General features: G+C 59.7%; 105 protein-coding genes, 1 rRNA gene, 2 pseudogenes and 1 CRISPR repeat array (1 of these 109 running past the window's edge). Of the genes and pseudogenes, 54 read left to right on the plus strand and 54 right to left on the minus strand.

What is annotated here, in order from left to right; all coding sequences use genetic code 11:
- Positions 1-842: ribosomal RNA gene (locus H663_RS29290) — 16S ribosomal RNA — on the minus strand; the annotation flags it as partial.
- 452 nt (positions 843-1,294) lie between these two features.
- Here H663_RS29290 and H663_RS29295 point away from each other — a divergent pair.
- Positions 1,295-3,196 carry an ATP-binding cassette domain-containing protein gene (locus tag H663_RS29295; protein WP_053172408.1) on the plus strand — a complete coding sequence of 634 codons (1,902 nt, stop codon included), beginning with the start codon at positions 1,295-1,297 and terminating at the stop codon, positions 3,194-3,196.
- 52 nt (positions 3,197-3,248) lie between these two features.
- Here H663_RS29295 and H663_RS29300 read toward each other — a convergent pair whose 3' ends face one another.
- Positions 3,249-4,655 carry an aminotransferase-like domain-containing protein gene (locus H663_RS29300; protein ID WP_053173549.1) on the minus strand — a complete coding sequence of 469 codons (1,407 nt, stop codon included), beginning with the start codon at positions 4,653-4,655 and terminating at the stop codon, positions 3,249-3,251.
- A 112-nt stretch (positions 4,656-4,767) separates the two neighbouring features.
- Here H663_RS29300 and H663_RS29305 point away from each other — a divergent pair, with 112 nt between their 5' ends.
- The 7 genes from H663_RS29305 to H663_RS29335 all read left to right on the plus strand — a co-directional run bounded on the left by H663_RS29305 (position 4,768) and on the right by H663_RS29335 (position 11,161).
- Positions 4,768-5,385 carry a LysE family translocator gene (locus tag H663_RS29305; RefSeq protein WP_053172410.1) on the plus strand — a complete coding sequence of 206 codons (618 nt, stop codon included), beginning with the start codon at positions 4,768-4,770 and terminating at the stop codon, positions 5,383-5,385.
- A gap of 68 nt (positions 5,386-5,453) precedes the next feature.
- Positions 5,454-6,383 (plus strand): DMT family transporter, encoded by a 930-nt coding sequence (locus H663_RS29310; protein WP_053172412.1) that lies wholly within the window; start codon positions 5,454-5,456, stop codon positions 6,381-6,383.
- Between the two features lie 46 nt (positions 6,384-6,429).
- Positions 6,430-7,623, plus strand: coding sequence for an aminotransferase-like domain-containing protein (locus tag H663_RS29315; RefSeq protein ID WP_053172414.1), 1,194 nt, complete (start codon positions 6,430-6,432; stop codon positions 7,621-7,623).
- Between the two features lie 2 nt (positions 7,624-7,625).
- Positions 7,626-8,240 carry a glutathione S-transferase family protein gene (locus H663_RS29320; protein ID WP_053172416.1) on the plus strand — a complete coding sequence of 205 codons (615 nt, stop codon included), beginning with the start codon at positions 7,626-7,628 and terminating at the stop codon, positions 8,238-8,240.
- A gap of 14 nt (positions 8,241-8,254) precedes the next feature.
- Positions 8,255-9,190 carry a PhzF family phenazine biosynthesis protein gene (locus tag H663_RS29325; RefSeq protein WP_053172418.1) on the plus strand — a complete coding sequence of 312 codons (936 nt, stop codon included), beginning with the start codon at positions 8,255-8,257 and terminating at the stop codon, positions 9,188-9,190.
- Positions 9,191-9,239: 49 nt separating this feature from the next.
- Positions 9,240-9,914, plus strand: coding sequence for a histidine phosphatase family protein (locus H663_RS29330; RefSeq protein ID WP_053172420.1), 675 nt, complete (start codon positions 9,240-9,242; stop codon positions 9,912-9,914).
- 83 nt (positions 9,915-9,997) lie between these two features.
- Entirely contained in the window at positions 9,998-11,161 is a 1,164-nt protein-coding gene (locus tag H663_RS29335) for a hypothetical protein (RefSeq protein WP_053172422.1), read from the plus strand.
- Between the two features lie 13 nt (positions 11,162-11,174).
- Here H663_RS29335 and H663_RS29340 read toward each other — a convergent pair whose 3' ends face one another.
- Positions 11,175-12,014 carry a creatininase family protein gene (locus H663_RS29340; protein WP_053173551.1) on the minus strand — a complete coding sequence of 280 codons (840 nt, stop codon included), beginning with the start codon at positions 12,012-12,014 and terminating at the stop codon, positions 11,175-11,177.
- 264 nt (positions 12,015-12,278) lie between these two features.
- Between H663_RS29340 and H663_RS29345 the strand changes: the two genes are divergently transcribed.
- The 3 genes from H663_RS29345 (at position 12,279) to priA (ending at position 18,395) form a co-directional block, all read left to right on the plus strand.
- Entirely contained in the window at positions 12,279-14,489 is a 2,211-nt protein-coding gene (locus H663_RS29345) for a protein-disulfide reductase DsbD family protein (RefSeq protein ID WP_053173553.1), read from the plus strand.
- A 311-nt stretch (positions 14,490-14,800) separates the two neighbouring features.
- A complete protein-coding gene (gene hemE, locus H663_RS29350) occupies positions 14,801-15,916 on the plus strand; it encodes a uroporphyrinogen decarboxylase (protein ID WP_116695843.1) in 1,116 nt (371 codons plus the stop codon).
- A gap of 376 nt (positions 15,917-16,292) precedes the next feature.
- On the plus strand, positions 16,293-18,395 hold the full coding sequence (priA, locus tag H663_RS29355; protein ID WP_053168904.1) for a replication restart helicase PriA: 2,103 nt from the start codon (positions 16,293-16,295) through the stop codon (positions 18,393-18,395).
- Between the two features lie 105 nt (positions 18,396-18,500).
- On the opposite strand, the gene H663_RS29360 is transcribed toward priA, so the two are convergent.
- Positions 18,501-19,469, minus strand: coding sequence for an AEC family transporter (locus tag H663_RS29360; protein WP_053168905.1), 969 nt, complete (start codon positions 19,467-19,469; stop codon positions 18,501-18,503).
- A gap of 278 nt (positions 19,470-19,747) precedes the next feature.
- On the opposite strand from H663_RS29360, the gene cas9 reads away from it, so the two are divergent.
- The 13 genes from cas9 to H663_RS29425 all read left to right on the plus strand — a co-directional run bounded on the left by cas9 (position 19,748) and on the right by H663_RS29425 (position 31,865).
- A complete protein-coding gene (gene cas9, locus H663_RS29365) occupies positions 19,748-22,786 on the plus strand; it encodes a type II CRISPR RNA-guided endonuclease Cas9 (RefSeq protein ID WP_053168906.1) in 3,039 nt (1,012 codons plus the stop codon).
- A gap of 17 nt (positions 22,787-22,803) precedes the next feature.
- A complete protein-coding gene (locus H663_RS29370; protein WP_053168907.1) occupies positions 22,804-23,127 on the plus strand; it encodes a type II toxin-antitoxin system RelE/ParE family toxin in 324 nt (107 codons plus the stop codon).
- A complete protein-coding gene (locus H663_RS29375) occupies positions 23,105-23,404 on the plus strand; it encodes an addiction module antidote protein (RefSeq protein ID WP_116695848.1) in 300 nt (99 codons plus the stop codon). The genes H663_RS29370 and H663_RS29375 overlap by 23 nt, the downstream gene beginning before the upstream one ends.
- A gap of 15 nt (positions 23,405-23,419) precedes the next feature.
- On the plus strand, positions 23,420-24,346 hold the full coding sequence (gene cas1, locus H663_RS29380; protein WP_053168911.1) for a type II CRISPR-associated endonuclease Cas1: 927 nt from the start codon (positions 23,420-23,422) through the stop codon (positions 24,344-24,346).
- A 6-nt stretch (positions 24,347-24,352) separates the two neighbouring features.
- Entirely contained in the window at positions 24,353-24,682 is a 330-nt protein-coding gene (gene cas2, locus H663_RS29385; RefSeq protein WP_205872710.1) for a CRISPR-associated endonuclease Cas2, read from the plus strand.
- 66 nt (positions 24,683-24,748) lie between these two features.
- Positions 24,749-25,775: direct repeats of the CRISPR family, unit length 37 nt; unit sequence AGTCTAGTCGATTGGGAAATGCGCTCTGACCGGAACT.
- Between the two features lie 73 nt (positions 25,776-25,848).
- Positions 25,849-26,103: a type II toxin-antitoxin system Phd/YefM family antitoxin gene (locus H663_RS29390; RefSeq protein WP_053168915.1), complete on the plus strand. Its 255-nt coding sequence runs from the start codon at positions 25,849-25,851 to the stop codon at positions 26,101-26,103.
- Complete coding sequence (locus H663_RS29395; protein WP_053168917.1) at positions 26,100-26,519, plus strand: type II toxin-antitoxin system VapC family toxin; 420 nt, start codon at positions 26,100-26,102, stop codon at positions 26,517-26,519. The genes H663_RS29390 and H663_RS29395 overlap by 4 nt, the downstream gene beginning before the upstream one ends.
- A 28-nt stretch (positions 26,520-26,547) precedes the next feature.
- Complete coding sequence (locus tag H663_RS29400) at positions 26,548-28,635, plus strand: ATP-dependent helicase (protein WP_053168919.1); 2,088 nt, start codon at positions 26,548-26,550, stop codon at positions 28,633-28,635.
- Positions 28,632-29,054 carry a hypothetical protein gene (locus H663_RS29405; RefSeq protein ID WP_053168921.1) on the plus strand — a complete coding sequence of 141 codons (423 nt, stop codon included), beginning with the start codon at positions 28,632-28,634 and terminating at the stop codon, positions 29,052-29,054. The genes H663_RS29400 and H663_RS29405 overlap by 4 nt, the downstream gene beginning before the upstream one ends.
- 324 nt (positions 29,055-29,378) lie before the next feature.
- Positions 29,379-30,044 carry an energy transducer TonB gene (locus tag H663_RS29410; protein WP_053168923.1) on the plus strand — a complete coding sequence of 222 codons (666 nt, stop codon included), beginning with the start codon at positions 29,379-29,381 and terminating at the stop codon, positions 30,042-30,044.
- Positions 30,045-30,103: 59 nt separating this feature from the next.
- Complete coding sequence (locus tag H663_RS29415; RefSeq protein ID WP_053168925.1) at positions 30,104-30,952, plus strand: MotA/TolQ/ExbB proton channel family protein; 849 nt, start codon at positions 30,104-30,106, stop codon at positions 30,950-30,952.
- A gap of 55 nt (positions 30,953-31,007) precedes the next feature.
- Entirely contained in the window at positions 31,008-31,424 is a 417-nt protein-coding gene (locus tag H663_RS29420) for an ExbD/TolR family protein (protein ID WP_053168927.1), read from the plus strand.
- 12 nt (positions 31,425-31,436) lie between these two features.
- Positions 31,437-31,865 carry an ExbD/TolR family protein gene (locus H663_RS29425; RefSeq protein ID WP_053168929.1) on the plus strand — a complete coding sequence of 143 codons (429 nt, stop codon included), beginning with the start codon at positions 31,437-31,439 and terminating at the stop codon, positions 31,863-31,865.
- 71 nt (positions 31,866-31,936) lie between these two features.
- On the opposite strand, the gene H663_RS29430 is transcribed toward H663_RS29425, so the two are convergent.
- From H663_RS29430 to H663_RS29465, 8 genes and pseudogenes are all read right to left on the minus strand, one after another.
- The gene (locus H663_RS29430; RefSeq protein ID WP_053168931.1) at positions 31,937-32,923 is read right to left on the minus strand and encodes a tripartite tricarboxylate transporter substrate-binding protein; all 987 of its coding nucleotides are present in this window, start codon (positions 32,921-32,923) and stop codon (positions 31,937-31,939) included.
- 126 nt (positions 32,924-33,049) lie between these two features.
- Complete coding sequence (locus H663_RS29435; RefSeq protein ID WP_053168933.1) at positions 33,050-34,306, minus strand: phenylacetate--CoA ligase family protein; 1,257 nt, start codon at positions 34,304-34,306, stop codon at positions 33,050-33,052.
- 54 nt (positions 34,307-34,360) lie between these two features.
- Complete coding sequence (locus H663_RS29440) at positions 34,361-35,170, minus strand: ABC transporter ATP-binding protein (RefSeq protein WP_053168935.1); 810 nt, start codon at positions 35,168-35,170, stop codon at positions 34,361-34,363.
- Between the two features lie 134 nt (positions 35,171-35,304).
- Positions 35,305-36,642 carry an ABC transporter substrate-binding protein gene (locus H663_RS29445; protein WP_053168937.1) on the minus strand — a complete coding sequence of 446 codons (1,338 nt, stop codon included), beginning with the start codon at positions 36,640-36,642 and terminating at the stop codon, positions 35,305-35,307.
- A 55-nt stretch (positions 36,643-36,697) separates the two neighbouring features.
- Complete coding sequence (locus tag H663_RS29450) at positions 36,698-37,774, minus strand: branched-chain amino acid ABC transporter permease (protein ID WP_053168939.1); 1,077 nt, start codon at positions 37,772-37,774, stop codon at positions 36,698-36,700.
- A gap of 11 nt (positions 37,775-37,785) precedes the next feature.
- Positions 37,786-38,702: pseudogene (locus tag H663_RS29455) on the minus strand (branched-chain amino acid ABC transporter permease).
- 13 nt (positions 38,703-38,715) lie between these two features.
- Entirely contained in the window at positions 38,716-39,498 is a 783-nt protein-coding gene (locus H663_RS29460) for an ABC transporter ATP-binding protein (RefSeq protein ID WP_053168941.1), read from the minus strand.
- Positions 39,499-39,577: 79 nt separating this feature from the next.
- Positions 39,578-41,524, minus strand: a complete 1,947-nt coding sequence (locus tag H663_RS29465) for an AMP-dependent synthetase/ligase (protein ID WP_053168943.1) — start codon at positions 41,522-41,524, stop codon at positions 39,578-39,580.
- 154 nt (positions 41,525-41,678) lie between these two features.
- Here H663_RS29465 and H663_RS29470 point away from each other — a divergent pair, with 154 nt between their 5' ends.
- The 6 genes from H663_RS29470 (at position 41,679) to H663_RS29495 (ending at position 50,782) form a co-directional block, all read left to right on the plus strand.
- A complete protein-coding gene (locus H663_RS29470; RefSeq protein WP_053168944.1) occupies positions 41,679-42,389 on the plus strand; it encodes a Crp/Fnr family transcriptional regulator in 711 nt (236 codons plus the stop codon).
- Positions 42,390-42,576: 187 nt separating this feature from the next.
- Entirely contained in the window at positions 42,577-43,485 is a 909-nt protein-coding gene (locus tag H663_RS29475; protein WP_053168946.1) for a pseudouridine synthase, read from the plus strand.
- A gap of 122 nt (positions 43,486-43,607) precedes the next feature.
- On the plus strand, positions 43,608-44,633 hold the full coding sequence (locus H663_RS29480; RefSeq protein WP_053168948.1) for an ABC transporter substrate-binding protein: 1,026 nt from the start codon (positions 43,608-43,610) through the stop codon (positions 44,631-44,633).
- Between the two features lie 200 nt (positions 44,634-44,833).
- Entirely contained in the window at positions 44,834-47,800 is a 2,967-nt protein-coding gene (locus tag H663_RS29485; protein ID WP_053168949.1) for a class I SAM-dependent DNA methyltransferase, read from the plus strand.
- Positions 47,778-49,520, plus strand: coding sequence for a hypothetical protein (locus tag H663_RS29490; protein ID WP_053168951.1), 1,743 nt, complete (start codon positions 47,778-47,780; stop codon positions 49,518-49,520). The genes H663_RS29485 and H663_RS29490 overlap by 23 nt, the downstream gene beginning before the upstream one ends.
- Positions 49,520-50,782, plus strand: a complete 1,263-nt coding sequence (locus tag H663_RS29495) for a hypothetical protein (protein ID WP_053168954.1) — start codon at positions 49,520-49,522, stop codon at positions 50,780-50,782. The genes H663_RS29490 and H663_RS29495 overlap by 1 nt, the downstream gene beginning before the upstream one ends.
- 176 nt (positions 50,783-50,958) lie before the next feature.
- On the opposite strand, the gene H663_RS29500 is transcribed toward H663_RS29495, so the two are convergent.
- Both H663_RS29500 and parS read right to left on the minus strand, forming a co-directional pair.
- Positions 50,959-51,411: an RES family NAD+ phosphorylase gene (locus tag H663_RS29500; protein ID WP_240620473.1), complete on the minus strand. Its 453-nt coding sequence runs from the start codon at positions 51,409-51,411 to the stop codon at positions 50,959-50,961.
- A gap of 59 nt (positions 51,412-51,470) precedes the next feature.
- A complete protein-coding gene (parS, locus tag H663_RS29505; RefSeq protein WP_165803890.1) occupies positions 51,471-51,860 on the minus strand; it encodes a type II RES/Xre toxin-antitoxin system antitoxin in 390 nt (129 codons plus the stop codon).
- A gap of 261 nt (positions 51,861-52,121) precedes the next feature.
- Between parS and htpG the strand changes: the two genes are divergently transcribed.
- Positions 52,122-54,089, plus strand: a complete 1,968-nt coding sequence (htpG, locus tag H663_RS29510) for a molecular chaperone HtpG (RefSeq protein ID WP_053168962.1) — start codon at positions 52,122-52,124, stop codon at positions 54,087-54,089.
- Between the two features lie 254 nt (positions 54,090-54,343).
- Positions 54,344-54,532 (plus strand): hypothetical protein, encoded by a 189-nt coding sequence (locus H663_RS29515; protein ID WP_053168964.1) that lies wholly within the window; start codon positions 54,344-54,346, stop codon positions 54,530-54,532.
- Positions 54,533-54,857: 325 nt separating this feature from the next.
- Here H663_RS29515 and H663_RS29520 read toward each other — a convergent pair whose 3' ends face one another.
- Both H663_RS29520 and H663_RS29525 read right to left on the minus strand, forming a co-directional pair.
- Complete coding sequence (locus H663_RS29520; RefSeq protein ID WP_053169397.1) at positions 54,858-55,739, minus strand: DMT family transporter; 882 nt, start codon at positions 55,737-55,739, stop codon at positions 54,858-54,860.
- A gap of 481 nt (positions 55,740-56,220) precedes the next feature.
- On the minus strand, positions 56,221-56,799 hold the full coding sequence (locus H663_RS29525; protein ID WP_053168966.1) for an HD domain-containing protein: 579 nt from the start codon (positions 56,797-56,799) through the stop codon (positions 56,221-56,223).
- A 220-nt stretch (positions 56,800-57,019) separates the two neighbouring features.
- On the opposite strand from H663_RS29525, the gene H663_RS29530 reads away from it, so the two are divergent.
- Positions 57,020-58,252: an MFS transporter gene (locus H663_RS29530; RefSeq protein ID WP_053168968.1), complete on the plus strand. Its 1,233-nt coding sequence runs from the start codon at positions 57,020-57,022 to the stop codon at positions 58,250-58,252.
- A 31-nt stretch (positions 58,253-58,283) separates the two neighbouring features.
- Here H663_RS29530 and H663_RS29535 read toward each other — a convergent pair whose 3' ends face one another.
- The 6 genes from H663_RS29535 to H663_RS29560 all read right to left on the minus strand — a co-directional run bounded on the left by H663_RS29535 (position 58,284) and on the right by H663_RS29560 (position 64,794).
- A complete protein-coding gene (locus H663_RS29535; RefSeq protein WP_053168970.1) occupies positions 58,284-59,222 on the minus strand; it encodes a 1-phosphofructokinase family hexose kinase in 939 nt (312 codons plus the stop codon).
- A gap of 229 nt (positions 59,223-59,451) precedes the next feature.
- Entirely contained in the window at positions 59,452-60,519 is a 1,068-nt protein-coding gene (locus H663_RS29540) for an ABC transporter ATP-binding protein (RefSeq protein WP_053168972.1), read from the minus strand.
- 12 nt (positions 60,520-60,531) lie between these two features.
- Positions 60,532-61,386, minus strand: a complete 855-nt coding sequence (locus tag H663_RS29545) for a carbohydrate ABC transporter permease (RefSeq protein WP_053168974.1) — start codon at positions 61,384-61,386, stop codon at positions 60,532-60,534.
- On the minus strand, positions 61,383-62,258 hold the full coding sequence (locus H663_RS29550; RefSeq protein WP_053168976.1) for a carbohydrate ABC transporter permease: 876 nt from the start codon (positions 62,256-62,258) through the stop codon (positions 61,383-61,385). Before H663_RS29550 ends, H663_RS29545 begins: the two co-directional genes overlap by 4 nt.
- A 102-nt stretch (positions 62,259-62,360) precedes the next feature.
- Positions 62,361-63,575, minus strand: coding sequence for a carbohydrate porin (locus H663_RS29555; protein WP_083450999.1), 1,215 nt, complete (start codon positions 63,573-63,575; stop codon positions 62,361-62,363).
- 22 nt (positions 63,576-63,597) lie between these two features.
- Entirely contained in the window at positions 63,598-64,794 is a 1,197-nt protein-coding gene (locus tag H663_RS29560; protein ID WP_240620480.1) for an ABC transporter substrate-binding protein, read from the minus strand.
- 238 nt (positions 64,795-65,032) lie between these two features.
- Here H663_RS29560 and H663_RS29565 point away from each other — a divergent pair, with 238 nt between their 5' ends.
- The 3 genes from H663_RS29565 (at position 65,033) to H663_RS29575 (ending at position 68,602) form a co-directional block, all read left to right on the plus strand.
- A complete protein-coding gene (locus H663_RS29565; protein ID WP_053168979.1) occupies positions 65,033-65,704 on the plus strand; it encodes a response regulator transcription factor in 672 nt (223 codons plus the stop codon).
- Positions 65,705-66,010: 306 nt separating this feature from the next.
- Positions 66,011-67,537 (plus strand): sensor histidine kinase, encoded by a 1,527-nt coding sequence (locus H663_RS29570; RefSeq protein WP_053168981.1) that lies wholly within the window; start codon positions 66,011-66,013, stop codon positions 67,535-67,537.
- An 81-nt stretch (positions 67,538-67,618) separates the two neighbouring features.
- Positions 67,619-68,602 carry a glucokinase gene (locus H663_RS29575; RefSeq protein ID WP_053169402.1) on the plus strand — a complete coding sequence of 328 codons (984 nt, stop codon included), beginning with the start codon at positions 67,619-67,621 and terminating at the stop codon, positions 68,600-68,602.
- Between the two features lie 2,072 nt (positions 68,603-70,674).
- On the opposite strand, the gene H663_RS29585 is transcribed toward H663_RS29575, so the two are convergent.
- Complete coding sequence (locus H663_RS29585) at positions 70,675-72,270, minus strand: ABC transporter substrate-binding protein (protein WP_053168984.1); 1,596 nt, start codon at positions 72,268-72,270, stop codon at positions 70,675-70,677.
- A 169-nt stretch (positions 72,271-72,439) separates the two neighbouring features.
- Here H663_RS29585 and H663_RS29590 point away from each other — a divergent pair, with 169 nt between their 5' ends.
- Positions 72,440-73,678, plus strand: a complete 1,239-nt coding sequence (locus H663_RS29590; protein WP_053168986.1) for a metal-dependent hydrolase family protein — start codon at positions 72,440-72,442, stop codon at positions 73,676-73,678.
- Between the two features lie 122 nt (positions 73,679-73,800).
- On the opposite strand, the gene H663_RS29595 is transcribed toward H663_RS29590, so the two are convergent.
- The 3 genes from H663_RS29595 to H663_RS29605 form a co-directional block, all read right to left on the minus strand.
- The gene (locus tag H663_RS29595) at positions 73,801-74,823 is read right to left on the minus strand and encodes a serine/threonine protein kinase (protein WP_053169404.1); all 1,023 of its coding nucleotides are present in this window, start codon (positions 74,821-74,823) and stop codon (positions 73,801-73,803) included.
- 477 nt (positions 74,824-75,300) lie between these two features.
- On the minus strand, positions 75,301-76,116 hold the full coding sequence (locus H663_RS29600; protein WP_053168988.1) for a crotonase/enoyl-CoA hydratase family protein: 816 nt from the start codon (positions 76,114-76,116) through the stop codon (positions 75,301-75,303).
- Positions 76,117-76,182: 66 nt separating this feature from the next.
- Positions 76,183-76,689, minus strand: a complete 507-nt coding sequence (locus H663_RS29605; protein ID WP_053168990.1) for an ester cyclase — start codon at positions 76,687-76,689, stop codon at positions 76,183-76,185.
- A 447-nt stretch (positions 76,690-77,136) separates the two neighbouring features.
- On the opposite strand from H663_RS29605, the gene H663_RS41590 reads away from it, so the two are divergent.
- A complete protein-coding gene (locus H663_RS41590) occupies positions 77,137-77,685 on the plus strand; it encodes a helix-turn-helix domain-containing protein (RefSeq protein WP_165803891.1) in 549 nt (182 codons plus the stop codon).
- Between the two features lie 200 nt (positions 77,686-77,885).
- Here H663_RS41590 and H663_RS29615 read toward each other — a convergent pair whose 3' ends face one another.
- The 10 genes from H663_RS29615 to H663_RS29660 form a co-directional block, all read right to left on the minus strand.
- Entirely contained in the window at positions 77,886-78,563 is a 678-nt protein-coding gene (locus tag H663_RS29615) for a microcompartment protein (protein ID WP_053168994.1), read from the minus strand.
- A gap of 29 nt (positions 78,564-78,592) precedes the next feature.
- Positions 78,593-78,865, minus strand: a complete 273-nt coding sequence (locus tag H663_RS29620; RefSeq protein ID WP_053168996.1) for a BMC domain-containing protein — start codon at positions 78,863-78,865, stop codon at positions 78,593-78,595.
- A 68-nt stretch (positions 78,866-78,933) separates the two neighbouring features.
- Positions 78,934-79,203 carry a EutN/CcmL family microcompartment protein gene (locus H663_RS29625; RefSeq protein ID WP_053168998.1) on the minus strand — a complete coding sequence of 90 codons (270 nt, stop codon included), beginning with the start codon at positions 79,201-79,203 and terminating at the stop codon, positions 78,934-78,936.
- Entirely contained in the window at positions 79,200-80,183 is a 984-nt protein-coding gene (locus tag H663_RS29630) for a nuclear transport factor 2 family protein (protein ID WP_053168999.1), read from the minus strand. Before H663_RS29630 ends, H663_RS29625 begins: the two co-directional genes overlap by 4 nt.
- On the minus strand, positions 80,180-80,794 hold the full coding sequence (locus H663_RS29635; RefSeq protein WP_053169001.1) for a BMC domain-containing protein: 615 nt from the start codon (positions 80,792-80,794) through the stop codon (positions 80,180-80,182). Before H663_RS29635 ends, H663_RS29630 begins: the two co-directional genes overlap by 4 nt.
- A gap of 9 nt (positions 80,795-80,803) precedes the next feature.
- On the minus strand, positions 80,804-82,312 hold the full coding sequence (locus H663_RS29640; RefSeq protein ID WP_053169004.1) for an aldehyde dehydrogenase family protein: 1,509 nt from the start codon (positions 82,310-82,312) through the stop codon (positions 80,804-80,806).
- A gap of 19 nt (positions 82,313-82,331) precedes the next feature.
- On the minus strand, positions 82,332-83,381 hold the full coding sequence (locus tag H663_RS29645) for a TauD/TfdA dioxygenase family protein (RefSeq protein ID WP_083451001.1): 1,050 nt from the start codon (positions 83,379-83,381) through the stop codon (positions 82,332-82,334).
- 36 nt (positions 83,382-83,417) lie between these two features.
- Positions 83,418-84,065, minus strand: a complete 648-nt coding sequence (locus H663_RS29650; RefSeq protein WP_240620475.1) for an ABC transporter permease — start codon at positions 84,063-84,065, stop codon at positions 83,418-83,420.
- A gap of 97 nt (positions 84,066-84,162) precedes the next feature.
- Positions 84,163-84,927, minus strand: a complete 765-nt coding sequence (locus H663_RS29655) for an ABC transporter ATP-binding protein (RefSeq protein WP_053169010.1) — start codon at positions 84,925-84,927, stop codon at positions 84,163-84,165.
- Positions 84,928-84,961: 34 nt separating this feature from the next.
- The gene (locus H663_RS29660) at positions 84,962-85,960 is read right to left on the minus strand and encodes an ABC transporter substrate-binding protein (protein ID WP_165803892.1); all 999 of its coding nucleotides are present in this window, start codon (positions 85,958-85,960) and stop codon (positions 84,962-84,964) included.
- Positions 85,961-86,122: 162 nt separating this feature from the next.
- Between H663_RS29660 and H663_RS29665 the strand changes: the two genes are divergently transcribed.
- Positions 86,123-86,833 carry a Crp/Fnr family transcriptional regulator gene (locus tag H663_RS29665; protein ID WP_165803893.1) on the plus strand — a complete coding sequence of 237 codons (711 nt, stop codon included), beginning with the start codon at positions 86,123-86,125 and terminating at the stop codon, positions 86,831-86,833.
- Here H663_RS29665 and H663_RS29670 read toward each other — a convergent pair whose 3' ends face one another.
- Positions 86,834-87,724, minus strand: coding sequence for a 3-hydroxybutyryl-CoA dehydrogenase (locus H663_RS29670; protein ID WP_116695846.1), 891 nt, complete (start codon positions 87,722-87,724; stop codon positions 86,834-86,836). It lies immediately after the preceding gene.
- Positions 87,725-87,912: 188 nt separating this feature from the next.
- Between H663_RS29670 and H663_RS29675 the strand changes: the two genes are divergently transcribed.
- From H663_RS29675 to H663_RS29690, 4 genes are all read left to right on the plus strand, one after another.
- Positions 87,913-88,866, plus strand: a complete 954-nt coding sequence (locus H663_RS29675; protein WP_133239998.1) for a hypothetical protein — start codon at positions 87,913-87,915, stop codon at positions 88,864-88,866.
- A gap of 73 nt (positions 88,867-88,939) precedes the next feature.
- Positions 88,940-89,902, plus strand: a complete 963-nt coding sequence (locus H663_RS29680; protein ID WP_133239999.1) for a hypothetical protein — start codon at positions 88,940-88,942, stop codon at positions 89,900-89,902.
- Between the two features lie 86 nt (positions 89,903-89,988).
- Entirely contained in the window at positions 89,989-91,236 is a 1,248-nt protein-coding gene (locus H663_RS29685; RefSeq protein ID WP_053169024.1) for a glycosyltransferase family 4 protein, read from the plus strand.
- Positions 91,237-91,334: 98 nt separating this feature from the next.
- Complete coding sequence (locus H663_RS29690; RefSeq protein WP_053169025.1) at positions 91,335-91,592, plus strand: hypothetical protein; 258 nt, start codon at positions 91,335-91,337, stop codon at positions 91,590-91,592.
- Here the strand turns inward: H663_RS29690 and H663_RS29695 are convergent.
- The gene (locus H663_RS29695) at positions 91,584-92,528 is read right to left on the minus strand and encodes a nucleotidyl transferase AbiEii/AbiGii toxin family protein (RefSeq protein ID WP_053169027.1); all 945 of its coding nucleotides are present in this window, start codon (positions 92,526-92,528) and stop codon (positions 91,584-91,586) included. The genes H663_RS29690 and H663_RS29695 overlap by 9 nt on opposite strands.
- A complete protein-coding gene (locus H663_RS29700; protein ID WP_053169029.1) occupies positions 92,521-93,132 on the minus strand; it encodes a hypothetical protein in 612 nt (203 codons plus the stop codon). The genes H663_RS29695 and H663_RS29700 overlap by 8 nt, the downstream gene beginning before the upstream one ends.
- A gap of 99 nt (positions 93,133-93,231) precedes the next feature.
- Between H663_RS29700 and H663_RS29705 the strand changes: the two genes are divergently transcribed.
- The 3 genes from H663_RS29705 to H663_RS29715 are packed head-to-tail and all read left to right on the plus strand — an operon-like array spanning position 93,232 to position 95,353.
- Positions 93,232-93,573 carry a hypothetical protein gene (locus H663_RS29705; RefSeq protein ID WP_053169031.1) on the plus strand — a complete coding sequence of 114 codons (342 nt, stop codon included), beginning with the start codon at positions 93,232-93,234 and terminating at the stop codon, positions 93,571-93,573.
- 47 nt (positions 93,574-93,620) lie between these two features.
- Positions 93,621-94,613 (plus strand): hypothetical protein, encoded by a 993-nt coding sequence (locus H663_RS29710; RefSeq protein WP_053169033.1) that lies wholly within the window; start codon positions 93,621-93,623, stop codon positions 94,611-94,613.
- On the plus strand, positions 94,607-95,353 hold the full coding sequence (locus H663_RS29715) for a hypothetical protein (RefSeq protein WP_116695847.1): 747 nt from the start codon (positions 94,607-94,609) through the stop codon (positions 95,351-95,353). The genes H663_RS29710 and H663_RS29715 overlap by 7 nt, the downstream gene beginning before the upstream one ends.
- Positions 95,354-95,365: 12 nt before the next feature.
- On the opposite strand, the pseudogene H663_RS29720 reads toward H663_RS29715, so the two are convergent.
- The 3 genes and pseudogenes from H663_RS29720 to H663_RS29730 all read right to left on the minus strand — a co-directional run.
- Positions 95,366-95,696: pseudogene (locus tag H663_RS29720) on the minus strand (ABC transporter permease); the annotation flags it as partial.
- 38 nt (positions 95,697-95,734) lie between these two features.
- Complete coding sequence (locus H663_RS29725; RefSeq protein WP_053169035.1) at positions 95,735-96,028, minus strand: type II toxin-antitoxin system RelE/ParE family toxin; 294 nt, start codon at positions 96,026-96,028, stop codon at positions 95,735-95,737.
- Positions 96,028-96,291: a type II toxin-antitoxin system ParD family antitoxin gene (locus tag H663_RS29730; protein WP_053169037.1), complete on the minus strand. Its 264-nt coding sequence runs from the start codon at positions 96,289-96,291 to the stop codon at positions 96,028-96,030. Before H663_RS29730 ends, H663_RS29725 begins: the two co-directional genes overlap by 1 nt.
- On the opposite strand from H663_RS29730, the gene H663_RS29735 reads away from it, so the two are divergent.
- Positions 96,290-97,063, plus strand: a complete 774-nt coding sequence (locus H663_RS29735; RefSeq protein ID WP_133240000.1) for a GFA family protein — start codon at positions 96,290-96,292, stop codon at positions 97,061-97,063. The two genes, H663_RS29730 and H663_RS29735, sit on opposite strands and share 2 nt — an antisense overlap.
- Positions 97,064-97,258: 195 nt before the next feature.
- Here the strand turns inward: H663_RS29735 and H663_RS29740 are convergent, their stop codons facing one another.
- Positions 97,259-98,065: an ABC transporter permease gene (locus tag H663_RS29740; protein WP_053169041.1), complete on the minus strand. Its 807-nt coding sequence runs from the start codon at positions 98,063-98,065 to the stop codon at positions 97,259-97,261.
- 2 nt (positions 98,066-98,067) lie between these two features.
- Entirely contained in the window at positions 98,068-98,997 is a 930-nt protein-coding gene (locus H663_RS29745) for an ATP-binding cassette domain-containing protein (protein WP_053169043.1), read from the minus strand.
- A gap of 304 nt (positions 98,998-99,301) precedes the next feature.
- Between H663_RS29745 and asd the strand changes: the two genes are divergently transcribed.
- Positions 99,302-100,159, plus strand: coding sequence for an archaetidylserine decarboxylase (gene asd, locus H663_RS29750; RefSeq protein ID WP_053169045.1), 858 nt, complete (start codon positions 99,302-99,304; stop codon positions 100,157-100,159).
- A 378-nt stretch (positions 100,160-100,537) separates the two neighbouring features.
- On the opposite strand, the gene H663_RS29755 is transcribed toward asd, so the two are convergent.
- The 4 genes from H663_RS29755 to H663_RS29770 form a co-directional block, all read right to left on the minus strand.
- Entirely contained in the window at positions 100,538-101,470 is a 933-nt protein-coding gene (locus tag H663_RS29755; RefSeq protein WP_053169408.1) for a uracil-DNA glycosylase, read from the minus strand.
- A gap of 66 nt (positions 101,471-101,536) precedes the next feature.
- Positions 101,537-102,052 (minus strand): ribosomal protein S18-alanine N-acetyltransferase, encoded by a 516-nt coding sequence (rimI, locus tag H663_RS29760; protein ID WP_420844043.1) that lies wholly within the window; start codon positions 102,050-102,052, stop codon positions 101,537-101,539.
- Positions 102,049-102,831 (minus strand): tRNA (adenosine(37)-N6)-threonylcarbamoyltransferase complex dimerization subunit type 1 TsaB, encoded by a 783-nt coding sequence (gene tsaB / locus H663_RS29765; protein ID WP_053169047.1) that lies wholly within the window; start codon positions 102,829-102,831, stop codon positions 102,049-102,051. The genes rimI and tsaB overlap by 4 nt, the downstream gene beginning before the upstream one ends.
- Positions 102,828-103,787 (minus strand): DMT family transporter, encoded by a 960-nt coding sequence (locus H663_RS29770; RefSeq protein WP_205872711.1) that lies wholly within the window; start codon positions 103,785-103,787, stop codon positions 102,828-102,830. Before H663_RS29770 ends, tsaB begins: the two co-directional genes overlap by 4 nt.
- Positions 103,788-104,194: 407 nt before the next feature.
- Here H663_RS29770 and dacB point away from each other — a divergent pair, with 407 nt between their 5' ends.
- From dacB to H663_RS29790, 4 genes are all read left to right on the plus strand, one after another.
- Positions 104,195-105,742: a D-alanyl-D-alanine carboxypeptidase/D-alanyl-D-alanine endopeptidase gene (gene dacB / locus H663_RS29775; RefSeq protein WP_240620476.1), complete on the plus strand. Its 1,548-nt coding sequence runs from the start codon at positions 104,195-104,197 to the stop codon at positions 105,740-105,742.
- On the plus strand, positions 105,739-105,993 hold the full coding sequence (locus H663_RS29780) for a SemiSWEET transporter (protein WP_053169049.1): 255 nt from the start codon (positions 105,739-105,741) through the stop codon (positions 105,991-105,993). The genes dacB and H663_RS29780 overlap by 4 nt, the downstream gene beginning before the upstream one ends.
- A 119-nt stretch (positions 105,994-106,112) precedes the next feature.
- A complete protein-coding gene (locus H663_RS29785) occupies positions 106,113-107,189 on the plus strand; it encodes an SGNH/GDSL hydrolase family protein (protein ID WP_053169051.1) in 1,077 nt (358 codons plus the stop codon).
- Between the two features lie 69 nt (positions 107,190-107,258).
- Entirely contained in the window at positions 107,259-107,885 is a 627-nt protein-coding gene (locus tag H663_RS29790; protein ID WP_338067169.1) for an OmpW/AlkL family protein, read from the plus strand.
- A 66-nt stretch (positions 107,886-107,951) separates the two neighbouring features.
- Here the strand turns inward: H663_RS29790 and H663_RS29795 are convergent, their stop codons facing one another.
- Genes H663_RS29795 through purE form a run of 3 tightly spaced genes read right to left on the minus strand, consistent with a single transcriptional unit; the run spans position 107,952 to position 110,648 of the window.
- Entirely contained in the window at positions 107,952-108,950 is a 999-nt protein-coding gene (locus H663_RS29795) for an L-threonylcarbamoyladenylate synthase (protein ID WP_053169055.1), read from the minus strand.
- 7 nt (positions 108,951-108,957) lie between these two features.
- Positions 108,958-110,151 (minus strand): 5-(carboxyamino)imidazole ribonucleotide synthase, encoded by a 1,194-nt coding sequence (locus H663_RS29800; protein ID WP_420844044.1) that lies wholly within the window; start codon positions 110,149-110,151, stop codon positions 108,958-108,960.
- On the minus strand, positions 110,148-110,648 hold the full coding sequence (gene purE / locus H663_RS29805; RefSeq protein ID WP_053169057.1) for a 5-(carboxyamino)imidazole ribonucleotide mutase: 501 nt from the start codon (positions 110,646-110,648) through the stop codon (positions 110,148-110,150). The genes H663_RS29800 and purE overlap by 4 nt, the downstream gene beginning before the upstream one ends.
- 81 nt (positions 110,649-110,729) lie before the next feature.
- On the opposite strand from purE, the gene trxA reads away from it, so the two are divergent.
- Together trxA and H663_RS29815 are read left to right on the plus strand one after the other, a co-directional pair.
- Positions 110,730-111,683 (plus strand): thioredoxin, encoded by a 954-nt coding sequence (trxA, locus tag H663_RS29810; protein WP_053169059.1) that lies wholly within the window; start codon positions 110,730-110,732, stop codon positions 111,681-111,683.
- Positions 111,684-112,235: 552 nt separating this feature from the next.
- Positions 112,236-112,877, plus strand: a complete 642-nt coding sequence (locus tag H663_RS29815) for a hypothetical protein (RefSeq protein WP_053169061.1) — start codon at positions 112,236-112,238, stop codon at positions 112,875-112,877.
- Positions 112,878-112,912: 35 nt separating this feature from the next.
- On the opposite strand, the gene H663_RS29820 is transcribed toward H663_RS29815, so the two are convergent.
- The 3 genes from H663_RS29820 to fba form a co-directional block, all read right to left on the minus strand.
- The gene (locus H663_RS29820) at positions 112,913-113,434 is read right to left on the minus strand and encodes an Mpo1 family 2-hydroxy fatty acid dioxygenase (RefSeq protein WP_053169063.1); all 522 of its coding nucleotides are present in this window, start codon (positions 113,432-113,434) and stop codon (positions 112,913-112,915) included.
- A gap of 130 nt (positions 113,435-113,564) precedes the next feature.
- Positions 113,565-114,473, minus strand: a complete 909-nt coding sequence (locus H663_RS29825) for a phosphoribosylaminoimidazolesuccinocarboxamide synthase (protein ID WP_053169421.1) — start codon at positions 114,471-114,473, stop codon at positions 113,565-113,567.
- A 373-nt stretch (positions 114,474-114,846) separates the two neighbouring features.
- A protein-coding gene (gene fba / locus H663_RS29830) for a class II fructose-bisphosphate aldolase (RefSeq protein WP_053169065.1) crosses the window boundary here: on the minus strand, positions 114,847-115,343 show its end. Its footprint extends 568 nt past the window's final position; only the last 497 of its 1,065 coding nucleotides appear in the window; the start codon falls outside the window, past its right edge; its stop codon occupies positions 114,847-114,849.

Here is a 115,343-nt window from a genome sequence, read left to right on the forward strand (position 1 = left end):
GAGTCAGTGAAGACCCAACAACCAGTTGACATCGTTTAGGGCGTGGACTACCAGGGTATCTAATCCTGTTTGCTCCCCACGCTTTCGTGCATGAGCGTCAGTACAGGTCCAGGGGATTGCCTTCGCCATCGGTGTTCCTCCGCATATCTACGCATTTCACTGCTACACGCGGAATTCCATCCCCCTCTACCGTACTCTAGCTATGCAGTCACAAAGGCAGTTCCCAGGTTGAGCCCGGGGATTTCACCTCTGTCTTACATAACCGCCTGCGCACGCTTTACGCCCAGTAATTCCGATTAACGCTTGCACCCTACGTATTACCGCGGCTGCTGGCACGTAGTTAGCCGGTGCTTATTCTTACGGTACCGTCATGAGCTCCTAGTATTAATAGAAACCTTTTCGTTCCGTACAAAAGCAGTTTACAACCCGAGGGCCTTCATCCTGCACGCGGAATGGCTGGATCAGACTTGCGTCCATTGTCCAAAATTCCCCACTGCTGCCTCCCGTAGGAGTCTGGACCGTGTCTCAGTTCCAGTGTGGCTGGTCGTCCTCTCAGACCAGCTACAGATCGTTGGCTTGGTGAGCCTTTACCCCACCAACTACCTAATCTGATATCGGCCGCTCCAATCGCGCGAGGCTCTTGCGAGTCCCCCGCTTTCATCCTTAGATCGTATGCGGTATTAGCGTAACTTTCGCTACGTTATCCCCCACGACTGGGCACGTTCCGATATATTACTCACCCGTTCGCCACTCTCAAGGGGTTGCCCCCTCTACCGTTCGACTTGCATGTGTAAAGCATTCCGCCAGCGTTCAATCTGAGCCAGGATCAAACTCTATAGTTCGATCTTGATTTTTTTCGGCCTTTCGACCAACTCATAAATTGGAATCAACGTGGTCACCATCTCTGATTTCCACATCTTTTTTACTTCATGAGCGTTTGTTAGCTAATTAAAGCTAAGTTCCGAAGAACTTGGCAATCACCATCAAACGCCCACGCTTATCGGCTGTATATTTTTAAAGAACCTAAGCAGCTTGGAGCCACTTTGTTTGCCTCACTGCGATCAGCGAAGCCTTCAATTATCGCACAGTTTTTTTGCTCTGCACCAGGTTTTTGAAAATTTCTTAGCTCAACCAGAACTTTTCTTCAACCACTTCTTTGTGCCTGTTTGGCTTCTTTCGAAAACCTCACTTGTGTGCAGCGAAGCCCTCGATTATTGCACAACTTTTTAGTCGTTCACATGTTTTTTGAAGTCTTTGTGAAAGTTTCGCACTCCCCCGCCCGGATAATGGGCCCATGGCTTTACTCACACTCTTGAACGCTTCTTTGGCTTTTGGCCATGTCGCACTCCTCGATCACGCTGACTTCTCTTTAGAGACGTCCGAGCGCATCGGTTTGATTGGTCGCAATGGCACAGGCAAATCGTCCTTGCTCAAAATATTGGCCGGCATGGAACGCCCGGATGACGGCAGTTTGCACGTCCAGCAGGGCGTACGCATCGCCTATGTAGCGCAAGAACCCTTGTTGGTGCCCGAGCACACCATTTTTGAATCCGTTCGTGAAGGTTTGGCAGAAGTCATTCAATGGATCGACGATTACACGCACAGCCGGGGAGATCTGGACACCCTGCAAGGACTGATCGAATCGCGCGACGGCTGGGGCTGGGAGCAACGCCTGGAGGAAACCCTGCAACGTCTGAAGCTGGACCCGAACGCCATTGTGCAATCGCTGTCTGGTGGTATGCGCAAGCGGGTGGCCTTGGCCCAGGCTTTGGTGACCCGTCCTGATGTGCTCTTATTAGATGAACCCACCAACCACCTGGACCTGAACGCCATCACCTGGCTGGAGGACCTGCTGATTGACTTCAAGGGCAGCGTGATCGCCATCACGCACGACCGGGCGTTTCTGGACCGCATCGCCACGCGCATTGTCGAGCTGGATCGGGGCAAGCTGCGCCCCTACCCGGGCAACTACGCCGCTTACCAAGTACAGAAAGAAGAGCAGTTGGCACAAGAAGCGGTGATTCAAGCCAAAGCCGACAAGCTGCTGGCCCAAGAGGAGGTCTGGATTCGCAAAGGTGTAGAAGCACGACGCACCCGCAGCCAAAGCCGCATCACACGCCTGCAAAACCTGCGCAGTGAACGCGCCGCCCGCCGTGAGAAAGTCGGCAACGTGAAAATGGAAGTTGCCTCAGGCGTGCCCAGTGGCAAGCTGGTGGCCGAATTGACGGATGTGAGCAAGAGCTTCACCCAGCCCGACGGCTCGGTGCGCACCATCATCCAGAAGTTCACCGGCACCTTGCTGCGCGGCGACAAGATCGGCCTGCTGGGCCCCAACGGCGCGGGAAAGACCACCCTGCTCAAACTGATTCTGGGCGAGCTCGAAGCCGACAGCGGCGAGGTGCGACGCGGCACCAAGATGGAAGTCGCCTACTTTGACCAGATGCGCGACGCGCTGGACCTGGACGCCACGCTGGAAGACTTCATCAGCCCCGGCAGCGAATGGATCGAGATCGGCAACAAGCGCCAGCACGTCAAAAGCTACCTGGGCGACTTTTTGTTCTCGCCCGCACGCGGCACTTCGCCCGTGCGTTCCTTATCAGGGGGCGAGCGCAACCGCTTGCTGCTGGCGCGTTTGTTTGCCCGCCCCGCCAACGTGCTGGTACTGGACGAGCCCACCAACGACCTGGACATCGAAACCCTGGAGTTGCTGGAAGAGCTGCTGCAAACCTACGAAGGCACGGTGTTCCTCGTCAGCCACGACCGCGCCTTCATGGACAACGTGGTCACCGGCATCATCGCCTGCGAAAGCGCCCCGGACCAACCTGGTTTCTGGCGCGAATACGAGGGCTCAGTACAGGACTGGCTGGTCCAGTCCCAACGCAGCCAGGCCATCCGCGCCCAGGCCGCGCAACGCAGTGGTACCCCTGCTGCGACCGCCGCACCTGCAAGCACGCCTGCTGCAACCGCTGCGGCTCGCAGCAAGCTCAGCTACAAAGAGCAACGCGAGTTGGCCGAATTGCCCGCCAAAATCGAAGCGCTGGAAAAAGAGCAGGCCGCAGCCCGTGCACAACTGGCGGACGGCAGCATTTACCAACGCGACCCGGGATTGGCGCAGCAACTGTTCAAACGCGACGCCGAGATCGACGACGTGTTGTTGGCTGCCATGGAACGCTGGGAAATTTTGTCCGCACGCTGAGCCCCAGCACGAGGGGCTCAACACGCAGCAAGAAAGCTCCAACCCAGGAAAACTACAACAAAGCCTGACGCGTCTTGGCCAGGGCGCGCCAGAATTTTTCATCTTGGGTGCTGGCAAAGTTCACCCGCATGAACGAGCCCGGCCTGCGGTCGGCATGGAACAAAGAGCCGGGCGCCAACAGGTAACCGGCATCGTGCATACGCAGCGCGAGCACATCGGTATCCACCCCCACATCCACCCAGCCAAACAGGCCCTGAGGCGGTGCCACGAACTGACAACCGTGCGCCAGCGCCAGCTTCACACTGCGACTGCGGGCGGCCTCCAGCAGTTGCGACAAACGTTCGGTGTGCCGCCGAATCGCGCCTTGCTCCAGGCACAGCGCCAATGCCTTTTCAAACAGCACCGGGGTGGTGAGCGTGGACAAAAGCTTGGTGTCCAAGAACGCATCTTTCAAATCGGCTGGAGCGGCCATGTAGCCCACGCGCCAACTGGGCGCAAGGATCTTCGCGTAGCCGCTGACATAAATGGTTTTTTGCAAGCCATCGAGCACTGACAAGCGCACCGCATGCGCCGGAGCCATGTGCCCGTAGGTGTCGTCTTCCACCACATGAAAGTTGTAGCGGTGGGCCAGGTTCACCAACTGGTGCGCACACGGCAATGACAAACCGTAACCCGTGGGGTTGTGCAAGACCGACACGCTGACCATCATTTTGGGCGCATGCAACTGCGCATAGCGCTCCACCACCTCCAGATCAGGCCCGGTCTCCAATCGCGGCACAGGCAAGATGCGCACACCCAGGTTTTGCAAGCGGGCAAATTCAATGGCCCAGCCGGGCTCCTCCACCATCACGCAATCACCCGGGCGCAACAAGGTGCGGCTGATGATGTCCAGCGCATGGGTCGCCCCCACGGTGGTGATGAGCTGGTCCGGCGCTGCGTGCAAACCCATGCTGGCCAGCTTGGAAGAAAGGGCTTCGCGCAAACCGGTGTCCCCTTGCGGCTCGCCATAGCGCAAGGACGACTCGCGCAAAGCCGGGCTGGTCACCACCTTGCGTAAGGCCGCCGATAAGAAATCGGCATCCAACCAGTCCGCAGGAAAAACCCCCATGCCCGGTTGTGGCTCGGCGCTGGGCTGGTGGAACATGCCCCGAATCAAGCTTGCGGCATTTACAGGCGGCGGGCTGGGCACAACGCCCCCGGCCGCAACGGGTGAGGACGGTGTGCGTTGCACCCGGTCGCGCACAAAAAAGCCCCGGTTCGGGCGGGCCTCCACCCAGCCCTGCGCCACCAGCCAGTCATAGGCCGCCACCACGGTGGAGGCACTCACGCCATGCATCTGGGCGCATTGCCGCACCGAAGGCAAACGTGCACCCGAGACCCACAACTGGTCACGCATGCGCGTTACAAAACGCTGCGCGAGTTGTTCGGTCAGGGGTTGGGTGGATTCACGGCTGAGCAAAGACATGGGCGGCATTCAAACAAGTGTGCGGTCAGACGGGCCAGTACAGTTTTCCAAATGATCTTGCAAACTGTACCGATACTGTACTCATTTAAGCCCTACATTCAAAGCCATGACCGCTTCAGAACTCAGCGCCCTGCTGGTGCTCGCCACCGTGAGCAGCTTCACACCCGGGCCCAACACCACCTTGTCGACCGCCATGGCCGCCAACCACGGGCTGCGCAGGGCCATGCGCTTTGTGTGTGCGGTGCCGGTGGGCTGGGGCATTTTGTTCGTGCTGTGCGCCACGGGCTTGGGCGGTTTGGTGGTGGCTTTTCCGCCTTTGCGCTGGGGCATCGTGACGCTGGGCACGGGGTATTTGCTGTGGCTAGCCTCGCGTTTGTGGCAAAGCGGCAGCTTGCAGCAGGCCGACAGCGCCAAACTGCAAGTCGGCTTTGTGCAGGGCGTGGGCCTGCAGTTCCTCAACATCAAGGCCTGGATGCTGGCGCTCGCCATCGTGGCAGGCTGGGTGGCTGGGCGCGAAGACGCCACGGCCCGCACGCTGGTGCTGCTGCCCATCATGGTGGCCTATGGCTTTTTCAGCAACCTGACCTACGCAGTGGCAGGCTCCATGCTGCGCCACTGGCTGGCGCACGGCCGCCGCTTGCTGATGTTCAACCGCTGCATGACGGTGGCGCTGGTGGCCACGGCCTTGTGGATTCTGAACGGCTTGCGGCAAAGCGCAGGCTAACAGCGCACGCCAAGCCGGATGTTCGCAAGTCAACAAATCCACCCCAATCACAACAAACCGCACCTCCTATGAACAACGCCCCTCAACAACGCGAAAACCTGGGCCTTTGGCTGGGCCTTCTGGGCGTGTTCATTTTTGGACTCACCTTGCCCATGACGCGCCTGGCCACGGGCACGGTGGACGCGCCGCAAATGTCACCCTGGTTTGTGACCTGGGCACGGGCCGCACTGGCGGGGGGACTGTCGCTCGCCTACCTGTTGGCCGTGCGTGCACCGCGTCCCACCGCAGCGCAACGCGGCCCCTTGCTGCTCTCGCTCGCGGGCAACGTGATCGGCTACCCCTTGCTGCTGGGCTGGGCGCTGCGCCATGTCACGGCCAGCCACGCCGCCGTGATCACCGCCTTGCTGCCGCTGGCCACAGCGGCCGCCGCCGCTTGGCTCATGCACCAACGCGCACGCCTCGGGTTTTGGGTGTTTGCCGCTTTGGGCAGCGCCCTGGTGGCGGTCTACAGCCTGCTGCGAGCATCACAAATGGACAATGGTGCGTCGCAGGGCTTTGGCCTGACCTGGGCCGACACCCTGTTGGTGGGTGCGGTGCTGGCCGCTTCGCTGGGTTATGTGGCCGGGGCCAAAGTCACGGCCAGCCTGGGCGCGGAAAAAGTCATCAGCTGGGTGTGTGTCATGGCATTGCCCATCACGCTGCCCGGGGCCTGGCTCACCTGGCCCGAGCAAACCATAGCGCCCCTCTCGTGGCTGGCCTTGCTTTACGTCGGGGTGTTCTCGATGTGGGCGGGGTTTTTCGCCTGGTTTCGCGGCCTGTCACTGGGCGGCCCGCTGAGGGTGAGCCAGCTGCAATTGCTGCAACCTTTCATCAGCATCGTGGCCGCTGTGCCTTTGCTGGGAGAATCGCTCGATGGCATGACTCTGGGTTTTGCCCTGCTGGTCGTGGCCACGGTGTTCATGGGGCGGCGCATGGCCAACACCCCAAAAACCCACTGAAGAGCCCACCGACAATCCAACAGAGCAAAAAATTGAGGAGCAGAACATGAAATGGCAAATGGCCCGACGCGCCGAAAAAATGAACCCCTCGGTGATCCGCGAGATCCTGAAAGTCACTGAAAAGCCCGGCATCATCAGCTTTGCGGGCGGCCTGCCCTCGCCGAAGACCTTCCCCATTGACGCCATGCGCGAAGCCAGCGAGCGCGTGCTGAGGGATGACGGCAAAGCCGCCTTGCAATACGCCGCCAGCGAAGGCTATGCACCGCTGCGCGAATGGGTGGCGCAAGACCTGCTCAAGCAGGGCATGAACGTCAGCCCCGACCAGGTGCTGATCACCACCGGTAGCCAGCAAGGCCTGGACCTGGTGGCCAAGATCCTGATCGACGCGGGCAGCCGAATTTTGGTGGAGACCCCCACCTACCTGGGCGCACTGCAAGCCTTCACCCCCATGGAGCCTGTGGCCGTGGGTGTGAACAGCGACGAGCACGGCGTGGACCCCGATGACTTGCGAGCCAAAGTCGGCACCGGGGCCGACAAAGCCCGTTTTGTTTACCTGCTGCCCAACTTCCAGAACCCCACGGGCCGCACCATGACCGAAGCGCGCCGCGCCGCCGTGGCCCAAGTGGCCATCGAAACCGGTCTGCCGATCATCGAAGACAACCCCTACGGCGACCTTTGGTTTGACGCGCCGCCCGCGCCTTCTTTGAGTTCACGCCATCCCGAAGGCAGCGTGTACCTGGGCTCGTTCTCCAAAATCCTGGCCCCCGGCCTGCGTCTGGGCTACCTGGTCGCGCCCCCAGCGCTCTACCCCAAGCTGCTGCAAGCCAAGCAAGCGGCCGACCTGCACACGCCCAGCTTCAACCAGCGCGTGGTGGCCGAAGTGCTCAAAGACGGCTTCATCGAACGCCATGTACCCACCATCCGAGCCCTGTACAAACAGCAATGCGAAGCCATGCTGGCCGCGCTCGACCGGGAAATGGCGGGCTTGGGCCTCACCTGGAACCGCCCGGTGGGCGGCATGTTCCTGTGGGTGCAACTGCCCCAGGGCCTCAAAGCCATTCCGTTGCTGGACAAAGCCGTGGAAAAAGGCGTGGCCTTTGTGCCCGGCTCTGCTTTTTATGCTGAAGGTGCGGATGAAAGCACCCTGCGCCTGTCGTTTGTGACCGCCACGGTGGACCAGATCAACACCGGCATGAGCGCATTGGCTGCAGCCATTCGGGAATCCTTGTCCGGCCAATAAGCATGCTCAAGATTTGGGGGCGCATCAGCTCGATCAATGTGCGAAAAGTTGTGCTCTGCGCACAAATGCTGAACATCCCGTTTCAGCGTGTTGACGCAGGTTTGAGTTTTGGTGTGGTCCACACACCAGACTATTTGTTGCTCAACCCCAATGCCATGGTGCCCACCATCCAAGATGGCGCCTACACACTGTGGGAGTCGAACGCGATCGTGCGCTACCTCTGCGCACGGGAAAACCAACTCTACCCATCGGACTTGCAGACCCGCTTCACTGCAGAGCAATGGATGGACTGGCAGCAGACCATCCTCAATCGCGCCAGCGGGCCTGCCTTCGTGCAATGGATTCGAACGCCCGAAGACCAACGTAACCACGACCTGATTGCCCAATCGGTCGCGGCCACAGAACCCTTGCTGGATTTGCTCGATCGAGGGCTGCAAAAGCAAGCTTTTGTTGCAGGCGAGCAGATGAGCATGGCAGACCTGCCCATCGCGTGCGAAGTGCACCGCTGGTGGGGCCTACCGCAAAACCGTCCCCATTGGCCTCATCTGGAGCGCTGGTACGCTCAGATGCGCCAGCATCCGGGCGCAGTGGGTGTATTGGATTTACCTTTGTCCTGAAAGACTTTTCTGCCATGAAAACCCGTACTTTCCAACAAGTCGACGTCTTCACAGACACCGCATTTTTGGGCAACCCCCTGGCCGTGGTGCTGGACGGCACAGACCTGTCTGACGCGCAAATGCAGGCCTTTGCCCGCTGGACGCAGCTGAGTGAAACCACCTTTGTGCTGCCGCCCACGCCAGCGGGGGTAGCGGGCGGGGCCGATTACCGGGTACGCATCTTCACGCCCGGCGCTGAGCTGCCGTTTGCGGGCCACCCGACGCTGGGCACCGCCCACGCTTGGTTGAAGGCGGGTGGCCAGCCCCGGCAAAGTGGCCAACTGGTGCAGGAATGTGGTGTGGGTCTGGTCAGCTTGAAATCGGTCGATGGCCGCTGGGCTTTTGCCGCGCCGCCCTTGCAGCGCCAAACGCCTGCGCCAGCGCTGCTGGCCGAGGTGCTGGCCGCTTTGGGCCTGCAGCCCGACGAGGTGCTGGCCGCACAAGACCTGAACAACGGCCCACACTGGCTGGGCCTTTTGATCGACTCGGTGGACAGCCTGCTCGCGCTGGAGCCTGACCACGCGGCACTCAAACGGCTGAACACCAAGGTCGGTGTGGCGGCAAAACGTGAGTCCAACGCCAACCACTCAGCCAACGGCCTGATCCGCCGCGCCAACCGCGAGGCCAGGGCCTTTGCCGCCTCAACCCGCATCGCCAACGACCCGACCGACTTGGAAGTGCGCGCCTTTGCCGCGCCGGTGGGCATCGCCGAAGACCCCGTCACCGGTAGCCTGAACGCGTCGCTGGCGCAATGGTTGATGGCCGAAGGCCACATGCCCGGCCGCTACAGCGCCCGCCAAGGCACGGCGCTCGGCCGTGCGGGCCAAGTGTTCCTCTCCAAAGACGCACAAGGCCAAGTCTGGGTGGGCGGCGATGTGGTCGGCTGCATTCAAGGCACCGTCACCCTCTGATCACTCCAGCGACAGGCGAAAACTCGCAAGCTGCGCACAATCCCAGCCCATGGGAACCCTCTATCTGGTCCGCCACGGACAAGCCTCTTTCGGGGCCGATGACTACGATCAACTCAGCCCCTTGGGCCGCCAGCAGGCCGTGCGCTTGGGTGAGTATTTGCGGCCCAAGCTGCAAGACAAGCCCCTCGAAGCGGTGCTCATGGGCAGCTTGAAACGCCACCGCCAAACTTGGGAAGGCATTGCCGAAGGCGCGGGCCTGCCGCACACCCCGGCCGTGTGGCCGGGTCTGAACGAATACGACAGCCACGCGCTGATCGAGTCGATCCACCCCGAGCCGCTGGCCAAGCCCGACACGCCCGAGCTGTACCGCCACCACTTTCGCCTGCTGCGCGACGCCCTGCAAGCCTGGATGGCCGGACGCACCCAGCCGCGTGACATGCCCAGCTATGCCGACTTTGTCGGCGGCATTGAGGCCGCGCTCGACCACGTGCGGCAGTCACACACCGGAGACGTGATGATTGTCTCAAGCGGCGGCCCTATCTCGACTGCCGTGGGCCGCGTGCTGGGCACCCCGCCCGAGACCACCATCGAGCTGAACCTGCGCATCCGCAACACGGCGCTGACCGAATTCGTCTTCACCCCCAAGCGGCACATGCTGCTGACCTACAACACCTTGCCGCACCTGGACAGCGACGCGCACCAAAGCTGGATCACTTTCGCCTGAGCCACCCATTACCTCGCGCAAGGTCATGCCCACAGGTACATTCCCTAGGCAATACCACTTCGGTTTGCAGGCAAAATCGAACCATGAACAGTTCAACTGCCTGGTTGGCCCTCAAGTCATTGGAGGGCGGCATCCAGCTCACCACCACACATGCCGCTGAGGCAGACCGGCTGTCAAGCGAGCTGACGTCTTTGTTGAATGAATGGGGCCTGGCCTCAGCGGTCCAAGCCTTGACCCTGCCCTTGCATGGCAGACAAGTTGCACTGATCTGCACGCTGCGGCCCGACTTCAGAGCGCAATGCATGCCGGGCCACGACACTTTGGCCTTGCACGAAAAACTGGGGCGCCCCACTCAGACTGACGAAGCATGGGCCCTGGAGCGAGAAATCTGGGTGGCCTTGCTGGGTTCACCCCACCGCTTTCAATTTGCCAGCCTCGACTCGCTCACCTCACACATCCGGGTGCGGCGCAACATGGCCCTGGACGCCCGAAAAACCGCGCTGGCGTTCAAAACCGATGCCGCCGAACGGCCTCAAACCTATTGGCGAGACGGGGGTGACGAGGCTGGTTTCATTTTGCAGCCAGGTCGCTGCTTGGTCGATGCACTGATAGCGGCCACCCAACCCGATGCGACAGGCAGACTCTATGATTTTTCTTGTTACAGGGCGACCGAGTACGTGATTTTGTTGGGCATCGCGCAAGAGCTCCAATCCGAAAACCCCGAACTCTTGGCCCAGTTGCAAAGCCTCAATGAAATCCACGCCGTGCGTTCAGGTCAGTTTCATGAGGTCTACCTGGTCGAATACGGCAGCATTGAAGCACCCCTGCCGGGACGCTTTTATGTGCCAGGCGACCGCTTGTGGTTTCGCAACCCGGACGAGCGCTCTTCCGACGTCACCGGCTACGAAGGCTCTTGGGTCATCTACATGGGTGGCGGCTTGTTCAGCAACTTCTGGAAGCGCGACACGCCCTACACGCTCGAGTCCAAAGCCATCGAAATCTTTCACTGGAAAGACGGCGCATACACCGACGCCCAAGGTGCGTTGCAAATGGACGAGACGGTGGTCGAGGCTCTGGTGGCGCAAACCGAAGCCAACCCTTCAGCCCGAGCCCAGGTTTTGGAGCGCATGCTGCGCATGCGCGACCCGCAAGGCGTTTATGCCGAAGGCGGCTGCCTTGACACCACCCGCGAATACCCCAAAAGCGTGAGCCGCGGGCACTGCGAGTTGGTGCTGCCCAACTTCTGAAGACCGGCTGTTTTCAGCCCACCGAATCGCTCAGGGTGTCGGGCGGTAAACGGTCAATTTCACCCAACAACTGCGCCAGCGCCCGGCCCGAGGCGCCCAGCAAAGCCTGGCCTTTTTCAGCCGTAGCGGCCAAGGCATTGCCCGCAGCGCCGTGGCGGTTGTAGTCCTGCATTTGCCAGCCCAGCTTGGCACTTTTGCCATTGCCCAAAATTTCAAAACGCTCGGCGCGGTCTTGCGAGGTGGAGCGGAAGTTCTGCGCCTTGTCCATGCGCACAGTGCCTGGCCGCAGCGCCAGCATCATCGAGGTTTCGGTGTCACCCGCATGCACGCCAAAACGGTGCTCTTCAGGGGGAAACAGCGCATTCACGTCCCCGCCTTGTGCATCGTGCAAGGGCAAATTGAACCAGCTCACGCTGTAAACCAGCATGCCCAGCCGGGCCCGCCAATCCCGCGCCACGATGTCCATCACGCTGACTTGTCCGCCATGGGCGTTGAGCAGCACCAGCTTTTTTACGCCACTGGCCGCCACCGATTCACCGATGTCAGTCCACAAACGGATCAAGGTCTCGGCCTTGAGCGTCAAGGTGCCCGCAAAACGCGCGTGCTCAGGGCTCAGGCCCACGGCTTGGGTGGGCAAAAACAAAGCCGGCAAGTCGGCAGGCAAGTGCGGCAAGCAAGCCGCCACCACGCCATTGACCAAATCGGTGTCCACCGACAGCGGCAGGTGCGGGCCATGCTGCTCGGTGGCGGCGACGGGCAGGACGGCGATGGCCCGATCGATGGCCCGGTCTGGTACTAAGGCCTGAAAATCGAGGGTGGTCCAGTCGGCCCAAAAACGCGAAGGATTTTGCATGGGGGGCATCTTAATGGAGCCCGGGCGTGTACAGTGCCTTGCGCACTGTGATGCCGGGGCACCCCGCCCGATCGATCAGGGGTCAAACGAAGGATTGGCGTGCAAGTTTCCGTGTTTTTTCGTGGCCAGGCCACCGCTTTGTCCAAATGGAAGGTGCAGGGCTGGGTCGCTTTGATCGCCTTGGTGTGCCTATTGGCTGCGTGGCCCCTGCCCAGCGGGGCACAAACGGGCTCGCTCTTTTCCAGCAAAAACGCCCCTTCCAACTTGCCCGCCACCAGCGCCTTACTGGCAAGCGCTGCCAACGTGGTCAAGACCGACCAAGTGCGGGCCGAATTGCTGGTGCACGCCCCCGAGGGCATTCGCGCCGGGCAAACGTTTTGGCTGGGCCTGCAGATCGAGCACCAGCCGCATTGGCACACCTATTGGCAAAACCCCGGCGACTCGGGCCTGCCCACGCGACTGCAATGGCAGTTGCCAGCCGGCTTGCAAGCGGGGGACATCGCCTGGCCGCTGCCCAAAAAAATCCCCATCGGCACCCTGGCCAACTATGGTTACGAAAACCGCTTAATGCTGACCGTGCCCGTGACGGTGGGGGCTGACTTCCGCTTTCCAGACGGTGGGCCATTGACCCTTGGCTTGCAAGCCGAATGGTTGGTGTGCCGCCAGGAATGCATCCCGCAAGAAGGCCGCTTCAGCTTGCAGCTGACCTCTGCCGCGCCGCAAAAACCCAACGCGGCCGGGTTTGAAACGGCGCAAAAACTCAGCCCCCAAGCCCTGCCTCAGCTGCAGCAAGGCGGCACCTGGATCACGGGCGGCCAAGCCACCTTGTCCGCTGACGCCAAGCAGATCAACCTGCGCGTGCATGGCCTGCCTGTGGGCTGGCGTGGCCAGACCTTGAGCGCCTTCCCTGTCACCCCCAACGTGGTGCACAACGCGGCCGTGCAGGGCAAAGACTGGACGCAAAGCTGGCAAGGCGCGGTCTGGAGCGCTCAGATTCCGGTGTCTGAAGAACGTGGCGACAGCCCGACATCGATGCGCTGGGTGATCGCGGCCGGGCCGGAGTCTGCACCGAAAGCCCCGGCTTTTGAAATCGAAACGCCTGTGCAAGGCACTTGGCCCGCGCTGGCCCAAGCCGCGCCCGCTGAGATTTCGCCCGCATTGGCGAAAGCTCTGGCCGAGAACGCCAGCGCCGCACAAAAACCAGCGGCCTCCAGCACCACCGCTTTGGGCCTGACGCTGGCCGTTTTGGGGGCTTTGGTGGGCGGGTTCTTGCTCAACCTCATGCCTTGCGTGTTCCCGGTGCTGGCCATCAAAGTCATGGGTTTTGCGCAAGCTGACACCTCTCAGGCCCAACACCGCACGGCAGGCATGGCCTACACCGTGGGTGTGGTGCTGTCGTTCATGCTGCTGGGTGGACTGATGCTGGGCCTGCGGGCTGCGGGCGAGCAATTGGGCTGGGGCTTTCAATTGCAGTCGCCCCCCGTCGTGGCGGGCCTGGCGCTTTTGTTCACCCTGCTGGGCCTGAACCTGGCGGGCGTTTTTGAATTTGGGCAGATGCTGCCCAGCAGCCTGGCCACGCTGCAAAGCCGCCACCCCACGGTGAACGCCGGTTTGTCGGGCGTGTTGGCCGTGGCCGTGGCCTCGCCCTGCACCGCGCCCTTCATGGGGGCATCTTTGGGCCTGGCCGTTGCGCTGCCCGTGTGGCAAGCGCTGCTGGTGTTTGCCGCCATGGGCGTGGGCATGGCTTTGCCGTATCTCGCTGCCAGCTGGTGGCCGGGCATGGCCCGCGCCCTGCCGCGCCCCGGGGCCTGGATGGCGACTTTCCGCCAAGCCATGGCGTTTCCGATGTTTGCCACCGTCATTTGGTTGCTGTGGGTGCTGGGTCAACAAACCGGCATCGACGGAGCGAGCAGCCTGCTGGCCTTGCTGCTCACGGTGGCTTGGCTGGTGTGGGCGCTGAGCTTGAGCGGTCGCACGCGTTGGGTATTGAGCGGCTTGGCCCTGGCCGCCTTGCTGTGGATGGGCAGCAACTGGTTGCCACTGGCTTTGCGTGAAGCGCCAGTGGAGACGCTGACCAGCGCCAGCACCCAAGGCTCCAGCCAAACCACACCCGGCACCTCGTCTAGCACCAACGCTTCCACTTGGCAGCCTTGGTCTGAAGCCGCAGTACAAACCCAGCTGGCCGCAGGCCGTCCGGTGTTTGTGGACTTCACCGCCGCCTGGTGCGTGACTTGCCAATACAACAAGAAAACCACGCTGGCCGACGCCCGTGTACTGGCCGACTTTGCGGCACGGCAAGTGGTGCTGATGCGGGCCGACTGGACGCGGCGCGACCCGGCCATCACGCAAGCGCTCACGGCACTGGGCCGCAGCGGCGTGCCGGTCTACGCGCTGTACGCCCCCGGACGTGCGCCCGTGTTGCTGTCGGAATTGCCTTCCGTGGGCGAGGTTCAGGCGGCCCTGTCATCTCTGTGAAAAGGGAGAATTTTTCCCCTCACACCCTTGGTGGCACTGGCACAGACCCCATGTCGGGGCTAAAGCCACCGACCTGCGAGTCTGAGCCGTGTGTTGCCCGTTGGGAGGGTTTTGTGGGAGCTTGCCCTGAAAGCGAAAAGCCTGCGGTCCACAAGATTCTGATCGCCAGCAGGGCTAGCGCCCACAAAGTACAAGATTGAAGTCATCCTGCAAACTTCACAGGGCATGAACCCGATCAACCACCGTGAAGTCCGCACCAGAAGGTCACCTCGGGCTCCAAGCAGCCCCTCACTGGCTGCGACAATCAGGGCATGAGCTCATTCGCACCCCTCCAAAACGACAGCTTCTTGCGCGCCTGCCTGCGCCAAGCCACTGACCACACCCCCGTCTGGCTCATGCGCCAGGCCGGACGCTATTTGCCCGAGTACTGCGCCACCCGCGCCAAGGCCGGCAGCTTCATGGGCCTGGCCACCAACGTCGACTTCGCCACCGAAGTCACGCTCCAGCCGCTGGACCGTTACCCGCTGGATGCCTCCATCTTGTTCAGCGACATCCTCACCGTGCCCGACGCCATGGGCCTGGGCTTGTCGTTCGCCCAAGGTGAAGGCCCGCGCTTTGCCAAAAACGTGCGCGACGAAGCCGCCGTGGCCGAATTGGCCGTACCCGACATGAACAAGCTGCGCTATGTGTTCGACGCGGTCACGTCCATCCGCAAGGCGCTGAACGGCCGCGTGCCTTTGATCGGCTTTTCCGGCAGCCCCTGGACGCTGGCTTGCTACATGGTTGAAGGCGCGGGGTCTGACGATTACCGCCATGTGAAGACCCTGATGTACAGCCGCCCAGATTTGATGCACCGCATCCTGGAAATCAACGCCGATGCCGTGGCCCTGTACCTGAACACCCAGATCGAAGCCGGTGCCCAAGCGGTCATGGTCTTTGACAGCTGGGGCGGCGTGTTGGCCGATGGGGCTTTCCAGCAATTCAGCTTGACCTACACGGCCCGCGTGCTTGCCCAGCTCAAAACCGAGCACAACGGCCAGCGCATCCCCAGCATCGTCTTCACCAAAGGCGGGGGCCTGTGGCTGCCCGAGATGGCGGGTCTCAACTGCGACGTGCTGGGTCTGGACTGGACCATGAACCTGGGCCGCGCCCGCGCCCTCGTGGGCGGTGAAGTCGGTGGCCCCGGCAAGGCGCTGCAAGGCAACATCGACCCGAACATTTTGTTTGCACCCCCTGCGCAGATCGCGACCGAGGTGCACCGCGTGCTCGACAGCTTTGGCCAGCCGCACACCGACACCACACAAACCGGCCCCACCCACATCTTCAACCTGGGCCACGGCATCAGCCAATACACCCCGCCAGAGCATGTGACGGCGCTGGTGGAGGCGGTGCACAGCCATTCACGTCATCTGCGAACCAAAGGCTGAAAGCAGGCGGCGGTTAGCACAAAAAACAAGTGCCGCCGCCTGTTTTTTTGCAAAAAAATTGCCGCCAAGTGCTTGACTTATGCACAAATTCTAAAAGTCACACTTGTGAAAAAGCCTGCCATCGTCAAGCCACACAGCGCCTGCCTCGAATTCGCAAGTCATTGATTTCATTGAACTTTTTAAAATTGCCCAAGAGATGTGCAATCTGGCGAAAGGCTTGATTTTCAAGGCTTTCCGGGCGGTCCTGATGAGTTTTCAACAAAGTTATCCACAGATTTCCTGGATCACTTTCAAAGCACTTTGAAATCAACAACTTACGGCCGATTCCAAGAATTTTTCTGTTCCCTAACCGCCCCGATTGACTGAAAACCCCAACATGGATGTGAGCAAGCACTACTGGATCGACGTCGCCGTCCAGACCCCGGCACACAGCCAGATTGGAGGGCTGCTGAGTTACCGATGCGCCTTTGAGGTGCAGCCGGGCCACTTGGTGCGGGTGCCTTTGGGCCAGCGCGAACTGCTGGGCGTGGTCTGGGCCATCTCGGACAGTGCCCCCGCTGGCATGCCCGAAAAAGCCGTGCGCGATGCCGCCGGGGTGCTGGAGGGACTGGCCCCGCTGGACAGCGCCTGGCGGCAATTGGTGCAGTTTTCAGCCCAGTATTACCAGCGCTCGCTGGGCGAAGTGGCCTTGTCCGCCCTGCCCCCGCAGTTGCGCGACCTCAGCTCAGAGCAACTGGCCCGGCGCCTGAAAAAACAAAACACCGAGCGCACGGTGCACACCCAAACTGGCCCCGCCCTGTCTGAGGAACAGCAGGCGGTTTTGGCCCAAATGACGTCGGCACCCGGCCCCTTTTTGCTGTTTGGCAGCACCGGCAGCGGCAAGACCGAGGTGTATTTGCAGGCCGTGGAGCGCATGCTGCAAGCCGACCCGCAGGCCCAGGCCCTGCTCATGGTGCCCGAGATCAACCTCACGCCCCAGCTGGAAGAACGGGTGCAAGCCCGCTTTGGTGCAGAGGCCGTGGTCTCCATGCACAGCGGCATGACGCCCGCACAACGCCTCAAGGGTTGGCTGGCCGCGCATGCAGGCCATGCCCGCATCGTGCTGGGCACGCGCATGGCCATTTTTGCGTCCATGCCACACCTCAAACTCATCGTGGTCGACGAAGAACACGACCCCAGCTACAAGCAGCAAGAAGGCGCGCGCTATTCGGCCCGCGATCTGGCGGTGTACCGGGGCAAGCTGCAAAACGCCCAGGTGCTGCTGGCCTCGGCCACGCCGTCGCTGGAAAGCTGGCACCACAGCCGCCCCGCAGCAGAGGGTGGGCGCTACCTGCGCCTGCACATGCCCTCGCGCATTGGCACCGGCCTCTTGCCCAAGGTGCGCCGCGTGGACATGAACCACCAGGCCAAAAAAGCCGTGCTCTCAGCCCCGCTGGTGGCCGCCCTGCAAGAACGCGTGGAGCGCGGCGAGCAATGCATGTTGCTGCTCAACAGGCGCGGCTACGCCCCGGTGCTGCACTGCGCCGATTGCGGCTGGAAAAGCGAGTGCAAACATTGCAGCGCCTTTCGCGTCTTCCACAAAATTGACCGCACGCTGCGCTGCCACCACTGCGGCATGACCGAACGCGTGCCCCGGGCCTGCCCGGCATGCGGCAATGCCGACATCGCCCCGATTGGCCGCGGCACCGAACAGCTTGAAGAACATTTGGGTGAGCTGCTGGCGCATGTCAAACGACCTGACGGCACGCCCATCCGCATTGCCCGCATCGATGCCGACACCACGCGCCTCAAAGGCGCACTCGAAAGCCAGCTGGCCCAGGTGCATTCGGGCGAGGTGGACATCCTGGTCGGCACCCAGATGATTGCCAAGGGGCACGATTTCAGACGCATCACCCTGGTGGCCGCCATCAACCCGGACACGGCGCTGTTTTCCAGCGACTTTCGGGCACCCGAGCGGCTGTTTGCCCTGCTCATGCAGGCCGCAGGCCGGGCCGGACGAGACGCCCGCCAAAGCGCCAGCAGCGAGATGTGGGTGCAAACCTTCCACCCCACGCATCCGCTGTTTGAAGCCCTCAAAAAGCACGATTACCCCGCATTTGCCGCCAGCGAATTGGCCGAGCGCACCGCAGCCGACCTGCCCCCCATCAGCCACCAGGCGCTGCTGCGCGCCGACGCCCGAAGCCAGGACGTGGCCCAGGGCCTGCTGAACGCCGCGCGCGAAACCCTGGAAGCCCAGCTCAGCGCCGACCCCGCCACGGCCGAGCTGGTGATGCAAGTGAGCCTGTACCCCGCCGTGCCCATGAGCATGCAGCGCGTGGCCGATGTGGAGCGCGCCCAGATGCTGCTTGAAAGCCCCCACCGCATGGCCCTGCAAAAAGTGCTCTGGCATCTGCACGGCGTGCTGCACCAGTTGCGCAGCGCCCCTGAACACAAGGGCGTGATCCGATGGCTGGTGGACGTGGACCCGCAGGCGATTTGAGGCGGGCTGTTGTCATGGCGCGCATGTCGGACTCTTCGAGTGCCGACCTACACCAGCGCCTCATGTCGTCGGCACTTGCAGAGTCCGACATCATTCACGGCACCCTCAAGGCTTGAGCAAAGCCACCGCGCCTGAGAAGGTCAAAAATGCGGCCGAGGTGGTCACCATAATGATGCGGGCTATGCGCCCATTGTCGGCACCCAGACGTTCGGCCAGCAGAGACACATTGCTGGCACTGGGCAGCGCGGCCACCAACACCATCACCTGCAAGGCAAAGGGCTCAATCGGCACACCCCACTGGATGGCCGTCAAGCCGACCATCAACACCAGCACCGGGTGCAGCACCAGCTTGATCAGCGCAATCGGCAGGTAATCGGCGCTGCGCAAAGGCCCATCAGGGCGCTCGTGCGCCAGCATTTGCGAGCGGGCCAGCACCGCACCGATGGTGAACAGCGCCACAGGCGAAGCCGCATCGGCCAGCAGGCTCACGGTCTTGTTCACCGGACCGATCAATTCCAGGTTCCAGAATGAAAACGCCGCGCCCAGGCTGATGGCCCAGGGCATGGGGTTGCGCAGCACCCCGGCCAGCGCCTTGCGGGCGGCCACTGCCGCGCCGTGCTGCCCGGCCGCGTCCATGCGCGACAAAGCCACGCACAGCGACGAGGTGATCACCAGATCGACCACGATGGTCACAATGGCCGGACCCACCGCCTGCGCCCCGAGCAAGGCCACCAGCAAGGGCACCCCCATGAAGCCGGTATTGGGAAAGGCCGCCACCAGCGCCCCCAAAGACGCGTCGTTCCAGCGGATGCGCGCATTCAGGCTGATGGCAATGCTGAACGCCACAACCACCAAGGCGCACAACAAATACGTGAAAAACACTCCGGCATCGAGCAACTGCGCAATCGGCGTGTCGGCTCCAAAGCGGAACAACATGCACGGCAGCGCAAAAAACAGCACAAAGCCATTCAGGCCCGGAATGGCCTCCAGGGGCAAGAACCGCAACCGAGCCGCCGCATACCCACACAAGACCAAGGCAAAGAAGGGGAAGGTGACACGCAATATTTCAAGCATGCGCGGATTGTCGGGGTAAGAGCGAGGGTCGGCGGGTCACGGGGCCGACAAATTGGACGAGACAGGCCAGCTCGAGAAGCCTTGAAAACTTGACGCGCCCTGTACGAGTGGTTTCCTCGATGCGCTTGCAAAAGACGAAAGGCCGCATGTAGCGGCCTTTCCATTTGGTGCATCTTTCGGCTTGTTAGCGTCCAGAGCGCATTTCCCAATCGACGAAATGAGTTTTGAATATAGCACAATAGTTACAAATAATTGGATTATTGAATTGGAACTGAGACATGGCAAACATGCGCTACCGACTGGCCCTTGATTTGGGCTCCACATCCCTGGGCTGGGCCATGGTGCGGCTCGATGCCCAAAACGAAACCTGCGCCGTGATCAAAGCGGGCGTGCGCATTTTCAGTGACGGGCGCAACCCCAAAGACGGCTCGTCCTTGGCGGTCAGCCGCCGTGAAGCCCGCGCCATGCGCCGCCGCCGCGACCGCCTGCTCAAGCGCAAAACCCGGATGATGGCCACCTTGATGAAGCACGGCTTTTTTCCACAAGACGAAGCGGCCCGTCAGGCCTTGGTCAACAAAGAACCGTTTGCATTGCGGGCCAAAGGCCTAGACCACGCTTTGCTGCCCGAAGAGTTTGCCCGTGCGCTGTTTCACATCAACCAGCGTCGGGGTTTCAAGAGCAACCGCAAAACCGACAAAAAAGAAACCGACAGCAGCGCACTGAAAAAAGCCATTGGGCAATTGCGTGAGGCCATGCAAGCCTCAGGCTGTCGGACGGTGGGCGAATGGCTATGTGCCCGTCACCAGCAGGGCCTGTCGGTGCGGGCGCGCTACCGCGAAAACCGCATCACCAAAGACGACGGCAAAACCAAAATAGAAAAAAGCTACGACCTCTACATTGACCGCGCCATGATCGAGGCCGAGTTTGATGCTTTGTGGGCCAAGCAAAGCGAACTCAACCCCGAGCTGTTCCATGAGACCGCCCGAGCAGAACTGAAAGACTGCCTGCTGCACCAGCGCCCGCTCAAGCCCGTCAAGCCGGGCCGCTGCACCTTGCTGCCCGACGAAGAACGTGCCCCACTGGCCCTGCCCAGCCAGCAACGTTTTCGCATCTACCAAGAAGTGAATAACTTGCGCCTGTTGCGCGAGGGTCTGAACGAAGAGCCTCTTACGCTGACGCAGCGCGACCAACTGATCCAAGCGCTTGAAACCAACCCCAAACGCAGCTTCACGCAGATTCAAAAACTGCTCGGGTTCTCTGGCCAGTTCAACCTGCAAGACGACAAGCGCACCGAACTCAAAGGCAACAGCACCAGCGCCATGCTGTCGAAGAAAGAATTTTTTGGCAGCCAATGGCTCAGCTTTGACGAGACCCACCAGGATGAGATCGTCATGCAGTTGGTGTCCGAAGAAAACGAAGCCCGATTGATCGCTTGGCTGCAAGCCGAAACCGGTGTGGACGAGATCACTGCCGAACGCATCGCCAACACGCCATTGGCCGAAGGCTATGGCAGCTTGAGTGCCAAGGCGCTTGAAAAAATCCTGCCAGCCTTGCGCGCTGACGTCATCACTTATGACAAAGCCGTGCTGGCGGCTGGCTTTGACCACCACAGCCACATCAGCCATGCCGCCACAGGCGAAATCCTGCCCGATCTGCCCTATTACGGCCAATACCTCCAGCGCCATGTCGGCTTTGGCACTGGCAAGCCCGAAGACCCGGCTGAAAAGCGTTACGGCAAGATAGCCAACCCCACTGTGCACATTGGCCTGAACCAGGTGCGCACCGTGGTCAACGCGCTGATCAAGCGCTACGGCCACCCCAGCGAAGTGGTGGTGGAGCTGGCCCGCGACCTCAAGCAAAGCCAGGAGCAGCGCAAAGAGGAACAAGCGCAGCAAGCCAAAAACCAGCGCCGCAACGAACGCATGCGCCAAGACATTGCGGGCTTGCTCAACACCAGCACCGAACGCGTGCGTGCACTCGATCTGCAAAAAATGATCCTCTGGGAAGAACTCAGCTTCAACGTCGCCGACCGCCGCTGCCCCTACAGCGGCGTGCAAATCAGCGCCCAAATGCTGTTCAGCGACCAAGTAGAGATCGAACACATCCTGCCGTTTTCGCAAACGCTGGACGACAGCCTCAACAACAAAACCGTGGCCATGCGCCAGGCCAACCGCATCAAAGGCAACCGTACACCTGCCGAGGCGGCCGCCGACTTTGCGGCCCAAGGCTGGCCGGTGGAGGACATGCTGCACCGCGCCAGCCTCATGCCCAAAGGCAAGCGCTACCGATTTGCACAAGACGGCATGGCGCAATGGCTGCGCGAAGACAAAGGCTTTTTGGCCCGCGCACTCAACGACACCCGGCACCTGAGCCGTGTGGCGCGGGAATACCTGAGCCTGGTTTGCCCGCAGGGCACCCGCGTGATCCCCGGACGCATGACCGCCATGCTGCGGGCCAAGTTCGGGTTGAACGACATCCTGGGCCTGAACGGCGAGAAAAACCGCAACGACCACCGCCACCACGCGGTGGACGCCTGCGTGATCGCCGTGACCGACCAAAGCATGTTGCAAAAGTTTGCCAAAGCCAGTGCCAGCGCCCGAGAAAAGCAACTCAACAAACTGGTGGAGTCCATGCCGCTGCCCTGGGACAGTTACCGTGACCATGTGCAACGCGCCGTCGAGCGCATTTGGGTGAGCCACAAGCCGGACCATGGGCACGAAGGGGCGATGCACAACGACACCGCCTACGGCCTCTTGGGCGGTGGTCATGTGCAGGTGCGCAAGCGCATGGATGGCGTGCGCACTCGCGAAACAGCGGCGCTCAAAGTGATCGAATTTGCTGACAGGCAAGCCCACCCCCGACACGGCTTGCTGCCCAATGGCGAGCCCATGCCCTACAAAGGCTACAAGGGCGACAGCAACTACTGCATGGAAATTGTGCGCAACGACAAAGGCAAGTGGGAAGGGGAAGTGGTCTCCACGTTTGAGGCCTACCAACTGGTGCGCCAGCATGGGCTGGCTCGGCTGCGGCATCCAGCGCTGAGCGTGAGTGGCAGGCCGTTGGTGATGCGATTGCTGCGCAATGACACCCTCAGAGTGATACACAACGGTGAGCAAAGAACTGTTCGAATTTGCAAGATGACGGCCGAGGGAGTCATTGCGCTTGCCGACACAACAGAATCAAATGTAGATGCGAGAACTCGAACAAAGGATCTTTCGTACATTTTTAAGACTGCGGGTTCACTTCAAAAGTCAAAAGGACGACGTGTCGCCATTTCACCTTCGGGTGAAATGAAAGATCCAGGCTTCTTTGACTGACCCATAGAAGTATCTAGATGGATACAATCAACCCATTCCGCCTTGCCGAAACTGCCGTCTTCAGTCGCTGGCTGGGTGGTTTGAAAGACCATCGCGCCAAAGCCGCCATCGTTTTTCGCCTCCGTCAGGTGGCGGCAGGGCACTGGGGTGATGTCAAAAGCGTGGGCGGTGGCGTGTCTGAACTGCGTTGGCACATCGGCCCCGGCTATCGGGTCTACTTCACCCGCCGCGGCCAGCAGATTGTGTTGCTGCTCGCAGGGGGTGATAAATCCAGCCAGACCCAAGACATCGCCAAAGCCCAGAAACTTGCCAAGGAGCATCCCAATGAGCAAAACCACTGAATTTGACCCGGCCAGTTACCTGGACAGCGAAGAGGTGATTGCCGAATACCTCAACCTTGCCCTGGCCAGCGGCGACACCGACTTGCTGCTGGCCGCCATCGGTGACGTGGCCAAAGCCCGTGGAATGGCCCAAATTGCACGCGATACCGGGCTGGGCCGTGAAAGCCTCTACAAAGCCCTGAGTGCCGGTGCCAAACCCCGCTTTGACACCGTATTCAAAGTTTTGCAGGCCCTGGGCGTGCAAATGCAGGCGCACCCTGTGCCGCAGCAGCCCTGACCTGCAGCGTGCACCATGCTGGGCCGCATCGTCGAAGTCTCCAACGACAAGCGGCACTTGTCGGTTTACCGGGGTTTCATGCTGGTGCACAGCACAGGCGAAGACCGGCAAGAAGTGGGGCGTGTGCCGCTTGATGACATCGCCGCCCTGATCGCCAACGCGCACGGACTGAGTTACACCAACAACCTCTTGGTGGCGCTGGCCGAAAGGGGTGCCCCCTTTGTGCTGTGCGCGGCCAACCACAACGTGGTGGGCATGCTCTGGCCCATGGAGGGGCACCACCAGCAGGCCCATCGGTTCGAAGCACAAATTGCCTGCAAAGCGCCCCTGCGCAAACAGTTGTGGGCCGCCATCGTCAAGGCCAAGCTGCTCAACCAAGCGGCGGTGTTGCAAGCCATGGGCGCCACGCCCGCGCCCGTGCAGGCACTGGCCAAGCAAGTGCGCAGCGGTGACCCCGACAACCTGGAAGCCCAAGGTGCGCGCAAATACTGGGGCTTGCTCATGGGCCCTTTGTTTCGCCGTGACCAGCAAGCCGACGGAGCCAACGCCTTGCTCAACTACGGCTACACCGTTTTGCGTGCGGCCACTGCGCGTGCAGTGGTGGCTGCTGGCTTGCACCCCAGCTTGGGTTTGCACCACAGCCACGACAACAACGCCATGCGGCTGGTGGACGACCTGATGGAGCCGTTTCGCCCGGTGATCGATCTGACCGTCTGGCAGATGCAGTTTCTGGGGCCTTGCCATGTCAACGCCGACACCAAGCGCACTTTGGTGCAATGCCTTTACCAAGACCTGGCCACCGACGCGGGCCGTACCCCCGTTTTGGTCGCAGTGCAAAAACTGGCCACCTCGCTGGCGCAAGTCTTGCTGGGTGAGCGCAAAACCCTTGACTTGCCTGTGCCGGGTGTGCCCCTGCCCAAGGCATCAGACCCGGATGATTGAAACCCCATGCTCAGCGGATACCGATTGATGTGGATGCTGGTGATGTTTGACTTGCCCGTGGTCGAAGCCGCAGAGCGTGCCGCAGCTAATCGTTTCAGGCTGAGTTTGCTGGACATGGGGTTTTCGCGGGCACAGCTCAGTGTCTACATGCGGTTTTGCACCAGCCATGCGCAGGTGCAAACCTACTGCAAACAAGTGGAAGCTGCTTTACCCAAAGGTGGCCAGGTCAATGTCTTGCAACTGACCGACAAACAGTACGAACGGATCATCAGTTTTCAGGGCAGGCGCAAAGAGCCCGCTAAAAAAACACCCGATCAGTTCGATTTGTTTGGGTAGAACGGCAATTTTGAAGAGACTGAAATCCAAGAAAGTCTTTGTGAAACAAGGACTTATCCTGGATCAAGTCTAGTCGATTGGGAAATGCGCTCTGACCGGAACATGTTGGCTTGGTCTTTGGCCTCAGCAATCAGTCTAGTCGATTGGGAAATGCGCTCTGACCGGAACTCGATGATGGTGGTGAATGCACTGCCCCAGAGTCTAGTCGATTGGGAAATGCGCTCTGACCGGAACTCTGATGAAGGGTGCCCCGTGTCGCTGGACAGTCTAGTCGATTGGGAAATGCGCTCTGACCGGAACTGTTGTTCCTTAGCCAGCCGATTGACCTGCAGTCTAGTCGATTGGGAAATGCGCTCTGACCGGAACTAGTGGTCGGCAATCCCGTGATGACGTTTGAGTCTAGTCGATTGGGAAATGCGCTCTGACCGGAACTGTCACGCGAAACGGCATCACGCTGGCCTCAGTCTAGTCGATTGGGAAATGCGCTCTGACCGGAACTTGTTTCGCTGCACTGCGATGACGGGTAAGAGTCTAGTCGATTGGGAAATGCGCTCTGACCGGAACTCTGGCGCGGTGGGGCTGGGTGCGGTGGCTAGTCTAGTCGATTGGGAAATGCGCTCTGACCGGAACTAGTTGCCGCTGGCAGGGTCTGTGGTGCCGAGTCTAGTCGATTGGGAAATGCGCTCTGACCGGAACAGCATCTGGGTCAGTGACCTTGAGCGAGCCAGTCTAGTCGATTGGGAAATGCGCTCTGACCGGAACTCACGACGTGCTCAGCGTCATCGAAGTCTTAGTCTAGTCGATTGGGAAATGCGCTCTGACCGGAACTGTATATAGCCGCCATTTCCGAATTGCTTAAGTCTAGTCGATTGGGAAATGCGCTCTGACCGGAACTCACGACGTGCTCAGCGTCATCGAAGTCTTAGTCTAGTCGATTGGGAAATGCGCTCTGACCGGAACCAGTTGGAATAGTTGTCAGACACGTAGCTGAGTCTAGTCGATTGGGAAATGCGCTCTGACCGGAACGTCTTCAATCCACTCAGCCACGGCGGCTTGAGTCTAGTCGATTGGGAAATGCGCTCTGACCGAAATTCAGCTTGACCGCATGAACTAGTCTATTGAACTGGTCTATAATCACTTTCCCACTTCTCCGGAAACCGTTCACCATGACGATCCAAACCATAGGCGCTTATGAGGCCAAGACCCACTTGCCGCAGTTTTTGCGTCAGGTGCAGGCCGGGCAAACATTTGACATCTCGGTGCGGGGTGTGACCGTCGCACGGTTAACGCCCGTCGATGCGCCGGACCAACAACGCGCCGAGGCGGTGGCCAAAATGCGCGCGTTCACCCGCCAGCAACAGGACAGTGGTGCAGGCACCGATTTGGATTTGGCCTCACTGATTGGCGAAGGCCGAGCATGAGCTTCGTGCTCGACAACTCGGTGGCCATGCTGTGGTTGCTGCCCCAAAGCAACCCTGCAGGCCTTGAATTGGCGCAGCAAGTGCTGGACCGCTTGCAAGACACTGGGGCCCAGGTGCCTTCACTTTGGCACTTGGAGGCGGCCAATGTGATGGCCAAAACCCTGCGTCTGGGCAAGATCACCCAAGCCCAAGCCTCGACGTTTGTGGCTTTGCTCGAAGCATTGGACATTGGCACCGATGGCGAAACCAGCCTTCGGGCCTTGCACGACACCCTCGATTTGGCCCGCCGCTACAACCTGAGCGCCTACGATGCGGCTTACTTGGAACTGGCCCTGAGAAAAGGCCTGCCACTGGCCACCTTGGACATGCAACTGTGTGCGGCGGCACAGCAAGCTGGCGTCCCTCTCCTGTGCTGATCTGACCGCACTTAACCACTCGATAGCCATGTCTGCCGGACTCAACAAAGCCCAACTCGAAGCCGTGAACTACGTCTCTGGCCCTTGCCTGGTGTTGGCCGGGGCGGGTTCGGGCAAAACGCGGGTGATCACGCACAAAATTGGGCGCCTGATCGATGCCGGGCTGGAGCCCAAGCGCATTGCGGCCATCACCTTCACCAACAAGGCAGCCGCTGAAATGCGCGAGCGCGCCAAAGAGCTGATTGGCCGCCCGGCCAAGGATGTGACGGTCTGCACCTTCCACGCGCTTGGCGTGCGCATCATGCGCGAGGACGGGCAGGTGCTGGGCCTCAAACCACAGTTCAGCATCATGGATGCGGACGATGTGACCAGCATCTTGAAGGACTGCGGCGGCACCACCGATGCGGCCACTGCACGGCAGTGGCAATGGACCATCAGCCTCTGGAAAAACATGGGCCTGAACGCGGAGCAGGCCGCAGCGCAAGCGCCCGACGACAACGCCCGAGTGATCGCCCGCATCATGGCCATGTATGAAGAGCGTTTGCTCGCCTACCAAAGTGTGGACTTTGACGACCTGATCGGCATGCCACTCAAACTGCTGGCCGAGTTTCCCGAGGTGCGCGAGCGCTGGCAGGCCAAGATGGGCCATGTGCTGGTGGACGAATACCAAGACACCAACGCCACCCAATACGAGGTGCTCAAGCACCTGGTGGGCGAGCGCGGCCGCTTCACGGCGGTGGGCGACGATGACCAGTCGATTTATGGTTGGCGCGGCGCGACGCTGGACAACCTCAAGCGTTTGCCGGTGGATTTTCCGCAGCTCAAAGTGATCAAGCTGGAGCAAAACTACCGCTCCACCAGCGCCATCTTGCGGGCGGCCAACAATGTGATCCAGCCCAACCCCAAGCTGTTTCCCAAAACCCTGTTTTCGGAATTGGGTGAAGGCGAGCCAGTGCGCGTGGTGGACGCCGTGAACGAAGAACACGAAGCGGATCGGGCCATTGCCCGCATCCAGTCGATACGCGGCGGTCAGGTCAACCCGTCTAAGCACCGCGAGTTCAAGGACTTTGCCATCCTCTACCGCGCCAACCACATGGCCCGACCGTTTGAGCAGGCACTGCGCCGCGCCAACATTCCCTACAAGGTGTCGGGCGGGCAGAGCTTTTTTGACAAGGCCGAAATCAAGGACCTGTGCGCCTGGTTTCGCCTGTGGATCAACAACGACGACGACCCGGCGTTTTTGCGTTCCATCACCAGCCCCAAACGCGGCATTGGCCATCAGACCTTGGGCCAGCTGGGCACCTTTGCCACGCAATACAAACTCAGCCTGTTCGAGGCGCTGTTTGCAGGCAGTCTGCCCAGCGCAGTGAATGCACGCGCGGTGGCGGGACTGCACGAATTTGGCCGCTACATCAATGACCTGGAGCACCGCGCCCGCCTCACCTTGGGCAAAACGGATGCACTGGCCTTTTTGCTCGAATGGCTCAAAGAGATCGGCTACGAGCAGCACCTGTACGACGGCGAGGACAACGAGAAAGTGGCCGCAGCTCGCTGGACCAATGTGCTGGAGTTTTGCGACTGGATGGCCGGGCGCTGCGGCGGCGAGATCGAAGACGCCACGGGTGCCCAGGCCAAAGAAGTCAAAAACCTGCTGGATGTGGCGCAGACCATCTCGCTGATCTCCACCTTGAGCGAGCGCGAGAAAGACCAGAACGTGGTCACCCTGTCAACCCTGCACGCCTCCAAGGGCCTGGAGTGGCCGCATGTGACGCTGGTGGGCGTGAACGAGGGCCTGCTGCCCTTCAAGCTGGGAGACGACGACGAACATTCCGGCAAGGCCGATGGCCCGATGAGCGAAGGCATTTTGCTGCGCCTGCAGGAGGAGCGCCGCCTGATGTACGTGGGCATCACCCGCGCCCAGCGCAGCCTGGCCGTGAGCTGGACCAAGCGGCGCAAAAAAGGCCGCGAAATGGTGGCCGCACTGCCCAGCCGCTTCATTGCCGAAATGAAGCTCGATGAAAACACCGTGCGCGAAGACCCCCGCGAAAAGCTCAAGGCCCTGCGCGCCGAATTTGCCAAAAGGGCCGCCGATGCGGCCGCAGAGGCCAAGCCATGACCCTGTTTCAGACCGTCCAAATCAGCGCCACCCTGAGTGCCTTGTTTTGCGCAGGCGTCAGCCTGGCGGCGTCCCCTTGCCCCGAACCACGCGCCCTGCAAGCCGAACACCTGCACGGGCAATGGACTGCTCAGGTCACAGGGCAGCCGCGCATCTGGTTTTTGCAATTGGGGCCACACCCTGAACACACAGGCAGCTTGCGCGGCGAAATCAACACCGGCAGCCAACGCTTGCCCGTGGTGGCCGACTTGGACGACGGCGACTTCACCCTCGAAGAATCACAGGACGGCCAGCGCATCTCGGCCACCTGGCTGGGCACAGTCCAAGCAGGCAGCTGCGGCCAAAGCCTGTCCGGGCAACGTCAAACGGCACAGGGCGAAGCCACACCCTTTGTGATGCGGCGCAATCAGCCGCGTTGATGACGATTGATACGGCCCCGTGATGTTTGATTTTTTGTACTGCTGGATGTCGAGTTTGGGGAAGATGGGTGGGAGCTTGCCCTGCAAGCGAATAGCCTGCGGGCCACCAGCGTTTGATCGCCAGCAGGGCTGGCTCCTACGGTGCGCTCCTTTGGCACACACAGTGCAGACTTCATCAGGCCGAATGGATCGGCAAACGCCTCTGTAAACGGCAGCCCTTTACGCATCAAATGTCTTGCACCCAAGAATTGGACACGATGCTTCACTACAATTTTGCAATTGCGCACCCTGCATGTGCGAATACCCCCCCGGAGACCCCTGACCATGGACGATTACGCCAGTCGGCAAAGACAGCCCACCAAGCACCTGCTGGGTCTGGGACTGGTGCTGGTGCTGCACTTGCTGCTGTTTTGGGCCATCAATACAGGCTTGGCCCAGTCATTTGTGAAGAAAATCAAAGGGCCTGTGCAAGCCATTTTGCTGGAAGAAACCAAGCCGGACATTCCTCCGCCACCGCCGCCCCCACCAGCGCCCCCACCGGCAGCGCCGCCCCAAAATTTACCCCCGCCTACACCTCAGGCCTATGTGCCACCCGCAGATGTGCCCCTGGTCAATGCCGCGCCTGCGGCCAACGCCATTGCAGCCGTGTCGGCCACACCCCAGCCGCCCGCACCACCGGCCCCGAGTGCGCCTGCGGTCACGTCAGCCCCTGTGCGCACATCGGCTGTGGTCAATTCGGCCAACTGCGAAAAACCCGATTACCCCAGCGCCTCGCGCCGCATGGAAGAAGAAGGCACTGTGAGCCTGCGCTTTCTGGTGGGGGTCGACGGCAAAGTGGTGCAGTCAGAAATCGAAAAATCTTCGGGCTTCAAGCGCCTGGATGAAGCCGCGCGTGCCGGCTTGTCCAAGTGCGCTTTCAAACCAGCCACCGTAGACGGCAAGCCCGAGCAGGCCTGGGCCAGCATGAAATACACCTGGCGCCTGGAATGACCCCCCAAAGGCCCCAGCCGCATCACTTGTTCAAACCTATTTCCCAGGAGCAAAGCAATATGTTCAAACGACTCAAACAATTTCTCTGGTGCGCGGGTCTTGTAGCCAGCGTGCTGACTGCTGATCTGAGCCTGGCCGCTAAACCTAAAGAGGCGTCTGCCGCTGCCCCGGCCGCCAGCACCGCACCAGCCGACATGGCCCCGGCTGCGGCCACAACGGTGCCGCCCATCACGCCCACTGAATCTGTCGTTGAAGAAAACCCTTACGGCCTAGCCGCCTTGTGGGCGCAAGGCGACTTTGTGGCCAAAAGCACGCTGCTGATCCTGGTGATCATGAGCATGGGTTCCTGGTATGTCATCTTCACCAAGTTCGCCGAGCAGTCCAAACTCCACAAGCAAGCGGCTGCAGCCCAACAAACGTTCTGGAGCGCCAGCACCGTGGCCCAAGGCAAGGACACCTTGGCACCAGACTCGGCGTTTCGCTTCATTGCAGAAAAAGGCCTGGAAGGCGCGTCCAAGCACACGGGTTTGCTCGGCGCAGTCGACCTCAACGAGTGGATCACCATGAGCATCCAACGCGCCATGGGCCATGTGCAAAACCGCATGCAAGATGGTCTGGCGGTGCTGGCCACGGTGGGGTCGACCGCACCTTTCGTAGGCCTGTTTGGCACCGTGTGGGGCATCTACCACGCGCTGGTCAAAATCGGCATGTCGGGTCAGGCGTCGATCGACAAGGTCGCAGGCCCCGTGGGTGAAGCCCTGATCATGACCGCCATCGGCTTGGCCGTGGCCGTGCCTGCGGTGCTGGGTTACAACTTCCTGGTACGCCGCAACAAGGCCGTGATGGAACAAGTCAACGCCTTTGGCGCTGACTTGCACGCTGTGCTGCTCGGCTCGGCCAAGAAGTAAATCCCATCGCTTTGGCAGTGGCAGCACCGGCCAAGGAATCACAGGAGAAGCCAACATGGCCATGAACGTAGGCGAAACCGATGACGAGATCATCAGCACCATCAACACCACCCCACTGGTGGACGTGATGTTGGTGCTGCTCATCATCTTTTTGATCACGATCCCCGTGGTGACCACCTCCATCAAGGTGGACTTGCCCAAAGAACAGAACGTGGTGCGCGAGACCAAGCCCGAAAACGTGATCATCTCGGTGGACAAGACAGGAGGCATCTACCTCTACGACACCAAGATCAAGAACAGCACGGACTTGTTCGAACGCATGAGAAAGTTCTCGGCCATGAAGCCTCAACCCGAAGTGCAGATCCGGGGCGACGGCCAAAGTGATTTCGAGTCGGTGGGCCGGGTGATGTACGCGGTGCAACGCGCAGGCATCACCAAGGTCGGCTTCATCACCGAGCCGTCTGGCCACTGACAGGAGCAAGACATGGCAATGAAGGTAGGAACGAGTTCCAGCGACGAGCCGGAAGTCATGATCGACATGAACACCACGCCGCTGATTGACGTGATGCTGGTGCTGCTGATCATGTTGATCATCACCATCCCGGCGCAGTTGCACTCGGTGAATCTGGACATGCCAGTGCCCACGAATGCGCCCAAGAAGGTCGACCCAGTGGTGATCAAGATCGATGTGGACGCGGGCAGCGTGATCCACTGGAACGGAAAACCATTGACCAGTCGTGCAGAGCTGCAAGCCAAGTTGACTGAAGCAGCCGCGCAGCAACCTCAACCGGAGCTGCACATCCGCTCACACGCCAAGGCGAAATACGAAGCCACTGCCGCCGTGATGGCCAACGCACAGCGCATCGGGCTGAGCAAGCTGGGCATCGTGGGGACTGAGCAGTTTGCGAACTGACAGGCACAATCCACGCACAACAAAAAAGCCGCATGAAGCGGCTTTTTTGTGGGTGGAAAATTGACCGCAGATCAGTCGGCGTATTTACCCGCTGCGTCCACCGCAGCCTTGATCTTGATCATCTCGGCGGCCACAAACTTCTTGTGCTCAGCCGGGTCGGAACGCTTGTCCGTCACCACCAAAGCGCCCAAGCTTTCGTTCTTCTTGATGAATTCAGGATCTTTCAGGGCTTTTTTCAGGGCATCGTTCAGCGTTTTGGTGATCGCTGCGGGCGTGCCTTTGGGGGCGTACAAACCGTGCCAAATGGTCAGATCGAAGTTCTTCATGCCCATCTCTTGCAAGCTGGGGTAGTACTTGAGCACAGGGTGAGTGGACAAAGGCTTGGCGGTGGTGACAGCAAAAGCCTTGACACGACCGCCTTCAATCTGGCTGGTGGTGTTGGTGGTCTGGTCGCACATCACATCGACCTGGCCGCCGATCAGGGCGGTCATGGCGGGGGCGGTGCCGCCAAACGGTATGGTGGTCATCGCGTCTTTGGACTGCAGGTTGGACTGCCACAGCAGGCCGCAAATGTGTGAAGCGGACCCCAAACCAGCGTGCGCAATGTTCAGCTTGCCCGCGTTGGCGCGGATGTAGTTTTCAAAGTCGCGGTAGGTGTTGGCGGGCAGCTGGGGCTTGCCGATCAGGGTCATGGGCACGTCGTTGATCATGCCCAGGAACTCGAAGTCTTCCAGCGTTTTGTAACCGAGCTTGCGGTAAAGCGCGGGGGTCGCAGCCATGCCAATGTGGTGCAACAACACGGTGTGACCATCGGGTGCGGCTTTGGCCACTTTGGTGGCACCAATGGTGCCGCCCGCGCCAGCAGCGTTTTCAACCACAAAATTGCTGCCCGGAATTTGCTTGCGCATGGCTTCAGCCAAGTCGCGTGCGACGCGGTCTGTAGGGCCACCTGCGGTGAACGGCACCACGATAGACACAGGCTTGTTGCCGGGGTACGTTTGGGCTTGTGCCCCTGCGGAAACAGCGGCCAGTGTGGCCAGGGCAATCCATTGCTTCATTGAAACACTCCTAGAAATTAACTGAACAGTTTAAAACTTCAACAGTGTCACGAAATCACGGAAACTACTTATCCACAAAGCTTTGCATGCCCTTGATTTCATGAAGGATATATACCGCCAGACCACTCACTGGTAGCTGCGGGCGTCCTCGATGACCTTGCCATCGTTGGCCAGACTGCCCTGCGCCACCAGATGCACTTCGCCACGCAATTTGGTCACGTCGCGCACCGCATCGGCCACGCGGGTTTTGAGGCCTTCGTCGTCCAGCAAGCCGGTCTCGACGTGCAGCGCCATCTGGTCGTTGGCCATCTCGCCGCTCACCACCAGGCGCGCCTTGCTCACTTCGGGGAAGCGCTTGACGATCTCGGCCACCTGTCCGGGATGAACAAACATGCCCCGGATCTTGGTGGTCTGGTCAGCCCGGCCCATCCAGCCTTTGATGCGCTGGCCTGTGCGACCCGTGGGGCACTGGCCCGGCAGGATGGCCGACAAATCGCCCGTGCCAAAACGGATCAAGGGGTAGTCGGGGTTGAGACTGGTCACGACCAGTTCGCCCACCTCGCCCTCGGGCACGGGGTCACCGGTGCCAGGGCGCACGATCTCGACGATCACGCCTTCGTCCAGCACCAGGCCTTCCCGGGCCGATGTTTCGTAAGCGATCAGACCCAAATCGGCCGTGGCATAGCACTGGTAACCGGTCACACCACGCGCGGCCATCCAGTCACGCAAGCTGGGCGGAAAAGCTTCACCCGAGACCAGCGCCTTGCGCACCGTGGGCAAGGCCACGCCCATCTCGGCGGCTTTTTCGAGGATGATTTTCAAGAAGCTGGGCGTGCCGATGTAGCCTGCAGGCTGCAGTTCACTCATGGCACCCACTTGCTGCTCGGTCTGGCCTGTGCCACCCGGAAACACGGTGCAGCCCAGGGCATGGGCACCGGTTTCCATCATGGAGCCTGCAGGCGTGAAGTGGTAGCTGAAGCTGTTGTGAATCAGCTCGCCCGGGCGAAAACCCGCCGCAAACATGGCCCTGGCCATGCGCCAGTAATCGGCGCGTGTGCCTTCGGGTTCGTAAATGGTGCCGGGACTGGCAAACACACGGGTCATGCCTGGGCCAAAACCCATGGCGCTGAACCCGCCAAACACATTGCCGCCCGAGGCACGCGCAGCTTTTTGACGCTCCAGCAATTCGTATTTGCGGATCACCGGCAATTGGGCCAGTGCGGCGCGGCTGTTCACGCTGGCTGCATCCACGTCCTGGAGCAAGTCGGCAAACGCCGGTGCATGGGCCTTGGCATGCGCGATCTGCGCGGGCAAAGCGGCCATCAAAGCCGCTTCACGGACTTCAGGTGCACGCGTTTCCAGGGCATCAAAGTGCTGGGACATGGGTTTCTTTCTGAGGTACTGCGTTGAGAAAGCAAGGGGGTGAAAGCCTGCGCTTCAAGCCAGCCAGCGCTTGCGGCGCTTGTAGCTTTTGACGTCCTTGAAGCTCTTGCGCTCACCGCCGCCCATGCCCAAGTAAAACTCTTTCACGTCTTCGTTGGTGCGCAGGTCTTCAGCCGCGCCGTCCATCACGATGCGACCTGACTCCATGATGTAACCGTAATCCGAATACTTGAGGGCCATGTTGGTGTTCTGCTCAGCGATCAGGAAGGTGACCTTTTCCTTCTCGTTCAGGTCTTTCACGATGTTGAACACCTCTTCCACGATTTGCGGAGCCAGACCCATCGAAGGCTCATCGAGCAACATCACGCTGGGGTTGGTCATCAAGGCGCGGCCAATGGCGCACATTTGCTGCTCGCCGCCCGATGTGTAGGCCGCTTGCGAAGTGCGACGGGTTTTCAGGCGCGGAAAATAGGTGTAGACCTTGTCCAGGTTGGCCGCGATCTCGCCCTTGTTGGTGCGGGTGTAGCTGCCGGTCATCAGGTTGTCTTCGATGGTCAGGTGTGCAAAGCAGTGCCGCCCTTCCATGACCTGCACCACGCCCCGGTTGACCAGGTCGGCGGGCGTGAGGTTTTCGATGCGCTCACCGCGCAGTTCAATGCTGCCCTTGGTCACCTCGCCCCGCTCGCCTTGCAGCAAATTGGAGATGGCCCGCAGTGTGGTGGTCTTGCCCGCGCCATTGCCACCCAGCAAAGACACGATGCCTTGTTCGGGCACCTGCAGGGACACGCCCTTGAGCACCAGGATGACGTGGTTGTAAATGACTTCGATGCCATTGACATTCAGAACAATGTTTTTGTCGCTCATGGACTGTGCCTTTTCAAATTCTGGGGTTCAAGCCAAATGAAACCGCTGCACGCAAGGGTTTCATGTGGCATCTGCCGCTGGCGCAAGCCCTCGGCAGATGCAGCCCGCCGCTTGCGCAGCGGGCTGGTCACCGATCAGGACTGGCAATCCGCAGGGGTGCGGCGTGTGATCTTCTTCTCGGCGGCGTACTTGTCGGCAGCGGCCTTCACCATGGGCTTGATGATTTGCTCATCAGCCTGCATCCAGTCGCTGCTGAATTGCCACTTGGTGCCGTCCCATGTGTGGATACGGGCCCAGTTGGCACCCATGTGGTCCGCACACGAGGTGGAGATGGGACGCAACACACCCTTGAAGCCCAGGGCATCGAGCTTGGGCTGGGTCAGGTTCAGGTTTTCATAACCCCAGCGTGCTTGCTCGCCGGTCATGACTTTGCCCTTGCCGTATTTCTCTTGGGCTTGGCGCACGCCTTCAACCGCGAACATGGCGCTGAACAAGCCGCGCATGTACAGCACTTCACCCACTTCGTCTTTGGGGCCTGTGCCTTGGTTCTTGGCGTGCAACTTCTCCAGCACTTCCTTCACGATCGCAGAGCCCTTTTCGGTGCCGTGCTGCATGGTGATGGCGTTGTAGCCCTTGGCGCCCATGCCGATGTCTTTGACGTCAGGCTCGGCACCGGCCCACCACACGCCCCAGATGTTTTCACGGGGGTAGCCAGTGGCTTGCGCTTCCTTGAGCAAGGTGGAGTTCATCACGCCCCAGCCCCAGTTGACCACGTAGTCAGGGCGGTCACGGCGAATTTGCAACCAAGTGGACTTTTGCTCCACGCCGGGGTGAGTCACAGGCAACAAGCTCAGCTTGAAGCCGTGCATGGCGGCGCGCTCTTGCAAGATCGGGATGGCTTCTTTGCCAAACGGGCTGTCGTGGTAGACCAAGGCGATGTGCTTGCCCTTGAGCTTGTCGACGCCACCGGCCTTCTTGCCGATGTCCTGGATGATCACGTCACCGGCCACCCAGTAAGTGCCTGCCAAGGGAAAGTTCCACTTGAACACGCCGCCGTCAGCCGACTCGCTGCGGCCGTAGCCTGCAGTGATCAAGGGGATCTTGTCGCCAGGGGCTTTTTCGGTCAGGGCAAAAGTGATGCCGGTGGACAGGGGCTGGAACACGGTCGCGCCGCCGTTCTTGCCCTTCAGGCGCTCATAGCACTCCACGCCACGGTCAGTGGCGTAGCCGGTTTCACACTCTTCAAAGCTGAGCTTGACGCCGTTGATGCCGCCACGCGCATTGACCAGCTTGAGGTAGTCGACATAGCCGTTGGCAAAGGGCACGCCGTTGGGGGCGTAAGCGCCGGTGCGGTAGACCAGCACGGGGAAAAACTGCTCTTTGGTTTGGGCTGTGGCCACGGTGCTGACCAGCGCACTGGCAAGACCGGCAGCCGCCACCGTGGTGGCAAGGACGAGTTGACGAAGCTTCATGGTTTGTCTCCTGTTAAAAAAGTTGGAAGCACTGGGAAAAACACGTTGAAAAACATCAATGCGGAAAGGGCCACAGACGCAACTTCTGCTTGGCAACCGACCAGAGCTTGGCCAGGCCATGCGGCTCGACGATCAGGAACCACACGATCAGGGCACCGAAGATCATGAACTCGGTGTGCGAGACGGCTGCCGTCGAGATGTTCACACCCACCAGGTCACCCGCCCAAGGCAGGAACTGGTTGAGGAAAATCGGCAAGATCACGATGAACGCGGCACCAAAGAAGCTGCCCATGATGGAGCCCATGCCGCCAATGATGACCATGAACAAGAGCTGAAAGGAACGGTCAATCGAGAAAGCCGCTGGCTCCCATGACCCCAAGTGCACAAAGCCCCACAGCCCACCTGCCACACCGACAATGAATGAGCTCACGGCAAAAGCGCTGAGCTTGGCGTACATGGGGCGTATGCCGATCACGGCAGCGGCCACGTCCATGTCGCGAATGGCCATCCACTCGCGGCCAATGGCGCTGCGCACCAGATTTTTGGCCAGCAAGCCAAACACCACCAGGAAGATCAGGCAGAAGATGTACTTTTGCAATGGCGTGTCAATCGGCAAACCAAACACATTCAGGTTGGACACCGAGACCGAGCCCGAAGCGTTGTTGTTGGTGAACCAACCCACGCGCAGGAAGGCCCAGTCGCAAAAGAACTGCGCGGCCAAAGTCGCCACCGCCAAGTACAAGCCCTTGACGCGCAAACTCGGGATGCCAAAGAACATGCCCACCAAGGTGGCAAAAAAGCCCCCGGCCAGCAGCGCCACGATCAGGGGCATGCCCTCAATGCGGATGTAGGTGTTGTAGGCCATGTAGGCCCCCACCGCCATGAAAGCGCCCGAACCCAGCGAGATCTGACCGCAATAACCCACCAAAATATTCACCCCCAAAGCCGCCAAAGACAGGATCAGGAAGGGGATCAGGATGGCGCGAAAAATGTATTCGTCTGCCAAAAAGGGCACGCCCACAAAAGCAAAGGCGATCAGCGCCAGGATGGCCCAGCGGTCTTGCGCAATCGCAAAGATCTGCTGGTCTTTGCGGTAAGAGGTCTTGAACTGACCGTTTTCTCTGTAAAACATGCTGTCTCTCCTTACACGCGGTCGATGATTTTTTCGCCGAACAGGCCTTGCGGACGGAACAGCAAGAACACCAAAGCCAGCACATACGCAAACCAGATTTCGATGCCGCCGCCCACATAGGGACCGAGGTACACCTCGGACAGCTTCTCGCCCACACCGATGATCAGGCCGCCAATGATGGCCCCGGGTACCGAGGTCAGGCCACCCAAAATGATCACCGGCAAAGCACGCAAAGCCACCGTGGTCAGCGAGAACTGCACACCCATCTTGGAGCCCCAGATGATGCCGGCCACCAGCGCGGTCAAGCCCGCCACAAACCAGACAATCACCCAGATGCGGTTGAGGGGAATACCGATCGACTGCGCCGCTTGGTGGTCATCGGCCACCGCACGCAGGGCACGGCCGGTGCCGGTTTTCTGGAAGAACAGCGACAAGACCACCACCAGCAAAGCCGCGATGCAAGCCGCGTACACATCCTCGAGGTTGACCAGCACGCCACCAGGGAAAACCGAGTCGAACAGGAACACCGGGTCTTTGGGCATGCCCACGTCAATCTTGTAGATGTCGCTGCCAAAAATCGTCTGGCCCAAACCATCCAAAAAGTAGGTGATGCCCAGCGTGGCCATGAGCAAGGTCACGCCTTCCTGGTTGACCAGATGGCGCAGCACCAAGCGCTCGATCAGCCAGGCCAACACAAACATGATGGCGGCGGCCAACACAAAAGCGATCAGGTTGCCCAGGAACTTGTCTTCAATGCCCAGCCAGCCGGGCACCCATTCCGAAAAACGTGCCATCGCCAACGCCGCGAACAAGACCATCGCGCCTTGCGCGAAGTTGAACACGCCCGAGGCCTTGAAGATCAGCACACCAGCGCATAGAGCATGCCCGCCATCAGGCCACCCAAAAGAGCTTCCAGGAAAAATGCCATTTTTTTGTTCTCCTCAGTGACTGGTGCCCAGATAGGCACTGATCACTTCTTCGTTGTTGCGCACTTCTTCGGGGGTCCCGTCGCCGATTTTTTTGCCGTAATCGAGCACCACCACGCGGTCCGAGATGTCCATCACCACGCCCATGTCATGCTCGATCAGCACGATGGTGGAGCCGAACTCGTCGTTCACATCCAGAATGAAGCGGCACATGTCCTGCTTTTCTTCCATGTTCATGCCGGCCATGGGCTCGTCAAGCAGCAGCACCTGGGGCTCCATGGCCAGGGCGCGGCCCAGGTCCACCCGCTTTTGCAAACCGTAGGGCAGCTGCCCCACCGGGGTTTTGCGAAAGGCCTGAATCTCCAGAAAGTCGATGATGTGTTCGACGAACTCACGGTGCTGCTCTTCCTCGCGCTGGGCGGGGCCGATGCGCAGCGCCTGCATGAACAGATTGCTCTTGATGCGCAGGTTGCGGCCCGTCATGATGTTGTCGATCACGCTCATGCCCTTGAACAAGGCCAGGTTCTGGAAGGTGCGGGCAATGCCCATCTCGGCCACCTGGCGGCTGTTCATGTGCGCGAACTTTTGACCACGGAAGGTGATGCTGCCCTCTTGGGGCGTGTACACGCCGTTGATGCAGTTGAGCATCGAACTTTTGCCGGCACCGTTGGGGCCGATGATGGCGCGCACTTCGTGCTCGCGCACATTGAACGAGATGTCGGTCAGCGCCTTCACGCCACCGAATCGCAAACTGATGTTGTTGACGTCCAGAATGACGTCGCCGATTTTCTTGGTCATTTGACCCCCACGCTTGTCATTTCATGTACTGCGCTGCCCCCCAAGGGGGCCTTCGCAACTTGGAGCGGTCCGGCCTTGCTCATGCTGCTGCCTTCACGGGTGTGAATGTTTTGGCGTCGGACATCTTGAGCGTGGCGCTCACGCTGCCGGTGCGGCCGTCTTCGAACTTGACCACCGTCTCGATGAACTGCTCGGATTTACCTTCGTACAGGCCATCGACCAGGGGTTTGTATTTCTCGGCAATGAAGCCGCGACGGACCTTGTTGGTGCGGGTCAATTCACCGTCGTCGGCATCCAGTTCTTTGTGCAAGACCAGGAATCGACTGACCTGGCTGCCCGCCAGCAAGGTGTCTTCGGCCAGATCGGCGTTGACCTTTTCCACGCATTCTTTGATCAGTTGGTACACCTCGGGCTTTTGCGCCAGATCGGTGTAACCGGCATAAGGCAGGTTGCGGCGCTCGGCCCAGTTGCCCACGGCATCGAAGTCGATGTTGATCATCACGCACACCTTTTCGCGCTGGTCGCCATAGGCCACCACCTCTTTGATGTGCGGGAAGAACTTGAGTTTGTTTTCAACGTACTTGGGCGCGAACATCGCACCGTCGTTGGCACCGCCCTGGATGCGTCCCACATCTTTGACGCGGTCGATGATCTTCAGGTGGCCATGCGAATCGATGAAGCCCGCATCGCTGGTGTGGTACCAGCCGTCTGGCGTGAGCACTTCGGCTGTGGCTTCAGGGTTCTTGTAATAGCCTTTGAGCAAGCCTGGAGACTTGACCAGAATTTCACCGTTCTCGGCGACCTTGATCTCCACACCTTTGCAGGGCACCCCCACGGTGTCGGCTCGTGCTTCGTTGTCGGGCTGCAGACACACGAACACGGCGGTTTCGGTCGAGCCGTACAACTGCTTGATGTTCACCCCGATCGAGCGGTAGAAGGTGAACAAGTCGGGGCCAATGGCCTCACCCGCGGTGTAGGCCACACGCACGCGGCTGAAACCCATGTTGTTGCGCAAGGGGCCGTACACCACGAGATTGCCCAAGGCATATTGCAGGCGATCAAACAAGCCCACACTGCGCCCGTCCATCAAAGCGGGGCCCACTTTTTTGGCCACCGCCATGAAATGGTGGAACATCTTGCGCTTGAAACTGCCCGCATCTTCCATGCGGATCATCACACTGGTCAGCATGCCCTCGAACACACGGGGTGGCGCGAAGTAATAAGTGGGGCCAATCTCTTTGAGGTCGATGGTCACCGTGGCCGAAGACTCAGGGCAATTGACCACATAGCCACACACCAGCCACTGCGCGTAGCTGAAGATGTTCTGGCCAATCCAGGCGGGCGGCATGTAGGCCAACACATCTTCAGCGTTGCTCAACTTGTCAAACTCGGCACCCGCTTCGGCGCGGTCGATCAAGGAGCTGTGCGTGTGCACCACGCCCTTGGGGTTGCCCGTGGTGCCCGAGGTGAAGAACATCGCCGCCACATCGGTGTAGGACGCTTTTTCAACTTCTTCTTTGAAGAACTGGGGGTGCTGCTGCGCAAACACGCCGCCAGCAGCCATCAGCTCTTCGAGCGAGCCCAAGCCGTCTTCGGTGTACTTGCGCAAGCCGCGTGGATCGTCGTAATAAATGTGCGTCAGCTGCGGGCATTGCTCACGCACTTCCAGCATCTTGTCGACCTGCTCCTGGTCTTCCACCACGGCAAAACGCACTTCGGCGTTGGTGATGGGGAACACGCATTCGGCAGCGGCCGCGTCCTGGTACAGCGGCACGGGAATCGCACCCAGCGACTGGGCGGCCAGCATGGTGGCGTACAAGCGCGGGCGGTTGGCACCCACCACAATCAGGTGCTCGCCGCGCTGCAAACCCGCTTGGTGCAGACCGCAGGCGATGGACTCGACCATGTGCGCCAAGGCAGCCCAGCTGGTGGCCTGCCAAATGCCATATTCCTTCTCGCGCAGTGCGGGCGCTGTGGGGCGCTCGGCAGCGTGCTTGAGCATCAAACGGGGAAACGTTGTTTGCATGACCTGACCTGTCTCCAAAAACGGTGCATTGAATGCAATGCGACTGAACTTGGGCGGATACTAGGCATTCATTTGACGTCAAGTTGTCGTTTGAACGACAATTCAGGGAAGACCCCTAGCACAACTGACCCGAGTCTGACGGCTTGTTGACCAAATGCTTACAAACCCCACCGTTCACCAGCGCAGACGCGCGCCCACTGCTGCTGAGCAGCAGGATATTCCCTGGTTGAGCTTGCTCACAGCGCAAGAGCGCACAGAAATCGTGCCGCAACTGGTGGTGAGCGATCCCCATCCGGGCGATTACGTGTGCCGTGTGGGGCGTCCGGTCACCTACTGGTTTGGCGTCATATCCGGCCTGCTCAAGATGAGCAGCGACAACGAAAGCGGCCAGAACATGACCTTCACCGGCATACCGCCGGGCGGCTGGTTTGGCGAGGGCACAGCGCTCAAGCGGGAGATCTACCGCTACAACATCCAGGCTCTGCGCGCCAGTGTGGTGGCGGGCTTGCCGGTGGACACCTTTCACTGGCTGATCGACCACTCGCTGGGCTTTAACCGCTTCATCATGAACCAGCTCAACGAGCGTCTGGGCCAGTTCATTGCCGCCCGCGAGTTGGACCGCATCAACAATCCCGAGCTGCGCCTGGCCCGCCACCTCGCTTCGCTGTTCAACCCGGTGTTGTTTTCCGGCGTGGGCGAAGTGCTGCGCATCACCCAACAAGAGCTGGCCTATCTGGTGGGACTGTCGCGCCAGCGCGTGAACGAAGCACTGCGCGTTCTCGAAGCCCGACAGCTCATTCGGGTGGAGTACGGCGGCCTGCGGATTCTGGATTTACAAGGCCTTCGTACTGCGCAGTTCATGTGAAACGCTTGCGCCTCACCAACCCTGCGCACTGCCGAGTTTTTTGCAGGTCGGTAGCTTCAGCTCCGACGAATGCACGCGGCCCACGACCATACGTCGGGGCTGAAGCCACCAACCTGCCTATCCCACTGAAACGCCAAGGCGCAAAAACAACGGACAATCGGTCAACTTCTTTTTGCCCACCTACCCCATGACCCAGCCCCCGGCATTCAAACGCGCCCCCCGCCCCGAAGGCAAAGGCGAAACGGCCGCGCCCAGCGGCACCTCGCGCCTGAACAAACGCATGGCCGAACTGCGCATGTGCTCGCGCCGCGAGGCCGACGCCTGGATCGAGCAAGGCTGGGTTTTGGTCAATGGCCTGCCCGCCAGCATGGGCCAGCAGGTCACGCTGTCCGACCGCATCACCATCGACAAAGCCGCCGAGCAACAGCAAGACCGCCAAGTCACCATCTTGCTGCACAAGCCCATGGGCTATGTGAGCGGCCAAGCCGAAGACGGGCACGAACCGGCCATCACCCTGATCAACCCGCGCAGCCACTGGGGCGGCGACCCGTCCAAGCTGCGCTTCACCCCGCCTCACTTGCGGGGTCTCGCCCCAGCTGGACGCCTGGACATCGACTCCACCGGCTTGCTGGTACTGACACAAGACGGCCGCATAGCCCGTCAATTGATCGGTGAAGACTCCGAGATGGAAAAGGAGTATTTGGTGCGCGTGGCCTACACCGGCCACGAAAACACCGCCGCCGCCACCGCCGCATCGGCCACCTATGGCGGCAAAGCCAATCAGCTCACGACCATTGGCGACTTCGACCGCGTGAGTGCCAACGTGCAAGCTGTGTTCCCCAAGGCGCTGCTCGAGCGCCTGCGCCACGGCCTGAGCCTTGACGGCAAACCCCTCAAACCCGCCAAAGTGGACTGGCAAAACCCCGAGCAGCTGCGCTTTGTTCTGACCGAAGGCAAGAAGCGCCAAATCCGCCGCATGTGCGAACAAGTCGGCCTGAAAGTGGTGGGCCTCAAACGCATCCGCATGGGCGGCGTGCAGTTGGGGCAAATGCCGGCGGGGACTTGGCGGTATTTGGGGCCGAACGAAGCGTTCTGATGGTGCTTGGATTCATGATCCAGCAAGCCATGTCGGAGCTGAAGCTGCCGACCTACAAAATACCCCGTAGGTCGGTGGCTTCAGCCCCGACAAAGCACACCGACACAAATTGGAGACGCGCAATGACCCTGAAGTTCACAGCCGCCTTGTTCACCGCCGCCGCTCTTTACGTCGGCACCGCCTCTGCCCAAACCAGCAGCCTCAACGCGATTTGCAGCACCGACCAAAGCTGGTGCGAAATGGCCGCCAAGGAATTCACCAAAGCCACCGGCATCAACGTCAACCAGACCCGCAAAGCCACCGGTGAAGCGCTGGCGCAAATCCGCGCCGAAGCGGCCAACCCCAAGACCGACATCTGGTGGGGCGGCACCGGTGACCCGTTTTTGCAAGCTGCCGAAATCGGTCTGCTGGCGCCCTACCGCCCCGACTACCTGAACGACCTGCACGGCTGGAGCGTGCGCCAATACGCCATGACACAAAACATGGTGGGCGGTTTCTACACCAGCGCCATTGGCTTTGGCTGGAACACCGAACTGCTCAAGAAAAAGAAACTGCCTGCGCCCCAATGCTGGTCCGACGTGATCAAGCCCATCTACAAAGGCGAGGTCGAAATCTCACACCCCGCCTCCAGCGGCACGGCCTACACCATTCTGGCGGGGCTGGTGCAGATGATGGGCGAAGACGCGGCTTTTGAGTACATGAAAGCCCTGCACAAAAACGTGACCCAATACACCCGAAGCGGCACCGCCCAAGCGCCCAATGTGGCCAAGGGCGAAGTGGCTGTGGGCATCAGCTTCATCTTTGGTTTTGACGGCTGGCGGCACAACAAATACCCGGTGGCCACCGTGGCCCCCTGCGAAGGCACCAGCTACGAAATCGGCGGCATCGCCTTGGTCAAAGGTGCCCGCAACGCAGCCAACGCCAAACGCTATTACGACTGGCTCATGAGCCCCGCCGGCCAAAGCATCGGCGCCAAGGCCAACAGCCTGCAAAGCCCAGCCAACAAAACCTTCAAGCCCGACCCACGCATCCCGTCCATGGACAAGGTGCGCTTGATCAAATACGACTTTGAAAAGTACGGCAAATCGGCCGAGCGCCGCCGACTGTTGGAGCGGTGGAACAAGGAAGTTGGGGCGTTGTCAAAGTAAAAATGACATACAGAACACGGGGAAGCACATTCGTGCCTCATATTTGTCGCTTCCGGCCGCATAACACGCACCCAATAAATGCATTCCAATGATTCATTTTGAATTTACTTTTTAGATTTTAAGTATCAACAAAAGTATGATTCGGGCTTTGCCGCCCGGGTCTTGAGCGCAAGGACTCTGGCACCAACCAGCCAGAGACCATGACGCCCGAACAATTTATCCAGACTTGGCACAAAAAAAACCTCAACGAAGAACAAGGTGCACAAGCCCATTTTGAAGACCTGTGCACCCTGTTGGGCGTGCCAAAGCCCCGCGACTTAGGCCATTACTGCTACGAGCGAAAAGGTGCTTTAGCCGAAGGCCGCACCGGCTACGCCGACGTCTGGAAAGACCGCCACTTTGGCTGGGAAAACAAAGCGCCCGGCGAAAACCTGAATAAAGCCCTGGACCAACTCAAGCGCTACGCCAGCGCCTTGCACAACCCACCTTTGCTGGTGGTCTGTGACCGTGAACGCATCGAAATTCACACCAACTTTCAGAACTACCCCACCGAGGTTCACCGCATTGGCCTGCTGGACATCGGCACACCCGAAAACCTGCAAAAACTCAAATGGGTGTTCACCGACCCTGACAAGCTCAAGCCCCTCAAATCATCTGCCGCCATCACCGAAAGCGCAGCGGCCAAGTTTGGCGCGATTGCAAAAGCCATGCGAGCAGGCGAGACAGACCGCAACAAGGTGGCTCACTTTTTGGTGCAATGCGTGTTCTGCATGTTTGCCGAAGACGAAAACCTGTTGCCATCGGGTGCATTCACCAGCCTTCTTTCAAAAGTCACCCAAGACCCCGACCGGGCAGCAAGTCGATTGGCTGCACTGTTCAAGACCATGCAATCGGGCGGCGACTACGGGGACATTCCTGTCGAATGGTTCAACGGTGGCCTGTTCAAACACATCGACATTCCTACCCTGACGCAAAACAACCTTCAACAACTGCACAGCACCGCTGCTGAATACGACTGGCGCGCCATCGACCCCACGATTTTTGGCACCTTGTTTGAAAACGGACTGGAATCAGACGAGCGCTCGCAACTGGGGGCCAATTACACCGACACAGAAACCATCCAGAAAATCATCACGCCACTGATCAACGAGCCCCTGCTGGCCGAGTGGGCGCAGGTCAAAGCCCAAATCATCGAGCACAAAAAAACCACCAAGAGCAAAGGCAAAAAGGCCAGCCAAGAAGTCAAAGCGATCTATGAAGCTTTCCAGCTGCGCCTGAGCCAATTCCGCGTGCTGGACCCTGCTTGTGGATCGGGAAATTTTCTGTACCTTGCACTCAAAGCACTACGCGACGTGGAGCGCTTCGTCAGCATCGAAGCGCAAGAACTGGGGCTAGCTGCCGAGTTGGTCATGCAAACCGGGCCACACAACATTTTGGGCATCGAGATCAACGCCTTTGCCGCCGAACTGGCCCGCGTGACGGTCTGGATTGGCGACATCCAATGGTGCCAACGCAACGGCGAACCCTTGTCGAGCCGCCCGATCCTCAAACCCCTGGACAGCATCGAACACCGCGACGCCCTGCTCACCCCCGAAGGCCAAGAAGCCGAGTGGCCGCAGGCCGATGTGATTGTGGGCAACCCGCCGTTTTTGGGGGGCAGTAAAAAACGTGGCGAATTGGGCAGCGATTACTTTGATGCTTTGGCCAAGGCCTACTCCAAAGACAGGGTGCCACCCGGTGCCGATCTGGTTTGCTATTGGTTTGACAAGGCCCGGATAGCCATTACAAATGGTCGGTTGAAATGCGCCGGTCTGGTGGCCACCAACTCCATCCGTGGTGGTGCAAACCGGACGGTGCTGGACGCCATTACACGGGACACACATATTTTTACCGCGTGGAGCGACGAGCCTTGGGTCAATGCGGGTGCGGCAGTCAGGGTGTCGTTGATTTGCTTTGGTGAATCAACACAAGCGCCATTGTTAAATGGCAGCTTGGTGGGTCGTATCCATCCAGACCTCACAGCTGGGGAGAACGGCAATGCGGACAATGACTTAACCCTTGCAAAGGTACTGAGCTCATCCCAAGGAACCTGTTTTATGGGGTCTTCCAAAAAAGGCCCCTTTGACATCGATGGTGATATGGCTCGTGAGTGGCTTTTGGAACCAAACCCCAACTGCAAATCTAACGCCCTCGTTGTTCGCCCACTTTGCAATGGATTGGACATCACCAGACGCTGGGGCGACCGATGGGTCGTTGATTTTGGCACCAGCATCCCTCTGTCTGAGGCCGCGATGTTTGAGGCACCTTTCACATTTGTAAACGCACACGTCCGACCATTACGTGAAAAAAATAACCGAGATTCTTATCGGAAGTTTTGGTGGCGTCATGCAGAAGCACGACCAGGCATGCGCAAGGCCCTGTCCACCGCGTTTCGATACATAGTCACTGTCGCGGTAGCAAAACATCGAACTTTTATTTGGATGAATGCAACCGTTTTGCCTGACCAAGCAACTTTAGCCATCGCCCGTGAGGACGATTCGACTTTCGGCATACTGCACAGCCGATTCCATGAGCTGTGGTCCCTTCGAATGTGCACATTTTTGGGCGTTGGCAACGACCCACGCTACACACCCACCACCTGCTTTGAAACCTTCCCCTTCCCCGACAAGCTGACCCCGGCTGACACCTCGCACCAGCAAACAGAATCGGTCGACGGTGTGCTCATCCCCGCTCAACTGACAGACACAGCATCGAACAAGGCCCGCAGCATCGCTGTCAACATCGCCAAGTCTGCCGCCCACTTGGTGAAAACACGAGACAACTGGCTGAACCCGCCCGATTGGGTTGAATGGATGCAAAGCCCGGAAGAAGCCGCAGCCGGTTTCCCCAAACGTGCAGTGGCCAAACCAGGCCACGAAGCCGAACTCAAAAAGAAGACACTCACCAACCTCTACAACGCCCGCCCCGCTTGGCTGTCCATGGCCCATGAAGCCATCGACAAAGCCGTGGCCACCGCCTATGGATGGACCGACTACACGCCCGCCATGTCGGACGACGAAATCCTCAAGCGCTTGCTGGCCCTGAACCTGATTCGCGCAACAACAAGCGCGGCTGAAACATCCGCGTATGACAAGGAGACTGACGATGACACCAACCAAGGTGATTGACCTGTTCCCACTGATGCGCTGCTTGCCAATGTGTGATTTGGAGGCGTCGATTCTGGGCTTTGTATCTGGATGGCACGAGCCCAACGCAACGACAAAGTACACCCAGCCCAACATCTGCTGGATGGAGCCACCGGCGGGTGTCCGACGCCCCCATGTAGACCCGGTCAAGGCCACCACCATCTTGCTGCGCCATCAAGGGAAAGAGCGAGACAAAGCACTGGCCCTGGCACAGGCCCATTACGCTGCATTGCGCCCAGCTTTGCAGGTCATTGAGCGCATTCGTTATCTGGATGAATTTGAGCCCGATTCACCCGAACACATTCCGGGTGACCGTTGGCTGGACCACCTTCAGGCACAGGATTGTGTATCCGATGACGTAATCCGCTTTCTGAGGAAAACACTGGATGCCTGTACTGAATTAACCGCATATGAGCATCCAGATTTCCCCGGTCGCAGATTGTCCTTGTCTGAACTGCCCGAGCAGCCACCGGCCACCAGCTTGATTCAGTTTCAGCCCGGTTGCCCTTGGGGTGCTGATTACTGTGATCTGGAGGAAATTACCGAGGGCGCAGCCACAGCGAACTGGCTGAAATGGCGTGCTGACCAGCAACCCATTGCCGCAGCCATTGAAGCACGATGGGGGCAGGCGCCCATGTACTTGGCCGACATGGATGATCCACTCGATGATGATCTGTTTCATCGATTTTTGGTTTTGCACTGGTGCTGCACCTGCAAACCCGATGCCTTGTATGTCCAGTTTTTGCTAGAGGCCAGCGGCGCACCCTCACTGATCGGACTGAAAGCGGCTTTGTTGGACCCTGAAAACTATGCGCACCCCTTTACGCTGGACGGCACCCACCGACAAATGTCCCCACGGGCCGGTCGTTTCAGGTTCACACCGTCCGATCAAAAAACACCTTATGTGACCATCGCGTTTGAAGATGCCTCCTGCTGGCCCTTGGTTCAGGACTTGCTCAGGCAGCAGGTGGATGCTGATGTCTTGTTGATTGACGTCGACAAGCTGCTTCAGTATGAACAACTCAAGCCCTTTGAGCGTTATGCGCGCAATCTTGTCCAACACCTTGGATGGCGCGAATGCTTGGACACGCCCGTGGAAACACTGGCGCGCACGGATGAACTGCATGTGCTGGCCGCAACGCATGACCAGCGGGAGAGCTTGGGCGTTTCCGAGGGCTTGACCTTGTTGCTGGCGCTCGCCCACATTTTTCAGACAGAAACCGTCTTCCACACAAGTCGCGGGATTTTGATGAACTTCACGGACTTGCCAAGCTTCAAGTCGGCAAGCAAAAAGGCTGAACAAATGCTGCTTGAAGTAGAAGCACATTTGCCCTTGATGGACGAAATCCATGTGTGGTGCGACTTTTATGCCTCTGGACTGTGGGACAAGCGCGGTGCAATGCTCAGCTACGACATTGAGACATTGCCATGGGATTTGATTCGCCGTTTGTCAGCTTGGCAGTGGGAACACGACTGCACCATTGATCCGCCACAGCACATGGGCAGCGATGCCTGGTGGGACAACAACTTCGCGCAAAGCTGCGCAATCGCACGCGAGGTGCAAGACGCCGTCGGCCCACAAGTGCAGGTGATGGTTCATGGGGTCGGTGGTCCTGTGTGGATTGGCGATGTACCGTTGCAGCCGAGGCCAGAGGACACAAGCTCTCCAATTGGAAAGGCCAATTCTGAAGGGGAAAATTGATGACGGACCACACACAAAATTTGATGCGGCAACTCCTTGCCAAGAATGCGCAAGCCATCGTGCAGCGACTGCTGGATGAATGTGTGAACCTGTCCAAGACACATCCACCCGTTCAGCTTGAACGATCCATGTGTGAAAGGCATTGGGAAGAGATCAAAGTCATTGCGCACCATTGGGGTGGACCAGCACCTTTTGCCTACGACGAAGTCGAACGCGCCCTCGTGGGTTTTTTCATAGAGCGCCTGCACAGATTGCCAGCCCACGAGCAAGCGACACTTTGCATGGGGCTCATCGGCGTTGACGACTTACCCGAGAGTGCGCTGGAAAAAGCGTCTGGTAATTTTGAACTCGATGGTTTGCGAATTGAACAGATCCTGAATGTCTTACTGGAAGACTTGATGTCATTTGTTGACAGTGGTCGTGCCCCCGAGGACTATGAGTCGAGTGAAGCGGAAGAGTTCAGCAGTCAAGTTGCGTACATGACGCCACGCCTGAAATACTTTCGCCGCGCTCACCAAGCATTGGCTCAAAGTCATGCTTTTGACATCCGGCAGCGCTTGGTTGCCGAGCTGAAGGCCGAAGCCAAAAACACACCAGCTTTTGATATCGCAGATGAGGGCTGTCGTTCACATTGGGATGAAATTTGCGTCATGGCCTACATGGGTGGAGACCACATTTTGTATTCGATGTTGGAAGCCACACTCGACAGGTCTGCCTTTTATGCCATCAAGGCCTTGCCCGCAACTGAACAATACGCACTTTGGGCAGAGAGCCGCTGGGGTGAAGACTGGGTTGACAATTGCGATTGGGATCACTTTCCAACTGACATTTATACAGACAGCGATGGCTTGATTGAAGCGGCCGAAAATGTGCGTTCAAGACTCCTCTCATCCGCATCCAAAGAGACTTTCTTTCACGATGAATATGGCGTGCAATCTGACTACAGCGAAGATGATGACCTTGACATGCTGCAGGCGGTGGTGGACGGCAAACATCCTCAAATGTTTGAACCCGTCTTGCCCGAACTGATGAAAGAAGCCTATCTTCGTCACACTGACGATGATGCAATCACCTCGCTTTTCAAAAAAGCAGTTGAGGCTTACACCCAAGCCATATTGGCAGTGACGGCTCAAATACCCAGCGAAATTTTCAGCAGCGTTGGTTTGCCAGAAACGCCTAAAAGCGATGTGCAAGCCTTGCAAGGCATTGCCCGTAACGCGCAATCGAAAGAGTACCGAGACCGCTCAGACAGGACCTATTGATTCGGCCCTGTGAAGTTTTCAATGCGCAAAGCTGTTGTAGGTCGGCGGTCGAAGACCCCGACATGGGCCTGTGCCGAAACCAATAACGTCGGACTCTGCGAGTGCCGACCTACGAGATGACATATCTCACGCATTTAAAACTTCAGCGTGCCGGATCAATAGGAGGGCACATCAGCTTAAAGCGCTTGGTTCAAGCGCCCATCTAGCCCAAACGCCTCGTCGCGTACGCACTCGATGTGCGCTTTGGCACTGGCCACGTCGATGATCAGATTCCACGAGTGGGGGCTGACCACGCTGGGGATCAGGACAAAGGGGTGCTGGTTCAGCAAATCAGCGCCAAATTTCTGCATGCCTGCGCTGACCGCGCCCGGTCTGAGCCAATTCGGGTTGGGCACCGCTTGGGGTTGAACGATGTGCACTTGGGCTGGCGTCAATATGGCCAGCTCCAACATGCGGTAGGGCACAGCATCCAGCACCTCAAAACCCGCGTGCACCGCGACCTCCAAAATTGTGGTGGCTGGGTCCAGTGAGGTGTAGATCACCGGGCGACCCTTGGGGCTCCAGCGGCCGCCAACGCGCTCGGCGCCAATGCCCTGAGCCCAACTGGCTGCGTGGGCAGCGCGCTCCAAGCGCCATACAGTCAGTGGTTGTTGCTTGCCCTGTTTTGCCAAAACTGCGGGCAGTGGCGTCACGCGTAAACCCCGTATTCAATGCGGGTCAGCAAATCCTTGATGGCTTCAATGCCGGGTGCGCTGGTCAGCAAATCGAGCGGTCTTTCGCCGTCCAGCGCCAAAGACTTTTGCGACATCCACTTTTCTGCCGCCTCACGCGAGCCCAACACACGCGTCGCCAAATCTGTCACCTCCATCAAGGCGATGGCCACGTTGGAGTGTTGTGGGTTCAGGCGATCATCTTGTTTGCGCTGCAAAGTGCGCCCGCTGATGCCCATGGAATGGAGAAGATCGTGGCTCGATATGCAGGTAAATGACTCCAGCACCCCGACAAAATCCTTGGACTCCACGCCCTCCATGACATGCCGATGACGGGCAATGGGATTGTCGGAAACATACTTGATCACGCACCCACCCCAAAGCTTCTCTGACCGGACAGACGCTTTCATGGCGCGTGCGCTTAGCGCTCCCTTGGATGACGTGATGTTGATCTGCATGAGATTCCTTTTCGACATGTGTCACAATATTAAACGACAACTGTCAAGGCTGCAAGACGCTTATCCATGACCGTTCTTTTCCATAAATTGACCCTCTTGAACCATCGGCACTTGCCCCAAATTAAGAATGGTTTTGGTCTTCCGTTTTCCTTTAAACCTTTTTGAACCGCTATGAGCAAACAAACCCATGCCTTCCAGGCCGAAGTCGCGCAACTGCTGCACCTGGTCACCCACTCGCTGTATTCCAACCAAGAGATTTTTCTGCGCGAGCTGATCTCCAACGCCTCGGACGCCTGCGACAAGCTGCGCTTTGAAGCGCTCAACAACACCGCTTTGTACGAAGACGCGCCCGAGTTGCAAGTGCGTTTGTCTTTCGACAAAGCCGCCAAGACGCTCCACATCACTGACAACGGCATCGGCATGACGGCGCAAGAAGCCATTGACCACCTGGGCACGATTGCCAAGAGCGGCACCAAAGACTTCGTGAGCAAGCTGAGCGGCGACCAAAAGTCGGACGCGCAGCTGATCGGCCAGTTTGGTGTGGGCTTTTACTCAGGCTTCATCGTGGCCGACAAGATCACCGTTGAAACCCGCCGTGCAGGCGCGGCAGCAGCCGAAGGCGTGCGCTGGATCAGCGGCGGCACGGGCGACTTTGAGGTCGAGACCATCACCCGCAACGAGCGCGGCACCAGCGTGATCTTGCACCTGCGCGAAGAGGCGTTGGAATATGCCAACACCTGGAAGCTCAAGGAAATCGTCGGCAAATACTCCGACCACATCAGCCTGCCCATCTTGATGGAAAAGGAAGAGTGGAAAGACGGCGAGCTGATCGACCCGAGCAACGAAGAAGCGGGCCGCCAACCCGGCGGCATGGTCAAGACCGGCGAGTGGGAAACCATCAACAAAGCCAGCGCCTTGTGGACCCGCCCCAAGAAAGACATCAGCGACGAGCAGTACGCTGATTTTTACAAACAGATCAGCCGCGACTTTGAAGCCCCGCTGACCTGGACGCACAACCGCGTGGAAGGCAGCACCGAATACACCCAGCTGCTCTACATCCCGTCCAAAGCCCCGCAAGACCTGTGGAACCGCGACAAGAAAGCCGGCATCAAGCTGTATGTGAAGCGCGTGTTCATCATGGACGAAGCCGAAGCGCTGATGCCCAGCTACCTGCGCTTTGTGAAAGGCGTGGTGGACTCGGCCGACCTGCCGCTGAACGTGAGCCGCGAGCTGCTGCAAGAAAGCCGCGATGTCAAAGCCATCCGCGAAGGCTGCACCAAACGCGTGTTGTCGATGCTGGAAGATTTGGCCAAACACGACAAAGCCCCAGAAGCCTCTGCAGAAGTCACTGACGTTCTGAGTGAAGAAGACAAAGCCAAGCTCGGCCAGTACTCCAAGTTCTACGCCGAGTTCGGTGCGGTGCTCAAAGAAGGCTTGGGCGAAGACTTTGGCAACCAAGCGCGTTTGTCCAAGTTGCTGCGTTTTGCCTCATCGACACACGACACCGTGAGCGTGAGCTTTGCCGACTACAAAGCCCGCATGAAAGAAGGCCAGGACGCCATCTACTACATCACCGCAGACACCCTGGCAGCAGCAAAGAACAGCCCGCAGCTCGAAGTCTTCAAGAAAAAAGGCATCGAAGTCTTGCTGATGACCGACCGCGTGGACGAGTGGGCGCTGAACTTTGTGCACGAGTTCGACGGCACCCCGCTGCAAAGCGTGGCCAAAGGCGCGTTTGACCTGGGCAAGCTGCAAGACGAAGAAGAAAAGAAAGCGGCAGAAGACGCGGCCGAAACCTTCAAGCCCGTGCTGGCCAAGCTCAAAGAAGCGCTCAAAGACAAAGCCGAAGACGTGCGCGTGACCAGCCGCCTGGTGGACAGCCCCGCCTGCCTGGTGGTGACCGACGACGGCATGAGCATGCAACTGGCCCGCATGCTCAAACAAGCCGGGCAAAGCGCTCCTGAAGTCAAGCCCGTGCTAGAAGTCAACCCCGAGCACGCACTGGTCAAAAAACTCGACGGCTCAGTCCACTTCCACGACCTGGCCCACATCCTGTTTGACCAGGCCCTGCTGGCCGAAGGCGGCTTGCCGGCAGACCCAGCGGCTTATGTGAAGCGGGTGAATGCGCTGCTGAGCTGATCAACAGTTGACCAAACAAAAAAGCCCCGCCGGACTTGCGTCTGGCGGGGCTTTTTTGACTCCAATGCTCAGCAAACCCTTTGCTGGCTTGGGTTCTTACAAATCGAAGTTTCAAACTTAGATTTGTAAAAAATGTGCCCGCGCACTGAGAAAAGCACTCTTGAGCAACTGAACGCGGGTCGTCACTCAGCCCCTTACTTTTGGCGAAACCATGCGGGACACGAAGTCGATGTGTTGATCAAAACGCCCAAGGCTTGCAAGCGCTCGAAATCAAGTCGGGCAGCACCTTTGCCAGCGACTGGACTGACGGACTCAAGAAATGGCAAAAGTTTGCAGGCAACGAAAGCATCCAGCCATCACTGGTGTATGGCGGAGCCACCTCCTATGAGCGAGAGGGTGTGCACGTTTGGGGCTGGAAGGACATCGGGAAGATTGCGCGGTAAAGGGGCTGATTCCCACTTCCTCATCGCAAGAGTGCTTAGACGCCGCCATTCAATAGGCATCCGTCAAGCGGCCTGTCTGAGGGGCCACAAAATTCTGGGTTAGAACTTTCTGCAGGGCCAATTCATCATTGATTTGGCCTTGTAAAGTTTTCAATGCCCCAAGCTGTTGTAGGTCGGCGGTCGAAGACTCCGACATGGGCCTGTGTCGATACCAATAACGTCGGACTCTGCGAGTACCGACATACGAGATGACATGCCGCACACATTTCGAACTTCAGCGTGCCGGATCAATATTGTTGTCGGTTCTCTCATCAGCATTAATACGCTACCGCTTTGCTAACCATACGAAGGGATTGAAGCCTGTCACCAAAGCCGACGCGAGAAGAATAAGCCCAACGCCGGGGATCAATCCCCATGAGAGCGGTTCTCCAAGGAATATTGCGCCCCAAGCAACGCCAAACATGGGGATCAAAAAGGCGGAAGAGGTAGCTGCACTTGCAGGAATTTCGCGCATGAGACGCATGCTGATCCAGTACATGAAACCGGACGTGAACGTCCCAAGGAGGAGCAATGCAACCATCGCATCGGCTCCCACCTGGGTTGTTGGCATGGTCACCGTTGCAGCAGGTAGCAAGACCAGTGCACCAGCCAAGTGCACCGCTGCCGATGCGGGAAGCGGCTGATGTGTCATTGTTGCTCGCTTCATCAAGATAGCGCCGAATCCAAAACATGCCGCAGCCGCAATACAGGCCAGTACCGCCAACACTACGGCTCCATTCATCGCTACTGGGCCAAGACCAACCAGCAGCGCCACGCCAGCCAAACCAGCGATGCAACCGATGATCTTGCTCTCGGTCAAACGTTCGTCTGAGAACATGGTTCCTGCGAGAACTCCGAACAGCGGCGCCGTGGCATTGAGAACCGCCGAATATCCGGCCGGCAGTACAAGTCCTGCCCAGTTGTGCAGAACAAATGGCCCCACAACCGTCGACACACTGAGCACGATGAGTGATGCCCAATGCGGGCGCGCGGGCCAAGCTTGACGCGTTATCCGCATGAGAATCCCGAGTACAAGAGCCGCCAAGGCGCAGCGAAGGCAGGCCATGACGATGGGACCGTATTCAGGGGCTGCAACGCGAATCAGCGGAAACGAAGCACCCCAGACCGCGGACAAGAGAACCAGCTGAGAAAAATGGCGTGCATTCATGAACCTCATTGTCCGCCGTTGCGGGAGATGCGTATGTATCCAAAACACCGATGAGCTGACTGCGATTGCTTCAAGGCCTGCGCCGACCCAAGTAACGTCGGAGCTAAAGCTACCGACCTACGGGGTGACGGTGAAAAACATCTCTAAGGGCGTTCCCCACAACCCAGTTGCAGAACAGTAGTGGCACATCATGCTGATTAAGAAAAAGTCTACGCTGGATACGGGCGGTACGGTGACCGACAAAACGCGTTCGTTTGCAGATCAGCTTCGTCCAACATGACGGCTCTGTCAACGTGGGTGAAGGCTGATCCTTCGCTCGATGAAAACGACCAACGGCAAGCCATGCATGTGCGGGTTGCCGTAAGACCCTGCGGCTTATGTGAAGTGGGTGAATGCGCTGCTGAGCTGAACCGCGCACACCGAAATTAAAAGGGGCGGCACCTGTCGGGTGCTGCCCCTTTTTTCTTTGCTGCTCTGAAAGTCAGGCCTTTAAGGCCTCCTTGTAGACCGAATTCACCGGCTGGGCCATCACCTTGCGCAGCAGGGGCTCAAAGGTTTCGATGGGCAGTGTGTCGTAGCTTGAATCAAATGCCGGATCGTCGTAGAGCGCAATGAACTCTTCGGTGCGGGCGTAGTGCGGGTGGGCTTTGAACATGTCGCGCATGTGGCGGTCCATGCCGATGTGGTGAAAGAAGTTGTAGCCCTGAAAAATGCCGTGGTTTTGCACCATCCACAAATTGGCGTCGGACACAAAGGGCTTGAGGATAGCGGCGGCAATGTCGGGGTGGTTGAAGGTGCCCAGCGTATCCCCGATGTCGTGCAGCAAAGCACACACCACGTATTCATCATCACGCCCGTCGCGCAAGGCCCGGGTCGCAGTTTGCAGGCAGTGGGTGTAGCGGTCCACCGGAAAACCACCGTAGTCGCCATCGAGCAGCTTCAAGTGCGCCATCACGCGGTCGGGCAGCGACTTGGTGAATTGCATGAACTCCCCGGCAATCAGGGCCCAGTCTTGCTGTGTGCTGTCTTGCATGCGAACAAATTGGGCACGGTCGTTCATGGGCACTCCTGAATTTTGAAGACACCAGCGTACAGGCTCGAATGCCTGCGAACTGTCCAATAGATGACTGCCCACCCAAGAGAAGACACCACTGAACACTCGTGAATTCATGCTCACCGGCCTGTAGCGAACACAGACAAGGGCCGAGCCATGCCGCGCAGCTCATTCGCCAGTAACCCAAAAGACAAGCGGACCTCATTCCATCGGCTAAATTGCCTCGATGAACACCCTACCCGCCGACCCCGCCCTCATCGATTCCCGCCAAGCCGCCTGGCGATTGCTCGTCACGCTGGGGCTGGTGGTGCTGGGCAACAGCAGCATGTACATCGTCTCGGTGGTGCTGCCGCAGGTGCAGGCCGAATTTGGGGTGGGCCGGGCCGATGCGTCGCTGCCTTACACGCTGATGATGATCAGTTTGGGTCTGGGCGGTTTGCTCACGGGCCGCATGGCCGACCGGCATGGGCTGATGCCTGTGCTCTGGGTGGGTGCGCTGGCGGTGTGCGGCGGTTTTGTGTGGGCGGGCATGTCGGGCAGCATCTGGGCTTTTGGCCTGGCGCATGCGCTGATGGGTTTTGTGGGCAGTTCGTCCACCTTTGCGCCCTTGATGGCCGACACGGCCTTGTGGTGGAACCGCCGCCGGGGCATTGCGGTGGCCATTTGCGCCAGTGGCAATTACATCGCGGGCACGATCTGGCCGCCGCTGGTGCAGCATGGCGTGGAGACCATCGGCTGGCGTCAGACCTACATTCTGCTGGGCATCTTTTGCGGGGTGGGCATGTTTTTGTTGGCCCTGCGCATGCGCCAACGCCCACCGCTGGTGACGCTGACACCAGCCAACGCCGCTGCGCCGGTGCTGGACCGCAGCCGCCCCTTTGGCCTCAAGCCTGCGCATGCACAAGGCTTGTTGTGCGTGGCGGGTGTGGCGTGTTGTGTGGCCATGTCCATGCCGCAGGTGCACATCGTGGCCTATTGCACCGACCTGGGATTTGGCGCGGCACGCGGGGCCGAGATGCTCTCGCTCATGTTGGCCAGTGGCATCGTCAGCCGCCTGGTGTTTGGCATGATCAGCGACCGCATTGGCGGCATCCGCACCTTGCTGCTGGGCTCCATGTTGCAGGGCGTGGCGCTGCTGATGTTTTTGCCTTTTGACGGCATGGTGCCGCTGTACATCGTCTCGGCCATGTTCGGGCTGTTCCAGGGCGGCATCGTGCCGGCCTACGCGATCATCATCCGCGAACACTTTGACCCCAAAGAAGCCGGTGCCCGGGTGGGCGCTGTCATCATGGCCACGCTGCTGGGCATGGCCTTGGGGGGCTGGATGTCGGGCTGGGTGTTTGACCTGACGGGCAGTTACCACGCGGCGTTTTTGAATGGCATTGCGTGGAACTTGCTCAACCTGTGCATTGCCGGGTGGCTGTTTTGGCGGGTGCGGCAGAACGCCCTTGCCCGCTGAACGCGTTCATCGTGGGTGCTGCGGCAACCGTTCAGCAGGTCTTGATGCGGACTTGCTCGCGCAGGCGGGCCACGTCGTGCGGCTGACACAGCGCAGTGCCGGACGACATCACCGTGGCGGCACCTGCAGCCATTGCCGTGGCCAGTGCCTGACGCAAGTCACCCTGCTGATCGAGCGCCCAGACCAGCGCGGCCAGAAAACTGTCGCCAGCGCCGACACTGCTGCGCAGCGGCACCGACAGTGCGGCGGCATGCAGACATTGGTCTGCCGTGACCAGCATCGCGCCCTGGCTGCCCAAGGACAAGGCGACGATTTGGGCTTGGCCGCATTCGATGAGCCGACGCGCAGCCTGCCGCTGCTGGTCAGGCGTCGTCAACTCTTCATGCGACAGTTGCGCCAACTCACGCAAGCTGGGCTTGACCAGCCACACCCCTTGCGCCAAAGCTGAGGCCAACGCCGCCCCGGAACTGTCGACCACCATGCGTGCGCCCACATCCTTGGCCACACGCGCAATCTGCGCATGGCCATCGGCAGGCACCCCCAATGGCAAGCTGCCACTGGCCACCACCCAAGCAGCGCTTGAGGACAGGCGCCGCAGACAAGCCAGTCCGTCTGCCCATTCGGCACCGCTGAGCGTGGGGCCTGGCAGTACAAAGCGGTATTCACGGCCGCTTTCACGTTCATGCACGTTCCAGCTCTCGCGGGTCTCGCCCGCGATCGTCCAGCACTGATCGGGCACGCCCTCTGCATTGAGCAAACCCTGCAAGCGCTCACCCGTGGCACCCCCTGCGGGATAGAGTGCCTGCACCTGCGCACCCAGCCTGTGCAGCACCCGCGCCACATTGATACCGCCACCGCCCGGATGCACCTGCGGCGCATCACAACGCAGCTTGTGCGCGTCCACCAGTTTGTCCACCGAGGTGGACACATCCAGTGCGGGGTTGGGCGTGACGGTGACAAAACGTGGCATGGGGTGATCGGTGCGGCGTGTTCAAGCGGCCAACATAAGCGATGCGTGTTGGATGATACGGCGCACACGCCCGGCAGACGTGAAGCATTTCACACGCTTGCAACGGCCAAATGACGAGATCGGGAATGACGACGTCGAGCCTTGAGGGTGAACATCATGAAAGATCGTCACACACACCGGACTTAGGCGCCCCCAACAGGTCAGCCCAAAAACAGGTGTCAGATCCAAGTCAGCCGACTCGGTCCCCAGTCCCGCGATCAAACAAATGCGATTGATCGGCCTGCCATTGCAGGTGCACAACCTCACCCACATGGGCTTGCAAGACACCGGGCACGCGGGCCGTGAGCTTGCCTGCTGGTGTGTCCACCGTGGCATAGGTTTCGGGGCCGGTGGGCTCGATCATGCTGAGCGTGCCGGGCAAGCCTGTACCCGCAAAGCTGATGCTTTCGGGGCGCAGGCCATAAACCAGTTCGGCACTGCCGTGCGCATGCACCGCGGCGCGTTGTGCGTCGGTGATCGCCAGTTCCACGCCGTGGGCCGTGAGGGACTGACCCGTCTTCAAGGTGTCAACCATGTTCATGGCCGGTGAGCCGATGAACTCGGCCACAAAGCGGTTGGCCGGGCGGTTGTAAATTTCGCTGGGCGTGCCGAACTGCTGCACCAGACCGTCTTTCATCACCGCAATGCGGTCGCCCAGGGTCATGGCTTCGACCTGGTCGTGCGTCACATACACCGTGGTGGTTTTCGTGCGTTGATGCAGCAGCTTGATTTCGGCGCGCATTTCCACGCGCAGCTTGGCGTCCAGATTGGACAGCGGCTCGTCAAACAAAAACAGCTTGGGGTCACGCGCCAAAGCACGTCCCATGGCCACGCGCTGACGCTGCCCGCCCGAGAGTTGACCGGGCTTGCGGTCCAGCAGGTGGCCAATTTGCAGCATGGCCGACACGCGGTCCACCGCCGCTTTGCGCTCGGCCTTGGGCACCTTGCGGATCTCCAGCCCAAAGGCGATGTTTTGCGCCACGGTCATGTTGGGGTAGAGCGCGTAGCTTTGGAACACCATGGCGATGTCGCGGTCCTTGCTGGGCAGGTGGGTCACCTCGCGCTCGCCGATGTGGATGCTGCCGCTGGTGGGGTGGTCCAGCCCGGCGATCATCGACAACAGCGTCGATTTGCCGCAGCCGGATGGGCCGACCAGGATCAAAAATTCTCCAGCGTCGATCTCCAGATCAATGCCCTTGAGGATGTGGACCGTGTCGTTGTAGGTCTTGTGGATGTTGCGAATGGCGAGTGCGCCCATGATATTTTTCCTTTAGCCCTTGACGGCGCCAGCCGTCAGGCCACGCACAAAATATTTTCCCGCCACCACGTACACGAACAGGGTGGGCAATGCCGCGATCAAGGCCGCGGCCATGTCGACGTTGTATTCCTTGACGGCGCTCGATGTGTTGGCCAGGTTGTTCAGGCCCACGGTGATCGGTTTGCTGTCAGCCCCCGAGAACACCACGCCGTACAAAAAGTCGTTCCAGATGTTGGTGAACTGCCAGATCAGCGTGACCACCAAGATGGGCAGCGACAGCGGCATCACGATGCGGCGGAAGATCAACCAAAAACCAGCACCGTCGAGCTGGGCGGCCTTGATCAACTCGTCCGGCAGGCCGATGTAGTAGTTGCGAAAAAACAGTGTGGTCGATGGAATGCCCGCTACGACGTGCACCAGCATCAGCCCCCAGATGGAACTGGACACGCCCAGCCAGCCCAACACCTGGCTCATGGGCAAAAGCACCACCTGCATGGGCATGAACACACCAAACAGCATGAAGGCAAACAAAGTCTCGCTGCCGCGAAATTTCCACTTAGACAGCACATAGCCGTTGAGCGAGCCCAGCAAGGTGGACAGCAGCACGGCAGGCACCACCAACAACACCGAGTTCCAGAAAAACGGCTTGAGGCCCTCGCACTGCACCCCTGTGCAAGCGCTGCCCCAGGCTTTGAACCAGGCGTCCAGCGTGGGTGCTGTGGGCAAACTCAGCAAGTTGCCTGTGCGCAGCTGTTCAGCGTCTTTGAGTGAGGTGCTCAGCATCACATACAGCGGCACCAAAAACCAGGCCGCAAACAGCAGCAGCATGGACCACAAGATGAAGCGATGAAAATTCAGGCGGTTCATCGTTTGCTCCGCAATTCAGAATACAGATAAGGCACCACAATCGCCGCCACGGTGGCCAGCATCACGGTGGCGCTGGCTGCACCCACGCCAATCTGACCGCGAGTGAAGGCGATGTCATACATGAAGGTGGCCGGCAAGTCCGTGGCATAACCGGGCCCGCCGGAGGTCAGCGCCTTGACCAGGTCAAAGCTCTTGATGGCCAAATGCGACACCACCAGCAAGGTGCTGAAAAACACCGGCCCCAAGCTGGGCAAAATGATGCGCCAGTAAATGGTAGGCAAGCTCGCGCCGTCAACTTGCGCGGCCTTGATGATCGAGTCGTCAATGCCGCGCAGCGCCGCCAAAAAGAGCGCCATGACAAAGCCCGCGCTTTGCCACACGCCCGCAATCACCACGCAGTAAATGGCCATGTCTTGATCGACCAACCACTCGAACTTGAAATCAGTGAATCCCCAGCTGTGCATCAAATGCTGCAAGCCCAAACCGGGGTTCAAAATCCACTTCCACGCCGTGCCGGTCACGATGAAAGAGATCGCCATGGGGTACAGGTAAATGGTGCGCAACACACCTTCGCCGCGCACCTTCTGGTCCAGCAGGATGGCCAGCAACACGCCCAGTGCCATGGCGCCGCCAATGAAGAAGACGCCAAACACCGCCATGTTGGTCATGGCCACCTGAAAGCGGTCACTCTCCAGCAAGGCTGCGTAATGTTGCAGGCCCACAAATTTGTAGTTGGGCAAGAGGCGCGAGGCGGACACGGACAGGTAAGCGTTCCAGGCCATGAGGCCGTAAATGAACAGCAAGCTGATGGCGAACGACGGCAGAACCACCAATCGTGGCAACCATGGTTCTGTTTTTGGATGAGGCTTCATGCGGCAGATCTACGTGAATCAATAAATGACACGGAAACAGGAGAAACCGTTCCCGTTTGACACGGTGCTCTGACATTCAGAGCATCCCATTCAGGGTTTGAATTACCACCACATTTCGAATTGAACTCCGGCCAGGGTTTGGCTCTGAAGTTTGGTGGCACTGGTGTTGCTGCTGCTGCCGAAGCTGCTCAAATTAGCACTGGCTGCCGCATCGTTCCAGTTGGCGCGTGTCACATAAAAGCGCAGCTCAGGCCGTGACCAGAAGTCTCCCCCTGTGGACAAGGTGGGCGCAATGGTGAACTTGTTGAGTTGCTGCTTGGGTGCCCCATTGTCAAATTTGCGCGATGTGACGCCCGCTTCAGCCAGGAGCTTGAAATTGCTGGTGAACGCGTATGACATGCGTCCACCCAATGTGGTGTCGGTGGTCGTGACGGCTGTGTGTTCGTTCTTGCTGGTCTGGTAGCCCACCAGTGCCTGACCGCCAAAGGCACCCGATTGCCAATGGATCGCGTCGACGATGCGGTTGGTCTTGGTGCCGTAAGTCGCAGCTGGAGCGGTGGCGGTCAGATTGGCAAATTCACCCGTGATTCGAGCCAAGCCCGAAGAGGTTTGCAAGAACACGCTGTTGGTCAAGCCTGGTGTGATGAAATCTTTCTGGTTATGCACCAGCGACACGCCATGGCCCCCATTGGTGCCAAACCCCGAAGTGTTCACCGCAGTCAACAGCACGCGCACGGTGCCACCTGGGTTGGTGGTGATGCCCCCCACATCGACGTTGAGCTTGTTGGCTGAGGTGCCGGCATTCAACTTGGTGTCGAAGGTGTCGCCAGACGACAGGGTCACACCAACCTTGGTGCCTGCCACCTTCAGATCGAGCACACCTGCGCCTTGGTATTCACCAGAATTCATCAAGAAGTGGTCAACAATGTGGACGTCTTGCACACGCAGACGGCGTTGACCGATCCAGAACTTGGCTTCAGGCGCGACGGCCAGACCTGAAATTTCACCGAACGCTTGCACGGTGCCAACATTGGAGGAGCCCCACTTGTTGGGCATGTAGCCAAACTTGTACTTGACGCCGTTTCCAGCATCGAACGATTTACCGACGTACACCTCCAGACCGGTATCGCCCTCGTTGCCCAGGCGGTATTTTTGCAAATCACCCCCCAAGGTGAGACCGCCTTTGACGTTGTTGTCCTTGTTGTAGTTGAAGGAGGCTCCGCCGCGCGCATAACCGTTGAATTCGAAACTGTCATCGGCTGCATGGGCGAAAGTGGCAGCGGCCAAGGCAGCTGCGGTGAATATAAAGCGTTTCATGGTGCTTACTCCTGGTGGGTTGTTACTTGGTTTTTGCAGCCGAAGCGATCTTGCTTTGAGCGTCTTTCGTGCTCATCTTGTCGTCGTTCCAGAACTGGCTAATGGCGTCTTGAATCGCACCCGAAGTGGCCGATCCGACGGCCATGCCGTGGGCGATAGAGGGCACCAGACCGCCGTTCTTGGCGGTGGCCACGAAGTCGTTGGAACTGAGCTTGGCGCAATCGTCAAACTTGGCCAGGTTCATGTTCAGGCGCACCGGGATGGAGCCCTTGTTCAGGTTGAACACTTCCTGAAACTCGGTGGACATGATGGCCGAGGCCAGGTCTTTTTGGGCCTTGGTGTTGGCATCGTTTTTCAGTTTGAACATGGCAAACGAGTCCACGTTGAAGGTGAAGGCCTTGGCGGTGCCGGGGGCTGCTGCGCAAGTGAAGTCAGCACCGGGTTTTTTGCCAGCGGCCACGAATTCACCCTTGGCCCAGTCACCCATCAGCTGCATGCCCGCTTCGCCTTTGATGACCATGGCAGTCGCCAGGTTCCAGTCGCGGCCTGGGGCGTTCTTGTCGGTGTAGGTCTTGACCTTTTTGAAGGTGTCGAGCACCTTGGTCATGGTGGCGCCAGTCAAGGTGGGCTGGTCCATTTGCACCAGGGCTTTTTTGTAGAAGTCGACACCACCCACACCCAAAGCCACGCTTTCAAAGGTGGTGAAGTCTTGCCAGTTCTGCCCCCCGTGCGCTACGGGGATGATGCCGGCCTTTTTCAGGGCTTCGGCCGCGACAAAAAACTCGTCCCAGTTGGTCGGCACTTTGGCACCGGCTTTTTTGAACGCGGCGTTGCTGGCCCACAGCCAGTTCACGCGGTGCACGTTCACGGGGGCGGCAATGTAGTTGCCCTTGTATTTCATGACATTGGCGACCACGGGGGGCAGCAAGCTGTCCCACTTCTCGGCCTTGGCCACGTCGTCGATGTTGGCCAGCACGCCTTCAGCAGCCCACTCTTGCAGCGCAGGGCCTTTGATCTGTGCGGCTGCTGGGGCATTGCCCGAGACCACGCGCGACTTGAGCACGGTCATGGCGTTGTCACCGCCGCCACCGGCCACGGCGAAGTCTTTCCAGACATGGCCTTTGGCTTGCAACGTGGCTTTCAGAGCTGCGGCTGATTTGGCTTCGCCACCGCTGGTCCAAAAGTGCAAGACTTCAATTTCACCGGCATGGGTCGCCATCGTCAGCACTGCTGCAGTTGCCAACAGGGTGCGCTGGAACAATTTCAAAGTTTTCAAGAAAGTCTCCTGGTTAGGGCCGTTGGCCCAAAGTTGATAGGTGAGGTGGTTGATTGACCTGCCAAACGCCTCGACGGCCGAATATTAATGTTTTGTTAATTTATTAACACTAGGTTAAACCCTAGTCAGAACCCCCTTGAGGGGCTCGCCCAAGGCCCAACAATCCATTAAGCTTGCCGCCATGAAATTGCTCTTAGCCGAAGATGACGCCATGCTGGCCGATGCCCTGCAGACCCAATTGGGCGGGGCGGGTTTTGAGGTGGAACATGCGCCCAACGGGGCTGTGGCCGACTACTTGCTGCAAAAGCAAAACTTTGACATCGCGGTGCTCGACATCGGCCTGCCCATGATGGATGGCTTGGCGGTCCTGCAGCATGTGCGGCAAACCCAGCCCAGTTTGCCCGTGCTGCTGCTGACAGCGCGAGATGCCCTGGACGACCGCGTGGCGGGTTTGCAGGCCGGGGCCGACGATTACGTGACCAAACCGTTTGACTTTCCCGAACTGCTGGCCCGTTTGCAGGCCTTGTTGCGGCGCAGCCAACCGGCCAGCACCCCTGCCCTGCTGGGCCGCCTGACGCTGGATCACACCTCTCGTCGTGCCCTGGTGGGCGGCGAGCCACTCGACTTGAGTGGCCGCGAGTGGAGCTTGCTGGAGCTGTTGGTGCAGCAACGCGACAAGGTGGTCACCAAGGAACAGATCACCCAGACCTGGATTGCCGATGGCGGGGAATTGGGCGCAGGCAATTCGATCGAGGTCTACATCCACCGCCTGCGCCGAAAGCTCGAAGATGCCGGGCTGGTCATTCGCACGGTGCGCGGCTTGGGCTACCTGATGGAGGCCACCGGCCCATGACACAGGCCGGAGGATCGCGGGCACGGGATGGCCGCGCTTGGCTTGCCATGACGCACTGCGCCGCTGGGAAGTACGACGTGACGTGGCAGACCAGCGACGTCAATCCTTGTCCTTATGGATTCGGCCCTTTGAAGTTTTCAATGCTCAAAGATGTTGTAGGTCGGCGGTCGAAGACCCCGACATGGGCCTGTGCTTACCCCCATCATGTCGGACTCTGCGAGTACCGACCTGCGAGATGACATTCCTCACACATTTCAAACTTCAGCGTGCCGGATCAATCATGATCCCTCGCGCATAAAACCACGCATGGCATCACCCTCGTCATCCCCCTCTGGCACGCCAGCGCAGGCCGGGGTTTCACTTGCCCGGCAATTGCTGCTGTGGGTGCTGCTGCCGCAACTGGTGCTGTGGATGGCTGGGGGGGTGGCCACCTACCGGTTCGCGGCAGGCTATGCCAACCAGGCGATTGACGCCAGTTTGCTGCAAGCCAGCCGCTCGCTGGCCAGGCAGCTCAAGCCCATTGGCAATGGCCTGCTGATCGACTTTCCGCGTGCGGCGCAAGACGTGCTCGAAGCCGACCCTGCCGACCGCCAGCTGTACATGGTCAGCTCGCCGCCGGGGCAGTTCATTTTGGGCAACCAGGCCTTGCCCCCACCCCCAGCGCACGACAGCGAACACCCGCCTGCATTGAACACGCCCTACTTTTACGACGGCATCATGCCGGTCAATGGCCGTGCAGCCCTGCACACGCCGCCGGGACAGCCGCTGCGACTGGTAGCGCTGTACCTGCGTTTTGGCGACGACGGCGCAGCGCCACAAACCATGCTGGTGCAAGTGGCCCGCAGCAGCGCCAACCGGGAAGATCTGGCCCGGCGCATTCTGGTGGACATGCTGCTGCCCATGTCGAGTCTGGTGCTGCTGATGACCGTGATCGTTTGGCTGGGCATCCGCGCAGGGCTGTCGCCCTTGGTGCGTTTGCGCCAACAGGTTGAAGGCCGCGCCCCCACCGACCTGGCACCGCTGCAACTGGCCTCGGCACCGCGCGAACTCTGGTCGCTGGCCACGGCCATCAACACCTTGCTGGCTGCTGTGCAAAACACGGTGGCCACGCAAAAGCGTTTCATTGGCGATGCAGCGCACCAGCTGCGCACGCCACTGGCAGGCCTCAAAAGCCAAACCGAAATCGCCCTGCAATCGGCCACCGATCCCGATCTGCACGCACGCTTGCAGCGCGTGCATGAGAGCGCCACACGCAGTGCTCACCTGGTCAATCAGCTGCTGACTTTGGCGCGTGCTGAGCCCGAATCCGTCATGGCGCATGACCGCCAGCGTTTTGACCTGCAACGCATGGTGCAAGCCGTCACCGCCGAATGGGTGCCCCGCGCCTTGCGTTTGCACATAGACCTGGGGATGGAACAGGGCGCAGACGATGGCACTCAAGCCCCAAACGACAGCCCCGTGTGGATTGAGGCCAACGAGTTGCTGATGCGTGAAGCGCTGAGCAATCTGATCGACAACGCCCTGCACTATGCGGGCAGTGGCAGCCAGGTCACGGTGCGCGTGCTGCCTTCGCCCATCACACCCCACATGGCACTGCTTGATGTCATAGACAACGGACCCGGCATTGCTGAGGGTGACCACGCACGCGTTTTCGAGCGCTTTGTGCGAGCCACCGAATCGGGTGACGGCTGCGGGCTGGGCCTGGCCATCGTGAAGGAAATCGTCGAGCGCCACGCGGGACATGTCCAATTGATAAACGTTCAGCCCCAGGGCCTGTGCGTGCGCATCGAACTGCCAATGGCAAAACCCCCTGTGCCCCGCCTGCCTGCGTGAAACTCGGAACACGTTGGTAACTTTCAAGCCCGAATACGCACGCTTGCGCTGATACGCTTGACGCAGACACACCTGAGCACCATGAACACCCTGTACAACACCCCCCCAAGCCTGCTGGGCGACATTGGCGGCACCAACGCCCGCTTTGCCCTGATTCAAAGTGACGGCTCGCCCATCACGCACGAAGTCACTTTGCCCACCGGCCAATTTCCCGACCTGGCCGCAGCGGCCCAGGCGTATCTGCAGCAAGTCGGGCAGCCCCGTGTGCAGCAAGCTTGCATCGCCATTGCCAATCCCATCGACGGCGATGTGCTGAAGATGACCAACAACCACTGGCAATTCTCGATTGAGGCCACGCGCCAGCAATTGGGCCTGAACAGCCTGCTCATGCTGAATGACTGGGAAGCCATGGCCATGGCCGCCCCGGCACTGCAAGGCACCGATCTGGAGCAAATCGGCTCGGGTGAGCCCGTGCCCGATGCGCCCAAAGGCCTGATCGGTCCGGGCACGGGGCTGGGCGTGTCCTCACTGGTGCGCTCGCGGCGCGGCGACTGGGTGCCCATTGCAGGTGAAGGCGGACATGTGAGCTTGTCACCCACCTGCTCGCGCGAGGCCGACATCCTGCGCATTCTTTGGCGCAGCTACCCCCATGTGTCGGCCGAGCGGGCCATCTCGGGCATGGGGCTGGAGAATTTGTACCGCGCCATTTGCGAGTTGAACGGCACCGAAATCGAGCCCTTGCTCGCCGCGCAAGTGACCGAACGCGCCCTGGCGGCCCAAGATGTGGCTTGCGAAGAAGCACTGGAACGCATGTGCCGCCTCTTGGGCAATGCCGCAGCCAACTTGGCCGTCACGCTGGGCGCACGCGGGGGGATCTACATCGGCGGCGGTGTCATTGGCCGACTGGGCGACTACTTTTCGCGGTCTGGTTTTCGTGCCGCCTTTGAAGCCAAAGGCCGCTTTGAAAGCTACATGTCACGCATCCCGACGTATGTGATCCGGGCCGAACAACCTGCGCTGATCGGCTGCGCCATGGGTTTGGGTATGACGCCTGGCCGACGCTGAACCAATCGGACGATCTTGCGCAGATCGGCGGTCGAAGACCCCGACATGAGGCGCTTGAGATACCCCAGCCACATCCACCTGCGTGCCTTATCAATCAACGTCGGACTCTTCGAGTACCGACCTACAAGCTGCATCGTGTTCCGTAGGTCGGCGGTCGAAGACCCCGACATGGGGCGCTTGATACACCACGGCCACATCCACCAGCGTGCCGTAGGAATCAACGTCGGACTCTTCGAGTACCGACCTACACGCTGCATCGGTTTACCGTAGGTCGGCGGTCGAAGACCCCGACATGGGGCGCTCGATACGCCACGGCCACATCCACCAGCTTGCCGCAGCTATCAACGTCGGACTCTTTGAGTACCGACCTACACGCTGCATCGCTTTACCGTAGGTCGGTGGTCGAAGACCCCGACATGGGGCGCTCGATACACCCCAGCCACATCCACCAGCTTGCCGCAGCAATCAACGTCGGACTCTTCGAGTACCGACCTACAAGCTGCATCGGTTTTCCGTAGGTCGGCGGTCGAAGACCCCGACATGGGGTGCTTGAGATACCCCAGCCACATCCACCTGCGTGCCGCAGCAATCAACGTCGGACTCTTCGAGTACCGACCTACACGCTGCATCGGTTTTCCGTAGGTCGGCGGTCGAAGACCCCGACATAGGGCGCTTGATACGCCACGGCCACATCCACCTGCGTGCCGCAGCAATCAACGTCGGACTCTTCGAGTACCGACCTACATGCTGCATCAGTTTTCCGTAGGTCGGCGGTCGAAGACCCCGACATGGGGCGCTTGATACACCCCAGCCACATCCACCTGCGTGCCGCAGCAAATAACGTCGGACTCTTCGAGTGCCGACCTACACGCTGCATCGGTTTTCCGTAGGTCGGCGGTCGAAGACCCCGACATAGGGCGCTCGATACACCACGGCCACATCCACCTGCGTGCTGCAGCAATCAACGTCGGACTCTTCGAGTGCCGACCTACATACTGCATCGGTCTTGCGAAGGTCGGCGGTCGAAGACCCCGACATGGGGCGCTTGATACACCACGGCAGCATCCACCAGCTTGCCGCAGCAATCAACGTCGGACTCTTCGAGTACCGACCTACATGCTGCATCGGTTTACCGCAGGTCGGCGGTCGAAGACCCCGACATGGGCGCTCGATACGCCACGGCCACATCCACCTGCGTGCCGCAGCAATCAACGTCGGACTCTTCGAGTACCGACCTACAAGCTGCATCGGTTTTCCGTAGGTCGGCGGTCGAAGACCCCGACATGGGGTGCTTGAGATACCCCAGCCACATCCACCAGCTTGCCGCAGCAATCAACGTCGGACTCTTCGAGTGCCGACCTACACGCTGCATCGGTTTTCCGTAGGTCGGCGGTCGAAGACCCCGACATGGGCGCTCGATACGCCACGGCCACATCCACCTGCGTGCCGCAGCAAACAACGTCGGACTCTTCGAGTACCGACCTACATGCTGCATCGCTTTACCGTAGGTCGGTGGTCGAAGACCCCGACATGGGGCGCTCGATACGCCACGGCCACATCCACCAGCTTGCCGCAGCAATCAACGTCGGACTCTTCGAGTGCCGACCTACATGCTGCATCGGTTTTCCGTAGGTCGGCGGTCGAAGACCCCGACATGGGGTGCTTGAGATACCCCAGCCACATCCACCTGCGTGCCGCAGCAATCAACGTCGGACTCTTCGAGTACCGACCGACAAGCTGCATCGGTTTTCCGTAGGTCGGTGGTCGAAGACCCCGACATGGGCGCTCGATACACCCCAGCGGATGTCTGCTGTCGCCAAGGCAAAGTCACAGGCTTAGGTCATGGCCGGAAAAGCCATGTTGACCGCGAAGTCGAGCGGCGCGATCACGGCACCGCGGCCAACAATGACAAAGACCAGCAAAGGCGTACCTGAGCGGGGCGTGTCAGCTTTGAGGGGGAGAAGGCGAAGGCATGGAGGCTGTGCGTGGCTGCAAGCCCTGTGGGGTGCATGGCCCCGTTCGCGCTTGGCACCCTGCCCCGCGCAGGCGGGGCAGGGTGGGTCAAGGCAAGATCACTTGCTGACGGTGGCGTAAAACATCTTGGGCGCATCGTTGGAGTTGTGCGCGATGCTCACGTTTTTCTTCATGGACCAAGGGCGCATCTGGTGGTGCAACGGCACATACAGGGCTTCGTCGCGGGTGATGGTCAAGGCTTCCTTGAGCATGTTGTCGCGCTTGGTCTTGTCCATTTCGGTTTTCATGGCTTCGGTCAAGGCGTCCACCTTGGCGTTGCTGATCTTCAGGAAGTTGAAGTTGCCATCCGAACCGGTGGTGCGGGTCATGACCAGGGACTGCAGGGAGTACTGCGCATCGTAGGTTGCCACGCCCCAGCCCAGCAGGTAGGCACTGGAATCGAAGTTTTGGACTTTGACAATGAAGCTGCTGAAGTTGGTGGCATTGAGCTTGGCGCGGATGCCCGCTTTGGCCCACATGTTGACCACGGCCTGGCACACCTCTTCGTCGTTCACGTAGCGGTTGTTGGGGCAGTCAAGGGTGAAGTCAAAACCATTGGCATAACCGGCATCGGCCAGCAGTTTCTTGGCACCCTCCAGGTCGGGCGGAGCCACCTTGTCCAACTCGGCCGTGTGGCCATTGACACCAGGCGCCACCATGATGGCCGCAGGCACCGACAGGCCCCGCATGATGCTGCGCTGGATGGCCACCCGGTCAATCGACATGTTCAAGGCTTTGCGCACGCGCACGTCCTTGAAGGGGTTGGGGCCTTTGGTGCCATATTTCAATTCGTTGGAACCTTGGTCCACGCCAATGAAAATGGTTCGCACTTCCGGGCCATCGAGCACGGACAAGGCTGGTGTGGAGCGCAGGCGGGCCACGTCTTGTGTGGGCAAGTCGGTCACGATGTCCACGTTGCCAGCCAACAAAGCAGCGATGCGGGTGGGGTCCGATTTGATGGGGGTGTAAATCACATCGGTCACGTTGCCGGGCAACTTGTCCCACCAGGATTTGTTGGCGGTCATGACCAGGCGCTGATCGGCCACCCACTCCTTGATGACATACGGGCCGGTGCCGTTGGCGTTGGTGGAGGCGAAAGTGATTTCCTTGGCCTTGTAGTCCTGCACTTTTTCGGACTTGTTCTTCACCGCCCAGGCCTTGCTCATGATGTAGAAGGTGGTGAAGCTGTTGAGCAAGGTGGGGTTGGGTTTGTCCAGCACGACGTCGATGGTGTGGTCATCGATCTTGGTGATGCCTTTGACACCGGCCACATAAATTTGCATGGTGCCTTGTGGCTGGCGGATGCGGTCAAAAGAGAACAGCACGTCGTCGGCAGTGAAGGCCGAGCCGTCCTGGAATTTCACGTTCTTGCGCAGGTTGAATCGCACCGTGGTGGGGTTGACCACTTGCCAGCTGGTGGCCAGCGAAGGCTCGACCTTGTAGTTACGGTCGTAGCGCACCAGGGGTTCGTAGGCATGGCCCACGATGTTGTTGGTGGTGGCGTGGTTTTGCGCGTGCGGGTCCAGCGTCAGAATGTCGTTTTGCGCGGCCCACTTGAGCTCGTTGGCTTGCACGGCACTCACTGATACCAGGGTGGCAGACAAACCGCAGGCCAGCGCGAGCAAGCGTGTGGTGCGAAGAAGGGGTTTCAACATGCAGGTTCCTGTCTTGGTTGGTTGATTCTTGATTCTAGGCAGCAGACTGGGCAGGCGCAAGGCACAAAACCTAGGGTTTATGCGGTGTCCAAGGGCATGAACGGCTGAGATGATCGTCTTTGCTTCCTCATGTCGACGCACTGTGCCCAGGCATTTTTTGAAACGCTGTATGACCTCGATCCTGATCCAATCGGCCAACGTGCTGGATGTTGAAACCCTGCAATTTTTGCCCGACACCGATGTGTGGGTCCAGGATGGCCTGATTCAGGCAGTGGGCCCCAAACTGCCCGTGCCCGAAGGCGCGCAAACCCTCTCGGCCCAGGGCCTGACCCTGATGCCCGGCCTGATCGACTGCCATGTGCATGTGATCGCCTCGCACCTGAACCTGACCTACAACAGCCAGCAGCCCAATGTGTTTGCCACCCTGCGGGCCATCCCCATCATGAAGGGCATGCTGATGCGCGGCTTCACCACCGTGCGCGACGCCGGGGGTGCCGACTGGAACCTGGCCGAAGCCACCCGCACCGACTTGGTCGAGGGGCCGCGCATTTTTGCCGCAGGCCGCGCCTTGTCGCAAACCGGCGGCCATGGTGACGGCCGCCCCCGCAGCGACGAACTCGAAACCTGCGCCTGCTCCACCCGCGTGGGGGCGCTGGCGCGTGTGGTCGATGGGGTGGACAACGTGCGGCTGGCCGTGCGCGAAGAGATCATGAAAGGGGCCAACCAGATCAAGATCATGGCCTCGGGCGGCGTGGCTTCGCCCAACGATCCGATCCACTACCTCGGCTACTCCGAAGGCGAGATCCGCGCCATCGTGGACGAGGCCGAGCACGCGGGCACTTACGTCATGGCCCACGCCTACACGCCCAAGGCGATTCGCCGGGCGGTGGACTTTGGCGTGCGCAGCATCGAGCACGGCAACCTGATCGACGCCGTCACCTGCGCCTTCATGGCCGAGCGTGGCGCATTCATGGTGCCCACCCTGATCACCTACGAGGCCTTGGCCAACGAAGGGGCCAGCCTGGGCCTGCCGCCCGTGTCGGTGGCCAAAATCGAGACCGTGCGCGGCCAGGGCCAAAAGGCGTTGGAGCTGCTGGCCAAAGCGGGCGTGAAGATGGCGCTGGGCACCGACTTGCTGGGCGAGTCGCACCGCCACCAATCCGAAGAACTGCGCATCCGCGCTGGCATTTTGGGCGCGGGTGCCACCTTGCAACAAGCCACGGTGAACGCGGCCGAGCTGCTGAACATGCCCGGCCAATTGGGCGTGATCAAGCCCGGAGCCAAGGCCGACTTGCTGTTGGTGCAGGGCAACCCACTCGCCGACATCTCGTGCCTGTTGGGTCAGGGCGAGAACATCCTGTCGATCATGAAGGACGGCAAGTTTTACAAACAAGGTCTGCCCGCTTGAGCCTGCAAACCTGCTGCCCCCCCGTAGGTCGGCGGCTTTAGCCCCGACACTGGTCTGGATCACCGTCAACGTCGGGGCTAAAGCCGCCGACCTACAAATCACCGTTGCGTGCTGTGGTGCGCTCACACCACCAGCGGCGCTTGCTGCATCCGCTCAATCTGCTCTTGCAGCGTCAGCACCTGACCGCGCCAGTAGTCGGGCGTGCCGAACCAGGGGAAGTTGACCGGGAAAATCGGGTCTTCCCAACGCCTTGCCAGCCAAGCGCTGTAGTGGATCAGGCGCAAGGTGCGCAACGGCTCGATCAAGCGCAGCTCGGCCCGGTCAAAGTCGCGCACCTGTTCATAGCCATCGAGCAAAGCCGACAGTTGCTGCGTGCGCTGCGCCCGGTCGCCCGAGAGCAGCATCCACAAGTCTTGCACGGCAGGGCCCATGCGGGCGTCGTCCAGGTCCACAAAGTGCGGGCCACCACCGGGCAGCTCGGTCGGTGTCCACAAAATATTGCCCGGGTGGCAATCGCCGTGCAGGCGAATCAAGCGTCGTTCTGACGACCCTTCAGCCATTATTTCTTGCACCAAGGCCAGCGCTGCGGCAAAGGCTTCGCGCCATTCGCGCTCCACTTCGAGCGGAATCATTTGGTGCGTTTGCAACCATTCGGCAGGCTCCAGCGCAAAGGTCTGCACATCGAGCGTGGGCCGGTGTACAAAGGGCTTGGCCGCGCCCACGGTGTGGATGCGGGCCAGAAAACGGCCGATCCATTCGAGCACTTCAAAATCGTCCAGCTCCGGCGCACGGCCGCCGCGCAAGGGGCTGACCGAGAAATCAAAGCCTGCACTTTGGTGCAGGGTTTGGCCGTTCAGCACAAGGGGTGCGACCACGGGCACTTCACCCGCCACAAGTTCGGCCGCGAAGTCATGCTCTTCCTGAATCTGTGCCCGGCTCCAGCGGCCGGGCCGGTAAAACTTGAGCACGACAGCCGCGTGACCTTGTACCGGCTCGTCCAGGTGCGCACGGTACACGCGGTTTTCGTAAGAGCTGAGCGCCAGCAAACGGCCGTCGGGCCACAGGCCCAGGTCCTGCAAGGCATCCATCACCCGGTCAGGGGTCAGTTCGGAATAAGGGTGGCGCGCATCATTCGTATGGGTCATGAACAGATTGTGACCGAGCGCCATGGCACCTTTTCGACTCAACAAATGCGCCGCATCCGGCAGCGTCGGACTCTGCGAGTGCCGACCTACAGGGCGCTGCCGACGATGAGACTTGCGGGCTTGTTGTAGGTCGGTGGTCGAAGACCCCGACATGGGCGCACCAAGCGCTGATGCCCGAACAGGCCATTCTGGGCATCCGGCAGCGTCGGACTCTGCGAGTGCCGACCTACAGGGCGCTGCCGACGATGAGACTTGCGTGCTTGTTGTAGGTCGGTGGTCGAAGACCCCGACATCGGCGCACCAAGCGCTGATGCCCGAACAGGCCATTCGCCGCATCCGGCAGCGTAGGACTCTGGGAGTGCCGACCTACAGGGCGCTGCCGACGATGAGGCATGCGGGCTTGTTGTAGGTCGGTGGTCGAAGACCCCGACATGGGTGCGAAATCAAAAGCCTTAAACGGCCCCTCAAGCCCAACGATCACTGACCCGTGAAACGGGCAGTGCGCCGCTCCACAAACGAACGCACGCCTTCTGCCGCATCGTCGCTGTTGGACAGCGTTTTTTGCACCGACAGAAAATCATGCATGGCCACCAGAGGCCCATGCTCCACGGCCTTGAGCACGTTTTGCCGCGTGGCCACCACGGCCAGTGGCGCTTGCGCTGCAATCTGACCGGCAATGCGCATGGCCTCGGCCAGCAGGCCCGCCGCAGGCACCACCTTTTGCACAAAGTTGAGGCGCAAGGCTTCTGCACTGTCAAACACATCGGCAGTGAGCAAATGCAAGAGCGCATTGCCCATGCCCGCACGCTCGGCCATGCGCAGCGTGGCACCGCCCGTGGCCATGATGCCGCGTTGCACCTCCAGTTGCGAGAACCGGCAGTCATCGGCCGCCACCACGATGTCGGCGGCCAGCATGAGTTCAATGCCCAGTGTGTAGGTGATGCCCTGCACCGCCACCACCATGGGTTTGACACGACGACGATAGCCCTCCATGCCTAAATTCAGTGGATCGACCAGCCCCAGCGGCACTGACTTTTCGCCACGCTGCATCAGCGGGGCGATGGTGGGCAAGTCCAGCCCGGCGGTGAAATGGTCACCGGCCGCGCACAGCACGCCCACGCGCAGGGCCCGGTCATCGTCGAGCCGGGTATAGGCCTCACCCAGTTCATGGAACATCTTGGGCGTGAAGCCATTGCGCTTGGCGGGGCGGTTGATGCTGATTTGAAGGACTGCACCATGCTCGGTGCAGTCGATCTGGCCTTCGGGGTGGTGGGTGGTGTTCATGATTGACATGTTAGAAGATGCCCGCCTTGACCACGTTCACTTCAGCGACAAGCGGCTCACGCCCTTGACGCCATCCTATTTGACCGACAGTTGTCGCAGTGCGCTGGCCCAATCTTCGATGTGGTAAACCGCGACGCTCTTGCCATTTTGAAGGGTGTGGATGTCGATGGCCATGGCTTGAAAGCTTTTGCCATTGGTCGGCATGCCAAACATGGGCCCCTGGGGTGTTCCAGAGAAAGTCGAGCGCACCACGACGCGATCGCCAGCGACCATGACCTCACGTATTTCCCATTTCAAGTCAGGAATCAGTTTGCCAAAGCCCATGACCTGGTTGATAAAGGCTTCACGACCCTTGAAGTTCGTGTCATCGGAGTAGGACTTCCATTCGGGCGTCAAAAATTTCTCAGCAATGGCGCGCACGTCCTTTGTCCCTGGCTGTGTGAGCATGCTGTAAAAAGGCTCCACCAGTTGACGGGCGGCGTCGGATGTCATTGCAGTTTGTGCCAGCGCTGGGCTGCTGATCATGGCCGCAGCCAAGGCAGCTGCGCTGAGTGTTTTGGCGGTGAGTTGAGAGGTTTTCATGTGCTTTCCTTTATCAATCCGTCTTCTGTTCAGACGTGGGGACAGTGTCTTGCCAAAGACGCCTTTGCGAAAGATCAGGATCGTCCATAAAATGGTAAAAAACAGACATTCATGCCCCACCACCCCCCGCCCATTGCTCCGCTTGCGTTCAGACACCCTGAGGATGACCGAATAGGCATTGAAGTCCTCTCGATTGCGCAACTTCGCCAACGTGCTTCACTGACCGCCTTGTCGCGCATCACGCGGGCAGACTTTTTCCGCATGGTGGTGATCACATCCGGTCAAACCCAACCATGGATTGATTTCCATCCCGTATCGGCCCTGGCTAACGACTATCTGTTGATCAAACCAGGTCAAGTATTTCGGCATGATTTCTCACAAACATGGCATGGATGGATGGTTGTTTTTCGCCCTGAGCGATTGCATTCAATTGGAAATGGACAAGCGTTGGCGACTCAAATTGACACCTTGCCAGACCATTGCTCACTGGCCTCGTCTGTACTGCAAGATGTTGAAGTCGGCCTGAGCAACATGCAGCGCGACAGCGCAGAAGTCATCGATGTACCAACCCGGCAGAGCCTGCTTCAGTTGCAACTGAGTTATGTGCTGTTGCGTCTGTGCCTGGTTCAAGCGTCAGGGCTTCATCCAGGTCAATCGCCTTCGCGGGCATTTGCACATTACGAACGATTTAAAAAGCAGTTGGAAAAAGACTTCGCAAAACACCACCAGGTGCAGCATTTCAGTGCCACTTTGGGCCTGAGTGTCAAAAGCCTGAACCGTGCTTGCTTGGAAGCGACGGGACTGTCCACCAAAAGCTGCATCAATCAACGCATTGCCCTGGAAGCCAAGCGTTTACTGGCGCACACGGCTTTGGCTGTTCAGGCCATCGCCATCGATTTGAGTTTTGAAGACCCCACCAATTTTGTGAAATTCTTCAAACGCGAGGTCGGAATGACCCCTGGACAGTTCCGGGCCAGCCAATCATTCACGGCCTGAAAGGGTGCCCCTGATTGATCCGGCCTTTGACAGTCTGGAGCGAAAGGCTTTGTACGCATCTTGCGTGTGAAAGCCTCGCCCCTTGCGTGAAGTGATATGAGGTTGGCGCAAAATCGCGCACAGGGTGCTGCTCCTACACCAACAGGCCCTGTCAGCCCTTTGTTCAAGAGTTCAAAAACCGGATCAACGGTCGCGTTTGGTCAGGCTCTGCCGGGAATTTCGGCCAGCAGCTGTTCGACATGCGCCTTGGCTTTTTCAAGCGAGGCCATGCTGCCCGTCAGGTACATGCGGCCGCTGGCACCGATCATGCTGCACTCGACCAGAGTCAGGTCGGGTGCGACTTTTTCGGCTTCATTGGCCATGTGGGCACCGAACAGCGCCGGTGCCACTTCCATCAGCAGCATGTGGTCGCCGGGCAGCACCATGCTGGCCTGGCGCGTGCGGTTCATCAGCACGGCGTGCTGATCGGTCACGTTTTCCAGAATGTCGCTGTAGAGCAATTGCGGGCGCAATTGGTCTTCGGCCTTGGCCCCCATCCAGTCCAAAATGACCTGGCCAGCTCGCTGCAGGGCCGCACTGTCGTTGCTGTGCAACTCCAGCACGCCAAACTGGCGCTCCACGGCCAGGATGCCCGGCTCCAGTGTGGGCTCGGCCTTGAGGGCCAGGTCAATCACGCGCTGGATGGACAGCCCGGGGGCGATCTCGACCAGCAGCGCGTGGGTGCCCTGCATCGCCACGTAGCCGCGTGCGCCCAGGGGCGAACTCATCCACGATGAAAACTGGCGTTGCAGGTCGGTGAGCGTCAGGTATACCCGAAGCTCGGCGGCCGGTTTGGCGGGCGGTTTAGCGGACTCGGTGGCTTTTTTGCTTGTGGCCATGCGGCCTCCTTGTCAACAGCGTTCGCGGATCAGTTGCCATCAAAGGCTTTTTGCACGTCGGCGTGCGGACGTGGGATGACGTGGCAAGACACCACTTCACCGATCGCGCCTGCGGCTTCTGCACCGGCTTCGGTGGCGGCCTTCACAGCCCCCACGTCGCCCGAAACGATGATGGCCACCAGGCCGCCACCAACTTCTTTTTTGCCAACGATGTTGACGTTGGCGGCTTTGACCATGGCGTCAGCGGCAGCGAAGGCAGCAACATAACCTTTGGTTTCGATCATTCCGATGGCTTGTGACATGTGAGTCTCCTTGAGGGGTTAAAAAAGAAAGGGTTGAGGAAAGGGTGAGGGGAAAAATTGCCGCTGCGTCAGCGCATGGGTGTTGGGGTGTCGTAGTTGTCGAGCGAGGCGATGATGAGCGCGTCGGCCACCACACGCGGGTGCGCCGGGGCAAACCACCAGGCGGCGGGTGCGCCGATGGTGATCATCACGCGCTCGCCAATACCGCAGCCCATGGGGTCATAGCAGACGACCACGTCTTTGGGGTAGTCCAGTTGCACCTCCAGCAAAGCGCCTGGCGGCAGTTCGGGCAGGCGTTTGCTGGCCACGATGCGGCCGATCACGGTTCCTGTTTTCATGACTTGATTCCTCGTTCAATGGTGATGCCGCGCTTGCGCAGGGCTTCTTTACCCAAGGGGGTCAGGACCGCCTTGGGATGCAGTCGAACGGTTTTCACGCTCGGCGGCAGGGTTTTGAGCAGTTTCTCGCCGATCACACCCTTGAGTTCGGGCACATCCGCTGGGTGATCGTGCAGCTCGCAGGTGTCGCCCTTGCAATCACAGGCTTTGCCCGCCTTGCAGGACGAACAGCAGGCGGCCGGGTCGATGGCCGTGGTGGCGGCCATGGCCGATGTGCCAGCGGGTGCAGTGGGGGGGGTTGCCGCAGTGGCGGGCGTGGGTGTGGCTGCACCTGCGGCGACAGCCTTGACAGCAGCCTCGTCCACACGCATGTCAAAACGCAGCAAGCCCGATTGCGCCGCTTGCAACAGCGCCGGGCTGGCGGCCAGGCGCTTGAACAGATCGGTCAGGGCGGCGGCGTGCGCGGCCGTGCCCACGCGCAAAGGCACCACCACGCCCTGCGGTGCAGCTGCTGCAGCTGCAGTGGCAGTGGCAGGTTTGGGCGCTCCGATCTGCTTCCAGTAAGCGTCTTTGCGGGCGATCAGGCCATCGCGGATTTGGTACACATCGGTGCCGTCCAGCGTGGCAGACTGGCCACCGGGCAGCGGCACGCTCACCTTGTAGTTTTGCACCACGGTCTGGCCCAGCACGTTCATGTGGGAGTCGGAGAACTTCGGCCCGGTGGGGCTGGCAAAGCGTTCTTTCAAAAACGCCAGGCACGCTGCACGTCCCTGAAGCACCCGCGAGTCGGGCAAGGTCCACACCACGTCGGGGGCAAAGCAAGCCACGATCGCCTCGGCATTCGCGGCGGCATAACCGGCTTCAAAGCGCTGCATCAAAGCAGACACCGATGCAACCGATGAGTCTGCACCCGTGGCTTTGGCACCCAGGGCGGTGCGCACCTGCGCCCGAATTTGCTCGCGCAAAGCGTCTGCGCTCATGCAGCACCTCCGGCGTCGCGGATCACGGCCTCGGCCACGGCCGCTGCAGTGCGCACATCGGATGCGGTGCCCGACAAATACAGCCGCCCAGCCGGGCCCATGAAGCGGCAGTCGATCAGTTTCACATTGGCGGCTTTTTCGGCCTCGTTGGCCACCAACAGCGCATAAGAAGACGTGGTCATCTCCATGATGTAGAGCGACTCACCGGGCAAAAGCATGCTGCCGGCCTTGCTGCGGTTGATCAAAAACGCGTGGTAGCCGTCGACCCGGTCAATCACCTTGGACGCCAAAATTTCGGGCTTGAGCACGCTCTTCTCGCTCACGCCCATGGCGTCGAGCACAGCAGCACCGGCCGACTTGACGGACGACGAAGACTGGCCGTGGAACTCCAGATAACCAAACTGCCGCTCCACCACCAAGTTGCCGGGCTTGACGTCATCGTGCTTCAAGGCAATGTCGGTCAGCCACTCGATGTCCATGCCGGGGGCGACCTCGATCACCATGGCGGCGTCGTTGTGGCGCGGCAAAAAGCCTCGTGCGGTGGAGCCCAGCAAACACATCAGTTGTGGCTGCAAGCGGTCCAGAAAAATGTAGCTGCGCAAAGTGGACATGAGAGGCTTTCAGCGAAGGTGTTCGAGTTCTTCCTGCACGATGCGCAGGACCATGGCCTGGAGTTCAGGCGTGAGGGTGGACAGTTGCGAAGGCGGGGCACCGGCCGAAGTAGCCGCAGAGGCCGCGCCCGAAGCCATGGCCCCGGCCCAGCCACCGGGCAGCGGAAAGGCCACGCGTTTCCAGTTGACCAGCAACTCGGGGCCGACATTGCAGTCCACCGAGCTTTTGCCTGCGTAACCGGTGCCGATGGTGAAGGTGTAGGGCAAGCCAGTGTTGGCACCGGTGCTGTCGTGCACCGTGGAGCCGTTGACGACCACACGGTAATAGTCCAGCGCCGCGCCCCAGACCACCGCCTGCTCGGCGCTGGCCGAATGAATGCCCGAGGTGTGGCCTGCGCCGCTGTGCTGCAGCATGAGGCGGGCCACGTCGATGGCCTGGTCCATGCCCGGCACCACCACACAGCCCAAAATGGGCGAGAGCTTTTCTTTCAGCAGCACATGACCGGCCTGCGGCTGGGCGATGGGGCAAACCAAGGCTTGGCAATCCACCGGCACTTGCACGCCTGCGGCCTGCGCGATCTCGTGCGCCGGGCGGCCCACCACCTTGCCGTTGAACTTGCCACCCGGAAAAGCGTAATTCTGGATTTGCAGCGCCTGTGCATCGCTGCACACATGCGCCCCCTGGCGGGCCAGCGCTTGCTGCATCTGCGGCGCAATGCTGGCGTGCAGCATGAGGACCGAAGGGGCCGAGCAGGGGCTGCCGTGGTCAAAGTTCTTGGCGTTGACGATCTGGGCGGCGGCGGCTTCGATGTCGGCGCTGGCGTCCACATAAATCGGCACATTGCCCGAGCCCACGCCAATGGCGGGGTTGCCCGAGCCATAGGCCGCACGCACCATGGGCGTGCCGCCAGTGGCCAAAATCACGTCGGTGCGGGCGTCGCGCATCAGCGCACCCGTGGCCTCGACCGTGGGGCGGGTCAGAATCTGCAAGGCATGGGCTGGACCACCGGCTTTTTCAATAGCGGCTTGCAGCTCATTCGTCACGGCGGTGCAGCAAGCCAGCGCCACCGGGTGCGGCGAGATGACCAGCGTGTTGCGCGTCATCAGGCACAAGATGGTTTTGAACATGATGGTGGCCACTGGCGAGGTGGAGTTGGACAAGCCCACCACCACACCGGCGGGTCGGCCGATTTCGACGATGCGCAGCGCATCGTTGCGCCGCACGCCGCCCAGCGCCACCTGGTCCCACGCGTTGGGCGTGAGGGTGCAGGCGATCTGGTTCTTGGCGATCTTGTCGGCCACTTTGCCGATGCGGCTTTCGCGCACGGCCCACTCGGCATAAAACTCGGCACGCGGCAGCAAGGCGGCAGCCACTTCTTTGGCCACGCGTTTGGCCTCTTCGGGCGTCCACAGCGCCAGCGCGGCAGCGGCTTGCCGGGCGCGGCCCAGCAAGTCGCGGGCCTCCTGCAAGGCGGCCAGGTCGTGGTCGGCCAGGTCGATGGGAGCGCTTGAACTCATGACGGGGTGCGTTCCTGAATCAACGGCGCTGGGCTGCAGCGGCCACGGCGTTCAGGTCCACGCTTTCGAGTGCGCTGAAGATGGCTTCCACCGCCTGCTGCTCACGCGGGCTGGCCGCTTGCATGCGGGTGGTGTCCAGCAGCTGGCGCATGACCGACGGCTGGCCACCTGCGGCGGCGGCACCGGGGTTGAGCGTGGGCACAAAGCTGCCGCAAGTCATGCGCTGGCCTGCGCGGTAGTGCGGCGCGTAGTCGAACACGGCGTAGTGCTGCGTGGCGCAGTTGTCCCACATGGCGACCGAGTCTTTTTCCCAACGGAAGCGCACCATGAACTCTGGCTTTTTCACCCATTCGTAGAGCATGTTCAGCACCGCCTCGGACAGGTCCATGTGCATGCCCAGCAGGCGCTTGGTCCAGATCGAGTTGACGAACAAAATCTTGCGGCCGTTATAAGGGTGCGTGATCACCGCCGGGTGGGTCATCGTGGGCGTGTTCTCGATCATCTTGCACTCTTGCTGGCTGGCCTGCACCATCATGCCGCTCTTGGCAGAGGCCCGTTGGGCCAGGCGTTCGTTGGCATTGATGCGGCGAAAGTGCCAAGGCAAATCATGGTCGGCCTGCAGGCCCTCGAGCATTTGCTGCATGCCGGGGTTGAGCGCATCGTAGGCAGCGCCCGCGTGCATCCACATGGTGTCGCCACCGGCTGGGGGCAAGTCTGTGATGCGCAAAATCGACACCATATTGGGCTTTTTGCGGAAGGTCACGTCGGTGTGCCAGCGGTCGGTCTCGGGTGCTTCGTTGCCTTGGTGCGAGATCAACTGAATTTGGGGGTGCCCCTCGATGTGCGGGAAGAACTCGTGCTGTTCCATCTCGCCGAAATTGGCACCCAGGCGAATGTAGGCCTCGGGCTTCAAGGCCTGCTTGCGGAAAAACACCACGCCGTGTTGCCACAGCGCTTGCTTGATCTCTTCGTAAACGTCTTCAGAGCGGGTGTTGTTCAGGTCCACGCCGCTGATCATGCCGCCGATGGTGGGCGTCATCGGGTCCACCTGGATATGACGGAATTTCATTGTTTGATCTCCTTGATGTGTTTGGGCCAGCGGGCTTCATTGCCAATGCAGCAGGCGGCGTTCGATCCAGTTCATGAGCTTCATGATCAGCACCCCGATGAGCGCCAGATCGAACAGCAGCGACCACACACCGTTGACGTTGAAAGTCGACCCCAGATAAGCCAGTTGTTGCCCGAGACCACGCTCGGAAGCAATGACCTCGGCACCGACCACACCCAGCAAGGCGTAAATCACGCCCAGGCGCAACCCAGAGAAAAGCACCGGCACAGCCCCCGGCAATGTGACCGAGAAAAACATCTGCCGACTGCTGGCACCCAGGGTTCGGGTGAGCGTCACATGGTCCTGGCTGACGCCGCGAATACCGGCCACCGTGCTCGACAGCACGATGAAGAATGTGAGCGAAACCCCCAGAGCGATCTTGGAGCCGATGCCCAAACCAAACCACAAAATGAAAAGCGGCACCAAGGCAATGCGCGGCAGCACATTGAAGGCCGAGATGTAGGGGTCGCAAAAGGCCTCGAACTTGGGCCAGGTGACAAAGGCCAGGCCCGTGATCATGGCCGCAAGTGAGCCAATGACGAAGGACGCGAACACGGCCAACAAGGTCCAACCCAGGTCGCCCCACAAGCGGGCATTGCTCAAGTTTTCCAGCGTGAAGGTGATGATGCCGAGCGGGCTGCCCATGAAACTCGGATCAACCCAACCGGCTCGGGCACCCCACTCCCACAGACCCAGGAAAACACAGACAAACAGGACATGCTGCGACAGCGTACGCAATGTTTCACCCCTCATGGTGCACCCACCCTTCTTCGAGATGTTTCCAGACTTGGGTGTAGGTGTGGTGGAAGTCATCGCTGGTCTGCAGCTCGCGGATGGACCGCGGACGCGCCAGCGGCACCTGCACATCGGCCACAATGCGGCCGGGCCTGGAGGACATCACCATCACCCGGTCGGCCAGCGCGACGGCTTCCGACAAGTCGTGCGTCACGAACAGCACGGTGCGGTTGCCTTCTTGGCACAGCTGCAACAGCAGGTCTTGCAACTGCAGCTTGGTTTGCGCGTCCAGTGCCCCAAAGGGCTCATCCATCAGCAGCAATGGCGAGGGCATGGCAAAAGTGCGCGCCAGTGCCACGCGCTGGCGCATGCCATGAGACAGGGCCTTGGGCAGTCGGTACTCAGACCCGCCGAGCCCGACCTGCTTGAGCATCAAGCCAGCCCGTTCACGGGCATCCGCAATGGGCACGCCCCGAACTTTCAGGCCAAAGGCGGCGTTGTCCAGCGCATTGAGCCAGGGAAACAAGCTGTCGCGTGCCAACATGTAAGCCACGTTGTGGCTGCCCAGCGCAGGCTGTTCGCCTGCCACAAGCAGCCGCTGACCGACGGGCAGATCCACCAGCCCCGCGCACAGGTTGAGCAAGGTGGTCTTGCCGCAGCCGCTCGGGCCTGCGAGCGCGACGAACTCCCCCGCCTTGACGTGCAGGTCCACACCCTGCAACACCAAGTTGGTGCCGTCAAAGCTCAGGTCGATGCGCTGTGCGTCGATCATGAACACTCCCTGTCAAAGTCGCGACTGTCTGTGTTCAAGGCAAGACCGCTGGAGCCATGTCCACCTTGACGGGCAGCAGCTTGTTTTCGGTCATGGCATTGGCCACCGCCTGCATGGCTGGCACGGTGCCACGGGCCTTGAAGTTGCTGATGGTGTTGCGCAGCGCCACTTCGGCAATCTGTTCTGCATTGGGCAATTGCAAGGCGAAGGTCTTGCGCAGAATCTCCAGTGTCTTGCCAAAGTTGGCGGGGTTGGCGATGAAAGCCTCTGACAATTCCAGCGTTCTGCGGATGGCGACCACCGTCTGCGGATTGGCCGCTGCCCATTCGCTCTTCACAGCCATGGTGCCGGAGCCTCCTCGTGTGGCCAGCAAGCTCTTGGGGCCTTGCCCTTTGCGAGGGTCCACCACCACGCGGCAGGCCTTGAGCACTTCGCACATGCCGTCGGTGGGCGAGAAAGTCATGATCAGGTCAACCTGACCGCGCGTGAGCGCTGGAAAGGCGGTGTCGGGCGCACCCACGGCCACAAAGGTCACGTCGTTCGCGGTCAGCCCCACATCGGCCAGCATGTCGATCACCTGAAATTCAGCACCTGAGCCGCGTTGGGTCACGCCGATTTTTTTACCTTTGAAGGACTTGACCACGCCGGGATAGCCTTCTTTTTCGGTCTCCAGTTCGGTTTTTGCACCTGCGGCCATGAAAAACACCGGATCGGTGAAGCCTGCACCAATGATGGTGATGGGTGCCTTGCGGGCCACGGCTGCAACCGCTACTTCGGTCGGGCCAAAATACACCTCGATGTCACCAGAGAGCATGGTCTGCATGCCCAATGGCCCGCCCGCGATGGTGCGCAGTTCGCAGCGAATGCCTGCTTGCTGGCAAAAGCCTTGTTCTTGAGCCACACGCACCATCAAATTACCGGTGCCTGGATAGTCCTGAAAGCGCACCACAGACTGCGCCATGGCGCTGGCACCCAGGGTCAAAGCGATGGCACCGAGGGTGGTGCGGACAAATGCAGAGGTAGAAAATTTCATGTCGTCTCCATGGATGTGGGTCAACCACTTGATCATCATCAAGTTCGGTTATTCAGATTTAACGGCCCAAGGAATCGACAAATTGTTTCTGAGGTGACAATCTAAGGGAAAGCACTCACAATGTATTCCCCATCGACCCCGTCAGTCCCGAACAAGCTCCCCATGAATTCAACGCCCCCTCATGCCCGAGGCTCGACTTTCAAAAACATGGATGTGGATCACCTGTCCCTGACCTGGTCAGAAAACTCGGCTTTAAGGCAGCGCACGGCCACCGCACTGCAAGGCATCGGCGTGCTGCGCCATTGGCAAGAGGGGCAAGTGGTGCTCAGCCGGGGGCAGTCCATCTCGACCGCCCTGCTGCTCATGAAAGGCCGCTTGCGCGTGAGCGTGACCACACCCGAGGGCGAAGAACAACTGCTGCGCTGGATGCTGCCCGGCGAGATTTCAGGCTTGAGTTCGGTGTTTGCAGAAACCACTTACCCGGCTGATCTGGTCTCGGCCGGCCCCAGCCAGGTGCTGCACATTGAGCGGGCCAGGCTGCTGGATCTGATCAGCCAGGACGCCAGCGTGGCGGTGGACCTGCTGCGCATTTTGGGTTTGCGCATCAACCAGTTGTTTGACACCTTGGCCGACCAGGGCATGCACACGCTGGAACAACGCGTGTGGGCCACACTGGAGCGCATTGCCAAATTCAACAGCGTGCAAGTGGCCGACGGCGTGCAGCTGCGCGTGAGCCAATCTGACTTGGCGCAGGCCGCCATGGCCTCGCGCCAACGCGTCAACCAACAGCTGCAACGCTTTCAGGACAAAGGACTGATCCGGCTGGGCTACCGCAACATCGTGCTGCTGCGGCCCGCCAGCCACGGGGCTTGATCAGTAGGTGTAAACACCCTGCCCGGTCTTGCGACCCAGGCGGCCTGCGGCCACCATTTCCTTGAGCAGCGGGCTGGGGCGGTATTTGCTGTCGCCGTACTCCTTGAGGTAGACCTCCATCACGGCCAGGCACACATCCAGACCGATCATGTCGGCCAGTGCCAGTGGGCCGATGGGCTGGTTGCAGCCGAGCTTCATGCCCGCGTCAATGGCTTCGGCCTCGGCCAGGCCTTCTCCGAGCACAAAAAAGGCTTCGTTGATCATGGGCACCAGGATGCGGTTGACCACAAAGCCGGGCGCGTTTTTCACGGTGATGGGCGTCTTGCCCAGCGCCAGCGCCAGCTCGTGCACTGCGTCGTGGGTGGCGTCGCTGGTTTGCAGGCCACGGATGATTTCGACCAGCGCCATCATGGGCACGGGGTTGAAAAAGTGCATGCCAATGAACCGGTCCGCACGCTGCGTGGCGGCGGCCAGTTGCGTGATCGAGATCGACGAGGTGTTGGATGCGATCAGCACGTTGGGGGCCAGCATGCCGTCGAGCTGCTTCAAGATCTTGACTTTGAGTTCGTGGTTTTCGGTGGCGGCTTCGATCACCAGCTGCGCGCCCTTGAGGTCGTCGTAATTGCTGGAGCCCTGGATGCGGGCCAGCGCAGCGGCCTTGTCGGCCTCGCTGATCTTTTCTTTCTTGACCAGACGGTCCAGGCTGCTCGCCACGGTGGCCACGCCTTTGGCCACGGCCGCGTCCGAAATGTCGACCATCACCACTTGGATGCCCGAAACGGCGCACGCCTGTGCAATGCCATTGCCCATGGTGCCTGCGCCAATGATGCCTACGGTCTGGATGCTCATGTTCTTTCCTTGAAATGCCAATAAAACGGAGAAAAGCGGCATCTTAGCGGCCCGATCCGAATGAATTACTGACAACAGGCGCCATGGGGATGAACGCCACCGCAAAGATTGACAGCGACACCGCATCCACCAGCCCTGCGATACAACAGCTGCCAACCATCACCCTGACGATTTGGTAGCCTTTGCAATTACATTCAGAAACCGCCCACCCCACACACCAAACACCGCACATGCGAATGACACAACACCCCACATGGATGGCGCATGGCCTGCGCCTTTTGCTCAGCTTGACGGTGGCGCTGCCCTGCCTGAACGCTGTGCATGCCCAAAGCACAGCCAACGCCCAAGCTGCCGCATCCACTGCTGCGTCCGCAGCCAGCGCACCCGGGCTGACACAAGCGCAAGTCAAAGCCCAATATGAAAACTGCCCCAGCGGGCACTACACCGGGCCACGCCCGGGCAAAGCCCGCTACACCAAAGACCCCTGGCTGTGGGTGGTGACGCCGGAGTTTGCGCGCAAGTTCTGCATGCCGCCGGAGTTTGTGAGCAGCGAACTGCAAGGGGCCGAAGCCATTGCCTACAAGATGGTGCAAAACCAGGACGAAGAGGTGTGTGGCTGGGGCGACAACCCCGATGTGTGCCGACGCGCCAGCGAGCACCGCTTTGAGATTTATTACAAGAACGGGACGATTCCGAAAGATATTGACGCTCCATATTTTCATGCGGCCAGAACGCCGTCTACAAAATTACTTGCTTCGAGCGACGCGCAGTGGCAATTCAAGATGAAAAGTTTGAAGAAAAAACCCCGCATCGGAGCCCTAGGGGTTTTTGAATCTCAGCAGTTTGGCCTGCAATCGGTCAAGGGAGGCAAGATCGCGTGGCCGCTGGGCACACTGGCGCAAGAGGTGTATTACGAAGAAGCATTCGAAGGCATCGACTACCTGGCCGTCGAAGGCGCCTCCGGTTTCAGCCGTCTGGAAGGCTGGCGCAAATCAGGGGCCAAGCAGATGGTGATCACTGCACAAAAGCTGAATGACCCCCGTAAATATTCCCAAACACCGATGAACGAGTTTGCGCTCGTCATCACATTACCTACTCGCTTGTCTGAACGGCTGATTCAAAACGATCAGGCCAAGGGGCTGGACCTGCAAGGGCTGGCACGCGAAGCGCTCAAGTTGCCCTGATTTTTAAAGACCCACAACACACCAACACACGATGGGCCAGGCACATGGTCTGCGTGAACACAAGGAACCTTTCATGAGAACAAAGCAGACGCAAAGCCTCTTTTTCCTGGCACAGTGCTTGCGCTCTGTCGTGGGCATGGGCCTGACGCTGGTGCTGTGTGTGCACTTTGGCGTGAACGCGCAAAGCACGATCACAGTGCAATCACCTGCACCTGTAGTCAGCGCACCCGGGCTGACACAAGCGCAAGTCAAAACCCAATATGAAAACTGCCCCAGCGGGCACTACACCGGGCCACGCCCGGGCAAAGCCCGCTACACCAAAGACCCCTGGCTGTGGGTGGTGACGCCGGAGTTTGCGCGCAAGTTCTGCATGCCGCCGGAGTTTGTGAGCAGCGAACTGCAAGGGGCCGAAGCCATTGCTTACAAGATGGTGCAAAACCAGGATGAGGAGGTGTGCGGCTGGGGCGACAACCCCGATGTATGCCGACGCGCCAGCGAGCATCGCTTTGAGATTTATTACAAGAACAGGACGATTCCGAAAGAGCGGGATGTGCCTTATTTTCATGCAGCCAGAACGCCGTCTACAAAATTACTTGCTTCGAGCGACGCGCAGTGGCAATTCAAGATGAAAAGTTTGAAGAAAAAACCCCGCATCGGAGCCCTAGGCGTTTTCGAGTCACAACAGTTTGGCCTGCAATCGGTCAAGGACGGCAAGATCGCCTGGCCTCTGGGCACACTGGCGCAAGAGGTGTATTACGAAGAGGTTTTTGAAGGCATCGACTACCTGGCCGTCGAAGGCGCCTCAGGCTTCAGTCGTCTGGAAGGCTGGCGCAAATCAGGGGCCAAGCAGATGGTGATCACGGTCCGTAACCCGGCGGCCAAGGATGAGCGCCGTCGCTCATGGGAAATGCCGCTGTCCGAATTTCCACTTGTCATCGCCATACCCCCCCGCTTGTCTGAGCGCCTGATTCAGAACGATCAGGCCAAGGGGCTGGACCTGCAAGGGCTGGCACGCGAAGCGCTCAAGCGGCCCTGACCCCATGCTTGAGCGGGTCGACCCGCCCCGGAAACACCGCCTGCCCCGGATTTGTCATGCGATGATTCACGCCTGATTGGCGCCCCATGAACATCCTTTTCGTCCACCAGAACTTTCCCGGCCAGTTCAAGCACCTGGCCCCGGCCTTGGTGCGGCAAGGCAACCGCGTGGTGGCGCTGCACATCAATGCCTGCCCACCCGTACCCGGCGTGCAGCTGGTGCGCTACCCCGTTTCTGGCCAGCCCGCACAAGGCACACACCGCTGGCTGGCTGATCTGGAAGTCAAAACCCTGCGGGCCGAAGCCGCCTACCGCGCCGCCCGCCAGCTCCAGCAGGACGGCTTCACGCCCGACGTGATCGTGGCCCACCCCGCCTGGGGCGAGAGCCTGCTTTTGTCGCAAGTCTGGCCAGCGGCGCGCATCGGCATCTATTGCGAGTTTTTCTACCACGCTCAGGGGGCCGACGTGGGCTTTGACCCCGAGTTCCCCGGCGCAGACCCCGACGAGGGCTGCCGCCTGCAAATGAAAAACGCCAATTACGAGCTGCACTTTGCGCGTGCGCACGCGGGCATCGCGCCCACACACTGGCAGGCCTCGCTGTTCCCCGAGCCGTTTGCGTCGCGCATCGTGGTCATCCACGACGGCATCCGCACCGACCTGGTCCGCCCCAACCCCGAAGCGAAGTTGCAGCTGCAAACCGCGCAAGGGCCGATCGTGCTGGGCCAGAGCGACGAAGTCATCACCTTCGTCAACCGCAACCTGGAGCCCTACCGCGGCTACCACCAGTTCATGCGGGCGCTGCCTGCGCTGCAAAAAGCCAGGCCCCAAGCCCGCGTGGTCATCATCGGTGGCAGCGAGGTCAGCTACGGCGCCGCGCCGCCGCCCGGCCCCGACGGCAAAGCCCAAACGTGGCGCGAAATATTTCTGAACGAAGTCAAAGGCGATCTGGACCTGTCACGCGTGCACTTTGTGGGCAAAGTGCCCTATGCCGACTTCTTGCGCGTGCTGCAGGTGTCCACCGTGCACGTGTACCTGACCTACCCCTTTGTGCTCAGCTGGAGCCTGCTCGAAGCCATGAGCGCAGGCTGCGCCATCGTGGCCAGCGACACCGCCCCGGTGCGCGAAGCGATTCGCCACGGCGAGACCGGGCAGCTGGTGGACTTTTTTGATCCGGCGGCGCTGGCAGAGCAGGTAGCGGCCTTGTGCGAAAACCCCACAGAGCGGGCACGGTTGGGCGCGCAGGCGCGGGCGTTTGCGGTAGCGCAATACGATCTGGAGACGCGGTGTTTGCCGAGGCAGATGGCGTGGGTGCAAGGGTTGGCGGGGGCTTATTGATCCGGCCTGCGGAAGTTTGCATTGCTGCTTCCAACTCGCACCTTGTGGGAGCCAGCCCTGCTGGCGATAGGACGCCTGCGGACCACAGGCTTTTTTGCTTGCAGAGCAAGCTGGACTTCTCGCTGGTGTTGACCCGTTACGGCCTGGAGTTGCCAGAGCGGCTGCACGCCTTGAATGTCAAGACTCAGGTGATCGTGATGTTGAGCCGTGTAGGCCGCGCTTTGACGAATGACAGCATCGGTCGGGGTGCCGTCGCATTGATGAGCAAACCATTCAACATCGAAGAGCTGATGAGCGAAATGGACCGGGTGATGGGGATTTTCGTCAGCAACCAACACGTTCAGAATTCACATTGAATCCAGGTGCTTTTCAATTCGAGCCAGCAGTTGATCGAAATCCGGCTGGCCTTGGTAGTAAAGGGCTGAAGATTTTCGATATTCCCGTGCAAAAAGATCCCGCTGTTCGGGATCTCTCAGTGTGAAGGCGGGATTGCAGGCGATCACCAATTCATCGCCGGATCGAAAGCGTTGCACTTTGCGTTCCTGGTATGCAGGCTTCTTCATGAACGCTTGGACTTCCGGCAGATCGAGCAAGCAGTACACATCGTAGTAATGCCGCAGAAAGTTGGCTGGAAACTGCCGGGCCTCGGCCAGTCGGCGGTACTTGGTTGAGAGGGTCTGGAGCTTCTCGACGAAGGTATGTGTCGGTGCGTAACAGGGGACATTCACTGCGCGGTTGTCCGACACCTGAACGCCTCGGTTCATGGCGAAATCCAAGGCCCATGAAGAGATGGTGACAAGGCGATTGGGCGCTGTATCGTCAAACCCCAACTCCAGCAAGATACCGTCTTTGACGCCAACCAGGGCGGCGGCTCGGGGTAAGTAAGACAGGCGAATGCCTGCGCTGCGCATTTTGTCGTCATCGAAGAATGTATCCCGTTCCACGCTGTCGATGCCGGGAATACGGATGCGCCTGGCCAGTTCGTCGTAATACGCCTGCCGAGAGGCGATGTGGACCGGTTTGTCCTGGTTGCGACCGATTTTCACGTCCATGTCGGTCGGTGGCTCGATGCGGATGTCGATGTCTTCCGAGAACCTGTGGATCACCCCGAAGCCCTTGGACAAGGACGTGCCGCCCTTCAACTCGAACACAAAGCCTTGAGCTTGCAGCCCCCACAGGCTGTGCATGATCCAGTAATCCTTTTCAACCAGCAAGGGATCGAGCCCACGGTCATTCGCCACGATGGAGAGCAATTGGACGAAATCGCTGCGTTGGTGCAAAAACTCAGCCACCGACCCACTCCCGAATGCGTTTGCGTGTGACCATGTTGCCGTAATTGTCTACAGCCGCTTGCAGCTGATCTAGATCGAAGGAGGACAGCTTGTTGCGAGCCTGGCCAAGCACCCTATCGCGGTCTTCGGCCAGCTCTTCGAGATTGTTGAGCAGGTCAACGTAGAGAAACTCACGTGTCAACGTCTTGGGAAAGCGGGGCTTGACCCTGAAGTCGAACTGCCTCTTGCCCAGCTGAAAAACACCATGTCGCTTGTGGTTGTAAACCAGCGTCCGGTTGTAGAGCTGGGTGGTGCCCAGGCCCACGGCGTTGTAGGACGAGGGCGAAAACACCAGGAATTCCTTGTCACGCAGAAACCCTTTCACCACATCATCGTCAGCCGGAGGAAGGGGGCCAAAAGGCGATTGCTGGGGTGCGTGGTAGAGCCCTTGCGCCAGCTTCTGAAGTTTGCCCATTAAAACCAGCTCACGCAGGTGCCGATCTACAGCATTGCTCACGCGAGCCAGGTCCTCCCGCCGATAGACGTGGCCCGCCTGCAGCGCATCCGCAAGGTGCGCAGCGGCACCCTGCAGGGACGGTGTGGACAGTAAAGCGTCAGCAGGCATGAACAAATACTCATTGAAATTTCATGCATTTTAGCAACTCAGGCCAGAAAGGTCGCTTGGGCTTTGTAGCTTTGCTCAAAGCCCCCGCCTGAGACAGGCATGATGCGCGACTCGCACCTTGTGGGAGCCAGCCCTGCTGGCGATAGGACGCCTGCGGACCACAGGCTTTTTTGCTTGCAGAGCAAGCTGGACTTCTCGCCGGAGTTGACCCGTTACGGCCTGGAGTTACCGGAGCGGCTGCACGCCTTGAATGTCAAGACTCAGGTGATCGTGATGTTGGGCCGTGTAGGCCGCGCTCTGATGAATGATTGCATCGGTCCGGGTGCCGTCGCATTGATGAGCAAACCATTCAACATCGAAGAGCTGATGAGCGAAATGGACCGGGTGATGGCAGACGCATTGGCATCAATCCCTTCATATAACCTCAATACCGCACAATAACAAAATAATTGTTATTGTGCATATTTAATGTTAAATTATTCAGCACAATGACCATCAAACAGCAAATAGAGCGCTATTTAGAAGATGTACTGGGAACCGTCGCGCCGGGGGTCGAGCCCTGCGCACAGGCGGCATTACTGCCTTATTACCTGCAGGAAGCTTTTGACTATGGGCAATTGACGTTGGCGGGGCAGCACATCGTTTTGGCCCTGAAAAAAGAGGCGACTCAACAAGCTTTAAGGGATGTGCGTGTGCAAGTGACGCGCATTGGCGAGGCTCTGGGTTTGCCTGTGGTTTATTGCCTGCCGACCTTGGCCTCCTATGAGCGGCGAAACTTGATTGAGCAAAAGGTTCCCTTCATCGTACCGGGCAATCAGATGTACTTGCCTGATCTGGGGATCGATTTGCGGGAGCATTTCCGTCAAAGCAAACCTGAACCCAGACAAAGTCTCAGCCCTTCGACACAGGCGCTTTTGATCTGGCATTTGATCAACCGTCCGGCACAGGACGAGTGGCTTCCGGGTGCCGATGCTTCGGCATTGGGCTACACCCCCATGACACCATCCAGAGCCATGCGGGAGTTGGTGCAGGCGGGTCTGGCTGAACCCATGGCAGCCGGACGCAGCAAAGGTCTGCGCATGGTGCAAACACGACAGGAAATTTGGCAACAGGCCCTGCCCTTGCTGCGCACGCCCGTCAAACGCAGCTTGTGGGTTCGCGAACAAGCTCTGTTGGCGTTGGCCGGTGTTCGGTTGGCTGGGCTGTCGGCCTTGTCTGAACGAACAATGCTGGCCCGTCCGCGGGAGGCCACTTTCGCCATGACGACAGGGCAATGGCAGCAAGCCCTTGGACAAGGCATCCAAGAAGTGCCGGGGCCGGACACGGGGGCTTGTCAATTGGAGATATGGGCCTACAGTCCGGCCATGGAAGCCAATGCCAAGACCGTTGACGCCTTGTCTTTGTGGCTGAGCTTGAAAGACAGCGCGGATGATCGCGTTCAAATGGCATTGGGTGAATTGCTGGAGCAAATTCGATGGTGAATGGGCTGGAGCGATTTCGGGTGTGGTTTGAGGGCTACGCGGATCAATTCGTCTTGATCGGCGGAACGGCCGCCTCGATCGCCATGGAGGAAGCAGGGCAAGACTTCAGGCGCACCAAGGATCTGGATGTGGTGCTGCATCTTGAAGCACTCACGCCAGAATTTGGAAAGCGTTTTTGGGCGTTTGTGGAAGCCGGAGGCTACGAGATTCGTCGATCGGACGCCACAGAAAAACCGAAGCTATATCGCTTTGCCAAACCCCAAGAAGAAGACTTTCCCTTCATGGTGGAGTTGTTTGCACGCGCGCCAACAGACATTCAACTGGCTGCTGGCAGCAAGTTGACGCCAATCCCCATGGATGAGGCAGTCTCAAGTTTGTCTGCCATCTTGTTGGATGACATTTACTACGACTTCTTGATGGCTGGACGCCGCAACCTCAATGGTTTGCCTTGGGTGGGCGAAGATCGGCTGATCCCTCTCAAAGCAATGGCTTGGTTGAGCCTGACGAAACAAAAAGCCGCTGGCGAGCAGGTCGACTCCAAAAACATCTCCAAACACTTGAAAGACATCTTGTTGCTGGCCGGGCTGCTGAGTCCGACACAAACCATTTTTGTGCATGACAAGATTGCGAGCGATTTAAGGCGATTTATCGATGCGGTTTCTGCACACGAAATTGAAGGAAAAAATCTCACCGTCAAACTGACCTTTGAACGATTGGCAGCGGCCTACCAATTGTTCTAGCCGCCAACCAGTTCAACTCCTGAACCGCTTCCGCGTCAACGCTAACGCAATCCAGAACGACACCACCGCAAACCCCGCCAGCACCAGCACATGGCGCAACGGTTGCTCTGGCCAGCGGTCCAAAAACAGCGGGCGCACCAAATCCACCGCCACCGATAGCGGCAGCCAGTCGGCGATCACGCGCACAAACGCGGGCAGTTGTTCACGCGGGGAAGAAGATGCTCGAGAGGAACATCATGTGCGCGAGGAACAGGGTGATGTAATAAGTGAAGAAGTCATAGCCTTTGGCCAGCGCGTTGAAGATCAGCGCCATGCAGCTGAAGGTGATGCCCCAGACCAGCAATAAGGTGTATCGACGGGACTGTGTTTCAAGACGCCAATTCAGAAAAGCCTGCTGTTGACGTCTCGCGCATGGTGCAAAACACGGATAACAGTGATGCCCGAATCGCTGGCGACGTAGTACAAGTTGTATGCAGCCGATGTAGGCCAACATCTCACTTCCTTGTTCAATTCCGGTCGCGCTCTTCCCATCAAGGGTTGCAACGCCAATGTCAGGGCTTCTTTTTCAATGACTTCCAAAACATGGTCGGCCGCCTCGAAACTTTCTTCAGCGATAAAAGACCATGCCTCCAAAAGATCCGTCTGCGCGCTTTGCGCAAAAGAGACTTCAGGCATCAGCTGCGCTTTTTCAGAACACGCCCCTGGGCCTTGATGGCCGCCATGTCCATCTTGCTCACCCGCCCTGCGTCGAGATCGGCCATGCCTTGATCGATATCGGCTTTGAGAGCAGCCAAGTTCGACTGCTGTACGGACTGGTACGCCTCAAACAGTCGCAAGGCTTCACGAATGACCTCGCTGGCTGAGCCATACAGACCCGATGCCACATGCGCACGGACGCGGGCCTCAAGTTCCATGGGCAAAGATATGTTGAGCGTCATGAGATTCTCCTTCAATGGCAAGGTTTGCCATATTACGACATCACATCCCAAAATGCATCAACGCCTGAACCGCATCCGCGCCAAAGCCAACGCGATCCAGAACACCACCACCGCCCCCTCCCAGCGCGCCAGCACATGGCCTAGCGACTGGTACGGCCAACGATCCTTGAAGAGGGCCGAGGGTGCGCACCAAATCGAATGCCCCTTTCAGTGGAGAACTCTGATTTGCAGACCCGACATTTGCCTGGGTAAATCTAGAAAGTGGAGCGCTTGGCTGAGGATTGACGTTCAGCGCCATCGTCATATCAAATTGAACCGATTCACCACTAAAGGAACCTCCATGCTTAACGGTGCATGCCTGTGCGGACGTATTCAGTACGAAATCGATGGAGAACCCCGGTTCATGTATCAGTGTTTTTGTGGGAAGTGCCGCGCGGCATCTGGCGCGTCTTTTGTGACGAACATCATTGTTGACATGGATAAATTCAGAATCACTTCAGGCAAGGAATACCTCACAGCATTCGAATCCAGCCCAAAGAAATTCCGCCATTTCTGTTCAACCTGCGGCTCGCCAATCTACAGCCACGGCGAAAAAACAAAGCAGGTTGTCGGGGTTCGCTGTGGCACGCTACGACATGCTCCAAATGTGAGCATCGCCTACAACGCCTTCGTTGCTTCCAAGGCGCCTTGGGTCGACATCTGTGGCGACCAGCTGCAATTTCCCGACTGGCCCGATCCAGCGGTAGTGAAGCAGTTCTTCACGAAAAATTAATGGCACCTACCCGGGACCGCACAGTTCGGCACGATGCCGCGCTGCCTCAGCGATAACGTTGAGCGACTGATTTCTGCTAGGACCGCTGACGGACGATGGTCGGTACATGCCAGTTACGCAGGGTTCATCCAGAAAACTCTTTATTGCAATTGATGCAGAACTGAATAGAAGACATCACCAAACCACCCAGTCACCTCAACTCCTGAACCGCATCCTCGTCAACGCCAACGCAATCCAGAACGACACCACCGAAAATCCCGCCAGCACCAGCACGTTGCACAGCGAATGTTCTGGCCAGCGGTCCAAAAACAGCGGGCGCACCAAGTCCACCGCCACCGACAGCGGCAGCCAGTCGGCGATCACGCGCACGAAGCCGGGCAGTTGCTCACGCGGAAAAAAGATGCCCGAGAGGAACATCATGGGTGTGAGGAACAGGGTGAAGTAGTAGGTGAAGAAGTCGTAGCCTTTGGCCAGCGCGTTGAAGATCAGGGCCATGCAGCTGAAGGTGATGCCCACGCCCAGCAGCACGGGCCAAGCCACCAGCAGCTTCCAGCTGTGGCTGATGCCCAGGGCCATCATGACCCCCAGAATGGCCGTGACGGTGAACAGTGCTTTGAAGGCGGCCCACAGCATTTCGGCCAGCACCACGTCATCGAGCCGCACCGGGGCGTTCATGATGCCGTCCCAGGTTTTTTGCACATGCATGCGCGAGAACGCCGAGTACAGCGCCTCAAAGGTGGCCGCGTTCATGGCGCTCATGCAGATGCTGCCACTGGCCAGGAACAAGATGTAAGGCACCTTCTCGCCGCCCATCTCGATCTGCCCGACCAGCGAACCCAAGCCGTAACCAAAGGCCACCAACCACATGAGCGGCTCGGCGATGTTGCCCACCAGGCTGGGGATGGCGAGTTTTTTCCAGACCAACCAGTTGCGCTGAAAGACGGGCCACCAGCGCATGGACAGGCGGGGTGCGGCCCAGATGTTGTTTTGAATTTGACTCATGATCAGCCTTCCTCTCGGATCTGGCGTCCGGTCAATTTCAAGAACAGGTCTTCCAGGTTGGAAGGTCGGTGCAGCGTGCGCAGCGTGGGCCAGGCCTCCAGCGCGTGCATCAGCGCTCGGCTGTCTTGGGTGTAGAAGAACACCGTTTCACCGCTGACCTCGATGCGCCCGGCCAGCGCTTTCAAGCTGGCTTCTTGCGCCAGCGTGACCGCGCCTTGGCCAAAGACTTCCACGACTTCAGGCTCCAGGTGCTCGGCGATCAGGTCGCGGGGCTTGCCTTCGGCGATCTTGCGGCCTTGGTCCAGCACCAAAAGTCGACTGCACAGGCGCTCGGCCTCGTCCATGAAGTGGGTGGTGAGCAAGATGGATTTGCCCTCTTGCAGCAGCACCTGCAACCGCTCCCACATGAGGTGCCGCGCCTGCGGGTCCAGGCCCGTGGTGGGCTCGTCCAGCATCAAGAGTTGCGGGTGGTTGATGAGGGCCCGCGACAGGCTCAAGCGCCGTTTCATGCCGCCCGACAACTCGCCCGGTTTGGCCTTGGCTTTGTGGCTCAGGGCACCGAATTCGAGCAACTGGGGAATGCGCTCGCGGATCACGGCGTCGGGCAGGCCGAAGTAGCGGCCAAAGACCAAAAGGTTTTCTTCCGCGGTGAAGTCCGGGTCCAGCGTGTCCATCTGCGCCACCACGCCCAGGCGGGCTTTGATGGCCAAGGCGTCTTGGGGCATTTGCAAACCGTCGAAATAACGGATTTCACCGCCATCGGGCTGCGACAAGCCCAGGCACATGCGCAGTGTGGTGGTTTTGCCCGCGCCGTTGGGGCCGATCACGCCCAGGCATTCACCGGGCTCGATGTGGAAAGACAGGTCGTTGACCACCGTGGCGTCGCCGTAGCGCTTGACCAAGTGTTCGACCGAAAGCAATGGGGTGTTCATGCCCCGGATTGTGCCCTGCCCCCGGGCGGTATTTGTAGGTCGGCGGCTTCAGCCCCGACATGAACCTGCGACACAGTGGACATTGTCGGAGCTGAAGCTACCGACCTACGGGGATATCTGTAGGTCGGCGGCTTTAGCCCCGACATGGACCTGCGTCACAGCGGACATTGTCGGACCTGAAGGTACCGACCTACGGGGATATCTGTAGGTCGGCGGCTTCTACCCCGACATGGACCAGCGCCAGAGCCCCTTCGGCTGCCCGATAAAATCAAGCCCTTCTCTTGAACCGCACCCGCGGCCTCTTATGTCCAGCTCCTTTTCTGACCGCCTGGCAGTTTTGCCGCAATACATGATTCCAAAACAAGCCCTGACCGCCTTTGCAGGCTGGGTGGCGGGCAGCCAATGGGGGGGTGCCACGACCGGCATCATCAACTGGTTCGTCAAGCGCTACAACGTGAACATGAGCGAAGCGGCCAACCCGGACACGGCCAGCTACAAGAGCTTCAACGAATTTTTCACCCGCCCCTTGCGCGGCGATGCGCGTCCGCTGGCTGCGGCTGATTTTGTGAGCCCGGTGGACGGTGCCATCAGCCAGTGCGGCCCGATTTCTGGCGATCAGGTGTTTCAGGCCAAAGGCCACCGCTACAGCACACGCGCCTTGGTGGGTGGCGACGTCGCATTAGCTGCCCAGTTTCAAGACGGCGAATTTGCCACCCTTTACCTGAGCCCACGCGACTACCACCGCATCCACATGCCTTGCGCGGGGCAGCTCACGCGCATGATTTACGTGCCGGGCGATTTGTTCTCGGTGAACCCGACCACCGCACGCGGTGTGCCGGGGCTGTTTGCACGCAACGAACGCGTGGTGTGTGTTTTTGAAGGCGAGCACGGCCCGTTTGTCATGGTGCTGGTGGGAGCCACCATTGTGGGCAGCATGGCCACCGTGTGGCACGGGGTGGTCAACCCGCCGCGCCCGGGCACGGTACGCGAGTGGACCTACGAGATGGGCAACATCGCCCTGGCCCAAGGCGAAGAGATGGGCCGCTTTTTGCTCGGCTCCACCGTGGTGATGCTGTTCCCCAAAGGGGTGATGCAGTTCAACAAGGACTGGACACCGGCCCGCCCGATCGTGATGGGCGAGGCCATGGGCAGTTTGGGCTAATCTGCGCTTCAGCCTTCTGCCGGAGACATTGTCGGACTCTTCGAGTACCGACCTACGATGTCACCCGTAGGTCGGTGGTCGAAGACCCCGACATATCTCGGCCGGGTGGCTATGCCTATTTGGGCTGCGGTGGTCAATCCATCAAATGTCGGACTCTTCGAGTACCGACCTACGGTGAGGCACGATGTCGAGTACCGACGGTGAGGCACGTTGTTACCCGTAGGTCGGTGGTCGAAGACCCCGACATATCTTTGGACACCCTGGGTGCCCAAAACAGGACGCTGGGTGGGCGGACATGTGTCGGACTCTGCGAGTGCCGACCTACGATGAGGCACGTTGTTGCCCGTAGGTCGGCGGTCGAAGACCCCGACGTGATCTTCAGCCTTTGACCACCTTGAGCGCCAGCACCAGATCGGCCCAGGCTTTGGCTTTGTCGGCGGGGTTGCGCAGCAAATAGCTGGGGTGGTAGGTCACGACCACCGGCACGCCTTGGCAGTCGTGAACCTGGCCGCGCAGTTTGCCAAGAGGTTCGGTGCTTTGCAGCAGCGATTGCACGGCAAAACGGCCCATGGCCAGGATCACTTTGGGTTTGACCAGGGCGACCTGACGCATCAGGTAGGGGGCACAGGTGGCCACTTCGGCGGGTGTCGGGTTGCGGGGGATGGCGGGACGACACTTGAGGGCGTTGGCGATGTAGACGCCAGACCCGCTCTCGTCCTGCCGGTTGAGACCCACTGCTTTGAGCATGTTGTCGAGCAATTGACCCGACTGGCCGACGAAGGGCTTGCCTTGCGCGTCTTCCTCTTCGTCGGGGGCTTCGCCCACCACCATCCAGTCGGCCTGAACATGGCCCATGCCAAAGACAGTGTTCTTGCGTTCCGTGCACAAGGCGCAGGCCTGGCAGGTCGCCACGGTGCCTTGCAAGGCTGCCCAGTCCATGCGGTCAATGCCTTCTGCCAAGGGCTGGGCCTGCACTGCCGCCGATGCCGCAGGCGCTGTCGAAGCTGGGGCTGCAGCGGGGCCAACGGGTGCATGCCTGCTGTGTGCCGCTCTCGCCGCCACCTCGGGTGCTGACATGGGCGTCATGGCGGGGTCCGCTGCCGAAGTCCTTGCAGCATCAGATGGTGCAAGCCGTGCATCGCCTTGCTGTGCAAGGGCCTGAGCGCCGCTCTGGGGTGCCGTTTCTGCAGTTGAGGTGTCAGCAGCTGGCCTGGACAGCTCCGACGCCTTGGGCCACCAGACGCGCACACCCATCTCGGCCAGCATGGCGCGTTGGCGGTCGTCCAGGTCAAATCGGGTGGGGTCGGTCATGTCCATTTGTTTCAAAATTCATGCGCAGCGTCTCTGGCGGTCAAGTGCAAAAGCGGCAGGGGCCCTTCACAGCGGCAGACTCATCACCACAGCATGTTCGCGCTGCTGGCGGTCCAGGGGATAGTAATCCTTGCGCAGGCCGACGCGGCGAAAGCCATAGCGCTCATACACATGCATGGCACGGGCGTTGCTCTGGCGCACTTCGAGCCACAGCACTTTGGCGCCTTGGCTGCGCGACCACAGTGACAAGGCATCCAGCATCATGTGGCCCCAACCTTGCCCTTGCCAGGCCGGTGCCACGGTGATGTTGAGCAGGTGCATTTCTTCCACGCCATGCATGGCCAAAAAGTAGCCCAGCAATTCGCCTTCGAACCACAGGCACTGGGCGTCAAACAACGGATTGAGGGAATCCCGAAAATTGCCCCGCGACCAAGGGTGGCTGTAGGCGGTTTGTTCGATGGCCAGCACGGCATCCAGATCGTCGTGCGTCATGGTGCGCAAGGTGACCGCGTTGCGCATGGCCTCGCACGGCGGCTGCTCGGGCTGAAGTGGCGACTGCGCTTGTCCCATGTCCACGCTCATGGATTGGCTGCGGCGCGGGTGGCAGCAAGAGCTTGGGCCTGGGCCTTCAGGGCTTCGCGCTCGGCGGTGGTGTTGGCCACTTTGTCGCGGATGTACAGCGGCATGGCCTGATCGGCAGGCACGGCCAGCCCCTGCGCCCACAAGGCGGGCGCCAATCGCAACAAGGCCGCAGCGGTGGGCAAGGCCACGCAATGCGGCCCTTGCGGCAGGCGTTCCCCATAAGCGGCAAACGCATTGCCTGCCAACAAAACAGGCTTGTCCTGCGGGCTGTGAATTTTTTCGGGGGCGCTGACCTGCAAAGCAGAGACTTCTTGCCAGTTGCCCTGAACTGGCTCGCCCACTTCGGTCGTGGGCTGCCAACGGTAGGCCGCGCTGTAGACCTCATCCATGCGCGCATCGAGCAAGGCCAGCACCGTCAGCGGCGCATCGCTCTGAATATGCCCGGCCTGGCATTGCTCGAACCGGGCGTCTTCGGCCACGGCCAGCAAGGTGTCCACTGGCAGCACCGGAATGTCGGCACCAAAAGCCAAGCCTTGCGCCACCGCGCAAGCCGTGCGCAAACCTGTAAATGAACCCGGACCCCGGCCAAACACCACGGCGTCCAGTTGCGGCAAGGTCAAACCCGCCTCGGCCAGCATGGCCAGCACCGCAGGAATCAGGCCGCTGGACGCCTGTGCGCCACCGGGCAAGGTTTGCGTCCAGAGCCGATCGCCTCGGGCCACGCCCAAAGACAGCACATCGGTGCTGGTGTCAAAGGCCAGCCAGTTGTGCGCTCTCATGGCTTGGCCCCCCCAGCTGGCTTGGCTTGGCGCACACCAAACAAGATGCCGCCAGTCACCAGCGCCAGCCCGGCCAGCAAGTTCCAATGCATGGGCTCGCCCAACAACCAGACCGCGCCCATGGCCGACAGACCCGGCACCAGGGCGGTGATCATGGTCGAGCGCACGGGCCCGAAGTGGCGCACCATCTGCGTGAAGGTGATGCCAGAAATCACCACCGAGCCGCCGCCCTGGAAAGCGGCCTGAAACAGAAACTCGGTCCACGGGGCCTGATGTAGATGTGTGGGCAAGACACCCCCGGTAATCAAGGCCAGATAAAGCGGCACAAAGCCCACGAAGGCAAACGCCGTGATCGCCATGGTGGCACGCACTGCGTCCAGGCCGTAACGGCGCACGGTGACGCTGTAACCCGACCAACACAAGGCCGCCGTCATGAAGAGCAGATCGCCCTTCCAGACCTCGCCGCCCTCAAAGGCCTTGAGCAGGCTGACCCCACCCACCAGCAAATCGCCCAGCACAATGAGCCCCAGGCCCACGGCGCGCGAAGATGACACTTTTTCACGCAGCACCAGCCAGGCCAGCAAAGTCGTCCACAGCGGCAAGCTGCCCGGCATCAAGACAGAAGCATGGGCTGCTGGCGCAAAAAAGAAGCCGCTGTAGGCCAGCACCGCATACAGCAATCCCCCCAGCAACCCGGCTTGCACCGTGGGCGCCAGCGGCAAGGGCGACAGCCCCAAAAGCGAGCCGACCTTCTCGCCCCGCTGACGGGCAGGCCGCATCAGCCACCAGGCCCAGGGCAAAAGCACACAGCTGGCCCCCAGAATGCGGGCCAGCGCAATGTCCAGAGGAAGCAGCCCCCGCGAAGCCGAGGCGCGGGCAATGACAATGAAGCCGGTCCAGATGAGCACCGTGATGACCGCCGAGACCAAGCCCACGGTTTTTGAAGAAAATCGCATGGGCGCAATGATACGTGGCTGGCCTGCCGCCCCATCGACCATACGTCGGACTCTTCGAGTGCCGACCTACAAGTCCTTGCCGTAGGTCGGCGGTCGAAGACCCCGACATGGGTCCTGCGCCGAAGCGGCCAAACCTCGGACTCTTCGAGTGCCGATCCACAAGTCCTTACCGTAGGTCGGCGGTCGAAGACCCCGACATGGGTCCTGCGCCGAAGCGGCCAAACGTCGGACTCTTCGAGTGCCGATCTACAAGTCCTTACCGTAGGTCGGCACTCGAAGACCCCGACATGGGTCCTGCGCCGAAGCCCATATCTCCCGCAGACCGCTAGACTTGGGCGATGTTGTTTTGTCTCTCCGCTCACCACCCCCACGCACGCAAGCCAACACCCGGGCGCTGCTGGCAACCTGTGCGCGCTGCGTGGCTGGCCTTGGGGCTGAGCTTGTGCGCGCTTTGGACGCATGCTGCACAGGAAACGTCACCCATCCCAAGCCGCACACATCGCACGGCAGCGCCCCACCACCTGCCCCCGGCCGTTTTGCAGGCACTGCGCCAGGCTCAGGTGCCGCCTTCGGCCATCAGCGTGCAAGTCAGCCCCATCTCTGCCCCCAGCATGGTTGCTGTTTCGGCTCCTGGCCCCACCCCGGACTTGCCCCGCTTGGCCCACCGCGCTGCTGAGACCATGAACCCGGCATCGGTCATGAAGCTGATCACCACCTATGCCGGTTTGTCGCTGCTGGGGCCTCAATACGTCTGGCGCAACCGCGTTTATACCGACGGGCCGGTGCAAGCCGGTGTGTTGCACGGCAACCTGATCTTGCGCGGCAGTGGCGACCCCAAACTGGTGGTCGAGCGCTTGCAGGACTGGATGGCCCAGATCAACGCAGCCGGGGTGCGTGAGGTGCGCGGCGACATCCTGCTGGACCGCAGCGTATTTGACGTCAGCCCGCGCAGCGAGCCCTTTGACGACGAGCCGCTGCGCCCCTACAACGTGAGCCCTGATGGCTTGCTGCTGAATTTCAAGGCCGTGATTTACACCTTCAGCCCGGATGTGGCCGCAGGCCTGGTGCGTGTGCGCTACGAGCCTCCGTTGGCGGGCTTTGAAGTGCCCCAAGAATTGCCTTTGAGCACAGGCCCTTGCAACGACTGGCGCCGACAGCTGCAGGCCGACTTCAGCCAGTCGCAAGCGGCACGGTTTGCGGGCACTTACGCCGCCAGCTGCGGCGAGCGGTCCTGGCCCGTGGCTTTTGCAGCGCCCGAAGCCTATGCCCCGCAACTGATCCTCGCCCTGTGGCTGGCCTCTGGTGGGCGCCTGACGGGTCAGGTGCGCGATGGCACGGTGCCCGCACGGGCGCGCTTGCTGCTGGAGGCACCCTCACTGCCGCTGACCGAGGTGATGGCCGACATCAACAAGTTGTCCAACAACGTGATGGCGCAGCAGTTGTTTTTGACGCTTTCGAGCAATCTGGGTGCCCCGGGCCGGTTTGAGGCTTCGCGTTTGCGTGTGCTGCGCTGGTGGCGATCGGAATTTGCGGGGCTGCCAGAGCCCGTGCTGGACAACGGCTCGGGCCTGTCACGCATCGAGCGGAGCACCGCCCAAGCGCTCACCGCCTTGCTGCACGCGGCCAGCGCCAGCCCGCATGCCCAGGCGTTTCAAAATTCTCTGGCCATTGCGGGTGTGGATGGCACGGCGGCGCGCTTGCGTGAACGCCAGCCGAATTCACCCGTGATCGGGCAGGCCTGGCTCAAGACCGGCTCCTTGCGCGATGTGGCCTCGGTGGCCGGTTATGTGCAGGGCCAAAGCGGCCAGCGCTACAGCGTAGTCGCCATCATCAACCACCCCAACGCCAACCAGGCCCGCCCGGCGCTGGACGCCCTGCTGGAATGGGCGGTACGTGACACAAACAACCCGGCCACCGCTTCCAACGCCTTGCGGCCCGCGAGAATCAAACCATGAACCTGATCGACTGGGTCGGCACAGCGGCCGCTATCTTGACCACCGCCAGCTTTGTGCCGCAGGCTTGGCACACCTTCCGCACCCGTGACGTGAGCGGCATCTCCTTGGGCATGTACAGCTTGTTCACCGTGGGCGTGGCCTTGTGGCTGGTGTACGGCGTGCTGATGATGGCCTGGCCCATCATCATCGCCAACATCATCACCACCAGCCTGGCGCTGATGATTTGGGTTATGAAAATAAGATTCAAATAGTTTTAATAGTCAATATACAAAGAGTCTGTCGGTACATATACCAATGCGATAAGCGGCTATTCCTCCTAAGATGTCAAAAAAGAACAGTCGTTCTTTTTTGAAACAACAGGAGACAAACGATGCGTCAATTCAAGCGATACGGTCTGGCAGCAGGGCTGGCGGCCGTGCTGGCATGGGGGCTGGCGGGCTGCGGCGGTAGCAGCGATGGGAATCAGCAACTGAGAGTCAGTTATTCATCGCTGGTGACTTTTGGGGACAGCTTGAGTGATGTCGGCACCTACAACGTCGACAAGATCACTGCTTTGGGCGGTGGCAAGTACACAGTCAATTCTTCCACCTCCAAAAACTGGACCGAACTGCTCGCCACGCAAATGGGCCTGCCCGCGCCATGCGCCGCTCAAACTGGATTGGACGGCTCTTACTTTAATGCGCCAGTGGTCAATCACAAGGAGTGCCTCAATTACGCTCAAGGTGGTGCCCGTGTGACCTTTCCCGTTGGCCCGGGCAACAAATTAATCCCTGACAACTCTGCACTGGGTCAGTTAACGGTGCCTGTCGTCACCCAAATCAGCAACCATTTGACCAAAGTGGGCGGGACATTTACCGGTAAAGAACTCGTTACCGTGATGGCGGGGGGCAATGACGTCTTGATGAACCTTGGCGCTGTCGGTGCCTCAGCAATGACCCCCACTGCGGCGGTCACAGCCATGGGTGTGGCGGGCGCAGAAATGGCGGGTTACATCAAGGCGCTCATCGTCGGTAAAGGTGCGAAATACGTGGCGGTCCTGAACGTTCCCGACATCAAAAACACGCCTTTTGGACAAAAGCAAACCACTGCAACCCAAGGCCTCATTGACATGATGGTGACCACTTTCAATGACCAGCTGAAAGCTGGCCTACAAGGCACTTCGGGTGTCGTGCTCATTGATGCTTACACCGCCAGCAAAGACCAGGTCTTGAACCCAGCGCAATACAGCCTGAGCAACGTCAAAGGAACCGCCTGCAAATTAAGCGATCCAAACCCTGACCCTCAAGTCAACCCCTTGAACAGCTCTTTGGTGTGCAATGCAGCCAATGTCAATGTGGGTGATGTGTCCCGTTACTTGTTTGCCGACTCCGTTCACCCCACGCCCTATGGCTATCAATTGATGGCGCAATTGGTGTCCAAAGAACTGGTACTCGCCAAATGGTTTTGAAGCACTGAATACCTAGGAGAAACACACATGAAAAAAACAATCAAGTTCGTGGCCTTGAGCGGAATGTTGATGGCGGGTTCTATCGCAAGTGCTCAATCAGCAGGTACATGGATGGGAAGACTCGGGGGCACTCAAATCACGCCACAAGTCCAAAGTGACAACATGACCGCGCCCAGTTTTCCCAACACCAAAACAGATGTGGGGGGTGACAGTCAACTCGGAGGTGGCATCACTTATATGTACACCGACAACATCTCCATCGACATCCCACTTGCACTGCCTTTCAGTCATAAACTCTATGGCGCTGGCTCCTTGGCCGGAGCGGGACAAATCGGTTCGGTCAAAGCCTTGCCTTTTACGGTGTTCGGTCAGTACAGGTTCAACAAAGCGAATGCCAGCTTCAGGCCTTACTTGGGCTTGGGTCTGACCTATGCATACTTTTTTGATGAAAAAGGCAGTGGAGTCCTCACCGCGATGACCAATCCTGGCGGCTCGGCCACCAAACTGAGCATCCAGTCCAAACTGGCAGTGACACCCCAGGTGGGCTTCAGTGTTGCCTTGAACGAAAAATGGCTGCTGGATGCGTCCTTCAGCAAGACTTACCTGAAAACGCGTACATCGCTGTCAACAGGGCAAACCATCGATACAACACTCAACCCGGACACGATCAGTCTGGGCATTGGCATGAAGTTCTGATGTCTGCGTGAAAAGTCAAAACGCCCGCTGCAAGCGGGCGTTTTGACTAGAGATGCGGCCTCCCAGTCAGGCCGCTGCTCTTTTAAGACGGTCAAGCACGCCTTCCCACTCGGGCGTGTCGGGCGGCAGCTGAACCCAAATTTGTGTCACGCCACGCACATCCAGATCGCGCAGCACACTGAACAAATCATGCGCGGCCTGTTCGGCGCTTGTGGACTGTGCGCGCCAAACAACGCCTGCGCCTGCGCCTGCGCCTGCGCCAGCGTCAGGGCGCTGGGCCGACCACACACCCAGGTTGTTGGCATGCGGGCCGAGGGCCTGGAGTTTGGCGTCGATGTCTTGCGCCGACATCAAGCGCACCTTGGCACGCGGCGCGTAGTGCGATTCGAGCGTGCCCGAGGCGCGTGGTGCGGCTTGGGTCAGCGCATCCTTGTCCAGAACGGTGCGGCCGCAAGCCGCTTCAATCTGCAGGCGGGTGATGTGCCCGGGGCGCAGCAGCACCGGCTCGCCGCGTGTGCAGTCGATGATGGTGGACTCAATGCCCACCGCACACTCGCCACCGTCCAGAATCAGCAAGTCTTGGCCCAGTTCGGACTGCACATGCGCGGCCGTGGTCGGGCTCACGCGACCAAAGCGGTTGGCGCTGGGTGCTGACACGCCTTGCACTCCCAAGGCCGCACAGGCTTGCAACAGTTGCTGGGATACCGGGTGCGACGGGCAGCGCAAACCAATCGAGTCTTGCCCACCCGCGGAGGCCATAGCCACGCCGCTTTGGCGCGGCAAGATCAAGGTCAAGGGGCCGGGCCAAAAAGCATCGATCAAGGCTTGCGCAAATTCGGGCACCTGCGCGGCAAAGATCGGCACCTGTGCGGCGCTGGCCACATGCACGATCAGAGGGTGATCGGCCGGACGGCCCTTGGCCACAAAAATCTGGGCCACGGCCGCATCGTCGGTCGCATTGGCAGCCAAGCCGTAAACCGTCTCGGTCGGAATGCCCACCAATTGGCCGTCACGCAGGGCGCGTGCTGCCTGCGCAATAGCGCGTTCGTCTGCCGCAATGATCATGGCAAGCTCAAAACGCTTCAATGCCGAGCAGCGCCGCCGCTTGCAAGGCCGTGGCGCGAACGGCCTCAGGTGTGGCACCGGTGATGTTCAGGTGCCCCATCTTGCGACCGGGCCTGGCCGACAACTTGCCATACAGGTGCAAATGGGTGCCGGGCAAGGCCAGCACCTCGTCCCAAGCGGGCGTGCCACTTTCTGGCCACAAGTCACCCAGCAGGTTGAGCATGATGGCCGGGGAATGCTGGCGTGGCTGCGTGAGCGGCAAACCCGCCAGCGTGCGCACCTGCAGCTCAAACTGCGACTGGTCGCAGGCGTTCAGGGTGTAGTGGCCGCTGTTGTGTGGGCGCGGCGCCATCTCGTTGACAACCAGCTGACCGCCTTCGAGGATGAAGAACTCCACACACAGCACGCCCACGTAATGCAGGCCTTCGGCAATGGCACGGGTGGCGGCCACGGCCTGCGCGGCCAGGTCGGCGGGCACCGCGCCTTCGTACACGCTGGTCACGGCCAAAATGCCTTCGCGGTGCAGGTTCAGCTGCACCGGGAAATTCACCATCTGCCCATCGGCTCCACGCGCCACGATGACCGAGCATTCGGCTTGGAGGGGCAGCATTTTTTCAAGCACGCAGGGCACGTTCTTAAGCTGGTCCCAGGCGGCGCTCAATTCTTCACGGGTCTTGACGCGGATCTGGCCTTTGCCGTCGTAGCCCATGCGGGCGGTCTTGAGGATGCAGGGAAAGAGCTCGTCGCTTACGGCGGCCAATTGCTCGGGCTTGGCAATCACCGCATGCGGTGCCACCGGCACGCCGCAGCCCACAAAGTGGGCTTTTTCGGCCGCGCGGTCTTGCGCAATGGCCACGGCATCGGCACCCGGGGCCACTGGGCGGTGCGCGCCCAGCGTGACCAGAGCGGGTGCGGGCACGTTTTCAAATTCGGTGGTGATGGCGGCGCAGCGCTGCATCAGCTGGGCCAGGCCTTGCTCGTCCAGGTAATCGGTCTGGATGTGGTGGTGGCTCACCAGCCCGGCCGGGCTGGCGGTGTCGGGGTCGAGCACGGCGGTGAAATAACCCATGGACTGCGCTGCGTGCACGAACATGCGGCCAAGCTGGCCGCCGCCCATCACACCCAAGGTGGCGGGTTGGCCGTTGACGACTGCGCCAGGCAGCATCACTTTGTGAAGCTTTTTGTTCAGGGGCTTGTTCATGCGGCACCTACCGGGGGCAAGGTCATGGCGCGGGCCATGGCGGTTTGCTCGGCGCGAAAAGCTTCGAGCTTTTGACGCAGAGCAGGGTCGTTGTTGGCCAACATGGCCACGGCAAACAGAGCGGCATTGGCCGCACCGGCTGCGCCAATGGCAAAGGTGGCCACCGGCACGCCCTTGGGCATTTGCACAATGCTGTGCAGCGAATCCACCCCGGACAAGGCCTTGGTCTGCACCGGCACGCCCAGCACGGGCACCACGGTTTTGGCCGCGATCATGCCGGGCAAATGGGCCGCGCCGCCAGCGCCGGCGATGATGGCTTGCAAGCCCCGCGCTGCGGCAGTCTGTGCGTAATCAAACATGTCATCCGGCATTCGGTGGGCCGAAACCACGCGTGCGTCGTGAGGGATGCCAAACTGTTGGAGAATCTGGACTGCGTGCTGCATGGTGTCCCAGTCGGAGCTGGAACCCATGACGACGCCGATGAGCGCTTGAGTCATTGGGTGCTTTTCGTGATCAATCTTGAATTTTAAGGTTTCACCCCGCGTGGATTTGAAACACAACCCGGAACACTGCCCGCCATGATGGACGTCACGATACAAAATTTTGAAGCCGAGGTGATTGAAACCTCCATGAACACGCCCGTGCTGCTGGATTTTTGGGCCCCTTGGTGCGGCCCCTGCAAATCGCTGGGGCCCATCCTGGAGCGGGTTGAAACCGCCTATGAAGGTCGCTTCAAACTGGTCAAGATCAACTCCGACGAAGAACAGCAACTGGCCCAGGCCTTTGGCATCAAAAGCATCCCGACTTGCGTGCTGCTGATAAACGGCCAACCCGTCGACGGGTTCATGGGTGCCTTGCCCGAGGGACATGTCAAGCAGTTCCTGGACAAACACCTGCCCGCCGAAGGCGAGCTGCAAGCCCAAGCCGCAGCGCAAGAAGCCCACCAGCACCTGGAAGCAGGCGATGCACTCAGCCCACGCGCCGCCCTTGAGCAAGGCCTGGCCACCGACCCTGGCAACGACGATGCCCGCTTTGACTTGGTGAAACTGCTGATCGGCGAAGGCGAACTGGCCGAAGCTGCCGCCTTGCTGGCCCCGGCCATGTCCCGCATCCCGGTGCCGCTGCGCTTTGAGGCGCAAACCCAATGGCTCAACGCCCTGGAATTTGTGACCACCGACCCCCGCGGTCAGTGGGACCTGGACCAGTTTGACGCCTTGATCGGCCAAAACAAACGTGATTTTGAAAGCCGCTTTGCCAAAAGCCGCCTCTTGATCGCCGTGGGCCAATGGGAAGCGGCCATGGACGAATTGCTCGAAATCATCATGCGCGACAAGAAGTGGGACAACGAAGCCCCACGCAAAACCTTTGTCGCCCTGCTGGAGCTGATGACCCCGCCCAAGCCCAAAACGCAAGACGCCACGGGCAAGTCAGCCGGCGGCATCGAGCTGATGGGCAAAGCCGCCGTGACCGAAGACCCGCTGCTGGCCATGATTTCGAGCTACCGGCGCAAGTTGAGCATGGCGCTGAACTGAGCGGCTGCTCCAAAGAGGTGATTACCCGAGCGAAGCTGATGGCAATCCAGTCACGGAACACCTTCAACGCATGGATTGCCGCGCTTGTCTCACCATCACGAAATCGCGCCCCACAAGTACTGTTCAAGGCCCCCTGAATGATTCATACATGCCGATCAGAGGTTGTTGGTTTTTAGGTCGAAACGATCGGGCACCCCAAGTGTTGGGGCTGCACCAAGGGCCATTGCGGAATATCTAGCTTTGGTGTAACCAACAAGTGAATTCTTAAAAGAAACCCAGATGCTGTTTGCAGTTGTACACGACGGGCTGACAAAATTGAATTGCTTCTGACACCATCCACCCCATCAACTAAAAGTACACGCTAAAAATTTTTTTCTGATGTTTAGCCACTTTCCCTCATTGGGAAATACGCATTTTTCGGAGGGAATGACCAACAACGCTGTCAAACACACATGATAATTTTTACTACTTAATTATTGTTAAATTATTCAAATTTATTTATTTTTAATTGTTGTCAATACGACAATTAATTCTTTTCTCCAAGGCAAATTTATGAACAAACATCTACTCAGTTTGGCTTGTGCTGCATTGCTCAGCGCGTGCGGTGGTGGGGGCAGCAACGGCGAAGTTGCCAGCACAGATCCAATTGATCGCTACATTGGCACATGGAGCAGAACATGCGACCGATTGTCAGCTGAGGCAATTTCCGACTTAAATGGCAAAGACACCAACATAATCGAAACAATCAAATTCGAAAAGGCCTCGTCAGTGAAGGCTACATTCGTCTACACGATTAGAGTCTTTGCCAACGCCGATACGCAATGCGCTGCTCAACCGATTGCCACCCTCATCACAACAGGCCTGAACAACAGCAGCCTGAATATCTCCAAAGCCACGGCAACCATGACCACAGGTTTTGGGGTCAACGAATTGACCTACCTAGGCACTCAGCCCTTGGGTTCGATTTCTGTTGACAAAGTAACCGTTTCCAGTGCCGTTCTAACCAAACCAACAGGCCAATACACTGTTGGAGGTGCCATCGTTAATGGCGGAGCGCCTGAATTTGAGGCGAAATCAAACTTTGCTTTTGTCAAATTCAAATCCCCCACAGGAGTCTTCTTCAACCGCTTCGATGCTGGCGCTGTGCCAACTGTCATGGATGAAGACCCTAGACTGCTGATGACCAAACAGTAAGACACGCCATGGCCTGCTCATCCAGGCCATTGACATCAGTGCGAAGGCCCCGCCTCGCGTTCGATGTCCATGCGCATGGACGCCAGCAGGCCGAAGGCCATGAGCACCTCGCCCACCACAAACATGGGGCCAACCAGCAAACCCACGATGTCGTCGGAAAAAGCGGGTTTTTTGCCCTCAAAGTAATGCCCGACAAATTGGATGATCCAGCCGATCACAAACAGGCCCAGACCTGCCTGCCAAGCCAGCACGCCTGCGTCTGCGCCCAAGGCCGCCAGCCCATGGGCCCATGCGATGAGCAAAGCATTGATCAAAGTGGTGGCCACACCCAGCAGCAGGGTGCCACGGGTCAGATACCACAGGCTCGTCAGCCCCCACAGGCACCAAGCCGGGGTCAGCGCCCACTCACCCCACGCCCATTGCGGCTGGGTCAGCATCATGCCAATGGCCATGAAGATCAAGGGCACCCCCAGCAAGTGGGTGGCGATGTTGCGTCGGTCACGGTGGTAGTGGGCGTACTGCACCATCAGTGCTGAAGCGGATCGAAAAAAACTCATGCGGGTGTCTCCTGTTTTTTCTCGCAGCAGGGGCTGACTAAGCTCTCGACGCCTTGCGGGTATGGGTCGGCAGTGCCGTGTGAGTTGTCATTTTTATCGACTTGGCACTCAGGTCAGGCGGCTGAAAGCTTCAGGCCATCAGCTTGGTCATGGCCTCTTCGTATTTGGCGGCCGTTTTCTCGATCACCTCGCGGGGCAAACGCGGCGCTGGCGGGGTTTTGTCCCAGGGCTTGCCATTGACCAGTGCGGTTTCCAGCCAGTCGCGCAAAAACTGTTTGTCGTAGCTGGGCGGGTTGGCGCCTTCCACATAACTGGCAGCAGGCCAGTAACGTGAGGAGTCGGGGGTGAGCACCTCGTCCATGAGCACCAGGGTACCGTCGGCGTCCAGGCCAAACTCGAACTTGGTGTCGGCAATGATGATGCCCTTGGTGGCCGCGATGTCACGCGCGGCTTTGTAGAGCTGGATGCTGATGTCGCGGATGCGGGTGGCCAGGTCGGCACCGATCATGGCCACGGTTTGCTCGAAGGTGATGTTTTCATCGTGCTCACCCACCGCTGCCTTGGCTGCGGGCGTGTAGATGGGCTCGGGCAGGCGGCTGGCGTTTTTCAGGCCCGCGGGCAGTTTCACGCCGCACACGGCTTGGTTGTCCTGGTATTCCTTCCAGCCACTACCGGCCAGATAACCGCGCACCACCGCCTCGACCGGGATGGGTTTGAGGCGCTTGACCAGCATGGAGCGGCCCACAACCTGCGGCACTTCTTCAGCGCTCACCACGCTCTCGGGGGCTTCGCCCGTGAGGTGGATCGGGCAGATGTTCAGGCCCTTGGGGCCCAGCTTGTCGAACCAGAACAGCGCCATTTGCGTCAGCAGCACCCCTTTGCCAGGAATCGGCTCGCCCATGATCACATCGAAAGCGCTGATGCGGTCCGACGCCACCATCAGGATGCGGTCGTCACCCACCGCGTAGTTGTCACGCACCTTGCCTCGGGCCAGCAATGGCAGGGAAGTGAGGGCTGAAGTGTGGAGGGCAGAGTTCATGGCAAAACAATCAGGCAACAGCAAAAAAGAAAAAGGCCCGTTGAACAGTCAACGGGCCATTCGCGTCAATTATCGCAGGCTCACGGACGCATGGGCCGATGCCCGAGCTACCGTTGCAACTGGACTGCCGCGTCGCAAGCTCCTCGCAGTGACGGCGTTCGCAAGGGTATACCGCTAGTTCGCTCGAAATGACGGCTATCAACCAGTCATGACGCAAACTGGCTCGAAGTGACGGTGAACAACCGGTCTTGCTGCAAGCGCCCTCTGTGTCGTTCGTCGGACTGAATCCACCATGTTCTTTCGCGCCTCATGTAGCTGACTGCACTCGGATCACGGGCAGCGTCATGGCGAGCGCAGCGTGGCCATCCAGTCTTCAGTTGACCACTTGCGCCAACTCACCCCGGGCATAACGAGCCGCCACCACCTGCAAGGTATCGCCCTTGATCTTGGCAGCCTGGCCTTCGCAGCCGAACTCCAGGTAACGCTGCTTGCAAATTTGCTTGGCCGCTTCACGGGCGGGCTTGAGCCATTCACGGGCGTCGAATTTGTCGGGGTTTTCCGTCAGGAACTTGCGCACGGCGGCGGTCATGGCCAGGCGGATGTCGGTGTCGATGTTGATCTTGCGCACACCGAATTTGATGGCTTCCTGGATTTCTTCGACGGGAACGCCGTAAGTTTCTTTCATTTTGCCGCCATACTGGTTGATCAGGGCCAGCAGGTCTTGCGGCACGCTGGACGAACCGTGCATCACCAAATGGGTGTTGGGGATGCGGGCGTGGATTTCCTTGACGCGGCTGATGGCCAGGATGTCGCCCGTGGGCTTGCGGCTGAACTTGTAAGCGCCGTGGCTGGTGCCAATGGCAATGGCCA

This window comes from Limnohabitans planktonicus II-D5, assembly GCF_001270065.2.
GTDB lineage: Bacteria > Pseudomonadota > Gammaproteobacteria > Burkholderiales > Burkholderiaceae_C > Limnohabitans_A > Limnohabitans_A planktonicus.

Coding starts and splice junctions, on each gene's coding strand:
- H663_RS29295 (WP_053172408.1), top strand. CDS start 1,295: ATGGCTTTACTCACACTCTTGAACGCTTCTTTGGCTTTTGGCCATGTC.
- H663_RS29305 (WP_053172410.1), top strand. CDS start 4,768: ATGACCGCTTCAGAACTCAGCGCCCTGCTGGTGCTCGCCACCGTGAGC.
- H663_RS29310 (WP_053172412.1), top strand. CDS start 5,454: ATGAACAACGCCCCTCAACAACGCGAAAACCTGGGCCTTTGGCTGGGC.
- H663_RS29315 (WP_053172414.1), top strand. CDS start 6,430: ATGAAATGGCAAATGGCCCGACGCGCCGAAAAAATGAACCCCTCGGTG.
- H663_RS29320 (WP_053172416.1), top strand. CDS start 7,626: ATGCTCAAGATTTGGGGGCGCATCAGCTCGATCAATGTGCGAAAAGTT.
- H663_RS29325 (WP_053172418.1), top strand. CDS start 8,255: ATGAAAACCCGTACTTTCCAACAAGTCGACGTCTTCACAGACACCGCA.
- H663_RS29330 (WP_053172420.1), top strand. CDS start 9,240: ATGGGAACCCTCTATCTGGTCCGCCACGGACAAGCCTCTTTCGGGGCC.
- H663_RS29335 (WP_053172422.1), top strand. CDS start 9,998: ATGAACAGTTCAACTGCCTGGTTGGCCCTCAAGTCATTGGAGGGCGGC.
- H663_RS29340 (WP_053173551.1), bottom strand. CDS start 12,014: ATGCAAAATCCTTCGCGTTTTTGGGCCGACTGGACCACCCTCGATTTT.
- hemE (WP_116695843.1), top strand. CDS start 14,801: ATGAGCTCATTCGCACCCCTCCAAAACGACAGCTTCTTGCGCGCCTGC.
- priA (WP_053168904.1), top strand. CDS start 16,293: ATGGATGTGAGCAAGCACTACTGGATCGACGTCGCCGTCCAGACCCCG.
- H663_RS29360 (WP_053168905.1), bottom strand. CDS start 19,469: ATGCTTGAAATATTGCGTGTCACCTTCCCCTTCTTTGCCTTGGTCTTG.
- cas9 (WP_053168906.1), top strand. CDS start 19,748: ATGGCAAACATGCGCTACCGACTGGCCCTTGATTTGGGCTCCACATCC.
- H663_RS29370 (WP_053168907.1), top strand. CDS start 22,804: ATGGATACAATCAACCCATTCCGCCTTGCCGAAACTGCCGTCTTCAGT.
- cas1 (WP_053168911.1), top strand. CDS start 23,420: ATGCTGGGCCGCATCGTCGAAGTCTCCAACGACAAGCGGCACTTGTCG.
- cas2 (WP_205872710.1), top strand. CDS start 24,353: ATGCTCAGCGGATACCGATTGATGTGGATGCTGGTGATGTTTGACTTG.
- H663_RS29390 (WP_053168915.1), top strand. CDS start 25,849: ATGACGATCCAAACCATAGGCGCTTATGAGGCCAAGACCCACTTGCCG.
- H663_RS29395 (WP_053168917.1), top strand. CDS start 26,100: ATGAGCTTCGTGCTCGACAACTCGGTGGCCATGCTGTGGTTGCTGCCC.
- H663_RS29400 (WP_053168919.1), top strand. CDS start 26,548: ATGTCTGCCGGACTCAACAAAGCCCAACTCGAAGCCGTGAACTACGTC.
- H663_RS29405 (WP_053168921.1), top strand. CDS start 28,632: ATGACCCTGTTTCAGACCGTCCAAATCAGCGCCACCCTGAGTGCCTTG.
- H663_RS29410 (WP_053168923.1), top strand. CDS start 29,379: ATGGACGATTACGCCAGTCGGCAAAGACAGCCCACCAAGCACCTGCTG.
- H663_RS29415 (WP_053168925.1), top strand. CDS start 30,104: ATGTTCAAACGACTCAAACAATTTCTCTGGTGCGCGGGTCTTGTAGCC.
- H663_RS29420 (WP_053168927.1), top strand. CDS start 31,008: ATGGCCATGAACGTAGGCGAAACCGATGACGAGATCATCAGCACCATC.
- H663_RS29425 (WP_053168929.1), top strand. CDS start 31,437: ATGGCAATGAAGGTAGGAACGAGTTCCAGCGACGAGCCGGAAGTCATG.
- H663_RS29430 (WP_053168931.1), bottom strand. CDS start 32,923: ATGAAGCAATGGATTGCCCTGGCCACACTGGCCGCTGTTTCCGCAGGG.
- H663_RS29435 (WP_053168933.1), bottom strand. CDS start 34,306: ATGTCCCAGCACTTTGATGCCCTGGAAACGCGTGCACCTGAAGTCCGT.
- H663_RS29440 (WP_053168935.1), bottom strand. CDS start 35,170: ATGAGCGACAAAAACATTGTTCTGAATGTCAATGGCATCGAAGTCATT.
- H663_RS29445 (WP_053168937.1), bottom strand. CDS start 36,642: ATGAAGCTTCGTCAACTCGTCCTTGCCACCACGGTGGCGGCTGCCGGT.
- H663_RS29450 (WP_053168939.1), bottom strand. CDS start 37,774: ATGTTTTACAGAGAAAACGGTCAGTTCAAGACCTCTTACCGCAAAGAC.
- H663_RS29460 (WP_053168941.1), bottom strand. CDS start 39,498: ATGACCAAGAAAATCGGCGACGTCATTCTGGACGTCAACAACATCAGT.
- H663_RS29465 (WP_053168943.1), bottom strand. CDS start 41,524: ATGCAAACAACGTTTCCCCGTTTGATGCTCAAGCACGCTGCCGAGCGC.
- H663_RS29470 (WP_053168944.1), top strand. CDS start 41,679: ATGCTTACAAACCCCACCGTTCACCAGCGCAGACGCGCGCCCACTGCT.
- H663_RS29475 (WP_053168946.1), top strand. CDS start 42,577: ATGACCCAGCCCCCGGCATTCAAACGCGCCCCCCGCCCCGAAGGCAAA.
- H663_RS29480 (WP_053168948.1), top strand. CDS start 43,608: ATGACCCTGAAGTTCACAGCCGCCTTGTTCACCGCCGCCGCTCTTTAC.
- H663_RS29485 (WP_053168949.1), top strand. CDS start 44,834: ATGACGCCCGAACAATTTATCCAGACTTGGCACAAAAAAAACCTCAAC.
- H663_RS29490 (WP_053168951.1), top strand. CDS start 47,778: ATGACACCAACCAAGGTGATTGACCTGTTCCCACTGATGCGCTGCTTG.
- H663_RS29495 (WP_053168954.1), top strand. CDS start 49,520: ATGACGGACCACACACAAAATTTGATGCGGCAACTCCTTGCCAAGAAT.
- htpG (WP_053168962.1), top strand. CDS start 52,122: ATGAGCAAACAAACCCATGCCTTCCAGGCCGAAGTCGCGCAACTGCTG.
- H663_RS29520 (WP_053169397.1), bottom strand. CDS start 55,739: ATGAATGCACGCCATTTTTCTCAGCTGGTTCTCTTGTCCGCGGTCTGG.
- H663_RS29525 (WP_053168966.1), bottom strand. CDS start 56,799: ATGAACGACCGTGCCCAATTTGTTCGCATGCAAGACAGCACACAGCAA.
- H663_RS29530 (WP_053168968.1), top strand. CDS start 57,020: ATGAACACCCTACCCGCCGACCCCGCCCTCATCGATTCCCGCCAAGCC.
- H663_RS29535 (WP_053168970.1), bottom strand. CDS start 59,222: ATGCCACGTTTTGTCACCGTCACGCCCAACCCCGCACTGGATGTGTCC.
- H663_RS29540 (WP_053168972.1), bottom strand. CDS start 60,519: ATGGGCGCACTCGCCATTCGCAACATCCACAAGACCTACAACGACACG.
- H663_RS29545 (WP_053168974.1), bottom strand. CDS start 61,386: ATGAACCGCCTGAATTTTCATCGCTTCATCTTGTGGTCCATGCTGCTG.
- H663_RS29550 (WP_053168976.1), bottom strand. CDS start 62,258: ATGAAGCCTCATCCAAAAACAGAACCATGGTTGCCACGATTGGTGGTT.
- H663_RS29555 (WP_083450999.1), bottom strand. CDS start 63,575: ATGAAACGCTTTATATTCACCGCAGCTGCCTTGGCCGCTGCCACTTTC.
- H663_RS29560 (WP_240620480.1), bottom strand. CDS start 64,794: ATGGCGACCCATGCCGGTGAAATTGAAGTCTTGCACTTTTGGACCAGC.
- H663_RS29565 (WP_053168979.1), top strand. CDS start 65,033: ATGAAATTGCTCTTAGCCGAAGATGACGCCATGCTGGCCGATGCCCTG.
- H663_RS29570 (WP_053168981.1), top strand. CDS start 66,011: ATGGCATCACCCTCGTCATCCCCCTCTGGCACGCCAGCGCAGGCCGGG.
- H663_RS29575 (WP_053169402.1), top strand. CDS start 67,619: ATGAACACCCTGTACAACACCCCCCCAAGCCTGCTGGGCGACATTGGC.
- H663_RS29585 (WP_053168984.1), bottom strand. CDS start 72,270: ATGTTGAAACCCCTTCTTCGCACCACACGCTTGCTCGCGCTGGCCTGC.
- H663_RS29590 (WP_053168986.1), top strand. CDS start 72,440: ATGACCTCGATCCTGATCCAATCGGCCAACGTGCTGGATGTTGAAACC.
- H663_RS29595 (WP_053169404.1), bottom strand. CDS start 74,823: ATGACCCATACGAATGATGCGCGCCACCCTTATTCCGAACTGACCCCT.
- H663_RS29600 (WP_053168988.1), bottom strand. CDS start 76,116: ATGTCAATCATGAACACCACCCACCACCCCGAAGGCCAGATCGACTGC.
- H663_RS29605 (WP_053168990.1), bottom strand. CDS start 76,689: ATGAAAACCTCTCAACTCACCGCCAAAACACTCAGCGCAGCTGCCTTG.
- H663_RS29615 (WP_053168994.1), bottom strand. CDS start 78,563: ATGGCCACAAGCAAAAAAGCCACCGAGTCCGCTAAACCGCCCGCCAAA.
- H663_RS29620 (WP_053168996.1), bottom strand. CDS start 78,865: ATGTCACAAGCCATCGGAATGATCGAAACCAAAGGTTATGTTGCTGCC.
- H663_RS29625 (WP_053168998.1), bottom strand. CDS start 79,203: ATGAAAACAGGAACCGTGATCGGCCGCATCGTGGCCAGCAAACGCCTG.
- H663_RS29630 (WP_053168999.1), bottom strand. CDS start 80,183: ATGAGCGCAGACGCTTTGCGCGAGCAAATTCGGGCGCAGGTGCGCACC.
- H663_RS29635 (WP_053169001.1), bottom strand. CDS start 80,794: ATGTCCACTTTGCGCAGCTACATTTTTCTGGACCGCTTGCAGCCACAA.
- H663_RS29640 (WP_053169004.1), bottom strand. CDS start 82,312: ATGAGTTCAAGCGCTCCCATCGACCTGGCCGACCACGACCTGGCCGCC.
- H663_RS29645 (WP_083451001.1), bottom strand. CDS start 83,381: ATGAAATTCCGTCATATCCAGGTGGACCCGATGACGCCCACCATCGGC.
- H663_RS29650 (WP_240620475.1), bottom strand. CDS start 84,065: ATGGGCAGCCCGCTCGGCATCATCACCTTCACGCTGGAAAACTTGAGC.
- H663_RS29655 (WP_053169010.1), bottom strand. CDS start 84,927: ATGATCGACGCACAGCGCATCGACCTGAGCTTTGACGGCACCAACTTG.
- H663_RS29660 (WP_165803892.1), bottom strand. CDS start 85,960: ATGAAATTTTCTACCTCTGCATTTGTCCGCACCACCCTCGGTGCCATC.
- H663_RS29665 (WP_165803893.1), top strand. CDS start 86,123: ATGAATTCAACGCCCCCTCATGCCCGAGGCTCGACTTTCAAAAACATG.
- H663_RS29670 (WP_116695846.1), bottom strand. CDS start 87,724: ATGCCGCTTTTCTCCGTTTTATTGGCATTTCAAGGAAAGAACATGAGC.
- H663_RS29675 (WP_133239998.1), top strand. CDS start 87,913: ATGCGAATGACACAACACCCCACATGGATGGCGCATGGCCTGCGCCTT.
- H663_RS29680 (WP_133239999.1), top strand. CDS start 88,940: ATGAGAACAAAGCAGACGCAAAGCCTCTTTTTCCTGGCACAGTGCTTG.
- H663_RS29685 (WP_053169024.1), top strand. CDS start 89,989: ATGAACATCCTTTTCGTCCACCAGAACTTTCCCGGCCAGTTCAAGCAC.
- H663_RS29700 (WP_053169029.1), bottom strand. CDS start 93,132: ATGCCTGCTGACGCTTTACTGTCCACACCGTCCCTGCAGGGTGCCGCT.
- H663_RS29705 (WP_053169031.1), top strand. CDS start 93,232: ATGATGCGCGACTCGCACCTTGTGGGAGCCAGCCCTGCTGGCGATAGG.
- H663_RS29710 (WP_053169033.1), top strand. CDS start 93,621: ATGACCATCAAACAGCAAATAGAGCGCTATTTAGAAGATGTACTGGGA.
- H663_RS29715 (WP_116695847.1), top strand. CDS start 94,607: ATGGTGAATGGGCTGGAGCGATTTCGGGTGTGGTTTGAGGGCTACGCG.
- H663_RS29725 (WP_053169035.1), bottom strand. CDS start 96,028: ATGCCTGAAGTCTCTTTTGCGCAAAGCGCGCAGACGGATCTTTTGGAG.
- H663_RS29735 (WP_133240000.1), top strand. CDS start 96,290: ATGAGATTCTCCTTCAATGGCAAGGTTTGCCATATTACGACATCACAT.
- H663_RS29730 (WP_053169037.1), bottom strand. CDS start 96,291: ATGACGCTCAACATATCTTTGCCCATGGAACTTGAGGCCCGCGTCCGT.
- H663_RS29740 (WP_053169041.1), bottom strand. CDS start 98,065: ATGAGTCAAATTCAAAACAACATCTGGGCCGCACCCCGCCTGTCCATG.
- H663_RS29745 (WP_053169043.1), bottom strand. CDS start 98,997: ATGAACACCCCATTGCTTTCGGTCGAACACTTGGTCAAGCGCTACGGC.
- asd (WP_053169045.1), top strand. CDS start 99,302: ATGTCCAGCTCCTTTTCTGACCGCCTGGCAGTTTTGCCGCAATACATG.
- H663_RS29755 (WP_053169408.1), bottom strand. CDS start 101,470: ATGACCGACCCCACCCGATTTGACCTGGACGACCGCCAACGCGCCATG.
- rimI (WP_420844043.1), bottom strand. CDS start 102,052: ATGAGCGTGGACATGGGACAAGCGCAGTCGCCACTTCAGCCCGAGCAG.
- tsaB (WP_053169047.1), bottom strand. CDS start 102,831: ATGAGAGCGCACAACTGGCTGGCCTTTGACACCAGCACCGATGTGCTG.
- H663_RS29770 (WP_205872711.1), bottom strand. CDS start 103,787: ATGCGATTTTCTTCAAAAACCGTGGGCTTGGTCTCGGCGGTCATCACG.
- H663_RS29780 (WP_053169049.1), top strand. CDS start 105,739: ATGAACCTGATCGACTGGGTCGGCACAGCGGCCGCTATCTTGACCACC.
- H663_RS29785 (WP_053169051.1), top strand. CDS start 106,113: ATGCGTCAATTCAAGCGATACGGTCTGGCAGCAGGGCTGGCGGCCGTG.
- H663_RS29790 (WP_338067169.1), top strand. CDS start 107,259: ATGGCGGGTTCTATCGCAAGTGCTCAATCAGCAGGTACATGGATGGGA.
- H663_RS29795 (WP_053169055.1), bottom strand. CDS start 108,950: ATGATCATTGCGGCAGACGAACGCGCTATTGCGCAGGCAGCACGCGCC.
- H663_RS29800 (WP_420844044.1), bottom strand. CDS start 110,151: ATGAACAAGCCCCTGAACAAAAAGCTTCACAAAGTGATGCTGCCTGGC.
- purE (WP_053169057.1), bottom strand. CDS start 110,648: ATGACTCAAGCGCTCATCGGCGTCGTCATGGGTTCCAGCTCCGACTGG.
- trxA (WP_053169059.1), top strand. CDS start 110,730: ATGATGGACGTCACGATACAAAATTTTGAAGCCGAGGTGATTGAAACC.
- H663_RS29815 (WP_053169061.1), top strand. CDS start 112,236: ATGAACAAACATCTACTCAGTTTGGCTTGTGCTGCATTGCTCAGCGCG.
- H663_RS29820 (WP_053169063.1), bottom strand. CDS start 113,434: ATGAGTTTTTTTCGATCCGCTTCAGCACTGATGGTGCAGTACGCCCAC.
- H663_RS29825 (WP_053169421.1), bottom strand. CDS start 114,473: ATGAACTCTGCCCTCCACACTTCAGCCCTCACTTCCCTGCCATTGCTG.